General features: G+C 70.8%; 75 protein-coding genes, 1 tRNA gene and 3 pseudogenes (1 of these 79 only partly in view). 28 read left to right on the forward strand and 51 right to left on the reverse strand.

Annotated features, from left to right (window positions below; genetic code table 11):
• The 5 genes and pseudogenes from AB0M35_RS23580 to AB0M35_RS23600 all read right to left on the reverse strand — a co-directional run.
• A protein-coding gene (locus AB0M35_RS23580; RefSeq protein ID WP_363747996.1) for a DUF5941 domain-containing protein crosses the window boundary here: on the reverse strand, nt 1-909 show its start. Its footprint begins 1068 nt before the window's first position; only the first 909 of its 1977 coding nucleotides appear in the window; it begins with the start codon at nt 907-909; the stop codon falls past the left edge of the window.
• Nucleotides 910-1013: 104 nt separating this feature from the next.
• Nucleotides 1014-1760 (reverse strand): ABC transporter ATP-binding protein, encoded by a 747-nt coding sequence (locus tag AB0M35_RS23585; RefSeq protein WP_363747897.1) that lies wholly within the window; start codon nt 1758-1760, stop codon nt 1014-1016.
• Complete coding sequence (locus AB0M35_RS23590) at nt 1760-2587, reverse strand: ABC transporter permease (RefSeq protein WP_363747899.1); 828 nt, start codon at nt 2585-2587, stop codon at nt 1760-1762. The genes AB0M35_RS23585 and AB0M35_RS23590 overlap by 1 nt, the downstream gene beginning before the upstream one ends.
• 58 nt (nt 2588-2645) lie before the next feature.
• A complete protein-coding gene (locus tag AB0M35_RS23595; protein ID WP_363747997.1) occupies nt 2646-3716 on the reverse strand; it encodes an L-serine ammonia-lyase in 1071 nt (356 codons plus the stop codon).
• Nucleotides 3714-4169: pseudogene (locus AB0M35_RS23600) on the reverse strand (serine dehydratase beta chain); the annotation flags it as partial. The gene AB0M35_RS23595 and the pseudogene AB0M35_RS23600, both read right to left, overlap by 3 nt.
• A 377-nt stretch (nt 4170-4546) precedes the next feature.
• On the opposite strand from AB0M35_RS23600, the gene AB0M35_RS23605 reads away from it, so the two are divergent.
• On the forward strand, nt 4547-4753 hold the full coding sequence (locus AB0M35_RS23605; RefSeq protein WP_363747901.1) for a PspC domain-containing protein: 207 nt from the start codon (nt 4547-4549) through the stop codon (nt 4751-4753).
• Between the two features lie 149 nt (nt 4754-4902).
• Here the strand turns inward: AB0M35_RS23605 and AB0M35_RS23610 are convergent, their stop codons facing one another.
• From AB0M35_RS23610 to pdxH, 6 genes are all read right to left on the reverse strand, one after another.
• Nucleotides 4903-5646, reverse strand: coding sequence for a DUF4230 domain-containing protein (locus AB0M35_RS23610; RefSeq protein ID WP_363747902.1), 744 nt, complete (start codon nt 5644-5646; stop codon nt 4903-4905).
• A gap of 176 nt (nt 5647-5822) precedes the next feature.
• Nucleotides 5823-6128, reverse strand: coding sequence for a type II toxin-antitoxin system VapB family antitoxin (locus tag AB0M35_RS23615; RefSeq protein WP_093404142.1), 306 nt, complete (start codon nt 6126-6128; stop codon nt 5823-5825).
• A gap of 189 nt (nt 6129-6317) precedes the next feature.
• Entirely contained in the window at nt 6318-6920 is a 603-nt protein-coding gene (locus AB0M35_RS23620) for a nitroreductase family protein (protein WP_363747903.1), read from the reverse strand.
• 47 nt (nt 6921-6967) lie between these two features.
• Nucleotides 6968-7897, reverse strand: a complete 930-nt coding sequence (locus AB0M35_RS23625; protein ID WP_363747905.1) for an aldose 1-epimerase family protein — start codon at nt 7895-7897, stop codon at nt 6968-6970.
• Between the two features lie 35 nt (nt 7898-7932).
• Nucleotides 7933-9222, reverse strand: a complete 1290-nt coding sequence (locus AB0M35_RS23630) for an MFS transporter (protein WP_363747907.1) — start codon at nt 9220-9222, stop codon at nt 7933-7935.
• Entirely contained in the window at nt 9219-9845 is a 627-nt protein-coding gene (pdxH, locus tag AB0M35_RS23635; RefSeq protein WP_363747998.1) for a pyridoxamine 5'-phosphate oxidase, read from the reverse strand. Before pdxH ends, AB0M35_RS23630 begins: the two co-directional genes overlap by 4 nt.
• A 278-nt stretch (nt 9846-10123) precedes the next feature.
• Between pdxH and AB0M35_RS23640 the strand changes: the two genes are divergently transcribed.
• From AB0M35_RS23640 to sepH, 3 genes are all read left to right on the forward strand, one after another.
• Nucleotides 10124-11230 carry a citrate synthase 2 gene (locus tag AB0M35_RS23640; protein WP_363747909.1) on the forward strand — a complete coding sequence of 369 codons (1107 nt, stop codon included), beginning with the start codon at nt 10124-10126 and terminating at the stop codon, nt 11228-11230.
• A 317-nt stretch (nt 11231-11547) separates the two neighbouring features.
• Nucleotides 11548-12675, forward strand: coding sequence for a phosphoserine transaminase (serC, locus tag AB0M35_RS23645; RefSeq protein ID WP_363747911.1), 1128 nt, complete (start codon nt 11548-11550; stop codon nt 12673-12675).
• A gap of 299 nt (nt 12676-12974) precedes the next feature.
• Nucleotides 12975-14057, forward strand: a complete 1083-nt coding sequence (gene sepH, locus AB0M35_RS23650) for a septation protein SepH (RefSeq protein WP_363747913.1) — start codon at nt 12975-12977, stop codon at nt 14055-14057.
• Between the two features lie 351 nt (nt 14058-14408).
• Here sepH and thpR read toward each other — a convergent pair whose 3' ends face one another.
• The 5 genes from thpR to AB0M35_RS23675 all read right to left on the reverse strand — a co-directional run bounded on the left by thpR (nt 14409) and on the right by AB0M35_RS23675 (nt 19080).
• The gene (gene thpR / locus AB0M35_RS23655) at nt 14409-14978 is read right to left on the reverse strand and encodes an RNA 2',3'-cyclic phosphodiesterase (protein ID WP_363747915.1); all 570 of its coding nucleotides are present in this window, start codon (nt 14976-14978) and stop codon (nt 14409-14411) included.
• 17 nt (nt 14979-14995) lie between these two features.
• Entirely contained in the window at nt 14996-15499 is a 504-nt protein-coding gene (locus AB0M35_RS23660; protein ID WP_363747916.1) for a hypothetical protein, read from the reverse strand.
• A gap of 180 nt (nt 15500-15679) precedes the next feature.
• Nucleotides 15680-16957 (reverse strand): MFS transporter, encoded by a 1278-nt coding sequence (locus AB0M35_RS23665; RefSeq protein ID WP_363747918.1) that lies wholly within the window; start codon nt 16955-16957, stop codon nt 15680-15682.
• A 78-nt stretch (nt 16958-17035) separates the two neighbouring features.
• Nucleotides 17036-17485, reverse strand: a complete 450-nt coding sequence (locus AB0M35_RS23670; RefSeq protein WP_363747919.1) for a MarR family transcriptional regulator — start codon at nt 17483-17485, stop codon at nt 17036-17038.
• Nucleotides 17486-17601: 116 nt separating this feature from the next.
• A complete protein-coding gene (locus AB0M35_RS23675) occupies nt 17602-19080 on the reverse strand; it encodes an NCS2 family permease (protein WP_363747921.1) in 1479 nt (492 codons plus the stop codon).
• Between the two features lie 86 nt (nt 19081-19166).
• On the opposite strand from AB0M35_RS23675, the gene AB0M35_RS23680 reads away from it, so the two are divergent.
• Entirely contained in the window at nt 19167-19412 is a 246-nt protein-coding gene (locus AB0M35_RS23680) for a DUF2530 domain-containing protein (protein WP_363747999.1), read from the forward strand.
• Nucleotides 19413-19471: 59 nt separating this feature from the next.
• Here AB0M35_RS23680 and AB0M35_RS23685 read toward each other — a convergent pair whose 3' ends face one another.
• On the reverse strand, nt 19472-20308 hold the full coding sequence (locus tag AB0M35_RS23685) for a DUF3027 domain-containing protein (RefSeq protein WP_363747923.1): 837 nt from the start codon (nt 20306-20308) through the stop codon (nt 19472-19474).
• Nucleotides 20309-20395: 87 nt separating this feature from the next.
• Between AB0M35_RS23685 and AB0M35_RS23690 the strand changes: the two genes are divergently transcribed.
• From AB0M35_RS23690 to AB0M35_RS23700, 3 genes are all read left to right on the forward strand, one after another.
• Nucleotides 20396-22033, forward strand: coding sequence for an MFS transporter (locus AB0M35_RS23690; protein WP_363747925.1), 1638 nt, complete (start codon nt 20396-20398; stop codon nt 22031-22033).
• A complete protein-coding gene (locus tag AB0M35_RS23695; RefSeq protein WP_363747927.1) occupies nt 22030-22698 on the forward strand; it encodes a futalosine hydrolase in 669 nt (222 codons plus the stop codon). The genes AB0M35_RS23690 and AB0M35_RS23695 overlap by 4 nt, the downstream gene beginning before the upstream one ends.
• A gap of 87 nt (nt 22699-22785) precedes the next feature.
• Nucleotides 22786-23634: a 1,4-dihydroxy-6-naphthoate synthase gene (locus AB0M35_RS23700; RefSeq protein ID WP_363747928.1), complete on the forward strand. Its 849-nt coding sequence runs from the start codon at nt 22786-22788 to the stop codon at nt 23632-23634.
• Here the strand turns inward: AB0M35_RS23700 and AB0M35_RS23705 are convergent.
• Together AB0M35_RS23705 and AB0M35_RS23710 are read right to left on the reverse strand one after the other, a co-directional pair.
• A complete protein-coding gene (locus AB0M35_RS23705; protein WP_363747929.1) occupies nt 23595-23981 on the reverse strand; it encodes a cold shock domain-containing protein in 387 nt (128 codons plus the stop codon). The two genes, AB0M35_RS23700 and AB0M35_RS23705, sit on opposite strands and share 40 nt — an antisense overlap.
• Nucleotides 23982-24009: 28 nt before the next feature.
• On the reverse strand, nt 24010-24633 hold the full coding sequence (locus AB0M35_RS23710; protein ID WP_363747931.1) for a haloacid dehalogenase-like hydrolase: 624 nt from the start codon (nt 24631-24633) through the stop codon (nt 24010-24012).
• Between the two features lie 86 nt (nt 24634-24719).
• Between AB0M35_RS23710 and AB0M35_RS23715 the strand changes: the two genes are divergently transcribed.
• Nucleotides 24720-27197, forward strand: coding sequence for a helicase-associated domain-containing protein (locus AB0M35_RS23715; protein WP_363747933.1), 2478 nt, complete (start codon nt 24720-24722; stop codon nt 27195-27197).
• A gap of 12 nt (nt 27198-27209) precedes the next feature.
• On the opposite strand, the gene AB0M35_RS23720 is transcribed toward AB0M35_RS23715, so the two are convergent.
• Nucleotides 27210-27449, reverse strand: a complete 240-nt coding sequence (locus AB0M35_RS23720; protein WP_363747935.1) for a hypothetical protein — start codon at nt 27447-27449, stop codon at nt 27210-27212.
• Between the two features lie 433 nt (nt 27450-27882).
• On the opposite strand from AB0M35_RS23720, the gene AB0M35_RS23725 reads away from it, so the two are divergent.
• Complete coding sequence (locus AB0M35_RS23725; RefSeq protein ID WP_363747937.1) at nt 27883-29562, forward strand: DNA repair helicase XPB; 1680 nt, start codon at nt 27883-27885, stop codon at nt 29560-29562.
• Nucleotides 29563-30633: 1071 nt separating this feature from the next.
• Nucleotides 30634-30834: pseudogene (locus AB0M35_RS23730) on the forward strand (hypothetical protein); the annotation flags it as partial.
• Here AB0M35_RS23730 and AB0M35_RS23735 read toward each other — a convergent pair.
• From AB0M35_RS23735 to ligD (AB0M35_RS23745), 3 genes are all read right to left on the reverse strand, one after another.
• Nucleotides 30831-31583 (reverse strand): TIGR03089 family protein, encoded by a 753-nt coding sequence (locus AB0M35_RS23735; RefSeq protein WP_363747939.1) that lies wholly within the window; start codon nt 31581-31583, stop codon nt 30831-30833. The pseudogene AB0M35_RS23730 and the gene AB0M35_RS23735 overlap by 4 nt on opposite strands.
• Before the next feature lie 107 nt (nt 31584-31690).
• A complete protein-coding gene (gene ligD, locus AB0M35_RS23740; protein ID WP_363747941.1) occupies nt 31691-32602 on the reverse strand; it encodes a non-homologous end-joining DNA ligase in 912 nt (303 codons plus the stop codon).
• Nucleotides 32592-33533, reverse strand: coding sequence for a non-homologous end-joining DNA ligase (gene ligD, locus AB0M35_RS23745; RefSeq protein ID WP_363747943.1), 942 nt, complete (start codon nt 33531-33533; stop codon nt 32592-32594). The genes ligD (AB0M35_RS23740) and ligD (AB0M35_RS23745) overlap by 11 nt, the downstream gene beginning before the upstream one ends.
• 87 nt (nt 33534-33620) lie before the next feature.
• On the opposite strand from ligD (AB0M35_RS23745), the gene AB0M35_RS23750 reads away from it, so the two are divergent.
• The 6 genes from AB0M35_RS23750 to AB0M35_RS23775 all read left to right on the forward strand — a co-directional run bounded on the left by AB0M35_RS23750 (nt 33621) and on the right by AB0M35_RS23775 (nt 38950).
• Nucleotides 33621-34631: a Ku protein gene (locus AB0M35_RS23750; RefSeq protein ID WP_363747944.1), complete on the forward strand. Its 1011-nt coding sequence runs from the start codon at nt 33621-33623 to the stop codon at nt 34629-34631.
• 153 nt (nt 34632-34784) lie between these two features.
• Nucleotides 34785-35429, forward strand: a complete 645-nt coding sequence (locus tag AB0M35_RS23755) for an FKBP-type peptidyl-prolyl cis-trans isomerase (RefSeq protein WP_363747945.1) — start codon at nt 34785-34787, stop codon at nt 35427-35429.
• A gap of 48 nt (nt 35430-35477) precedes the next feature.
• Nucleotides 35478-36305, forward strand: coding sequence for a hypothetical protein (locus AB0M35_RS23760; RefSeq protein ID WP_363748000.1), 828 nt, complete (start codon nt 35478-35480; stop codon nt 36303-36305).
• A 122-nt stretch (nt 36306-36427) separates the two neighbouring features.
• A complete protein-coding gene (locus AB0M35_RS23765) occupies nt 36428-37081 on the forward strand; it encodes an HAD family phosphatase (protein ID WP_363748001.1) in 654 nt (217 codons plus the stop codon).
• Nucleotides 37082-37162: 81 nt separating this feature from the next.
• A complete protein-coding gene (locus tag AB0M35_RS23770; RefSeq protein ID WP_363747946.1) occupies nt 37163-38173 on the forward strand; it encodes an NADPH:quinone reductase in 1011 nt (336 codons plus the stop codon).
• 285 nt (nt 38174-38458) lie between these two features.
• Nucleotides 38459-38950: an NUDIX domain-containing protein gene (locus tag AB0M35_RS23775; RefSeq protein WP_363747947.1), complete on the forward strand. Its 492-nt coding sequence runs from the start codon at nt 38459-38461 to the stop codon at nt 38948-38950.
• Nucleotides 38951-38971: 21 nt separating this feature from the next.
• Here the strand turns inward: AB0M35_RS23775 and AB0M35_RS23780 are convergent, their stop codons facing one another.
• Nucleotides 38972-40648 carry an MDR family MFS transporter gene (locus AB0M35_RS23780; protein ID WP_363747948.1) on the reverse strand — a complete coding sequence of 559 codons (1677 nt, stop codon included), beginning with the start codon at nt 40646-40648 and terminating at the stop codon, nt 38972-38974.
• Between the two features lie 91 nt (nt 40649-40739).
• Nucleotides 40740-40862: pseudogene (locus tag AB0M35_RS23785) on the reverse strand (DJ-1/PfpI family protein); the annotation flags it as partial.
• A 99-nt stretch (nt 40863-40961) separates the two neighbouring features.
• On the opposite strand from AB0M35_RS23785, the gene rfaE2 reads away from it, so the two are divergent.
• Together rfaE2 and AB0M35_RS23795 are read left to right on the forward strand one after the other, a co-directional pair.
• Nucleotides 40962-42866 (forward strand): D-glycero-beta-D-manno-heptose 1-phosphate adenylyltransferase, encoded by a 1905-nt coding sequence (rfaE2, locus tag AB0M35_RS23790; RefSeq protein ID WP_363747950.1) that lies wholly within the window; start codon nt 40962-40964, stop codon nt 42864-42866.
• Nucleotides 42863-43732: a glycosyltransferase family A protein gene (locus tag AB0M35_RS23795; RefSeq protein ID WP_363747951.1), complete on the forward strand. Its 870-nt coding sequence runs from the start codon at nt 42863-42865 to the stop codon at nt 43730-43732. Before rfaE2 ends, AB0M35_RS23795 begins: the two co-directional genes overlap by 4 nt.
• Nucleotides 43733-43777: 45 nt before the next feature.
• On the opposite strand, the gene AB0M35_RS23800 is transcribed toward AB0M35_RS23795, so the two are convergent.
• From AB0M35_RS23800 to AB0M35_RS23815, 4 genes are all read right to left on the reverse strand, one after another.
• Nucleotides 43778-44884 (reverse strand): glycosyltransferase family 9 protein, encoded by a 1107-nt coding sequence (locus AB0M35_RS23800; RefSeq protein WP_363747953.1) that lies wholly within the window; start codon nt 44882-44884, stop codon nt 43778-43780.
• A gap of 8 nt (nt 44885-44892) precedes the next feature.
• Nucleotides 44893-45423, reverse strand: coding sequence for an Hsp20/alpha crystallin family protein (locus AB0M35_RS23805; protein ID WP_363747954.1), 531 nt, complete (start codon nt 45421-45423; stop codon nt 44893-44895).
• On the reverse strand, nt 45420-45923 hold the full coding sequence (locus AB0M35_RS23810; RefSeq protein ID WP_363747955.1) for a DUF2231 domain-containing protein: 504 nt from the start codon (nt 45921-45923) through the stop codon (nt 45420-45422). The genes AB0M35_RS23805 and AB0M35_RS23810 overlap by 4 nt, the downstream gene beginning before the upstream one ends.
• Nucleotides 45924-46307: 384 nt before the next feature.
• Nucleotides 46308-46381 (reverse strand) — tRNA-Thr (locus AB0M35_RS23815).
• A gap of 231 nt (nt 46382-46612) precedes the next feature.
• Between AB0M35_RS23815 and AB0M35_RS23820 the strand changes: the two genes are divergently transcribed.
• Nucleotides 46613-48328 (forward strand): metallophosphoesterase, encoded by a 1716-nt coding sequence (locus AB0M35_RS23820; protein ID WP_363748002.1) that lies wholly within the window; start codon nt 46613-46615, stop codon nt 48326-48328.
• Nucleotides 48329-48746: 418 nt separating this feature from the next.
• Here AB0M35_RS23820 and ricT read toward each other — a convergent pair whose 3' ends face one another.
• From ricT to tmk, 6 genes are all read right to left on the reverse strand, one after another.
• Nucleotides 48747-49586, reverse strand: coding sequence for a regulatory iron-sulfur-containing complex subunit RicT (gene ricT / locus AB0M35_RS23825; protein ID WP_363747957.1), 840 nt, complete (start codon nt 49584-49586; stop codon nt 48747-48749).
• A 128-nt stretch (nt 49587-49714) separates the two neighbouring features.
• Nucleotides 49715-50419, reverse strand: coding sequence for a hypothetical protein (locus AB0M35_RS23830; RefSeq protein ID WP_363747958.1), 705 nt, complete (start codon nt 50417-50419; stop codon nt 49715-49717).
• On the reverse strand, nt 50419-50724 hold the full coding sequence (locus tag AB0M35_RS23835) for a hypothetical protein (RefSeq protein ID WP_363747959.1): 306 nt from the start codon (nt 50722-50724) through the stop codon (nt 50419-50421). Before AB0M35_RS23835 ends, AB0M35_RS23830 begins: the two co-directional genes overlap by 1 nt.
• 1 nt (nt 50725) lies before the next feature.
• Nucleotides 50726-51055 carry a YbaB/EbfC family nucleoid-associated protein gene (locus AB0M35_RS23840; RefSeq protein ID WP_013731077.1) on the reverse strand — a complete coding sequence of 110 codons (330 nt, stop codon included), beginning with the start codon at nt 51053-51055 and terminating at the stop codon, nt 50726-50728.
• A 133-nt stretch (nt 51056-51188) separates the two neighbouring features.
• The gene (locus AB0M35_RS23845) at nt 51189-52409 is read right to left on the reverse strand and encodes a DNA polymerase III subunit delta' (protein WP_363747960.1); all 1221 of its coding nucleotides are present in this window, start codon (nt 52407-52409) and stop codon (nt 51189-51191) included.
• Nucleotides 52409-54505 carry a dTMP kinase gene (gene tmk, locus AB0M35_RS23850; protein ID WP_363748004.1) on the reverse strand — a complete coding sequence of 699 codons (2097 nt, stop codon included), beginning with the start codon at nt 54503-54505 and terminating at the stop codon, nt 52409-52411. Before tmk ends, AB0M35_RS23845 begins: the two co-directional genes overlap by 1 nt.
• Before the next feature lie 313 nt (nt 54506-54818).
• Here tmk and AB0M35_RS23855 point away from each other — a divergent pair, with 313 nt between their 5' ends.
• Complete coding sequence (locus tag AB0M35_RS23855) at nt 54819-56027, forward strand: amino acid deaminase/aldolase (RefSeq protein ID WP_363747961.1); 1209 nt, start codon at nt 54819-54821, stop codon at nt 56025-56027.
• A 110-nt stretch (nt 56028-56137) separates the two neighbouring features.
• On the opposite strand, the gene AB0M35_RS23860 is transcribed toward AB0M35_RS23855, so the two are convergent.
• Entirely contained in the window at nt 56138-56782 is a 645-nt protein-coding gene (locus AB0M35_RS23860; protein ID WP_363748005.1) for a TetR family transcriptional regulator, read from the reverse strand.
• 222 nt (nt 56783-57004) lie between these two features.
• On the opposite strand from AB0M35_RS23860, the gene AB0M35_RS23865 reads away from it, so the two are divergent.
• Nucleotides 57005-58321 (forward strand): D-arabinono-1,4-lactone oxidase, encoded by a 1317-nt coding sequence (locus AB0M35_RS23865; protein ID WP_363747963.1) that lies wholly within the window; start codon nt 57005-57007, stop codon nt 58319-58321.
• Nucleotides 58322-58389: 68 nt separating this feature from the next.
• On the opposite strand, the gene topA is transcribed toward AB0M35_RS23865, so the two are convergent.
• The 6 genes from topA to AB0M35_RS23895 form a co-directional block, all read right to left on the reverse strand.
• Nucleotides 58390-61251, reverse strand: coding sequence for a type I DNA topoisomerase (topA, locus tag AB0M35_RS23870; protein ID WP_363747964.1), 2862 nt, complete (start codon nt 61249-61251; stop codon nt 58390-58392).
• 370 nt (nt 61252-61621) lie between these two features.
• Nucleotides 61622-62350 carry a hypothetical protein gene (locus AB0M35_RS23875; protein WP_363748007.1) on the reverse strand — a complete coding sequence of 243 codons (729 nt, stop codon included), beginning with the start codon at nt 62348-62350 and terminating at the stop codon, nt 61622-61624.
• Complete coding sequence (locus AB0M35_RS23880) at nt 62347-62889, reverse strand: hypothetical protein (protein ID WP_363747966.1); 543 nt, start codon at nt 62887-62889, stop codon at nt 62347-62349. The genes AB0M35_RS23875 and AB0M35_RS23880 overlap by 4 nt, the downstream gene beginning before the upstream one ends.
• A gap of 120 nt (nt 62890-63009) precedes the next feature.
• Nucleotides 63010-65391, reverse strand: a complete 2382-nt coding sequence (locus AB0M35_RS23885) for a sodium-translocating pyrophosphatase (protein ID WP_363747968.1) — start codon at nt 65389-65391, stop codon at nt 63010-63012.
• 325 nt (nt 65392-65716) lie between these two features.
• Nucleotides 65717-66151 carry an ATP-binding protein gene (locus AB0M35_RS23890; RefSeq protein WP_363748008.1) on the reverse strand — a complete coding sequence of 145 codons (435 nt, stop codon included), beginning with the start codon at nt 66149-66151 and terminating at the stop codon, nt 65717-65719.
• Nucleotides 66151-66492 carry an STAS domain-containing protein gene (locus tag AB0M35_RS23895; RefSeq protein ID WP_363747969.1) on the reverse strand — a complete coding sequence of 114 codons (342 nt, stop codon included), beginning with the start codon at nt 66490-66492 and terminating at the stop codon, nt 66151-66153. The genes AB0M35_RS23890 and AB0M35_RS23895 overlap by 1 nt, the downstream gene beginning before the upstream one ends.
• Nucleotides 66493-66634: 142 nt before the next feature.
• Between AB0M35_RS23895 and AB0M35_RS23900 the strand changes: the two genes are divergently transcribed.
• From AB0M35_RS23900 to AB0M35_RS23915, 4 genes are all read left to right on the forward strand, one after another.
• On the forward strand, nt 66635-69085 hold the full coding sequence (locus AB0M35_RS23900; protein ID WP_363747971.1) for a DEAD/DEAH box helicase: 2451 nt from the start codon (nt 66635-66637) through the stop codon (nt 69083-69085).
• A 113-nt stretch (nt 69086-69198) separates the two neighbouring features.
• The gene (locus AB0M35_RS23905; RefSeq protein WP_363747972.1) at nt 69199-69405 is read left to right on the forward strand and encodes a hypothetical protein; all 207 of its coding nucleotides are present in this window, start codon (nt 69199-69201) and stop codon (nt 69403-69405) included.
• A 92-nt stretch (nt 69406-69497) separates the two neighbouring features.
• Nucleotides 69498-70076, forward strand: coding sequence for a hypothetical protein (locus tag AB0M35_RS23910; RefSeq protein ID WP_363747974.1), 579 nt, complete (start codon nt 69498-69500; stop codon nt 70074-70076).
• An 88-nt stretch (nt 70077-70164) separates the two neighbouring features.
• Nucleotides 70165-70581, forward strand: a complete 417-nt coding sequence (locus AB0M35_RS23915) for a hypothetical protein (RefSeq protein WP_363747976.1) — start codon at nt 70165-70167, stop codon at nt 70579-70581.
• Nucleotides 70582-70599: 18 nt separating this feature from the next.
• Here AB0M35_RS23915 and AB0M35_RS23920 read toward each other — a convergent pair whose 3' ends face one another.
• The 7 genes from AB0M35_RS23920 to ssd form a co-directional block, all read right to left on the reverse strand.
• Complete coding sequence (locus tag AB0M35_RS23920; protein ID WP_363747978.1) at nt 70600-70986, reverse strand: Rv3654c family TadE-like protein; 387 nt, start codon at nt 70984-70986, stop codon at nt 70600-70602.
• Entirely contained in the window at nt 70983-71351 is a 369-nt protein-coding gene (locus AB0M35_RS23925; RefSeq protein ID WP_363747980.1) for a TadE family type IV pilus minor pilin, read from the reverse strand. The genes AB0M35_RS23920 and AB0M35_RS23925 overlap by 4 nt, the downstream gene beginning before the upstream one ends.
• Nucleotides 71348-71506, reverse strand: a complete 159-nt coding sequence (locus tag AB0M35_RS23930; RefSeq protein WP_013731057.1) for a DUF4244 domain-containing protein — start codon at nt 71504-71506, stop codon at nt 71348-71350. The genes AB0M35_RS23925 and AB0M35_RS23930 overlap by 4 nt, the downstream gene beginning before the upstream one ends.
• A 32-nt stretch (nt 71507-71538) precedes the next feature.
• Nucleotides 71539-72315 carry a type II secretion system F family protein gene (locus tag AB0M35_RS23935; protein ID WP_363747982.1) on the reverse strand — a complete coding sequence of 259 codons (777 nt, stop codon included), beginning with the start codon at nt 72313-72315 and terminating at the stop codon, nt 71539-71541.
• Nucleotides 72315-73082, reverse strand: a complete 768-nt coding sequence (locus AB0M35_RS23940) for a hypothetical protein (RefSeq protein WP_363747984.1) — start codon at nt 73080-73082, stop codon at nt 72315-72317. The genes AB0M35_RS23935 and AB0M35_RS23940 overlap by 1 nt, the downstream gene beginning before the upstream one ends.
• A gap of 440 nt (nt 73083-73522) precedes the next feature.
• Complete coding sequence (locus AB0M35_RS23945) at nt 73523-74782, reverse strand: TadA family conjugal transfer-associated ATPase (protein WP_363747985.1); 1260 nt, start codon at nt 74780-74782, stop codon at nt 73523-73525.
• Entirely contained in the window at nt 74779-75873 is a 1095-nt protein-coding gene (ssd, locus tag AB0M35_RS23950; RefSeq protein WP_363747986.1) for a septum site-determining protein Ssd, read from the reverse strand. Before ssd ends, AB0M35_RS23945 begins: the two co-directional genes overlap by 4 nt.
• Nucleotides 75874-76398: 525 nt before the next feature.
• Here ssd and AB0M35_RS23955 point away from each other — a divergent pair.
• Entirely contained in the window at nt 76399-77043 is a 645-nt protein-coding gene (locus AB0M35_RS23955; RefSeq protein WP_363747987.1) for a hypothetical protein, read from the forward strand.
• Here the strand turns inward: AB0M35_RS23955 and AB0M35_RS23960 are convergent.
• Entirely contained in the window at nt 77040-77810 is a 771-nt protein-coding gene (locus AB0M35_RS23960) for a hypothetical protein (protein ID WP_363747989.1), read from the reverse strand. The genes AB0M35_RS23955 and AB0M35_RS23960 overlap by 4 nt on opposite strands.
• A 433-nt stretch (nt 77811-78243) precedes the next feature.
• Here AB0M35_RS23960 and AB0M35_RS23965 point away from each other — a divergent pair, with 433 nt between their 5' ends.
• Nucleotides 78244-79848 (forward strand): class I SAM-dependent methyltransferase, encoded by a 1605-nt coding sequence (locus AB0M35_RS23965; RefSeq protein WP_363747991.1) that lies wholly within the window; start codon nt 78244-78246, stop codon nt 79846-79848.
• On the opposite strand, the gene AB0M35_RS23970 is transcribed toward AB0M35_RS23965, so the two are convergent.
• Nucleotides 79849-81027, reverse strand: a complete 1179-nt coding sequence (locus AB0M35_RS23970; RefSeq protein ID WP_363747992.1) for a phospholipase D family protein — start codon at nt 81025-81027, stop codon at nt 79849-79851.
• Nucleotides 81028-81688: the final 661 nt, after the last annotated feature.

Here is an 81688-nt window from a genome sequence, read left to right on the forward strand (position 1 = left end):
CCAGGCGCTGAAGTTGCGGGTGTACCGGGCCAGTTGACCGTCCACGCAGTCCAGCATGAACCCGAGGTAGAGCAGCACCCCGCCGGTGACCAGGGCGAGCCGGCCGCCGCTGGCGAACAACGCCGCCGCAGCCACCGCGAACGCCACCGACAGCATGGTCACCCCGGTCGGGCTCAACCCCAACCGGGCCGCCGCCTTGGTGACGTACGGGGACCAGGTGCTGACGAAGTAGGTGGTGAAGAAGTCGTCCTTCTCCTTCACCGACAGCCGCAACTCGGCCCGGTCCTCGTCCACCTGGGCAACCGCGGCCTCCGCCCCGGACAGCCCGCTCGCGTCGTCCACCCGGTGCGCCACCAGCAGGCGTACCCGTTGGGCGAAGACCAGCACACCCTGGGCGGTGAGCCCGGTGAAGACCTGGTCCACAGCGGGCCCCGGCGGCTCGGCACGCGGGCCGCCACCCTCCGGGTGACCGGCGGCCACGTCGGCCAGCCGGCCGGTCGCGGCGGCCCGAGCGGCGGCGACCAGCGCCGGGACGTCGCCCCGACCGACCCGCACCGCGCCCCCGAAGATGCCGGTGGCCTCGCCGTCCAGCCGCTGCGCGGGCCCCGCGTCGACCACCTGGCCGCGCTCCTCACGGACCGTCGTGCGCCCACCGGACGGCGGGTCGGTGAGCACCAACGCCACCGTCGGCCCGACCGGGCTGGTCAGCAGATGCCGCAGTACGGCGGTGTGCGCGACCAGGTCGGCGCCGCTGACCACCACCGGGCCCTCGGACCCGCCGGCAATGTCGGCCAACTCGTCCAGGCTGCCCGCGAACCGCACGTCGGTGACGCCGGCCGCACGCCACTGCGCGGCCAGCCGGTCGACCAGCGCCGTGTCGCTGCCGGTCAGCGTGCTGCCACCCGACAGCGCACCGGCCCCGGTCGGCGCGGACCCGCCGGCTCCCGTCGGCACGCCACGCCCTGTCGGCAGGCCCGCGGCCGGCGAGCCGGCGGCGAGCACGATCGCGAGCGTCACCGGGGAACCGCGTCGTGGTACGCGGCCAGCGCCTCGGCGATCGTGCCGTCGACGCTCAGCCGGCCCGCGTCGAGGAACAACCCTCGACGGCAGAACCGGGTCAGGTCCTTTTCGTTGTGTGACACCAGCACCAGAGTGCGCCCCTCCCCGAGCAGACGATCGATGGTCGTGTAGCACTTCGCGCGGAACTCGGCGTCCCCGACCGCCGTCACCTCGTCCATCAGCAGGATCGGGTGCGGCAGGTGGGAGATGATGGCGAAGCCCAGCCGGACCTTCATTCCGGACGAGTAGTGCCGTACCGAGGTGTCGATAGCCCGTTCCACCTGTTCACCGGCGAACGAGACGATCTCGTCGAAGTGTCGTTTCAGGTACCCGGACGACAGCCCGTGCAGCCCACCCACCAGGTGCAGGTTCTCCCGCCCGGTGAGGTCGTTGGAGAAGCCGGCCGAGAGTTCCAGCAGCGGCGCAACGTCGCCGCGCACCTTGATCCGCCCCTCGTCGGGGATCAACACCCCGGCGATCAGCCGCAGCAGGGTGCTCTTGCCGGTGCCGTTGCGGCCGATCACGCCGACGGTCTCGCCGGGCGCGATGGAGAAGGTCAGGTCGCGCAACGGCCAGAACCGGCCGTCGACCGCGCTGCGCCGCCCCCGATGGATGAGCAGTTCCCGCAGCCGCAACTGTCGGCGACGGTTGCGAACGAACCGGATGCCGAGACCCTCCGCCTCGATGATCGATTCGCTCATCAGAGTTCCTTGAGCACAGCGGGTTCGAGCCGACGGAACGACCACCAGCCCGCGACGAACAGCAGCAGGCTGATGCCGATGGTGGTGGCCAGCATGCGAGCCCCGGGAAACTCGTCCGGGTACCACACCGAGTGGTGCAGTTGGAAGATGCCGACCAGTGGGTTGAGTTCGTAGCCCAGTTTGAGCCAGCCCGGCAGGCCGGAATCACGGACCAGACTCAGCGGATAGATGATCGGCGTGGCGTAGAACAGCACCCGGATGACCAGCCGCATGAACCGCTCCACGTCGCGCATCAGCACGTTCCACGCGGACAGCAGCAGCGCCACCCCGATCAGCAGGGTGGCCTGCACCAGTACGGCCAGGGGCAGGGCCAGCAGCGACCAGCCCGGTTCGATCTTTCCGTCGGCGGCATACCAGATCGCGATGCCGGCCAGGATCGGCAGGCCGGCGGCGTACTCGGCGAACCGCCCGACCACCCGGCCGATCGGAAACACCTGCCGGGGCACGTTCATCGTGGTGATCAGCCGGGACTGGCCGGTCAACGCGTTGGTCGCCTCGCTCAGCGCCGAACTGGTCCACATCCAGGCGAAGATCCCGGTGATCAGGAACAGCGGGTACGACCCGGCGGCCTCGCCGAGGTGTCGGTTGGTGTCCCGGGAATACAGCACGCCGAAGACGAACCAGTAGATCGCGCCCATCCCCAGCGGCTCGATCAGGGACCAGAAGTAGCCCAGCACCGACTGCTGATACTTGACCGCGAGATCACGCCGGACCAGGATGCGCAGCGAGTTGCGGTGCGACCACAACGCCCCCACGCCAGAGGTCACCGTCGTTCTCCCGCCTACTGAACGGACGACAGGTTAGCAGTCGGTGAACTTCGTCCGTTCAGCACTCGATCACGTTGACCGCGAGACCGCCGCGCGCCGTCTCCTTGTACTTGACCTTCATGTCGGCGCCGGTCTCCCGCATGGTCTTGATGACCTTGTCGAGCGATACGGCGTGCACCCCGTCACCGCGCAGGGCCAGCCGGGCGGCGGTGATCGCCTTGATGCTAGCCACCGCATTACGTTCGATGCACGGTATCTGCACCAGGCCGCCCACCGGGTCGCAGGTCAACCCGAGATTGTGCTCCATGCCGATCTCCGCGGCGTTCTCCACCTGCGCCGGCGTGCCGCCCAACGCCTCGGCCAACCCGGCAGCGGCCATCGAGCAGGCCGAGCCGACCTCACCCTGGCAACCCACCTCCGCACCGGAGATCGAGGCATTCTCCTTGAACAACACCCCGATCGCACCGGCCGCGAGCAGGAACCGCACCACCCCGTCGGCGCCGGCACCCGGCACGAACCGCGTGTAGTAGTGCAGCACCGCGGGAATGATCCCGGCCGCACCGTTGGTCGGCGCGGTCACCACCCGCCCGCCGGCCGCGTTCTCCTCGTTGACCGCCAGGGCGAACAGGGTCACCCAGTCCATCACGTACAGCGGATCATGAACCGCCCCCGACCCGCCGCCACCCGACACCGCGGGCCCACCCGGCGCGGAGCCACCCGAGGCGATCGGGACCCCCGGCATGTCGGCGCCACCCGAGACCGCTTGCCCACCGGGCGCGGCGACGCCACCCGAGGCGGCCGGTCGCCCCGGTGCGACGGCGGCGTCGGCTTCGAGGCTGCGACGTAGCTCGGCAGCGCGGCGGCGGACCTTCAACCCGCCCGGCAGCGTGCCGTCGCGGGTGCAGCCGCGCTCGACACATTCCTGCATCACCCGCCAGATGTTCAGCAGCCCGGCCCGGACATCGTCCTCGCTCCGCCAGGACAGCTCGTTGGCGAGCATCACCTCGCTGATGGACAGCCCGGTCGAGGCGGTCACGTCGAGCAGTTGCGCTCCGGTGACGAAGGGATGGCGGACCCGGGTGCTGTCCGGCTTGATCCGATCGGCACCGGCCGCCGCCTCGTCGACCACGAACCCACCGCCGACCGAGTAGTAGGTGCGCGTCCTGACCTCGGCCCCACTCCCGTCGTACGCCGAGAAGATCATCCCGTTCGGGTGGTACGGCAGTGACCGGCGACGGTGCAGCAGAAGATCCCGATCCGGGTCGAAGTCGATCTCGTGCGTCCCGAACAGGGCCAGCCGCCGCCGCGTCCGGATCTCCGTGACCCGCGCGTCGACAGTGTCGGTGTCCACCGTCTCCGGGACCTCTCCGGCCAGGCCGAGCAGCACCGCACGATCGCTACCGTGCCCGTGCCCGGTGGCGCCGAGCGACCCGAACAGCTCGGCCCGCACCCGGCTCACCCCGCTGAGCAGACCATCGGCCTTGAGCCCGGAGACAAACGTACGCGCCGCCCGCATCGGCCCCACGGTATGTGAGCTGGACGGCCCGATACCAACGCTGAACAGGTCGAACACACTGATCATGACTGCACCTTCTCGCCCTGCGCCGGGGTTGCCGGTCAGCAGACGATCCAATCGAGGCCGCCCTCATCACGGCCCGACCATCAGGCACCCCGTTCCACGCAGGCCCAACCGCCGAGCCTACCCCCACCCACCCCACCCCACTTTCCCCATCGATCATGCAGTTTCGGTCGCCGATTTGACCTTTAAACCCCATATACACCGACCAAAACTCCATGATCGACGGGGTGAAGGGCGGGAGGGGTGGGGGTGAGGGGGCGCGGGTATGTACCTACGGGTGGGCGGGGCGGGGTTCGTTCTTGGGACGGAGGGCGAGGGCGGATCGCGTACCTAGCGTTGTTTGCAGGAGCGGCGGAACGCCGCAGAGGGGAAGTAGCACGATGAGTCGCAAGCTTGTTCGTCCCCGGCAGGGGCGCATGTTCGCCGGTGTCTGCGCCGGTCTGGCCCAGCGTTTCGGCACGTCGGCCGGGTTCGTCCGGCTGCTCTTCCTGCTGTCGCTGCTGCTACCCGGCACCCAGGTGATCATCTACCTGGCACTGTGGATCATCATGCCCAACGAGGACCGCTACCTGGTCACCAGCCGCTGACCCACGCGGCCACCCACCTACGTCATCGGCAGAGTTCCCTGCCGCTGAGCGCCAGGCAACTTCGGGGAAAGTGCCGCCGACCGGCTACCGGAGGCAGCAATTTCCCCGAAGTTGCACCACCGAACGGGGTGGGGTGGGGGTCGGCCGGATCAGGGGGCCACGTAGGTGACGGTGACCTGCTCGAAGCCAAGGGAGGCGAGCAGACCCACCAGCATCTTGCGGGTGTTCTCCTCCGCCCGGGCGGCCAACCCGCTGTCCCGTGCCGCAGCGGTGATCCGGTCCTCGGCCAGCCGGTAGACCTGCTGCTGCCGGTTCGGGTCACCGCCGATCAGATCGCCGACCCGGTTGAGCAGACCGCGCTCCTCCGCGAAGACGTAGCTCTTGTCCAGATCGAGATTGGTTTCGGCGAGCTGCGGCGCCGGCAACTTGACCTCGACGGACTTGCCGTCGGCCGATTGCACGATCGCCCCCTCGGTGAGGGTGCCGAAGTCGACGTACGCCTCGACGCTGCCCGATCCGACGAACAGCGTGCGCTGGTTGAGCAGCCAGTCCGGCACGTTGCGGCGGTCGTTCTGAAGGTCGACGACGACCTGGAAGTTGCCCTCGGCAGCAACGTATCGGCTGAGATCCTGCATCGACTCCAGCAGCGCCGGCTGGCTGCGGTCGGTCTGCTCCTTGCTGAACGGATTGCGGAACTCCGGCAGGATCCCGGTGGTCTGCACGCCGAGCAGCACCACCACGGCGAGCGCCGCCGCGCCGAGCACCCAGAGCAGAGCGCGTACGGCGCCGCTGCTCTGGGGTGGCGGGGGTGGGACGTCGGACCGTTCGTCCGTACGCAGGTCAGTGTCGGAAAACCTGCTGGTGGGCTCGTTGATGTCGCCGTCGCGTGCCATCGCCCTCACCGTCCTTGTCAGACGCGTTGTCTGTGATGACGGTAAGCCCCCCGTACGACAGCCGCTCGCCGAGTCACCCGATCGCGTATTTCAGCAGTTCAAACCGCATGTCGTCACCGAACCGGAGCGACACGCTCAGCGCCGCCCGGAGCGACGCACTCAGCGCCCGACGGAAGTCACTCGACCGCTTCGGCGAGTACGAACACCCGGGCGTGGATCTGGTTGCGCTGTTGCAACGCGGCGCGCAGCGCGCGGTGCAGCCCGTCCTCCAGGTAGAGGCCACCGTTCCACTGCACCACGTGCGGGAACAGGTCACCGTAGAAGGTCGAATCCTCCGCGAGGAGCTTGTCCAGCGCCAGCTCCCGCTTGGTGGTGATGAGCTGGTCGAGCCGCAGCGGGCGGGGTGGAATCTCCGCCCACTGCTTGAGTGTCAGGTTGTGTTCCGGGTAGGGACGCCCGTCCCGGACCGCTCTGAAGATCACGACGGCACGCTCCCCTCCCCCTGTCCGGGTCGTACCACGACGCCGACGTGGGTCGCGGCATGGCACCGCGACCCGCGGCACCGATGTCCGTGCCAGCGTAGCGGCACCCCGCACCCCACGTTCTGCTCCCTGGTGCCAGTTTCGCTACCGGTAGTCCGGTTCTCAACAGGACGAAACCGCCCGTTCGGGTCAGCTCCACCGCCCCCGCCGGACCACCTCATCCACCGGGCGACGCCCCCGGCGCAGTGAGGGTGACCGATGGTCGGGTGCTCGATAACCGATAGTGATGGCACCGATCGGGTGGTACGCCTCCGGCACACCGAACGCCTCCCGGTAGGAATCCAACCGCTGCGGCGGGATCCCGAAGAAGCAGGAGCCCAATCCCTCGTCGACTGCGGTCAGCATCATCAGCAGAGCGGCGAAACCGGTGTCGACGTACCAGTAGGGCACCGGCCAGCGATCCGTCGAACGGTCCGCCCAGCCCTTGTCCGGCTCCGCGTAGCGCTCCAGGTAGACCGAGCGGTTGGCGTGCGGCACCACGATCAGCGGAGCCCGACGCATTCCGGCCAGCCAGCGTCCCATGCCGCCGCCTTCCGGGGTACTGGCCGCCCAGAACCGCTCCCGGTCCGCCGGTTCCTCCAGCACCAGGAATCCCCAGCCCTGGGAGAACCCGGCCGAAGGGGCCCGCACCGCGTGGTCCAGCAACCGTTCCACCACCGCTGGCGGGACCGGGCGGTCCGGGTCGTAGTTGCGTACCATCCGGCGTCGCCGCACGACCTCCGCGAACTCCACCTGACTCTCCTCCAAGTTGGGCCGGGCGGCCTGCCGACGCCGTCGGTTCAGATCCCGGGCCGGATGCCCCAGACGCCCCGCCAGGTGTCGCCGGGCGCCAGGACGATCAGATCGCGGCCGGACCGGAACGCGTCCGGTGGGCAGGTCATCGGCTCGATCGCCACCGAACGCCGGTACCGCTCGCCGGTCAGGGTGTCGCCGGTGTAGACCTGCCACCAGCCGAACTGTGCGTCGGCCCAGATCCGCAGCCCGCTCGACCCGTCCGGCCCGCGCAGCGTCACCGCGGAACCGCCGTCGTCGTCCCGGGTCACCTGCCCGAAGGCAAGGTCCAGCACCGCGTCGCCGATGCGTCGCGGCTCGGTGTAGTCGTACTCGGTACCGGCCACCGGGGTCGCCCCGACCGGCAGCAGTCGCCCGTCCAACACCATCCGGGTCTGCCCGGGCACCTGCAACGCGATGTCCTCCACCGGCACTTCGGGCAGGCGCAGGTACGGATGCACCGAGAAGCCGAACGGTGCCGGTTCGACACCGATGTTGGTCACCTCGTGCTCGCCCCGCAGCCCGTCCGGCCCGACGCTCCACCGGGTACGCAGCCGCAGCGGCCACGGGTATCCCGGCTGCGGCGGCAGGTCGAACCCGATCGTGACCTCGTCCGGCCGCTGCTCGATCAGGTGCCAGGATGCCCAGTTGACCAGGCCGTGGATAGCGGTGTGCCGCTCCGGCTCGGTGATGTTGAGCTGCAACGACCGCCCGTCGAAGGTGTAGACGCCGTCCCGGATCCGGTTGGGCCAGGGCGCGAGCACCTGACCGGCCGAACCAGGGCAGAGCTCGTCGGTGGCGTACCCGTCGAGATGCTCGACCCCGTCCTGCCGGTAGGTGCGCAGCCCACCGCCCACCTCGACGATGGCCGCCTCATGGCCGGCGGCGGAAATGGTCCACTGTGCCCCGGAGAGGGGACGCGGCTCGTGGCTATCCATGTCGCCAGACCCTAGCTTCCAGATCCGCTTCCCGCTCATTGCGGTCGGCGCTCACTCGATGCCCGGTAGCGGGTCAGCGCCGGGAACGCCACGGCGAGCAGCACGGCCAGTGCCGCCGCCGCCAGACCGCCACCCACCCAGGCCACCCCGCTGCCGAACCCGGCCGCCATGGCCCCGGCCCGCAGGTCACCCAGGCGTGGCCCACCGGCCACCACGACGGTGTTGACCCCCTGGAGCCGTCCGCGCATCCGGTCCGGTGCGTACACGATCAGCATCGACTGCCGCACCACCGAGCTGACCAGGTCGGCCGCCCCGGCCAGCACCAGCAGCGCGACGACCAGCCAGAGCTGACGCGCCAGCCCGGCCAACGCCACCGCGACGCCCCAGCCGACGACGGCCAGCACCAGCACCAGCCCTTGCCGGCGGACCCGGCCGATCCAGCCGGAGAGCAGCCCGGCGAGCAGCGAACCGATTGCGATCGAGCTGTACAGCCAGCCGACCGCCGCACCGCCACCGAACCGCTCGGTCGCCACCTCGGGAAAGAGCGCCCGAGGGAAGGCGAACACCATCGCGATCAGGTCGATCGCGAAGGAGAGCAGCAGCACCGGAGCGCCGGCCAGGTAGCGGACGCCGTCGACGATGCTGCGCAGCCCGGCCTGCCGGGGGCCGCCGTCCGGGTCCGGCTCGGGCGGCATCGCCGGCAGCCGCAGCGCCGCCCAGACCAGCGCGATGAGCAGCGCGGCATCCAGGCCGTACGCCACCGGCAGCGCGACCCCGAGCTCAAAAACGGCGAGGATCAGACCGGCGGCCAGCGGCCCGAGAACCGAGGTGGCCATCGCCGTGGTGAAGTTCAGCGTGGTGGCGGCGGGCACCAACTCGACCGGTACCAGTCGACCGACCAGCGCGGCGCGGGCCGGACTGGCGATCGCGAACGACACCGAACTCAGCGCCACCAGGGCCAGCAGCAGCACCGGGCTGCCAACATCCAGCAGGGCCTGCGCCAGCAGCCCCAACACGGACAGCCAGAGCAGCACCGAGCCGCCGAGCAACACCCGACGCCGGTCGAGGGCGTCGGCCACCGCGCCGCCCCACAACCCGAAAATCAGCAACGGTACGAAGGCGGCCACACCGAGCAGACCGACCCAGAGCGAGTCCTCGGTCAGCGCGTACATCTCCACCGGCACGGCGACCGCGGTGAACTGGAACCCGAACATCGCGATGGCGTTGCCGACCCACAACCGCCGGTACGCCGGCACCCGCAGTGGGCGCAGGTCGATCGCCCAGCGACGCTGCTGACGCCGCCGGGAGGTGTCGGTCTTGGTCACGGGGCCAGCCGCTCCACGACCCAGCCGGTGTCGGTACGGCGGAACCGCAGCCGGTCGTGCAACCGGCTGGCCCGCCCCTGCCAGAACTCCACCGAGTCGGGGCGGACCCGCAGCCCACCCCAGTTTTCCGGGGCAGGGATCGGATCCACCTCGGCGAACTGCTGCGCCGCCGTGCGGTAGGCGTCATCCAGCGCGGTCCGGTCCGGCAGCACCGACGACTGGGTACTGGCCCACGCGCCGAGCTGCGAGCCGCGTGGTCGGCTGGCGAAGTAGGTCTCGGTCGTCACCCGGTCGATCCGCTCCACCGCCCCGGTCACGATCACCTGCCGCTGCATCGGAAACCAGGGAAAAACCAGGCTGGCGTACGCGTTGGCGGCCACCTCGGCACCCTTGCGGGACCGGTAGTTGGTGAAGAAGACGAAGCCCTCCGGGTCGTACCCCTTGAGCAGCACGGTCCGCGCGCTCGGCCGGCCGGCGGCGTCGGCGGTGCCGACCACCATGGCGTTCGGCTCGGGCAACCCGGCGGCCACCGCCTCGGCGAACCAGCGATCGAACTGGGTGCACCAGTCGTCGGCCAGGTCGGCCTCGACCAGCCCGGAATCGGCTGCGTACTCGTGGCGCATGCTCGATGGCGGTGGTGTGTCGCCCGTCACGTGCCCTCTCCTGTCCGTCCGGCCGATCCGCGTCCGACCAGCCCGTACGGTCAAGTCTCGCCCAATCAGCTACGGCCGCCGCAGCCGGGGATGTCGTGTGCAGCACATCGACAGTGGGTCGCGGACCCGATTACCAGCAGGCAAGATGTCACGAACACATCCCTGAGGGTCGCCTAAGGCGCTCACCCGGCCGGGGCCGGGACATCGAGCCCGGGCGGGCGCACCGACCACACACCAGGAGTAGTGAGATGGCCGATTTCAAACCCGGACTCGAAGGCGTCGTAGCGTTCGAAACCGAGATCGCCGAACCCGACCGCGAGGGCGGTGCGCTGCGCTATCGCGGGGTCGACATCGAGGATCTGATCGGCCAGGTCTCCTTCGGCAACGTCTGGGCTCTACTGGTCGACGGCCGGTTCGGGCCCGGCCTGCCGCCGGCCGAGCCGTTCCCGGTGCCGGTGCACTCCGGCGACATCCGGGTCGACGTGCAGTCCGCCGTGGCGATGCTCGCCCCGTACTGGGGTTTGCAGCAGATGCTCGACATCTCCGACGAGCAGGCCCGCGAGGATCTCGCCCGGGTTTCGGTCACCGCGCTCTCCTTCGTCGCCCAGTCCGCCCGGGGCCTCGGCCTGCCGGCGGTGCCGCAGAAGGAGATCGACAAGGCCTCGACGGTGGTCGAGCGCTTCATGAAGCGGTGGCGCGGCGAGCCCGACCCCCGGCACGTCAAGGCCGTCGACGCGTACTTCATCTCGGCCGCCGAGCACGGCCTGAACGCCTCCACCTTCACCGCCCGGATCGTCGCCTCCACCGGTGCGGACGCCGCCGCCTGCATCTCGTCGGGCATCGGGGCCCTTTCCGGCCCGCTGCACGGCGGCGCGCCGTCGCGGGTGCTCAGCATGCTGGAGGCGGTCGAGCGCAGCGGTGACGCCGAGAGCTACGTCAAGGGCGTCCTCGACCGGGGCGAGCGGCTGATGGGCTTCGGCCACCGGGTGTACCGGGCCGAGGACCCGCGCGCCCGGGTGCTGCGCCGCACCGCCAAGGAACTGGGCGCGCCCCGGTTCGAGGTCGCCGAGGCGCTGGAGAAGGCCGCGCTCACCGAGTTGCAGGCCCGCCGGCCGGACCGGGTGCTCGCCACCAACGTCGAGTTCTGGTCCGCGGTCGTGCTCGACTTCGCCGAGGTACCGGCCCACATGTTCACCTCCATGTTCACCTGCGCCCGGATGGGCGGTTGGAGCGCGCACATCCTGGAGCAGAAGAAGCTCCAGCGCCTCGTCCGCCCCTCCGCCCGCTACGTCGGCCCGAGCCCGCGCAAGCCGCACGAGGTCGACGGCTGGGACGCCGTCCCCCACGGCGTCTGAGGTGTAAGGAAGGGGCCCTTCTTACCGTCTTCGGTAGAGGAAGGGCCCCTTCTTAACGCCCGGCCCCTGGTTCGGCGAACGTCCGCGTTACGGCGGATGCCACGCCGGTGTGGGCCAGGCCACGGGCTGTGGCAGACGACTCACGGTTCGGAGCGGGACGAGCGCCCGGAGCGGCGGCGACGGGTGCGAGGATGAAAGCCGGCAGCGCCGCCGATGGGTTCGACCGACTCCACGGTCCACCCAGCACGCGCCCGCCGATCGGTCCACTCCCACCTGCTCACTCGGGCCCCGACCCATGCGGAAGGATCTTGAAAACCGTGGCTGACGCACCGACCATCCGGATTCCCGACGAGATCAAGCCCGCCGACGGCCGATTCGGCTGCGGGCCGTCCAAGGTCCGTCCGGCGGCGGTCTCCGCGCTCGCCGAGGTGGCCACCAGCTACCTGGGCACCTCGCACCGGCAGAAGACCGTCCGCGACCAGGTGGCCCGGCTGCGCTCCGGCATCGCCGAGTTCTTCTCCCTGCCCGAGGGCTACGAGGTGATCATCGGCAACGGGGGCACCACCGCGTTCTGGGAGGTCGCGACCTTCGGCCTGATCCGCGACCGGGCCCAGTTCGCCAGCTTCGGTGAGTTCGGCGCCAAGTTCGCCAAGGCCGTCAAGGACGCACCGTTCCTCGGCGAGCCCACCATCCGCAAGTCGGACGCGGGCAGCGCGCCGAGCCTGGTCGCCGAGGCCGGCGTGGACGTCTACGCCACCCCGCACAACGAGACCTCGACCGGCGTCGCGGTGCCGATCAGCCGGGTGGCGGGCGCCGACCCGGGTTCGCTGCTGCTGGTCGACGCCACCTCCGGCGCCGGCGGCCTGGAGGTCAACGTCGGCGAGACCGACGTCTACTACTTCGCTCCGCAGAAGTGCTTCGGCTCCGACGGCGGCCTGTGGCTGGCCCTGATGTCGCCGGCCGCCCTGGAGCGGGCCGCCGAGGTCAAGGCCTCCGGCCGGTACATCCCCGCCTTCCTGGACCTGGTCACCGCGATCGACAACTCGCGGCTGGAGCAGACCTACAACACCCCGGCGCTGGCCACCATCTTCCTCGCCGCCGAGCAGACCGACTGGATGAACTCGCAGGGTGGGCTGGCCTGGGCGGCCAAGCGCACGGCCGAGAGCGCCGGGATCGTGTACGGCTGGGCCGAGCGCTCCGCCGTCGCCAACCCGTTCGTCACCGACCCGGCGCTGCGGTCCAACGTGGTCGCCACCATCGACTTCGCCGACGGGGTGGACGCGACCGCGATCGCCAAGGCGCTGCGCGCGAACGGCATCGTGGACACCGAGCCGTACCGCAAGCTGGGCCGCAACCAGCTGCGCGTCGCGCTTTTCCCGGCCGTCGAGCCGGCCGACGTGGAGGCGCTGACCGCGTCCATCGACTACGTGGTCGAGCGACTCTGAACCGACGTTGAGACAGTGGGCCCGGTCGACCCTGTGCGGTCGCCGGGCCCGCTACGCTCAACGGACCGACCGCCCGGTTGCAGCGCCATTCGCTGTCGTACCGTTGCGGTCGACCGCACTGTCGGCCCCTGACGACTGACCGGCCGCACAGCGCTCACCAGCACCGGACAAGGCTGCTCAGCACGAGTTGCCCGGGCGTGGCGTCTCCCACCTGGACCCGGATGGGCGTACCGTGGTCCTCAACGCCCGGGTGGCCGGCTCGTGGCGTACGGCCAGCGAAGCGGGACGGAGGCAACGCGATGCGCCCAGTACGCTTCGTCGCCCTCTCCGAGGACGGCCAGGCCCTGGTGCTCGCCGACGAGGTCGGGCGACTGCTCGCCCTGCCCATCGACGAGCGCGTCGCCGGCGTGCTGCACGCCGAGCCGGGTGCACCGGCGCTCGCGGTGGCACCGACCACCGCCGATCCGGTGCCGTCCCTGTCCCCTCGGGACATTCAGGCCCGGATCCGTTCCGGCGAGTCCGCTGAGGACGTCGCCCGCATCGCGGGGGTCCCGGTCGACCGGGTGCTCCGCTACGCCGGCCCGGTGCTTCAGGAGCGGGCGATGCTCGCCCAGCACGCCCGGCGCACCCGACTCAAGGGCGCCGAGAAGCCCACCCCGCTGGCCGAAGTGGTCAACGGGCGACTCGCCCAACACGGGATCGACACCGAGAAGATCTCCTGGGACGCGTGGCGCCGCGACGACGGCACCTGGCGGATCGTCGCCACCTGGCCGTCCGGCAAGGCCACCGCGCAGGCGGTCTGGGATCTGGACAAGACCCGCCAGTCGGTGGCGCCGCACGATGACATGGCGCAGTACCTCTGCGCCGAGCGTCCGACGCCGATCCTCGGCCAGGAGCCGGCACCGGAGCGGGGCGGCCACGCGCTGCCCGGTCCGTCGCGCGGCGAGCCCAGCCGAGGTGGCCACGGGCTGCCGGCAGCAGCCGAGTCGGGCCGGGCCGGTCGTGACCCGATCCGCGCCGGCCGGGACGCCCTGCTCGCCTCGCTCGACCGTCCGCTCGGCTCGACGTCGGGCCGTGGCCTCGAACCACGGACGCCGGCCGCGCTGGCCGGCACGCCGGATTCACCCCGGCAGCGGGCGGTCTCCGGAGGCGCGGCAGCGCTGCTCGGCGGTGGTCAGGGCTCGGCCTTCGACGACGACGCGGACGCGCCGAAGGAGGTGCCCGCCGTGCCGTCGCTGGCGGTGCTACGGCCCCGCCGCACCAACGCACCGGCTGCGGGTGCCGCTGAGTCGACCGAGGCCGGCGGCAAGCCGCGCAAGCGCCTGCCCAGCTGGGACGATGTCCTCTTCGGCACCGGCCCCGCCGCCCGCGAATCCTCCTAACCCACCCGCCCTCTCCCGCCCCGCCCTGCCCCGCGTCTGCGCCTGCGCCTGCGCCTGCGCCTGCGCCTGCGCCTGCGCCTGCGCCGATCTTGCACTTCTGGTCGCCGAAAAGTCCACGATGAACTATTCGTCCCGACCAAAAGTGCAAGATCGACGCGGAAGGGCGGCGCGGAGAGGCACGCGGAGAGCCAGCGCGGAGAGTCAGCGCGGAGAGTCAGCGCGGAGAGTCAGCGCGGAGAGTCAGCGCGGAGAGTCAGCGCGGAGGGCACGGCGGGGGTCGCAGTGAGGGCGGATGACGTGTGGCATGGGTTGGCGGGCTTGTTGCGGTGGGGTGGGGTGGGTGGATCTGGGTTAGAGGGGCCAGGTGGCGAGGCGGTGGTAGGCCGGTGGTGGTCCGGGGTGGGTCTGCACCAGCACCAGTTCACCGGCCGGCCAGGATGGGCCGAGGTAGCCGTCGAGCGCGGCGAGGTCGGCTTCGATGTCGGCGTGCGGCATCCGGTCACCGGGACGGGCGATGGTCAGGTGTGGGCGGAACGGCTTGTCGTCGCTGGGAATCCCGATCGTGGTCAGTCCGGTGCGGACGGCGGCGGCCAGCTCCACCAGACGATCGACTTCGCCGCGTACGTCGACCCAGAGGATGGTGCTGCGGCCCCAGCCGAACCGGCCACTGCCGCCCAGCCGCAGCACGGGTGGGCTGTCGCGAGTTGTGGCGGCGGCGAGCCCGAGGGCCTGTCGCACGGCGGCCAACCGGGCGGGGTCGACCTCACCGAGGAAGGCGAGCGTGACGTGAGCTTGACCGGGGTCGGCGAGCCGTACGTTCGTTCCGGCGGCTGCCGTCGCGCTGAGCCGAAGCCCCGCGACCTCACTGAACAGGTGATCGATCGCCTCGGCTGGCGGGTAGACCGCAGTGAAGAGTCGCACCTTGCACAGGATGTCAGCTACGCATGACGCTGGTGTTGACCGGGACGGGTGGCCGGCAGACGCAGGCCGGCCGCGTCCAACTCGCCCTCGATCCGGACCCGTTCGATCTGCCGGTCGATCCCGGCCAGCTCCGCCAGGTGTTCGGTGATGCCCAGCGCCCGGCAGGCCAGCCGGAGCCGGTCGTCGTACGCGTCGAGCACGCTGCTGTGCCACACCACCGCAGCGCCACCGACCCGGTCCCGGCGTAGGCACCTTAGGTCCGCCGCGAGCTGCTCCAACGGGCGCCGGTCGGGCCGATCGAGGGCATCGAGGGTGTCCGGGTCGGCGAGTTCGTCAGCCGTCACCGCCTGGTTCAGTCGGGTGATCAGGCGCCGTTCCCGCCACCGCTCCCGCCACTCGGCGAATCCGCAGGTGAAGCGGTCGAGGACCTCGTCGGCGCAGATCACGAGCGCGACCAGCACCGGTACGCAGACCACGGCGACCAGCGCCAGGGCAAGCAGCAGCAACCGTAAGACCTCCACTCAACGAAGTTATGCTGCTGCGGAGCGTAAGGTTACCGATTTTCCAGTATTCGACCATCCCCGACCACCCGACCGCGCCCGGTGCAACCGAGCGGCGAACGCACGGCGGACAGGACAGCGCACGGCGGACAGGACAGCGGACGGCAGTCGGCGGGCAGACGGCAGTCAGCGGCTGGCTGCTCAGACCTCGGTGACGTAGAAGCGGGGCATCGGCAGGATCCGGAACCGCAGCCGGGCGCCGTCTCGGCGCAACTGCCAGGCCAGCGCGAGCAGGGCGGTGGCGAGGGAGACCAGACCGCCGACCCAGATGCTGACGCCGGCTCCGAAGGTCTCCGCGATCCAGCCGATCAGCGGCGCGCCGACCGGATTGGTACCCAGGAACACCAGCACCCACAGCGCCATCACCCGCCCCCGGAAGGCGGCGTCGGTGCCGAGTTGAACCCGCTGGTTGGCAGCCTGGGCGAAGTAGACCATGAAGAAGCCGGTCGGCGGGAGCAGCGCAAGGACCATCCAGTACGTGGGCGCCAACCCGACGAGGGTGCCGAAAATCGCGCAGGCGACCGCAGCACCGAGCACCAGCCACACTGACGGGCGGCTGCGCCGACCGGTACCGGCCAGTGCGCCAGCCAGCGCACCGACCGCCAGGGTGGTGCTGAACAGGCCGAACGAGGCCGCACCGGTGTTGAACACGGTCTTCGCCAACGCCGCCAGGGTGAGCTGGAAGTTGAACAGCGACATCCCGATCACCGACATCACCACCATCGGCAGCAACAGGTCGGGACGGCGTCCGACGTAACGCAGCCCGTCCAGCACGGTGGCGGCGGCCCGTTCCTCGCGCGGCGGCAACGGTGCGCGGTACAACTCGGCCGGCCGCATCTGGATCACCGTGACCAGGGGGCCGATCGAGCTGAGCGCGGTGACCAGGAAGACTGGCCCGACGTCGAACAAGGCGATGGCCAGGCCGGCAACCGCCGGCCCGACGATACGGGCTGAGTTGAAGACGGCCGCGCTGAGCGAGAGCGCGTTGGGAAGCAGCCGGGTGCCGACAAGTTCGGAGACGAACGACTGCCGGACCGGGGTTTCCACCGCGTTGGCCACACCGAGCAGGGCGGCGAAGACGAAGACGTGCCAGAGCTGAACCAGGCCGGTGAGGACCAGCACGCTCATCGCCAGGGACAGCACGGTCCAGAAGGCGTTGGCAATGAAGAGGAGCAGCCGCTTGTCGTACCGGTCGGCGAGCCGGCCGGAGGGGAGCGTGAGCAGCAGTACGGGGGCGAACTGGAGCGCGACCACCACACCGAGCGCGGTGGCCGAATCGCCGGAAAGCTCGAGGACCAGCCAGTCCTGGGCGATGAACATCATCCAGACGCCGATCAGCTTGATCAGTTGCCCGGATGCGAATAGCCGGTAGTTGCGGACCTGTAGGGACTGGAACATCGTGCTCAACCGTGCCTGCACTCTCGGTGCGCCTCCTCGCGGTGGTACGCGTCGTCAACGACGGACGGCGCGGCGCGGGCGCACACCGGGTGTGCGGCGTCAGGCGCGGGAGATTCGCTGGAGAATCTCTGCGGCGTGTTGCAGGGTCTCCCGGTCGGTATCGCTCAGCTCGGTCAGCCGGCGGGCCAGCCATTCGTCTCGGACCCGCTCGAACTGGTCGAGCACGGCCTGACCCCCCTCGGTCACCGCGAGGATCACCTGCCGGCCGTCGGTGGGGTGTGGGGTGCGCTGCACGAGGCCGCGCTCCTCCAGCTTCGCGACGATCTTGGTCATCGTCGGTGGCTGCACCCGTTCGACGTCGGCGAGTTCCCGCGGTGTGAGCGCTCCACCCAGCCGGATGCTGGTGAGCGCGGACAACTGGGTGACCGTGAGATCACCTACCGGCCGGGCCTGGCGGACCCGCCGGTTGAGCCGGGTTATCGCATCACGCAGCTGATGGGCCAGCTGCGCCGGTGGCATGCTCTGCGCCGTCACCGTCCGCTCCGTCACGATAGTTAGCCTAACTAATTAGCTGACCGAACCGCAGCGAATATGACCACGCTCACCCTGCTCGGGCCAGGTGCGGGCGAACCGTCGCACGTCACACCCGGCCCGGGCCACGAACGTCACAACACGAGCGCCTCGACCGGACCGCGCAGGAAGTACACCACGAACAGTGCCGCCACCGCGTACAGCAGCGGATGGATCTCGCGGGCCTTGCCCTTGGCCAGCTTGACCACCACGTAGACGATCAGGCCGGCACCGATGCCGTTGGAGATCGAGTAGGTGAACGGCATCAGCACGATGGTGAGGAACGCCGGGATGGCGATCTCGTAGTCGGACCAGTCGATGGTGCGTACCGCGGTCATCATCAGGAAGCCGACCACCACCAGCGCGATGGACGCCGCCTCGAACGGCACGACCACCACCAGCGGGGCCAGGAACATGGCCAGCAGGAACAGCGCGCCGGTGACCAGGTTCGCCACCCCGGTCCGGGCACCCTCCGCGACACCGGCGGCACTCTCGACGTACGCCGTGTTGCTGGAGACGCTGGCCGCGCCACCGGCCGCCGCGCCGATCGAGTCGACCAGCAGGATCTCCTTCGCCCGCGGCGGGGTGCCCTGCTCGTCGAGCATGCTGCCTTCCTGCCCGACGGCGACCATCGTGCCCATCGTGTCGAAGAAGTCGGTGATGAGCAGGGTGAAGATGAACATCAACACGACCAGCCAGCCGGCCCGCTCCCAGGAGCCGAGCACGTTGAACTTGCCGATCAGTGACAGATCCGGCACGTCGATGGGGTTGCTGGGCAGGGTCGGGACGTTCAGCGACCAACCCTTCGGGTTCGGCACCCCGTTGACGAAGGACGGGCCGATGTTGCCGAGCGCCTCCACCACCATAGCCAGCACGGTGGAGCCGAAGATGCCGATCAGGATCGCGCCCTTTACCCGGCGTACCACCAGCACCAGGGTCAGCAGCAGGCCCAGCACGAAGACCAGCGTCGGCCAGCTGACCAGTTTGCCGCCGATGCCCAGGCCGAGCGGCACGGTGGTGTTCTCCACGTCCGGGATTCGCCGGACGAAGCCGGCGTTGACCAGCCCGATGACGGTCAGGAACAGACCGATACCGACCCCGATCGCCGTCTTCATCTGGGTCGGCACCGAGCGGAAAACGGCGGTACGCAGACCGGTCAGCACCAGCACCGCGATGATCACACCCTCGATCACCACCAGACCCATGGCGTCGGCCCAGGTCATCTCCGGTGCGATCTCGTACGCCACCAGGGCGTTGACGCCGAGGCCGGCGGCGACGGCCAGCGGGAACCGGCCGACCACACCCATCAGGATGGTCATCAGGCCGGCGACCAGCGCGGTGGCCGCGGCGATCGCCGGCAACGACAGCGCCTTGTCGTCACCGTCGAGGGCGCCGCCGAGGATGAGCGGGTTGAGCACCACGATGTACGCCATCGTGAAGAAGGTGGCCAGACCACCCCGTACCTCACGGCTCATCGTCGAGCCACGCGCGGTGACCTCGAAGTACCGGTCGAACCGGTTACGCGGCCGACCGGGGTCGGGGGGTGTGCCGTTGTCGAGCGGCGCTACTGCCATCAGGAACCTCACAGCGGATGATCAAGTCGTCGGGCGCATCGTCGCAGATGACCGACTTCCCGAAAAGTTCGGTCGCGTACCCTGGCCTGGTGCCGAAGCAACAGCCGCGACCTGAGCCACTCGACCCGCCGATGGTGCCGTTCGCGCTGGCCGGCATGGTGGCGTGGGCGGTCGCCGGTCTGGTGCTGCTGCTCATTCGGGACCGGCTGGCCGCGAGCGGGCACGAGAACTGGCTCTGGATCTGCCTGGCCGGCTTTCTGTGGGGTTTCCCCGGTTTGGCGGTAATGATGCGGCACGACGCCAACCGGCGCCGCCGCCGCGCCGCCAACTGACCGCCGTCTAACCCGCCCAACCCGGCCGGGCCGCCGAGCCGCCCGGCTGACGGCAGTGATCAGGAGTGGCCGTACGGCTCCGCGGGCTCGCCCGGCTCGATCGACCCGGGCGCGCGGGAGACCGACATCGGCTCCACCGCGCTGTCGTCGTAGATGGCCGGGACCTCCTCCACTGCCGTCTCTGCTTCGACCAGCGTCTCCGAGTGCGCGCCACAGCCGTGGTCGGTGCTGACCACTCGGCCGTCGTCCGGGGCGTAGAAGTTGCCGCAGACGCCGAAGCACTGCCGCAACTGCCCGGCGAGCGGGAGATAGAAGCCGCAGGTGCCGCAGCGGGCGGCAGCCGGGGCGGAGGTGGAAATGGGCGCCGACGGGCCGTGGTCGCCGTCGTACCAGCGCTGGGCCGCCTCGGCCCGCCCCTCCCGCGACAACACCCGGGACCGGCCCAGACCCAACTCCCAGGCGGTCTCCTCCACCGCCGGGTCGTCGGAGAGCAGGTAACCCGGCTGGAGCCGCTCGTCGTCGGGAGGCGTGGGCAGCAGATCACCGGGACCGAGATCACCCGGCTTGAGCCGCTCCTGCCAGGGCAGCCAGCCGGGTGCGAGCAGCGCGTCCGGCCCGGGCAGCAGCACGGTCTCGCAGATCGTCACGGTACGGCTGCGCGGCACCCGGGTGACGGTGACCGCCCACCGCCAGCCGCGGTAGCCGGCCAGCAGGCATTCGAAGTAGTGGGTGACGAGCCGGTCGCCCTCGGCGACAGCCTGGATGTGTTCACCGACATCGGTGGCATCCACCTCGGTGATGCCGGCACGCGCCACCTCGACGGCGGCGGCGCAGACCTGGTCGAGACGAGCGGCGCGGGCGGAGACAGGCCTGGTCACCCAACCATTGTTCCCCATGGCTGGGGTCGACCGTGAGGCACTCCCCAGAGGTGTTCTGCGAAGGTGGTGCGGCATCCGGCCAGCCGATAGGTCAGGATGGGTGCCATGCCGCTGTCCTCCCACTCCGAGCGGTCCCTTCTGGGGCGTACCGTCGGCACCGGCATCCGGGCGATCCGCCTCCTGTTACGCGGCTCGCTCAGCGGTGGCCGCTGGGTGACCCGCGGCGCCGCCCGCGCGCGGGCCCGGGGTGCCGGTGGAGAGACCGGCATGGTCCGCCTGTTCGATCTGCACGCGGTCTCCTGCGCCGGGGACACCCTGATCGCCATCGGTCTGGCCGGAACGATCTTCTTCAACGTCCCGCTCGGCGAGGCCCGCAGCAAGGTGGCGCTCTACCTGCTGGTGACCATGGTGCCGTTCGCCATGCTCGCCCCGGTGGTCGGGCCACTGCTCGACCACTTCCGGCACGGTCGGCGGTACGCCCTGGCGACGACCATGCTGGGCCGGGCCTTCCTGGCCTGGATGATCTCCGACTACATCCACGGCTTCGGGCTGTATCCGGCGGCCTTCGGCGTGCTGGCGCTCTCCCGGGCGTACGGGGTGGCCCGCTCCGCAGCGGTCCCCCGGCTACTGCCCGAAGGGCTCGGCCTGTCCCAGGTCGGCGCGCGGGCCAGCGTCTACGGCACGGTCGCCGGTGCCCTGGTCGCGCCGATCGGTCTGGCCGCGTTCTGGTTCGGGGCGCAGTGGCCGTTACGGGTCGCCTCGATCATCTTCCTCGTCGGCATGGTGATCGCTCTGCGGCTACCGCCCAAGGCCGACTCCGAACCACCCGAGCGGGTGCCACGACCCCTGCGGGCACTTCGACGAGCCACCGGAGAACGCCCGCTGGGGCGGGGCCGGCCCGCCGGCCGCCTGGTGATCTCGAACCTGATCGGAGCGGCGACACTCCGCGCGATCTACGGCTTCCTGCTGCTCTTCCTGGCCTTCACCATCAAGGCCGGTGACTTGACCACCGTGATGTTCGGCCGCGACCTGGGTGACAAGGGGGCGCTGGGCCTCGTCGGTGGAGCGTTGGCCGTCGGCACCTTCCTGGCCACCGCGATCGGCACCCGGCTGCGCATCCACCGGCCGACCGCGCTTCAGTCCAGCGGCATCGTCATCGTGGCCGGGGTGGCCGTGCTCGCCGCGTTGAACTTCTCCCTGCCGATGGTCACCCTGCTCTGCGTGGTCGCGGCCATGATGAGCGGCATCGCGAAGCTCGCCGTGGACGCCTCGATCCAGGAACGCATCCCGGAACGGCTGCGAGCCAGTTCCTTCGCCCACTCCGAGACGGTGCTGATGCTCGCCTTCGTGGCCGGCGGCGGCCTGGGGCTCGTACCCTTCCACGGCCGAGTCGGCATCGCCGTCACCGCCGGGGTCGGGGTGCTGGCCGCCGTACGAGGGCTGGTGATGGCCCACCGGCTGCGCGCCGAACGGCTCTGTGGCCGACCGCTGACCGACGAGGAACTGAAGGCGACGGAGCGGGACGCCGACGCGCGGGCCGCCGAGGAGCAGGCCGGCCGGGACCGGAAGGCCGCCGAGGACAACGCGCCCACCTCCCCCGCTCCGGTCCAGGGCGGTTCCGCCCCGGAGGAGCCGGGCCTGGCACCGCCCGGTTTCCACATCTACCGGCCGTCCTCGGCGGTCACCGGGTCCGGCGGCGGCGAGGACGAAACCCGGAGCAACTCATCGGGCTCGGTCTCGTGACCGACCTGCTCGTGGTAACCGCGGTGCCCACCGAAGCCGAGGCGATCCAGGCCGGTCTCGACGACTCGACCGTCGCGGTGGTCCCGGTCGGTGTGGGACCGGCCGTCGCCGGCGCGGCGACCGCCCGACTGCTGGCGTTCGCCGAGGCTGCCGGTCGGCCGTACCGTGTCGTGGTCAGTGCGGGCGTGGCCGGCGGATTCAGCGACCGGGTGGAGGTCGGCAAGGTGGTGCTCGGCACCCGAGCCGTCGCCGCCGACCTGGGTGCGGAGTCGCCCGACGGCTTCATCCCCATCGACGAGTTGGGCATGGCGCCCGAACTCCTCGGCGGCGGCTCGGCCGTGCCCGCCGACGCCGGGCTGCTTGCCACCCTGCGTACGGCGCTGCCGTCGGCGGTCGTGGGCGAGGTGCTGACCGTCAACACCGTGACCGGCACCGCCGCCAGCACCGCGGCGCTACGCCGCCGTCACCCGGACGCGGTGGCCGAGGCCATGGAGGGGTACGGCGTGGCCGTCGCCGCCCGGCACGCCGGCGTGCCCTTCGCCGAGTTGCGTACGATCTCGAACCCGATCGGCCCGCGCGACCGCGACGCCTGGCGCCTGCACGACGCCCTCGCCGCCCTGACCACCGCCGCCGCCGCCCTGACCACCGCCGTCGCCCTACGCTGACCTACCGATCACCGGTGCTTCAGAGCGCGCAGCTCACCGACGAGATCCCCGTCGGGAAGCGAGGGCTGGCGGGGATACGGTGGGGGCGTGGCGCTCTCGATGGCGATCTCGCCCTGTCCCAACGACACGTTCGTATTCCATGCGCTGGTGCACGGGCAGGTGCCCGGTGCGCCGGCCGTCGAGGTGACGTACGCCGACGTGGACGTGACCAACACGGCGGCCGAGCGCGGCGCGTTCGACCTGGTGAAGGTGAGTTACGCGGCGTTGCCGTGGCTGCTGGACGACTACCACCTGCTGCCCTGCGGCGGTGCGCTGGGGCGCGGCTGCGGGCCGCTGGTGCTGACCCGGGCTGATCGCGACGGCGGGCCGGACCGCACCGACCTGCGCGACGCCACCGTGGCGGTGCCCGGCGACCGGACCACGGCGTACCTGCTCTTTCGGCTCTGGGCGGCCGAACGGACGCCCCGCCGCATCGAGGTGGTGCCGTTTCACGAGATCATGCCCGGCGTCGCCGCTGGGCGGTACGACGCTGGGCTGGTGATCCACGAAGCCCGCTTCACGTACCCGCGCCACGGGCTGACCGCGCTGGTCGACCTGGGCGAGTGGTGGGAGAGCGACACCGGCCTGCCGATCCCGCTCGGCGCCATCCTGGCCCGGCGCGGTGCGGTCGACCCGCAGCAGGCCGCCGGATGGATCCGGGAGTCGGTCCGGCAGGCCTGGGCCGATCCGGCGGCCAGTCGGGCGTACGTGCTGGCGCACGCCCAGGAGATGGAGCCCGACGTGGTGGACCGGCATATCGGCCTCTACGTCAACGAGTTCACCGCCGACCTGGGAGAGGCCGGCTTCGCTGCCGTCGAGGCGCTGCTCGGCCGGGCCGCCGACGCCGGGCTCGTGCCTCAGACCTCCAACTCGCGGGCCACCGCGTGGACCAGTTGAGCGATCTTCTGGGCGGTCTTGCGATCCGGGAAGCGACCCCGGCGCAGGTCCGGCTGCACCTTCGCCTCCAGCACCTTGATCATGTCTTCGACCAGCCCGTGCAACTCCTCGGCCGGTCGGCGACGCAACTCCGCCACGGACGGCGGGGCGTCCAACAGCTTCACGCCCATCGCCTGCGTACCCCGCCGGCTGTCCACCACACTGAAGTCGATGCGCTGGCCGCCCTTCAGGTCGGTGACACCGGCCGGTAGCGCGGTCTTCGGCAGGAACACGTCGCCACCCTCGTCACTGGTGACGAACCCGTATCCCTTGGCCGCGTCGTACCACTTCACTCGACCCGTAGGCACCTGAAATCCCCTGCTTCGCTTGAAACGTCTACTGCGTCAAGGCTAGCCGGATCATGCCGTCGAGCGCCGCCGGGAATCCGGTGAGGTCGGTCAGCACCATCGCCGCGCCAGCCGCCTCCAGTTCATCGACGGAACACGGCCCGGTGGCGACCGCGATTGCGGGCACGGCCGCGGCCTTCGCGGCCACCATGTCCGCCACGTGATCCCCGACATAGTACGTCGCACCGTGCGCCCGCAGCGCCGTCGCCTTCTCCTCGGCGAACAGGTCCCCGGCTACCTCGTCCACCCCCAGGCCCAAGTGGTCCAGGTGCAGCCGGGCCAGCCGGCCGTGCTTCGCCGTGACCACCAGCACCCGGCCGCCACGCTCCCGCACCGCGTCGAGGGCTGCCCGGGCACCTGGCAGCGGCACCGTCGGGGTGATCGCGTACGCCGGGTAGAGCCCCCGGTAGATACGGACCGCCTCGTCGACCTGCTCGGGCGGGAACCAGCGGGCGATCTCGGTACGCAGCGGCGGGCCGAGCCGGGACACCGCCGCCTCGGCGTCGACCGGGACGCCGGTCCGCTCGGTCAGCGCGCGGAAGGCCGCGGCGATGCCGGGACGCGAGTCGACCAGGGTCATGTCGAGGTCGAAACCGACTGTCAGTGGGGGCATCCTGGAAAGCTACCCGGCCGACGTCCAGAGCAGCCCGATCGTCCGGTGGGCGGAAGCGGGTCCGGCCGGGCTAGCGTGGAACGACGATGAGCACCTCACTCGCCGACCACCTACGGGCACTGCCCGACGAGTCCCTCGCCGCGCTGCTGCAACTGCGGCCAGACCTCGTCGTGCCGGTCCCCGCCGACGTCGCCGCGCTGGCCCTCCGGGCCCAGTCGCGGGTCTCGGTGTCGCGTGCCCTGGACGGGCTGGACCAGTTCACGCTTCAGATCATGGACGCCGCCCGGTTGACCCGTGATCCGGCCGACGGCACCACCTCGGTCGACGGGGTCCTCGCCATGGCCACCGCCGGCCCACACCCACCCGCACCGACCTCCGTCCGGGCCGCTGTCGACCGACTGCGGGCACGCTTCCTGGTGTACGGCCCCGACCACCAGTTGCAGGTCGTCGGGGGCATCGACGAGATCTCCCCGTACCCGGCGGGGCTCGGCCGACCGGCGGCGGAGCTGGACGCACGCACCGCCGCGCTCTGCGCGGACCCGGCGAAGCTGCGCCGGACCCTGCTGGCCGCGCCGCCGTCGGCGCGGGCGATCCTGGACCGGCTGGCGGCCGGGCCACCGGTCGGCAGCGTGCCGCCGGGTGCGTTGCAGGCCCCGGCGACCGGCAGCGACGACGATCTGCCGCCTGACGAGACCAACGGCGGGGCGCCCACCGGCTCCCCGGTCCGCTGGCTGGTCGACCATCGGCTGCTGGTGCGGGTCGCCGGCGGCAAGGGCGGCACGGCCGGCATGGTCGAGTTGCCCCGGGAGATCGGGCTGCTGCTGCGCCGCGACACCGGCCCGCTGGGTCCGCTGAGCGCCAGCCCGCCGCCGGTGGCCAGCACGCCACGCGAGCCGAAGGCCGTCGACTCCGCCGGGGCCGGGCAGACCATGGAGGTGGTACGCCACACCGAGTCGCTGCTGGAACAGTTGGCCGCCGAACCGGCGCCGGTGCTGCGCTCCGGTGGAATCGGCGTACGTGACCTGCGCCGGCTGGCCCGCGTCACCGGGCTGGACGAACCGACGGCGGCGCTGCTGCTGGAGGTGGCGTACGCGGCCGGGCTGGCCGGCGAGATGGAACTGTCCGGGAGCGCCGGCCGGTACGGCGCGGACCAGCAGGTGCTGCCCACCGCCGGGTACGAGTTGTGGCGGGCCGGTTCGCTGGCCCAGCGCTGGGAGCAGTTGGCCCGCGCCTGGCTGACCATGACCCGCCAGGTGGGGCTCATCGGCCAGCGCGACGACCGGGACCGGCCGATCACGGTGTTCTCCGCCGAGGCGGAACGGGCCGGTGCGCCGGCCGCCCGGCGGGCGGTGCTCGGCGTGCTCGCCGACCTGGAACCGGCCGCCGCACCCACCGTGGAGGAGGTGCTGGCGCTGCTCGACTGGCGGGCGCCGCGCCGCAGCCGGGGCCGGGAGGCCGCCCACCGGGAGGTGCTCGCCGAGGCGGCCACGCTGGGCGTGACCGGGCTGGGGGCGCTCACCTCGTACGGGCGACTGCTGCTGGCCGAGGCGACCGCGACCGAGGACCGCGACACCGACGACCCGCTCGGGTTGCGCAGCGAGACCGAGGGCGATGCCGGTGGCACCGCAGTCCGGGTGTTGGACGCACTGCTGCCCGCCCCGGTGGACCACTTCCTGGTGCAGGCCGATCTGACCGTGGTGGTTCCCGGGCCGCCGGAGCCGGCGCTCGCCGCCGAACTGGAAATGGTCGCCGAACCCGAGTCCGCCGGTGGAGCGAGCGTGTACCGGGTCACCTCGGGCAGTGTGCGCCGGGCGTTGGACACCGGCTACTCGGCCGACGACCTGCACGACCTGTTCCGGCGCCGGTCCCGCACCCCGATACCGCAGGGCCTGACGTATCTGATCGACGATGTGGCGCGACGGCACGGCGGGCTGCGGGTCGGCTCCGCCGGGGCGTACCTGCGCAGCGACGACGAGGCGTTGCTCGCCGAACTGCTGGCCGACCGGCGGGTCGAGGAATTGACGTTGCGCCGACTCGCACCGACGGTGCTGGTCACCCCGTACCAGGCCGGCCGGATGTTGGCGGTGCTGCGGGAGGCCGGCTACGCGCCGGTCGCCGAGGATGCCAGCGGATCTGCGGTGTTGACCCGGCCGAAGGTCCGACGGGCGGCGGCCCGGGTGTCGGTGGCCACCCGGGCGCTCGATCCGCTCGCCACCGCGCGCCTGCCGCTGCCCCGACTGCTCGGGGTGGTCGAGCAGATCCGCCGGGGCGATGCGACGGCACGGGCGGCCCGGCGGGCTCCGGCGGCGGTACGCGGTGCCGCGGCGTCGACCGGTCCGGCTCCCGCACACAGTCACAGCGACGCCCTGGCCGTGCTTCAACAGGCGGTACGCGACAAGGCGCTGGTCTGGGTCGGCTACGTCGACGCGCACGGGGCGACCGCGTCCCGGCTGGTCCGACCGGTCTCCCTCGGCGCCGGTTACCTACGTGCCGAGGACGAACGGACGGAGATGCTGCACACCTTCGCGCTGCACCGGATCACTGCGGCGGTGCTGGAGAAGTGATCCCGGCGCGGGTCAGCGTCGGCTGCGCCGCACCGACCCGATGATCGCTACGATCAGCAGCAGGGCGAATCCGGTGCCGGCGGCCTCGCCGACCGAATCGATGAAGCCCTGCTGAAGCACGAGCCAACCGAAGAGGAACCAGCCGAACAGGAGCGCCCCGACGACCGCGTACGCGACCACGGTCGCGGTGGAGACGGGTTCCGCCGACCCGGCCTTGTCACGTTCAAGGATCAGTTCCTGGTCAACGGACATCTGCCCTCCCCGTACGGTCCGGCCTGTCATCCCAGAGTGTCATCCCGGACGGCAACCGGCCAGCAGCACGGCCGACCGACCCCAGCAGCTTCTACCCAGCGGTGCGTAGGCGGAATCCGTCGTGAAGGTCGGCCCGGGGCGCGCCGCTCGCCCCCGTTGGCTGCCCGCGATGGCGGCAAGGGCCCCCGCTTCCTGGCCCGCCTGATCGCGGATCGAACGCGCACGCACCGCGCCGACCTGGAAGACGAGCGGCCGAAGTGGGCCGCACGAGTCGTCTCCCCACTAGCTAGACGCAATCTGGAACAGGAAAGGTTGCTGCCTGCGTACGCATTCTTGGCACCGGCTTCTGCGTGTAACACTGGATGGTCGCCCGGTGGCAGGTCAGGCGCCTACCGCGCCGACACGGTCAGCCGTACGGAGGAGGAGATTCGGCGTGAGCGGTGGACCCCTGATCGTGCAGTCGGACAAGACGCTGCTGTTGGAGATCGACCACCCCGACGCGCAGGCCTGCCGGATGGCCATCGCGCCCTTCGCCGAGCTGGAGCGTTCCCCCGAGCACGTGCACACCTACCGGCTCACCCCGCTCGGGCTGTGGAATGCCCGCGCCGCCGGCCACGACGCCGAGGGCGTGGTGGACGCCTTGATCAAGTACTCCCGCTATCCGGTGCCGCACGCCCTGCTGGTCGACGTGGCCGAGACCATGGACCGGTACGGCCGGCTGCAACTCGCCAACGACCCGGCGCACGGCCTGGTGCTGCGGGCCCTGGACCGGGTTGTGCTGGTCGAGGTGGCCAAGAGCAAGAAGCTCGCCGGGATGCTCGGCGCCAAGCTCGACGACGACACCATCGCGGTGCATCCGTCCGAACGCGGCCGGCTCAAGCAGGCCCTGCTCAAGCTCGGCTGGCCGGCGGAGGACCTGGCCGGGTACGTCGACGGCGAGGCACACCCGATCGAGCTGGCCGAGTCCGGTAAGGACGGCCGCAAACCGTGGACGCTGCGGTCGTACCAGCGGGAGGCGGTGGAGGCGTTCTGGGCCGGCGGCTCCGGTGTGGTGGTGCTGCCCTGCGGCGCCGGCAAGACCCTGGTCGGTGCGGCGGCGATGGCCGAGGCGAAGGCGACCACCCTGATCCTGGTCACCAACACGGTCGCCGGTCGACAGTGGAAGCGCGAGCTGATCGCCCGCACCTCGCTGACCGAGGAGGAGATCGGCGAGTACTCGGGCGAGCGCAAGGAGATCCGGCCGGTCACCATCGCCACGTACCAGGTGCTGACCTCGCGTCGCGGCGGCGCGTTCACCCACCTGGACCTGTTCGGGGCGCGCGACTGGGGCCTGGTCGTCTACGACGAGGTGCACCTGCTGCCCGCGCCGATCTTCCGGTTCACCGCCGACCTCCAGGCCCGCCGTCGGCTGGGCCTGACCGCCACCCTGGTCCGCGAGGACGGCCGGGAGGGCGACGTGTTCAGCCTGATCGGCCCGAAGCGGTACGACGCGCCCTGGAAGGACATCGAGTCGCAGGGCTGGATCGCCCCGGCCCAGTGCACCGAGGTCCGGGTCACCCTGACCGACGCCGAGCGGATGTCGTACGCGACCGCCGAGGCCGAGGAGCGCTACCGGATGGCGGCCACCGCCCGCACCAAGCTGCCGGTGATCAAGGCGCTGGTGGACCGGCATCCGGAGGAGCAGACCCTGGTCATCGGCGCGTACATCGACCAGCTGCACCAACTGGGCGAATACCTGGACGCGCCGATCGTGCAGGGGTCGACCACCAACAAGGAACGCGAGCGGCTGTTCGACGCCTTCCGTTCCGGGGAGATCCGCACACTGGTGATCTCCAAGGTGGGGAATTTCTCCATCGACCTGCCCGAGGCGGCAGTGGCGATCCAGGTGTCGGGCACCTTCGGTTCCCGACAGGAGGAGGCGCAACGGTTGGGCCGGGTGCTGCGCCCCAAGGCCGACGGCCGGCAGGCGCACTTCTACACCGTGGTCTCCCGGGACACCATCGACACCGAATACGCCGCTCACCGCCAGCGCTTCCTCGCCGAGCAGGGGTACGCGTACACCATCGTCGACGCCGACGACGTCCTCGGCCCCTCGCTTCCGTCTTTTGACTGACGAGCCCCGAGTGGCGGTCGAGTGGGATAGGCGTCCGTCGCTGACCGGATAAGAAGACATTCCATGACATAGCCGTACGTCATAAACAGCGCCCAACACTTACAGTGATGCGGGCTGACACGATCGAAGATATTTGCTACGGTCTTAGCCGCGCCCCAAAGTTGGCCAGCAATGAGCTAAAAGCAGTGCGCCGAATCCAGCTCGATCAAAGGCGCACCTTCGGGAGAGTCGGAGGACCCTTGAAGAAGGCAGTTAGTAGAAGCTTGCTCGTGGCGGGAATTATTGGCGGCATGACCGTACTGCCTGCCACACCCGCTTTCGCCGGAGAGGTTGGCTGCATCATCCCCAACTCCCCCAGCACCACCATCAGCTGCTCTACCGGCTACGCCCCAGCCACTACCACGAAGATTACTTTGAGCGTCTGGCCGGTAAGTAGCGGCACGATCACCTGCCGAGCCTACGATCTGGGCGGCAACTTGCGGGCAACGCTTGCCAACTCAACCAGAGACTCTTCCATGCTCCAACAATTCACCGTTCCCAGTAGCCGATACTTCATGGTTTGCGTCCGGCCGATGAATACCACTGGAGGCAGCGGAAGGCTCTATGATTACCATGTCTTTTCGTGACTGATCAGGGGCACGGCAGGTTCGGATGCCGCTAGCCTCCGCTTAAATCCTGCTCATTGACAAGACAGCCGATGCTCGACCGTGCGTGCCAACCGGAGCACTCCGGACCGACGTCGTCCTCGTTAGCGAGCCGGTATGACGGGCAGTCCGCCAGGACTGGTGGACAGGTAGGTCCTGTCGAGTTGATAGCGCGAACGACTCACGCCCGGGTGGACAGTCTCCGAGCATTACGGCGGCCCTCCATGCGACAGCACGAACGGTTCAGCTCGACAGGGCCCACACACCCCGCAGAACGCCCCCTTCAGCCCGGACGGATCTGCCGTCCTCGTGCTGTGTGGACTCCACTATGAAAACGCCGCGACCAGGGCGGCCTCCGCCGGCTGCAACACGGCGGAGGCCGCCCTCACTTCACGTGATCAGCGGAGGCGGTCAACCGATGGATCCACGGGTGTTGTCCCGGCTCAGTGCCCGCGTCGAGCCGGGTGGGATGACCCTCTCGGCCGAGGACCAGCAGGGCGTACGCCATTGGGTGTTCTGTGACCGGCGGCTGCCCGACGGCGGGCGGTGCGTGCTGGCGGCGGAGCATGCCGCATCGTGTTCCGCCCGCCCGGTGCAGGTTGGTCGGTGTGCGCGGCGCCGGTTCTAGAGGATGCGGGTGACCTGCTCGGCGGCGGCTACCGCGTCCCGGTCGGCGGGGTCGAGGTTGGCGCAGAGCAGCACCGAGGCCCCCGCCGACAGCGGCGCGAGCAGCCACTTCAGCGGTAGGTCGTGCTCAGCGACGTCGACCAGCAGGCGGTCACCGACCCGCAGGTCCCAACTGTCGGCCAACTCCCGCGCCAGTCCTCCCCACTGGTGGTAGGTGGTGCCGTCGGGGCTGACCGGGTCGGAGGCGTGCAGCGTGGGGCGATCGGTCGGGGCGGCGCCGTGTCGGAGCACCTCCACCGACCAGTCGAGCCAGCCGGTCGGCACGTCGGTCAGCGGCTCCGGGCCGGTGCCGACGAGGTAGCGGTGCAGCCCATCGGGTACGTCCTCCAGCCAGTCGTCGAGCCGCTCGGGTGTGACCAGAACTGCGTCGTACGGTCGGTCGCCGCCCGGCTCAAGCACCGGCAGCCCGGCGGTGGCGCGCGGCCGGAACGACACCTCCAGCCCCACCGCCCAGGCACCAAGCAGAACCGCAGCGGTACGCCAGTGCGGTGGCAGCAGCACCGCCACCCGGCTGCCCGGCGTCAGGCCGCACCCGTCGCGCAGCAGGCCGGCGGCCCGCGCCGACCAGTCACCCAGCTCGGCGGCGGTCACCTGCTGACGATGCCCGGTCCGGTGGTCGAGGTAGGTGATCAGCGGCTGGTCCCGCTCGGCGAGACCGACGGCGGACGGCACGGGCAGCGTGGCAGACATACCGTACGTCCTACTCTTACCGCCCCGACCTGTCCAGGCTGCCCCGCCTTGCCTCGCGTTAATAGGGGGCCCTTCCTATACACGAGGCGTTAATAAGGTGCCCTTCCTTACTCCGGAAGCGGAGGGCCGACGTCGAGCAGCGGTGCGAGCAGGTCGCCGTGCTCGTCGACCCGCTTGAGCACCTCACCGGCGGTGTACGGCCGCGACGACGGTCGTTTGCCGGCCGCACCGGCGGCGACCTCGTCCCAGGTCAGCGGCGCGGAGACGGACGGCACCGGCTGGGCGCGCAGCGAGTACGGCGCCACGGTGGTCTTCGCCGCGTTGTTCTGACTCCAGTCGATGAAGATCTTGCCGGGTCGCAGGTTCTTCGCCATCTTCGACACGATCAGTTTCGGGTGCTCGCGTTCCAGTTCCTGGGCGATCCGCCGGGCGTAGGCCGCCACGTCGTCAGCGGACTGCGTCCCGGCGATCGGGCAGCTCAGCTGCATGCCCTTCTTGCCGGAGGTCTTCGGGTAGGCGTCCACCCCGTCGGCGGCGAGCCGGTCGCGCAGCAGCAGCGCCACCTGGCAGCACTGCTTCAGCGACGCCGGGGCACCCGGGTCCAGGTCGACCACCATCAGGTCCGGGTGCTCGCCGATTTTCCACTGTGGGGTGTGCAGTTCGAGCGCGGCGAGGTTGGCCAGCCAGACCAGGGTGGGCAGGTCGTCGGCGACCACGTAGTCGATGGTTTCCCGGCCCTTGCTCGACCCGGGTGCGGGCAGGTTCTCGGTGCGTACCCAGTTAGGGGTGGCGGCGGGGGCGTTCTTCTCGAAGAACGAGTTGCCGTCCACCCCGTTCGGGTAGCGGATCCGGGTCAACGCCCGGTCGGCCAGGTGCGGCAGGAGTACCGGGGCGATCCGGGTGTAGTAGTCGATCACCTCGCCCTTGGTGAAGCCGGCCTGCGGATAGAGCACCTTGTCCAGATTGGACAGCTCCAGGGTGCGACCCTCGACCTCGACCCGGAACCGCTCAGCTGGCATCGTCGACCTCCTCGGCCGGTTTGTCGGGCCGCAGCCGCAGGATCCGGGGGAATCGCAGCCGTCCGTCCGGGGTGCGCTGGCCGTACTTCACCTCCACGACCACCTGAGGCGTTACCCAGATGGCGCCCCGGGCATCATCGCGGGGCAGTCCGGCGGCGAACGGCGACGCGGGGGTGCGCAGCGGTTCCAACTCGCGCAGCAGTTCCCGTTCGATCGCCGCGCCGATGCCGCCGCCGACCCGACCCCGGTAGGTCAACCGCCCACCGGCACCGGGCACACCGACCAGCAGGCCACCGATCTTCCGGGCGCCGGGCCGCCAGCCGCCGACCACGAAGTCCCCGGTCACCTCCAACTTGACCTTGACCCAGTCCGGGGAGCGCACGCCGGGTCGGTAGACCGAGTCGACCCGCTTGGCCATCACCCCCTCCAGGCCGTGCTCACCGGCCGCGGAGTAGGTCGCCGGGCCGTCGAAGAAGACCGGTGGGACCGCCCACCGCGCCGCCCCCAACCCCAGGCCGTCGAGGGCTTCCCGGCGCCGGGCGTACGGCCAGCCGGTCAGGTCCTCGCCCCGCAGCCGGAGCACGTCGAAGATCATGTACGTGACCGGGACGCTGGCCGCCAGCCGGGCCGCCTTCGCCCGGTCCCGCACGTGCATCCTCTCCGCAAGTGCGGTAAATGACGGGCGTCCCGCCTGATCGAAGAGGACCACCTCACCGTCGAGCAGTGCGTCGTCGACCTGCTCGGCGAGCGTGATCAGTTCCGGGTACGCGGCGGTGATCTCCACACCGGAACGGGCGTAGAGACGCTGCCGACCAGCGGATATGTCGGCCAGCGCGCGTACGCCGTCCCACTTGAACTCGTACGCCCAGCCGGCATCAGCCGGGAGCTGCCCGGTCATCGCGAGCATCGGCTTGAGCGGCGCGCCGGGCACGGAACCGACTGTAGTACCAGGCGGAACCCCTCGCGCCCGGTTCGCTTGGGTGCGAGCATGGTCGATACCGGCGAAGGGAGTGCGGGGATGCGGGCCATCTGGAAGGGAGCCGTGTCGTTCGGTCTGGTCTCGATCGCGGTGAAGCTGTACTCCGCGACCGAGGAGAAGGACATCCGGTTCCACCAGGTGCACCGGGAGGACGGCGGTCGGATCCGGTACAAGCGCACCTGCCAGGTCTGCGGCGAGGAGGTCAGCTACGACGACATCGCCAAGGGCTACGACATCGGTGGCGGGGAGATGGTCATCCTCACCGATGAGGACTTCGCCGATCTGCCGTTGAGCACCTCACACGCGATCGACGTGCTGGAGTTCGTGCCAGCCGAGCAGGTCGACCCGATCCTCTACAACAAGGCGTACTTCCTGGAGCCGGAAGGCACCGCGACCAAGCCGTACCTGCTGCTGCGGGATGCCCTGACCGACTCGGAGCGGGTGGCGATCGTCAAGGTGGCGCTGCGCCAGCGGGAGCAGCTGGCCACGCTGCGCGTCCGCGAGGGTGTGCTGCTGCTGAACACCATGCTCTGGCCCGACGAGATCCGTAAGCCGGACTTCGGCTTCCTCGACGAGGACCTGAAGGTCCGTCCGCCGGAGTTGGCCATGGCCACCTCCCTGATCGACTCGATGGCCGGTGACTTCCACCCCGACGAGTTCACCGACGACTACCGGGCGGCGTTGCAGGAGGTCATCGACGCCAAGGTGGAGGGCCGCGAGGTGGTCCAGCCGGAGGAGGTCGAGGAGGCTCCGGCCGCCGCCGTCGACCTGATGGCCGCCCTCAAGGCGTCGGTCGAGCGGGCTCGTGCGGCCCGAGGCGAGGCGCCGGCCGGCGGCGCCGGTGAGCCGACTCCGATCACGTCGGCGCGCTCGGCGCAGCAGAAGGCGGCCAAGGCCCCGGCGAAGAAGGCCGCCACCAAGAAGGCGGCCCCGAAGAAGGCCGAGGCCGCCAAGAAGGCCGAGGGCACGAAGAAGGCGGCACCCAAGGCGGAGAAGAAGACCGCCACCAAGAAGGCGGCCCCGAAGAAGGCGGCTCGCAAGACGGCCTGATTCCCCGTCCCGCCGCTCACATCGGTCGCAGAAGGCCGCATTGGTCACGCTGGTCACGATCGACCGTCGGAACTGCGCCGGTCACCAGGTACCGTGTGTCGGCGACGGCGTCCGTGGCCGGACGCATCCACCTCTGCGCAGGGAGTCGAGGACGTGAGCGAGCACGCGGGCGGGCAGGAGAGCAAGGCACGGCGGCGATTGGCCGAACAGTTGGCCGAACAGAAGGCGGCCGAGGCCAAACGCCGCAAGCAGGCCTGGGCCGGCGCGTTGGCCGCCGTGGCCGTGGCCGGGGTGCTGATCACCGTGTTCGTGATGATCGGCCAGCGGGGCGACGACCCTGCCGATCAGACGGCCAGTGCGCCGTCGGCCATGCCGACGGAGGGGGCGCCCCAGGACGCACCGCCCGCCCCGCAGTTGCCGGAAGGGGCCGATCCGGCCCTGGGCAGCAAGCCGACCGTCGCGGCCGGCGACGGCGAGCTGACCAAGCTCACCGTCACCCCGCTGATCGAGGGCACCGGCCCGAAGGTCGAGGCAGGTCAGTCGATCACCACCAACTACATCGGGGTGTTCTACGAGAGCGGCGAGGAGTTCGACTCCTCGTGGAGCCGGGGTGAGCCGGCCACCTTCCCGATCGGCGTCGGCCAGGTGATCGAGGGCTGGGACAAGGGCCTGGTCGGGGTGACCGTGGGCAGCCGGGTGCAGCTGGACATCCCGGCCGAGCAGGCGTACGGCGACGGTGCCGGTGGACGCCCGGGCGGCCCGCTGCGCTTCGTGGTCGACGTCCTCGCCGCTCAGTAAGGGGTACCGGTGACGGCGCTGGACAACCTCGGGCAGGTTGCCCGGTTGATGTGGACCTGTTACGAGCCGGTGCACGCCGTCACCTACTTCCATCCACGCGCCCGGGCCGCGTACGAGGCGGTCGGGCTGCGCGGGTACTGGCGGGGCTATTTCGCGGGCCGGGCCGCCCCGCTCGGGCCGGTCGGTCCGGCTCCGGTGATCGCCGCTTTCTTCACCTTCGCCCCGCACATGGTTTCCCGGGCCCTGCCCGCGGTCTGGCAGTTGGCCGACCCCGAGCAGGCGCTGCGGGCCCGGCTGACCGGGGCGGTGCAGGCGCTGGCCGAGCTGACGTACGAACTGCCCGGGGGATACCTGGCGGAGGCCGCCGAGTTGCTTGAGGCCGCCGCCGAGGGGGTCGGCACGTCCGCCGGCCGGGTGCTCGGCGCGGCCAACGCCGCCCTGCCTCGCGGCGACTATCCGCTGGCCCGGCTCTGGCAGGCCGCGACGACGCTACGTGAGCATCGCGGCGACGGGCACGTGGCGGCACTGGTCGCCGCCGATCTCGACCCGGTCGAGACGCTGGCCTGGCGGGTCGCGGTCGGTATGGCACCGCAGTCCCTGCTCGGGCGGGGCTGGTCGGAGCAGGAGTGGGCGCAGGCCCGTGACCGCCTGACCGCCCGTGGCTGGCTGACCTCCCAAGGCCACCCGACCGAGGACGGCCGGGTGGCCTTCCAGGCGATCGAGGACGCCACCGACACCGCTGCCGCCCGCCCCTGGCAGTCCCTGCCTGCCGATTCCCTGGACCGCCTCCGTACCCTCCTGGTCCCCCTCGCCGAAGCCGCCCACCGCGTCATCCCCCCGGAAAACCCGATCGGCCTCCCCGCCCCACAGGGTTGATCAAGAAGTTCTGGCCGGCATCTGCCGCTTCCCTGACCAAAACTCCTTGATCAGCGGGGTCGGGCAGGCCGTCTCCGACGCGCGGGGCTGAGGGGTGGGGTGTGGGGGAGGATGGGCGCGTGATGGTGGATGCGGTGGTTTTCGACCTGGACGGCGTGATCGTGGATTCGGAGCCGGTCTGGGAGGAGGTACGGCGGGGTTACGTGGCGGCGCACGGCGGGAACTGGCAGGCGGATACCCAGCGGCGGCTGATGGGGATGAGCACCGGGGAGTGGGCGCGGTACCTCAGCGGAGAACTCGGCGTGCGGCGCAGCGCCGAGCAGGTCGCCATCGAGGTGGTCGAGGAGATGGCCCGGCGGTACGCGCAGCGCGTACCGGTGATCGACGGGGCGGACCAGGTGGTGCGCCGACTGGCCGCGCGGTGGCCGCTGGGGCTGGCGAGTTCGTCACCGACCCGGCTGATCGCGGCGGCGCTGGCCGCCACCGACCTGACCGACGAGTTCCGGGCCACGCTGTCGACCGAGCAGACCGAGCGCGGCAAGCCGGCACCGGACGTCTACCTGACCGTGGCCCGGCAGCTCGGGGTGGACCCGACGCGCTGCGTGGCGGTGGAGGACTCCTCCAACGGGGTGCGGTCGGCCGCCGCCGCGGGCATGACGGTGGTGGCGGTGCCGCACGGGTCGTACCCGCTGGACCCGGACGCGCAGCAGTTGGCGGCGACGGTGCTGGGCTCGATCGACGAGCTGACCCCGCAGGTCGTGGACCGGCTGGCCTGAACCGCCACCGCCCGGCCACCGGCGCGCCTACGGTCGGTGACAAGGACGGCCAGCCGGCGGGCTGAGCGGGAGGGGACGGCGATGAAGGCCATCGTGTACGAGCGCACCGGCGATCCCACGGTGCTCCAACTGGTCGACCGGCCGGTGCCCGAGCCCGGGGCGGGTGAGGTGTTGGTGCGGATCGCCTTCTCCGGGGTGAACCCGACGGACTGGAAGGCCCGCCGGCAGTGGCCGCTGCCGGACGGCTGGCAGACGCCCGGTCAGGACGGCGCCGGGGTGGTCGAGGCGGTCGGTGCGGGCGTCGACCAGGATCTGATCGGCGAGCGGGTGTGGCTCTGGGAAGCCGCGTGGCAACGCCCCTGGGGCACCGCCGCCGAGTACACCGTGATCCCGGTCCGCCAGGTGGTACGCCTCGGCGACGCCTCCTTCGAGTTGGGCGCCTGCCTGGGCATCCCGTTCCTCACCGCGCACCGTTGCCTGACCGCCGGGGAGTACCTGCCGGACAGCCTGCGTCCGGGTGCACTGAGCGACCACACGGTGCTGGTGCAGGGCGGGGCGGGCGCGGTGGGCAATGCGGCGATCCAGCTCGCGGCGTGGGCGGAAGCCTGCGTCATCGCCACGGTGAGCAGCCCGGAGAAGGCGCAGTTGGCGGCGGCTGCCGGCGCCTCCTTCGTGATCAACTATCGCGAACAGGACGTGTTGACCGAGGTCCGCAAGGTCGCGCCCGACGGGGTGCACGGGATCGTCGAGGTGTCCGCCGCCCGCAACGCCGCCACGGACGTCCAACTGCTGCACCCCGGCGGGGTGGTCTGCGTGTACGCCGACGACGGCGGCGCCGAGGTGACCCTGCCGATCAGGCCGCTGATGGCGCCGAATGCGCGCTGGCAGTTCGTGCTGGTCTACACGCTGCCGAAGGCGGCGAAGGCGCAGGCGGTGGTGGATGTCGCCGCAGCCGCCGCGCAGGGCGGTATCCGGGTGGGCGAGGACGCGGGTCTGCCGCTGCACCGCTATCCCCTGTCGGCCACCGCCGCCGCGCATCAGGCGGTGGAGGACGCTGCCGTGGGCAAGGTGCTGATCAGCACCAGCGAGTAGCGCGAGGCCCGTTCTGGGCGGGTTTCTCCATCAGCAGGACAGATGCGAACAACTCTCGCAATACTGGCGTTGCGGGTGACCCCCGCAAAAAACGGGCGGCCCCGGCGCGGTGCGAACGCCGGGGCCGCCCACCGGGAGAGTGGTCTACGCGAGCCCGCTATCCCTAACGGCGATGATGCGCCGAGAAGTGTTACGCCGTTGCCAGTTCCCGCACATCACCCCTACGTGTGGGTAACAAGCCGGTGTCGCGGACACCTCCTGGGCGCCCCCCGTAAATTCGTCCGGGTGAGCATCTCCTGGGCTGATTCGTACGTCGGGCAGCTGCGCGCCCTCGCCGGCGACCGGACGCTGATGTTCGTGGGCGCCCGTGCCGTGGTCCGCGACAGTTCGGCCCGGATCCTGCTGATCCGCCGATCCGACAACGGGCAGTGGGCGCTGCCGGCCGGGGCGATGGAGTTGGGCGAGTCGATCGCCGACTGCGCCGTACGCGAGGTCCGTGAGGAGACCGGCCTGCGCGCCCTGCGGGTCAGCGCCTTCGCCCTCTACACCGGCGCCGACCGCACCCACACCAACATGTACGGCCACACGTACCAGATCTTCACCACCGCGTTCCGCGTCGAGGAGTGGGACGGCCAACTCGCCCGGATCACCGACGAAACCACCGACGCCGGCTTCTTCCACCGCGAGGCGATGCCGCATCCGCTGTCCGCCAGCGTTCCGGAAACCCTCGCCGACCTGGACGTCTTCGAGCAGACCAACCGCCTGATCCTCAAGTGACACGGCGGCACCACCGAGCCGTCACAGCATCGTCTGCGACTTCGCCTCCATCTCGGCGGCGGCCTCCGACTTCGACCCCCGGTCCAGCGGCTTGCCGCCCGGGGCGGGGCCTTCCCCACCGAGCCCGTCCGTTCCCCCGGTGGCTCCCTGCGGGCCGGCGCCGCGCAGCTGCTCGTTCGGCAGCGCCAGGGTGACCAGCAGCGCCACGATCGCGATCAACCCGGTGGTCAGGAACACCAGGTGCAGTGACTCGACGAACGCCGCCTGGACTGCCGCCCGTACCGGGGCGGGTAGCGCCAGGATGGCCGCCGGGTCGTTGATCGAGACGCCCGCACCGCCGGTGGCGCCGGCCCCGGCCCGCTCCTCGGGCGTCAGCTGGGCGATCGCGGCGGGCAGCCGGTCGGCCATCTCGGCGCTGAGCCGGGCGGAGAGCACCGCGCCGAGGATGGCCACCCCGAAGGATCCGCCGAGCGACCGGAAGAAGGTCGCCGAGGAGGTACCCGCACCCAGGTCCCGCATGGAGACAGCGTTCTGCACGGCCAGGACCAGCGACTGCATGCAGAGCCCCAGCCCCACGCCGATCACCACCATGAAGCCGAACGCCACCCAGAGCGAGGTGTCCACCCGCAGCCGGGTGAACAGCAGCATCCCGACCAGCAGCGTCGCCGCGCCAGCCACCGGGAACCACTTATACCGGCCGATCCGGCTCATCGCCCGGCCGGTGAGCACCGAGGTGACGATGACGCCCGCCATCATCGGCAGCATCAGCAGACCGCTGCGCGTCGGCGAGGCGCCCTTGACGATCTGTAGGTAGAGCGGGATGAAGATGATCGACCCGAACATCACCAGGCCGATCACGAACCCAGCGCCGTTGGCCAGGGCGAAGGTGGCGCTACGGAACAACCGCAACGGCAGGATCGGCTCGGCGACCCGTGCCTCCTGGAGCACGAAGAGCACTCCCAGCACCGCCCCGGCGACGAACAGCCCGATGATCAGTCCGGAACCCCAGGGGTAGGTGTTGCCGCCCCAGCTCAGCGCGAGCAGCAGGCAGCTCACCCCGGCGACCAGCAGCAGCGCGCCGAGCCAGTCGATCGCGTGCTTGCGCCGGGTGAACGGCACCAGCCGCAGCACCCGCGAGCAGACCACGATGGCGAGGATCGCCAGCGGCACGTTGACGTAGAAGATCCAGCGCCAGTCCGTCTCCGCGAAATAGCCACCGACCAACGGACCGGCCACCGAGGAGATCCCGAACACCGCGCCGAACACGCCCTGGTAGCGGCCACGCTCCCGGGGCGAGACCACGTCCGAGATGATGGTGAAGGCCAGCGTGATCAGGCCACCCGCGCCAAGACCCTGCACCCCACGGGTGATGATCAGCTGGGTCATGTCCTGGGACAGCCCGGCCAGCAGCGAGCCGAGCAGGAAGGTCCCGATGGAGAAGAGGAACACCGGTCGGCGGCCGTACAGGTCGGCCATCTTGCCGTACAGCGGCGTCGAGGCCGTCGAGGCGAGCAGGTACGCGGTCACCACCCACGAGTAGTGGCTGATGCCGCCCAGCTCACCGACGATGGTCGGCAGGGCGGTCCCGACGATGGTCTGGTCGAGTGCGGCCAACAGCATCCCGGTCATCAGGCCGAACATCAGCAGGCGAAGCTGCCTCTTGTTCAGTACCGGCGCGGAACGGCCCTCCGTGGTCATTGCGCCTGCTTTCCCCGATCACCGAGAACATGCCGCGCGGTCTCCGAAGCGGTGGCAGTTTTCCCGCACGCGCACCGAAGCGGCTGTCGGCTCAGTGTCTGCCCTCGGCGAACTCCTCGACGATCTTGACGCAGAACGCCGGCAGGTCGTCTGGCTTACGGCTGCTGACCAGACCGTTGTCGGTGACGACCTCCTCGTCGACCCAGTTCGCCCCTCTTCCCGGCCGGAAGCACCGAAACGCGCCCCTGAGGTGACGCACACCTGGTCCCAGCGCGACAGGTTTGACCCCGCTGGCCAGGGGGGATCCGCCGGCATGGCACGAGCAGCAGCGGAACAGCTCCGGCTCGCCGAGGTCGTGCAGAGCTGGCTCGGGCGCCCGGTCCTGGTGCTCGGCGACGCCATGCTCGACGAGTGGCGGTTCGCCGACTCCGACCGGCTGTGCCGGGAAGCCCCGGCACCCGTCCTCACCCTGCGCCGCCGGATCTCCGCAGCGGGCGGGGCAGCCAACACTTCGGTCAACATCGCCGCCCTGGGCGGCAGGTCGGTGCTGGTGGCACCCGTCGGCGCGGACGTGGCCGGCGACGAGCTGCACGACTGCCTGGACCGGGCCGGCGTCTGGGACCGTACGGTCAGCCAGCCGGGTCGCCCCACCCCGGTCAAACGCCGGATGCTGGCCGGCGACCAGATCCTGCTGCGGGAGGACTCCGGCGACCCCGACGACCCGCTCAGCGATGACGGCGTGGACCGGCTGCTCACCGCCCTGGACTGCGCGACCAGGGAGTTGCAGGCCGCCGCCGGTGGCGAACCCCCGACCCTGGTGGTCTGCGACTACGGCCTGGGCGCGCTGCCCGCGCGGGTACGCGCCTGGCTGGTCGCCCAACGAGACCGGTACGCCACGGTCGCACTCGACGCGCACGACCTCGCCGACTGGCGCGGCCTCGCCCCGACCGTGGTGACCCCGAGCTTCGCTGAGGCGACCCGACTGCTCGCCCGCGCCGGTGCCGGTGGCGGCGAACTGCAACTGGAGCATCCGGAGGTCGACCCAAGTGACGGCCCGTCCGAGCTGACCGTGGGCGCCGCGCCGGGTGGGGCGGGCGCGCGGCGTACCGGTGAGCCGACCGGTGAGCCCACGCCGGGCGAGGGCCGGGTGGCGATGACCCATGACGGGCTCAGTGTCACCGGCACCGGGGTGACCGTGAACGCCGACGCGGGTGCCGGTGTGGACCGGGCGGTGCTGGCCGAGTCCCGGCTGGCCGAACTGCGGGCGCACACCGGCGCGGACGTGGTAGCGGTGACCCTGGACACCGACGGGGCCGTGGTCGGCGGCGCGGACGGGCAGCCCAGCCGCAGCCACAGCACACCCGTACCAGCCAGCCACGCGGTCGGCGCCGGGGATGCGTACCTGGCGGCGATGACGCTCGCGCTGGCCGCCGACGCGCCGCTGTCCACCGCAGCCCAACTGGCGCAGCTCGCCGCCACCAGCACCGTCGCCGGCACCGGAACCTGCGTGTGCCGCCGGGAGGATCTGCTGGCCGCACTGGGGCAACGGGTCCTCGGCGGGGACGGTCGGCAGGTGCTGGTCGGCACCGAAGGGCTGGCGGCCGTCGTCGCCGAGCACCGTCGCGCCGGCCGCTCGGTCGTCTTCACCAACGGCTGCTTCGACGTGCTGCACCGAGGGCACGTCCGGTACCTGGAACAGGCCAGGGCGCTCGGTGACCTGCTGGTAGTGGCGGTCAACTCCGACGGCAGCGTACGCCGACTCAAGGGTCCCGACCGCCCGGTCAACCCGGTCGAGGACCGCACCGCCCTGCTCGCCGCGCTGTCCTGCGTGGACCACGTGGTCGTCTTCGAGGAGGACTCGCCGACCGCGCTGATCGAGGCCATCCGGCCGGACGTCTACGTCAAGGGCGGCGACTACCCACCCGAACTGGTGCCGGAGGCGCCGCTGGTGCAGCGGCTCGGCGGGCAGGTGCGCACGCTCGGTTACGTACCGGACCGGTCCACCTCCGCGATCATCGACCGCATTCGGGCGTACGGCCAGGAGGGCTCGTCGGAGGTGGTTGTCGGCGGCCCGCCGGCGCGGCCCGACCCCGGCGCGGATCAGGCCCCCCTCGGCGCGGATCGCGCCCTGGAGGTGGTCGCGCCCGAGCCGGCGGCGGACGGCACCCTCCCGGTGACCGGCTCGGCCGCGCCGCCGATGACCGGTAAGGCACCGTGAACCGACCGCTCGACACCGGTACGCATCGGGAGTTCCGCGTCGAACGACTCCTGGACGTGCTGATCCCGACCCGCGACCGGCCCGCCGAACTGGCCGTCACCCTCTCCGGGCTCGCCGCCCAGGAGGGGGTGCCGGGATTCGGCGTGGTGGTCAGCGATCAGTCCGACCACGATCCTGGGTACGCCCACCCGGCCGCCGCCACCATGGTCCGGGCGCTGCGGTATCGGGGCCATCCGGTGCTGCTGACCCGCCGGCTGCCTCGCCGTGGACTGGCCGAACACCGCGCCTATCTGCTCGCCGCGTCCGCCGCCCGGTACGTGCTCTGCCTCGACGACGACGTCTGGCTGGAGCCGGGCACGCTGCACCGCCTGGTCACCGCCATCCAGGAACTGGGCTGCGGATTCGTCGGCAACGCGGTGCACGGGCTTTCCTACCTGCACGACGTACGGCCGCACACCCACCGGCACTACCAGGAGTGGAGCGGCCGACCGGTGCCGGAACGCATCGGGCCGGGCACCCCCGAGTGGGACCGAGCGCAGATCCACTCGGCGGCGAACCTGCTGCACGTGACCGAGGCGCTGGCGCTGCCGGAGGGCGGTTGGCGGGCGTACCGGATCTCCTGGATCGGCGGCTGCGTGCTGTACGACCGGGCCAAGCTGGTCGATTCCGGTGGGTTCGACTTCTGGCGCCGGGTGCCGCCGCAGCACCAGGGTGAGGATGTCGCCGCCCAACTCGCCGTGCTGGCGCGCCACGGCGGCGCCGGTGTCCTGCCCAGCGGGGCCTACCACCTGGAGTCACCGACCACGGTCACCGACCGCGACGTGGAGGCGTGGGAGGTCGTCCTCTCCGACGATCTCGGTTGTTAAGCGGGGGCCCCTGCTCTACCGCAGGCGTCAACAAGGGGCCCTTCCTTACCGGACCAGCAGCTCGCGGGCGGCTTCCACGACCTCGGCCACCGGCACGTCGGTGACGAACGAATCGCGGTGCGGGCACTCGCCGTCACCGGGGCGATGCGGGTAGATGCCGGGGGTGCAGTCCACCGCGCAGACCGGGCAGTGCACCGTCCACGAGGTGATCGGCCGGTGCCGACCACGTAGCGCGGTGGCCGTGGTGATCAGGTTGCCGACCCAGAAGATGCCGACCGTCGGCGTTCCCACGGCGGCGGCCAGGTGCAGCGGGCCGGTGTCGTTGGAGACCACCAGTTCGCAGTCGGCGTAGCAACCGGCCAGGCCGCCCAGGCTCAGCGTGCCGACCTGCGGCCGGACCGGCACCCCGGCCGCCGCGACCACCTGGTCGACGACGTCCTGTTCGGTGGGGGTGCCGGTGACCAGCACCTCGTACCCGTCGCCGTACAGCGTCCGGGCGACCTCGGCGAAGCGGTCGGCGGGCCAGCGACGGCGGGTGTCGGTGGCGCCCGGATGCAACACCACCCGGGGCCGTTCCGGCTCACCGAGCACCGACCGGGCCTCGGCCCGATCCACCTCGGTGACCGCCAGCGTCGGGACGATCGTGGTCGCCGGGGCGCCGACCAGCGCCACCGCCTCCAGGTAACGGATCACCTCGGGCTGGTAGTAGACGTAGCGCAGCCAGCGGTCCAGCGGCGGCGCATCCTCGGCCCGCAGGCCGGCGCTGACCCGGGCACCGAGCGCGGCCACCAGCGGGTTCGAGTTGGCGCCACCGCCGTGCAGTTGCAGCGCCAGGTCGAAATTCTCGGCGCGGGCGGCGGCCAGGAAATCGACCATGCTGGCCTCGGCCTCGCCGGGGCCCGCCGTCCGGATGCCGGGCGCAGGCGGCACCACCAGCACCCGATCCACCGGGCCAGGGCGGTCGCGCCACAGCTGCGCGTGCCACGGCGCACCGAGCAGCACGATCTCCGCCTGCGGGTACGCCGACCTCAGCGCGTCCAACGCCGGCAGGACGAAAATGAAGTCACCAAGTGCGTTGGCGCGCAGCACGGCGATCCGGGCCACGTCGGGTACCAGCCCGGCGTTCGAAGTGAGCAGGGCCGGGGCGACCATCGACCCGGCTACCGGTCGGCTTCGCCGCTGGCGACGTCCGGATGGTGCAGTTCCCGGTCGGCGGCCGGGTCGACGCCGCTCGACATGCCACCGAGGCCGGTGCGGTGCGGCCCGGTACGCCCGACGGTGATGGTGCGGGGGGTGGGGCGACTCGGTCGCGGCAACCGCACCCGGAGCAGACCGTGATCCATCATGGCGTCGATCGCGTCCGGGTCCACCCGTGCCGGCAACTGCACCCGGTAGTCGAAACCTCGGGTCTCGAAGCCGCCCGAGATCCCGTGATCGGCGTTGACCTCGGCTTCGGTCCGGGCCCGTACGCACAGCTCGCGGTCGTCCAACTCCACCGCGACCTCCTCGGGTGCCACGCCGGGCAGCCGGACGATCACCTCCCAGCCGTCGGCGGTCTCCCCCAACTCCACCTCGGGCGGCCCCGGCCGACCACCAACCAGCCGGCTCAGCTCGGTGCGCAACGACTGCAACTCGCCCAGCGGGTCCCAGCCCTGCTGACCACCGCGCCAGCCACGCCCCGGTCCGGTCATCGCACATCTCCCATCCGCCGGCTGCTCGATGCGCGCAGGGAACTCGGCGCGTCGAGGTTGGCGTCGCGGTCGACTCCGACACCGAGCCGGTCGACCAGTTCCCCGCCGAGCCAGGCACTGACGCCGAGGATGCCGAGCGCCACCACCTCGATGGCGATCAGCGCACCACCGGCAGCCCGCGAGTCGGCGTTGAGGCGTACCACCCAGACCGCGGCGAAGAGCAGGACCACAGCCACGTTCGCAGCCGCGTGGGTGACTCCCACCCGCTTGGCCCGCGTACCGGTCGGGATGGCCAACAGGTCGAACGCTCCGGCCGCCGCCGCCAGCAGGCCACCGATCAGCCCGACGGTGATGTTCCAGTACGCCACCTCGCCGAGAAAGTCCGGCCCGCCGACGGTGTCGATGACGTCGAACAGCACCGCCGTCACGAACAGGGCGACCGGGAACATCACCAGCATGGGATGGACGGGGTGACCCAGAACCTTGAGTCGACTCTCCATCTCCGGCCTCCACTGCTTTCACTCGACGGCGCCACTGTCACCGCGCCCGTGGGCGGTACCCCGGTCACCGAGGGACAAACCTGACGGCGGGCACGATGCACCGACCGAGCAGCGCCGTCGTCATGGTCAACGCCGAGGTGGGCGCACAGTGACGGGCTGGTCAGGTCGGACATATCACCGCTTCGCGCGACGGGCAGCAGTTGCCGCACAGCAACTGCTCACGAAGGAGGATCCAATGGTGCAGCCCTCGTACGCCGACCGGGATCACGCTCCCGCCACGTCCACCAACGCCACCGCCTGCCCAACGCCGTACGTTGCCGGCTGGGGTGTGGTTGATCTCCGGAAACGGCGAAGCCCAGGTCGGTGACCTGGGCTTCCGTGCCGAGCCGCCTGACGGAATCGAACCGTCGACCTACGCATTACGAGTGCGTCGCTCTAGCCGACTGAGCTAAGGCGGCAACGATGGCCTAGTGTACGGCACGCGCCGACGCGCGACGCCGCGGGATTCCTCCGAGTCGGCGTACCGGACAGCTCGGCCCTTCCGGCTCGGCAGGTTCGATTTCTCGCCGACTACGCTGCGATGGATGGCCGACGATCACATCCCTCGCGACGAACCGGTCGACAGCCCGCAGCCCTCCCCCGACGGCGCACAGGTCGATCCGGCAGCCACTACCGGCCGGGCCGCACCCATGGGCCCGTACGCCGAGGAGGCCGCCGGTGGGCGGGCGGCGCGGCGACCGCGCAGCACCGATCCGCTGGAGTTGGGCTTCACGCCGCGCAAGCCGGTGCCGTGGCTCGCGCCGTTCCTGCTGATCAGCACCGGTCTGCGTACGCTGCTGGCAATGTTGTTCGGGGCATACCTGGACAAACGGGAGTTGCAGAAGGCCCTCGACTCGGAGATCGCCAAGCAGGTCGGGCCGGACGGCGGGCTCTGGCTGGATTATGTCGCCGACCTGGGTGACGGGTTCAACGCCACGTACTCGGTGGCCTACCTGCTCGCCCAGCCGGAGTTGACGGTGGACGGGCACCGGCTGCCCCGGGCGCAGACCCTGGTGATGGGCGGCGATCAGGTGTACCCGTCGGCCGCCTACGAGGCGTACGAGGATCGCTGCAAGGGGCCGTACCAGGCCGCGCTGCCGGCCACCCCGCCGGAGCAGCCGACGGTTTTCGCGGTGCCCGGCAACCACGACTGGTACGACGGGCTGACCGCGTTCCTGCGGCTGTTCGTACGCACCCGGGACCGGCACTTCGGCGGTTGGCGTACCGGGCAGTCCCGCTCGTACTTCGCCGCCGAACTGCCCGCCGACTGGTGGCTGCTCGGCCTCGACGACCAGTCCGGCTCGTACGTCGACGATCCGCAGCTGACCTACTTCGACACGGTGGCCAAGAAGCTGGGGCCGCAGAGCAAGGTGATCCTGGCGGTGCCGGCACCGGCCTGGGTCAAGGCCGTCGACAACCCTTCCGCGTACGACTCGATCGACTACTTCATCCGGACCATCATCGCGCCCACCGGGGCCCGGGTCCGGCTGCTCATCTCCGGCGACCTGCACCATTACGCCCGGTACACCGGTCCGGACGACCGTCAGCTGATCACCTGCGGCAGCGGTGGCGCGTACCTCTACCCGACCCACAAGCTGCCCGAGCAGATCGAAGTGCCGCCGCGCGACACCCTGGCTCGGCGCTCCAGCCCTTCCCGCCCGTACGCCCTGGCCGCCCGCTACCCCGACGCGGCCCGCTCCCGACGGTACGGCTGGGGGATCTTCGGACGGCTACCCCGCCGCAACCCGGGCTTCGCCACGTTGCTCGGGATCATGCACACCCTGCTGATGCTCTCCATCGCCGGCGTGGCCGACTTCCGGGCCGAGGCGTCCGAGCAACGCCTGTTCAGCGTGCCCCTGGTGCTGATGGTGCTGGTGACCGTGCTCGCGGCGGCCCTGTTCGCCAAGCCGCCCAGCACCACCGGCAAACGCAACGTACGACACTGGATCCTCGGCGTCACGCACGGACTGGCCCACGTCGGGCTGGGCGCCGCCGGCACCTGGGCCTGGCTGGCCCTGCCCTTCCACAACTGGCTGTGGCCGCTACCGGCGGCCGCCGCTGCGGTGCTCTACCTGCCGGCGATCGGTCTGGTGGCCAGTCAACTCGTGGCCGGGTACCTACTGATCGCCAGCGCGTTCGGGGTCAACGTCAACGAGTTGTTCGCCGGTCAGGGCATCGAGGACGCGAAGGGCTTCGTACGCCTGCGCATCGACCCCGACGGCACCCTCACCATCTACCCCATCGTCGTCGACCGGGTCGCCCGCCGCTGGCAAGTCAACCCCAACCCCTCCCCCGAGGCCTCCTGGCTGACCCCCACCACCCCCCTAAACCCCCGCCTAGCCGAACCCCCCTCCACCCTCACCTAAACCCCCCCCCTCCCCTCCCCTCCCTCCCCTTCCCCACCCCGCCCTGCCCTCCCCCACGCCTCCCCTTGCCTGCCCTCCCCACGCCCGCGCCTGCGCTCGCTGCGTCGATCTTGCACTTCCGGTCGCTGATTCGCCCAGTTCACGGCTTTCGCCCCGACAGGAAGTGCAAGATCGGCGTGCGCATAGGCGCGGCGAGGCCGCTACGGCTACGGCTACGGCTACGGCTACGGCGATCTTGCAGTTCTGGTCGCCACTTTGCCTGCTTTGCGGCGATTTGCCGCGACCGAAACTGCAAGATCGACGCAGCGGGCGCAGACACGGCGAGCGCAGGTGCGGGGCGAGCGCGGGCCCGGCAAGCGCGGGCACGGCGGGCACGGCGGGCGCAGGCGCAGCGGGCGGGAGGCGGGGCGGTTTGGGGTTAGGGGGTGTAGTGGGTGTCGTGGGCTTGGCGGGGGGCGCAGACGGAGGCGCGGGAGCAGGAGCAGCGGGAGCCGTCGGCGTCCAGGCGGACGGTTACGGCATCGCGGGGGACGCTGTGGCCGACCACGCGGCCTTCCCCCTTGGGGGTGGTGACGCGGGAGCCGATCTCGGGGGCGGACTCCTGGAAGCGCTGGTAGAGGGGGTGTTCGTACTTCAGGCAGCACATCAGCCGACCGCAGGCGCCGGAGATGCGCAACGGGTTGAGCGGGAGGTCCTGGTCCTTGGCCATCCGGATGGTGACCGGCTCGAAGTCGTTCAGGAAGGTGGCGCAGCACAGGTCACGTCCACAGGAGCCGATGCCGCCCTGGACTCGCGCCGAGTCCCGCGCGGAGAGCTGACGCAGCTCCACCCGGCAGTGCAGGGTCGCACCGAGGTCGCGTACCAGTGAGCGGAAGTCCACCCGGTGCGGGGCGGTGAAGTAGATGGTGCTGCGCTCGCCGCCGCCTTCGTCGTTGCTGAGCACGTGGTCTACGGCCACCACCTTCATCGGCAGACCGTGCTCGCGGATCAGCCGCTTCGCCGCGACTTTCGCCTCGGCCTTGCGCCGGCGTAGGTCCTCGTCCCGGCGCAGGTCCTCCTCCTGCGCCAGACCGGCAAGCCGGGGGAAGCCAGCGGTGTCCTCGGTGACCCACTGCGCCGCCCACACGCACTCCGCCACCTCGGGTCCGTCGTCGGTGGGCACCAACACCTTGTCGCCCACCTGGGGGCGCAACTCACCGGGGTCAAGGTAGTAGAGGCGCCCGTACCGCTGGAAACTGACCGCACAGAGCATCCCCATGCCCATCACCCTACGACGCTTGGGCGGGATCCTGCCGGTCCGGCGTCGCGTTTTGACTACGCGGCGCAGCCATCCACCATTGTCGACCCGACCGAGCCTGTAACCGGCGACCGGTGCGAGACCCCGTCCTACCAGCTGACACGGGTCGTACGGGTGCCCAGCGCCCCGTCGTTGACGTCGGGGCGGGAGTGCACAGCGGGCGGGCGCAGTACGGACTCAGCCAGGCTCGGTCCCCACTGTCGCAACAGGGTTTCCGCGCCGTCGTACGCCACACCGAGCACCGCCAGCAGCCGGGCGGCGATCTCGGCGGCGGCGGCGCTGCCGGGCGAGGACGGCCCGGAATGGCTCGCCGCCCGGGTGACCGAGGTTGCCGTGACAACCGTTACCGCCTCGGTCGAGCCGATCACCTCGGCGAGAGTCCGGGCAACGGCCAGCCGGCTACCCTCCACCCAGTCGGCGAGCGCGTCGGCGTAACCGGCGGTCGCCTCCAGCCGCCCCACCAGGCTCTCCGGACCTTCGTCGAGGTGGCGTAGCAGTCCCGCCCGGGTCTGGCCGTACGCCGCCGCGGCCGGCCCGGACCACAGCACCGGGTCGGTCAGCGCGGCGCAGGCCCGGTCGTACCCGTGGACGTGCCGGCGCACCGCCTGCCCGGCAGCGGCCAGCGGACCCGGACGCAGGTCGATGAAGTGCCGCAGCCCCTCGCCGGGCAGCACCTGCATCCGCCGCAGCAGCGGCCAGACCCGGTGTCCCTCGGGAGCACCCGCGGCGAGCAGGGTGTCGACCCGGCGCAGCAGATCGAGCCCGGGCTCGGCGAGCCGGTCGAGGGCGTCCATCAGGGCTCCCCGGCCAGCCGGCGGCGCACGGCGATGTCGGTGTCGGCGTACTGGTCTGCGGCGCGGCGCAGCGCGTCCGCCGTGGCCGCCAGGTGACCGGCGGCGCCGTGCGCTTCGCGGGCCCGGTCGCCGGTGGCGGCCATCCACTGCCGGAGCAGTGCCCGCCCGATCTCGCCGGGCCGGCCCGGGGCGTCAGCACCGAACGCCACCTGGGCGGGGTCACTGGCGGTGACCGAACGGGAAAGCGCGGTCAGGGTGGCGCTGGCATCGTCGAGCCGGGTGGCCAGGGTGCGCAGGCTGTCCATCTCAGGCCCCCGTCAGCGGCCGGTAGGCGGTGAAGGTCTCGTTGTGCAGCTTCTCCCGGGCCCACTGGGCGGCATCGGCTGCGGCGGTGACCGCAGCCCGCACCGAGCCGGCCACGTCACGCGGCGCTCGGTTGTGCAGCGGGCCGAGGAAGCGTACGTCGGTGATCCGGCCGCTGGCGGTCACGACCACCTCGACCAGGCCGTCCGGCGACCGGACGGTGACCTCGACCGTGGCCACGGCCTGGTCGAACTCGGCCTGGAGCGACTCGATCCGGCGGTAGCGCCGGACCGCTTCCTCGATCCATGCCTCGTCGATCTCGCCCCGCGGCATCAGCGGACTCCTCCCCGGCTGTCCTCACTCTGCGTGCCGCCGCCGTCACCACGGCACACCGGACCGTACCGCACGTGAATTGCGCGTGTCGATGCCTGTGGATAACGGTCCGGCCGACAAGACCTGCCGCGGGTCAGCCCTTCCAGAGGGCGAGCATCATGGCTTCGACGGCGATCCGGGGCTTGACGTTCGCCTCGATGGCGGTACGGCAGGCCAGTACGGCTTCCAGCCGTCGCAGTGCCCCTTCCGGCTGCCAGTTACGCGCACCGGCGTCAGCCAGCTCGGCGGTGTCGGTGTGCACCGGTGCGACCGGTGCACCGATCGCGATGGTCAGCGCGTCCCGGTAGAACGCGGCCAGGTCGACCAGCGCCCGGTCCAGCGCGTCCCGCTGGGCCCGCGTCGCCCGTGACTTCTGCCGCCGTTCCAACTCCTTGAGCTGGCCTGCGGAACCCCGGGCGGCGCTTGCCGCACCCCGACCGGTACCGCCCGCCCCGAGCGCCGTCTCCAGCGCCGCGCGCTCCGCGGCGTCGACCTCCACGACCGTCGCCTCGGCTTCGGCCTCGGCCGCCTCGATCAACGCGGAAGCGGCGTCGAACGCGGCGCCCACGCTGGTCAGCCGGCGCGGTACCGCGAGCACCGCCTCCCGCCGGGCCCGGGCCTGGGGGTCGCTGGCCAGCCGCCGGGCCCGACCGACGTGCCCCTGGGTGGCCGCCGCCGCCCACCGGGCCACGTCGGGCGCGATCCCGTCCCGCCGGACCAGCACCTCGGCCACCGCCTCCGGCACCGGCTGCACCAGGGGTACGACCCGGCAGCGCGATCGGATGGTCACCGAGATGTCGTCCGGGTGGGTGGAGGGTGTGCAGAGCAGGAAGACCGTCCGTGGCGGGGGCTCCTCCACCGCCTTGAGCAGCGCGTTTCCGGCCGCCTCGGTCAACCGGTCGGCATCCTCGATGATCACTACCTGCCACCGGCCGCCGGACGGCGTACTGGCCGCACGCAGTACCAGCGCCCGCATCTCGTTGACACCGATGGAGAGCCCGTCGGGCACCACCAGCCGTACGTCGGCATGGGTGCCGGCCAGGGTGGTGTGGCAACCGGGGCACTGTCCGCAGCCGGTGCCGTGCACGCACTGCAGGGCGGCGGCGAAGGCCCGCGCCGCGACCGACCGGCCCGAGCCGGGCGGTCCGGTGAAGATCCAGGCATGGGTCATCCCGGCACCCGGATCGGTCCCGTTCACCGCTGGCTGCGGACCGCCCTGCGGGGCGCGCAGCACGGCGGCCGCGGCGGCAGCCGCCCGGCGTAACGTGTCCACCGCCTCGTCCTGCCCGACCAGGTCGGCGAAGGCGTCCGGCATCAGGTCCGCTCCGTCGTCACCAGCTCTGTTGGGGATAACTCGGGCTGCACCGAGGTGTCCGGGCCGCTGGCCGGCCCCGGGTGGTCGACACCACCGGGGGCGAGCAGTTCGGCCACCCGATCGGCGACCCGCTCGGAGATCTGCTCGGCCGGGTGACCGGCGTCGAGCACCAGGTAGCGCTTCGGGTCGGCGGCGGCCAGGTCGAGGAAGGCGTACCGGACCCGCTCGTGGAAGGCCAACGACTCGGCCTCCAGCCGGTCGGCGGCCCGGTTGCGCTCGGCCACCCGGGACAGCCCGGTGCGCGGGTCGATGTCCAGCAGCACCACCAGGTCGGGCTTGAGCCCCCCGGTGGCCCAGGAGGAGAGCCAGGAAAGTTCGTCGACCGGCAGCGTACGACCGGCGCCCTGGTACGCCAGGGACGAGTCGACGTACCGGTCGCTGATCACGACGGCACCTCGGGACAGGGCGGGCCGGACCACGGTGGCCACGTGGTGCGCCCGGTCTGCGGCGTAGAGCAGGGCCTCGGCGCGCGGCGAGGGCGCCTCGTCGTCGGTGCTGTTGTCCAACACCAGCGACCGGATCCGGGTGCCGATGCCGGTCGCACCCGGCTCCCGGGTGACCACCACGTCCCGGCCCTCGTCCCGCAGCCGCTCGGCGAGCTGGGCCAACTGGGTCGACTTGCCGGCGCCTTCGCCGCCCTCGAAGACCACGAAGAGCCCCGCCGAGACGAACGGCTCCGCCGGCATCAGCGGACGACCCCGGATCGAACCCCAGAGGTCGGCCAGGACCGGGACGCCCTTCTTGTCGTCCATCTGACCGAACGCGCTGATTCCGGCGAAGATCCCAGCCGCGCCGGCGACGAGCAGCAGCAGGCGGGTGGCGGAGATCGAGATCCCCAGGTCGGCGATCTCCAGCTTCCGGGAGCCACCGACACCGGCGAGCAGGCTGCCCAGCGCGATCGCCAGGATCAGCACCAGGCGGGTGCCGATCTGCACCACCGCGAAGACCCGGCCGCGGACCTCGTCGGCGACCTCGCCTCCGAGCAGGGTGGTGCCGGAGAGGAAGGCCATTCCGGCGCCGGCGCCGACCAGGACCGCGCCGACCAGCGCCATGGACAGGTGGATGGCGAAGGCCAGGGTCATCACCGAGGCGCTGGCCAGCACGATGCTCATGCCGAACCAGCGACGCCGGGACATGTCCCGCACGATCATCGGGCCGAGCCCGATGCCGATCGCGAGGCCGAAGAAGATCGCCCCGAAGAGCAGGGAGAAGGCGGCGTCACCGGCACCGAGCGAGTTGGCGAAGAACCGGGACGTACCGATCACGATGCCGCCGCCGGCGAAGGCACCGAAGATGCCCAGCACCAGGCCACGGACCAGTGGCGTCTGCCCGATGTACCGCCAGCCCTCGTTGAACTGGCGCAGCATGCTCTGCTCGGACTGTTCCTGCCGGTGGCGCTGCCCCTGGCTGATCTCCTTGATGCCGAAGGCGACGACCAGGGCGGTGGCGAGCCGGGAGAGGGCGTTGAACCAGAGCGCGAGTTGGGCCGGTTCGGCCCAGGACGGCATCTCGCCGCCGGTGGCACCTCGGACGATGCCGTCGAGCGAGGCGAGCACGATCGCGGCGAAGATCGGCGTCAGGCCGTACGTGGTGATCAGGGTGAGCTGGTTGGCGGTCTCCAGCCGGGCGCGCGGGATGAGGTTCGGTACCGCCGCTTCCTTGGCCGGGATCCAGAGCAGCGTGACCGTCTCGATCAGGAAGGTGGCGATGGCCGCCCAGCTGACCACCCGGGCACCGCTGGCACCGGTCAGCGCGTACAGCGGGATGGAGGCGAACAGCACGAACCGCAGCAGGTCGCAGATGACCATGGTCCAGCGCCGGTCGAACCGGTCCGCGAACACGCCGGCGATCGGCCCGAGCAGCAATGCGGGCAGCAGCCGGATGGCGATCACGCCACCGAAGGCGGCGCCCTTGGCGGTGCTGCCCTCGACCTGGGCGGCGGCGAAGATGCTGGTGGCGAGCAGACCGAGCCAGTCACCGAAGGAGGCCGCGCTGAGCACGATCCAGAGCCGGCGGAAGGGGCGGATGCGCAGCACCGAACGGATGGCGGGGTAACCGGTCAGGTCAGCCTGGCCGGTCGTACCACCGGATCGGCCGGTCTGGCCGGCGGGTTGGTCCGTGGACGGCGACACGCCGGACGACTCGCCGTTGAACTGGCTTTCGATGGCCGTACCTCCACGTGCCGGCCCATCGCTGGGCACCCCCGGTGGAACACTCTAGACCTGCGGGGACCCACCCCCGTCACGCCTCGCCCTCTCTGCCGAGCCTAGGCCGCTGTTGCCAGCCCATCCTGAGCAGGCAGGACGCGAGGGTGTTTCGCATTCACCGTTTCACAGTTAGCGTGCACACGTGGCCACCGACAGCGAGAATCTGCGCCACCGGCTGGACCGGGCGACCCGGCACCTCGACCCGCCGTACGCGGTGATCGACCTCACCGCCTTCGACGCGAACTCCGCCGCGCTCGTCTCCCGAGCCGGCGGCAAGCCGCTGCGGCTCGCCAGCAAGTCGCTGCGCAGCCGCGAGCTGATCGCCCGTGCGCTGGCCCGCCCCGGCTGGCACGGAGTGATGGCGTTCACCCTGCCCGAGGCGATCTGGCTGGTCCGGCTCGGCGTCACCACCGACGTGCTGGTGGCGTACCCCACCGTCGACCGGACCGCGCTGGCCGAACTCTCGGCCGATCCGGCCCTTGCCGCAGCCATCACCCTGATGGTCGACGACCCCGGTCAACTGGACTTCTGCGATGCCGTGCGGTCCCCCACCAGCCGACCCGAACTGCGGGTCTGCCTCGATTTGGACGCCTCATGGCGGCTGCTGGGCGGCCGGGTGCACGTCGGCGTACGACGCTCACCGGTGCACAGCGCCCACGCCGCCGGCCGGTTGGCCGCCACCGTCGCCGCCCGGCCGGGCTTCCGGCTGGTGGGCCTGATGTCGTACGAGGCACAGATCGCCGGTCTCGGCGACGCGCCACCCGGGCAGGCGGCGCTCAGCGCCGCGATCCGGCTGGCCCAGCGCGGGTCGTACCGTGAACTGCTGGCGCGCCGCGCTGCGGCGGTGGCCGCCGTGCGTGACCACGCCGACCTGGAATTCGTCAACGGTGGCGGCACCGGCAGCGTGGCCGCGACCAGCGCCGATCCCGCGGTCACCGAAGTCACCGCGGGATCAGGGCTGTACGGACCGACGCTGTTCGACGGATACCGGGCCTGGCGTCCCACCCCGGCGGCCTTCTTCGCCTGTGCGGTGGTGCGCCGGCCGGCACCCGGTCTGGCGACCGTGCTCGGCGGCGGCTGGATCGCCTCCGGTTCGGCCAGCCCCAGCCGGCTGCCCCGACCGTGGCTGCCCACCGGGCTCAAACTGATCGGCGCCGAAGGAGCCGGCGAGGTGCAGACCCCGTTGACCGGCAGCGCAGCCGCCACGTTGCGCATCGGCGACCGGGTCTGGTTCCGTCACGCGAAGTCCGGCGAGCTGTGCGAACGCGTCAACGAACTGCACCTGGTGGACGGGGACGAGGTGGTGGCCACCGTGCCGACCTACCGGGGCGAGGGTCACGCCTTCCTGTGAGCCCGCTCGGCCAGGGCGAGTTCCGCTCGTCGGCCGTGGGGCAGGCTCGTCACAGGTTCGGCGGGTGGAGCGGGGTGTCCGCAGGGCCGCGCCGGGCGAGACGGCGCACGTCAGGCGGGCTGTGCCGCCGCCTCTGCGGACTCGACGATCTGGTCGTCGGCCGGCTTGGCAGGCTGCACGACCGGCCGGTGACCGGTGTCGCCCCGAGCGTCGACCTGACGGTGCAGGTAGTCGCGGATGAGCGCCTTCGCCTCGACCAGCACCCGGTCGTCGCCGTCCGGCTTACGCCGGAACGCGAGCTTGATCAGCGCGTCGGCCACCTCCACCGCGATCTCCAGGTGGAAGCGCAGGTCGGGCACGTCGGCGAGCCCGAAGCGTTCGGTGAGCACCCGCGCCAACTGGTCGGCGATCACCCCGTTGTTGTCCCGCTGCTCATCGAGCAGATGCAGGTCGACCACGTCGCCGAAGTGCAGGGTACGGAACCCGGGAACGGTACGGTGCATCGTGATGTACTCATCGATGCCCGCGTCGACTCCGTCCCACCAGTGGGTCAGATCGTCCGAGGCGAAGCGCTCGTCGAGCCGCTGGAGGTAAGCCTCCATCGTGCGCAACGTCAGCGCCTGCACGATCGCCCGCTTGTCCGGAAAGAACTGATAGACCGACCCGATCGCCACCTCTGCCCGCTCGGCGAGCAGGGTGGTGGTCAGCCCTTCGTACCCCACCTCGTCGACGAGTTCGGCGCAAGCGTCCAGCATCCGCTGGACCCGCGCGACGCTACGACCCTGCACCGGAACCCGGCGCAGCGGCCCAGTCGTGGCGGCTGAAGTGGACACTCGCCACCCCCTCTCGACGGATGAACATATCTACACGTCACCAGTTCGTGACTACCGGTACAACGAGCGAATCTCGATTGCGGTGTTTACCAGGGACAACGTTCCTGATATGAACTCGGTTCATATTCACTTGAAGGAGCGCCGATGCCTGGAAGCAGCGCCACCGAGGCCACTACCTGGTCGAACTGGGCCGGCAACCAGCACAGTGCGGCAACCGCCGTCCTGCGCCCCACCACCGTTGCCGAGGTCGTCGAGCTGGTCCGCTCCGCCGCCGAGGCCGGTGCCCGGATCCGCCCGGTCGGCAGCGGCCACTCCTTCACCCCCGTCGCGGTCGGCGACGGCAGCCGGATGGACCTGGCCGGACTCGCCATCGACGTACAGGTGGACGTCGATCGACGTCTCGTCACCGTACCGGCCGGAATGACCCTGCGGCAGCTCAACGCGCTGCTGGCAAGTCACGAGTTGGCGCTGCCCAACCTCGGCGACATCGACGCACAGACCGTGGCCGGGGCGATCTCCACCGGCACCCACGGCACCGGCGCGGCATACGGCGGGCTGGCCACCTTCGTCGCGGCGCTGACCCTGGTCACCGGCACCGGAGAGGTGCTGCACTGCTCCGCCGAGGAGCATCCCGACGTGTTCGACGCGGCCCGGATCTCGCTCGGCACGCTCGGCGTACTGGTCGATGTGACGCTGCGCTGCGTGGACGCCTTCGTGCTGCGGGCGCACGAACGTCCGGCGGCCCTGGACACCGTACTGGCCGACCTGCCCGGCCTGATCGGTGCGCACGACCACGTCGAGTTCTTCTGGTTCCCGTACAGCAGCCGGGCACAGCTCAAGGTCAACGACCGGGTACCCGCCGACGATCGTCCGTTGCCGCGCTGGCGCGGCTGGCTCGACGACGACTTCCTCGCCAACACCGTCTTCGCCGGGGCCTGCCGGCTCGGCCGCGCGATGCCGGCCCTCGCCCCGATGATCAGCGCCGTCTCCGCCCGCGCACTGACCGAACGCATTTACACCGGCCGTTCCGACACGGTCTTCTGCACCCCGCGCCGGGTCCGCTTCGTGGAGATGGAGTACGCGCTACCGCGCGACACCCTGCCCGAGGCGCTGCGCGCGCTCCGCCGGATCATCGACCGGCTGCCGTTCCGGGTGCTCTTCCCGGTCGAGGTGCGTTTCACCGCCGCCGACGACATCTGGCTGTCGCACTCGTACGGGCGCAAATCGGCATACATCGCCCTGCATCAGTACGTCGGCATGCCCTACGAGCCGTACTTCCGGGCCTTCGAGCAGGTGGCGACAGAGTTGGGCGGCCGTCCCCACTGGGGCAAACTCCACTGGCGCGACGCCGCCTCACTGGCCGACGCCTACCCCCGCTGGCAGGACTTCCAGCACACCCGCACCCGCCTGGATCCCCACCGAACCTTCACCACCCCCCACCTCACCGCACTCCTCGGCTGACACCGACGTGGATCTTGGTACGGGGCTGCCCCTGGAGGGACACTTTCGTACCAAGATCGGCGTTGGGGTTATTCGGTACGGGCGGGAGCGGCTTTTTTGGCGGGGGTGGCCTTGGTGGCCTTTGCGGAAGCGGCCTTCGCGGGGGTGGCCTTGGTGGCTTTGGCGGGGGTGGCCTTGGTGGCTTTGGCGGGGGTGGCTTTAGTGGCCTTGGTGGCTTTAGTGGCTTTGGCGGCCTTGGCTGGGGCCTTCTTGGCGGTGGTCTTCTTGGCGGCCTTCTTGGGGGCGGGGCCCTTCGCCCGCTTTTCGGCGAGCATCTCGGAGGCCTCCTCCAAGGTCAGTGCCTCCGGGGTCTGGCCGCGCCGCAGGGAGGCGTTGGTCTCCCCGTCGGTGACGTACGGGCCGAACCGGCCGTCCTTGATGACCAGCGGCTTCTCGGTCAGCGGGTCGGCGCCCATCTCCCGCAGCGGCGGGGCGGCGGCCCGACGCTGGCGGGTCTTCGGGGCGGCCAGCAGAGCCAGCGCCTCGTCGAGCGTGACGGTGAACATCTTGTCTTCCGAGTCCAGTGAACGGAACTCGTCGCCACGCTTGACGTACGGGCCGTAGCGGCCGTTGTTGGCGAACACCTCGGCGCCGTCCGGTGCCAAGCCGATCAGGCGCGGCAGGCTGAGCAGCTTGAGCGCCTCGTCGAGGGTGAGCGAATCCGGCGACTGCGAGCGCAGCAGGGACGACTTGCGTTCCCCGCTGGCCACGTACGGGCCGAACCGGCCCGACTTGAGCAGGATCGGCTCCCCGGTCGCCGGGTCGTCGCCGAGCTTGCGCTCGCCCCCGCCGCCGAGGAACAGCTCGTGCACCTTCTCCGGGGTCAGCTCGTCCGGCGCCAGGCCCTCGGGGATCGGCGCCCGGTCGCCCGGTGCCGCGCCCTCCTCGCCCTCCGCCTTCGGCGCGGGCTGCTCGCCGGGCAGCGCCCGTTGCAGGTACGGCCCGAACCGGCCGACCCGCACCACCACCTCACGCCCCTCGTCATCGGTGAACAGCGGGATCGAGTTGACGCTGCGCGCGTCGATGTCGCTGAGGTTCTCGGTGACCAGCTTCTTCAGCCCGCCCGAGCGGGCGATGTCCTGGTCACCGACGCCGTTGGTGGTGCCGAAGTAGAACGCGGTGAGGAAGTCGACCGCCGCGTGGTCACCACCGGCGATCTCGTCCAGCTCGTTCTCCATGCTGGCGGTGAAGTCGTAGTCGATCAGGCGCGGGTAGTGCCGCTCCATCAGCCCGATCACCGCGAACGCCAGGAACGACGGGATCATCGCCTGACCGCGCTTGACGACGTACCCCCGGTCCTGGATGGTCTGCATGATCGAGGCGTACGTTGACGGGCGGCCGATGCCCAGCTCCTCCAGGGCCTTGACCAGCGACGCCTCGGTGTAGCGGGCGGGCGGCTGGGTGTGGTGACCCTGGGCCGCCAGCTCGTCGGCGGTCAGCGGCTGGTCCTTCACCAGGTTGGGCAGCCGGCGCTCGGCGTCCTCGGCCTCGGCGTTCTCGTCGTCGCTGGACTCGACGTACGCCCGCAGGAAACCCGGGTCCGTGATGGTCTTGCCGGTGGCGCCGAAGTCGGCCTCCTCACCGGCCGAGGTGGTCGCCCGGATCCGCACCGAGACGCTGGAGCCGACGGCATCGGTCATCTGCGAGGCGATGGTACGCCGCCAGATCAGCTCGTAGAGCTTGTACTCCTCGCCGGACAGTTCCTTGGCCACGTCGCCCGGGGTGCGGAAGTTGTCCCCCGCCGGGCGGATCGCCTCGTGCGCCTCCTGCGCGTTCTTCACCTTGCCGGTATAGCGGCGCGGCTCCGGCGGCACGCTGCGCTCGCCGTACAACTCGACGATCTGCCGACGAGCCGCCGCGATGGCGGTCTCCGACAGGTTCACCGAGTCGGTACGCATGTAGGTGATGTAGCCGTTCTCGTAGAGCCGCTGCGCGGTGCGCATCGTCTGCTGCGACGAGAACCGCAGCTTGCGGGCCGCCTCCTGCTGGAGGGTGGAGGTGATGAACGGCGCGTACGGGCGACGCCGGTACGGCTTCTCCTCGACCCGGGTGACGGTGAACGGCCGCCCTTCGAGGCGGGCGGCCAGCCCTCGGGCCCCGCTGGAGTCGAGGTGGACGACCCCCGCCCCGGCGCGCACCTTGCCGGTGGTCGGCTCGAAGTCCTTGCCCGTGGCGATCCGGTCGCCGCCCAGCGCGACCAGGGTGGCGTTGAAGGTGCGCGGCCCCTCGCCCGGCTTCGCCACCGCCAGGGTGGCCAGGATGTCCCAGTACTCGGCGGTGCGGAAGGCCATCCGCTGCCGCTCGCGTTCGACCACGATCCGGGTCGCCACGGACTGCACCCGGCCCGCCGACAGCTTCGGCATGACCTTCTTCCACAGCACCGGGGAGACCTCGTAGCCGTAGAGCCGGTCAAGGATGCGCCGGGCCTCCTGGGCGTCGACCAGATCACGGTCGATCTCGCGTGGGTTGGCCACGGCCGCCTGGATGGCCGGCTTGGTGATCTCGTGGAAGACCATCCGCCGGACCGGCACCTTCGGCTTGAGCGTCTCCACCAGGTGCCAGGCGATCGCCTCGCCCTCGCGGTCCTCATCCGTGGCGAGGAGGATCTCGTCGACCTCCTTGGCCAGCTTGGTCAGCTTGCTGATCTGCTGCTTGCGGTCGGCGGAGACGACGTAGAGGGCGTGGAAGCCGTTGTCCACGTCGACGCCGAGCCGGGCCCACGGCTCGCCCTTGTAGCGGGCCGGCACGTCGGCGGCGTTGCGCGGCAGGTCGCGGACGTGCCCGAAGCTGGCCTCCACGACGTACCCCGGGCCTAGATAGCCCGAGATCGTCTTGGCCTTCGCCGGCGACTCGACGATGACCAGACGGGTGGTTCCAGCGTTACTCGGCACTTCGGTTTCGACCTCATTCCCACTCGTGGCCGCGCCTGACCGGATCGGGGCACGCTCGACCCTCGATACCCGGCGGTCCGGATGTCCAACGTAACGCGCCGTCCGTGTTTCGGGTTTCGCGGGCGGCAATCCGCTCGGAACGATCAATGGTCACGCCGAACGGCGTCACCGTACACCCTGGGTAGGGTGTAAAGCGTGCCACTGTGACCATGGCAGCCCCTCGGTGGAGGTGGAACCCAGCCGATTCTCCCGGCGTGCGCTGACGCCCGGCTGTCCCAGATCGGACAGCCGCCGCCCGGCCGGTCGCGGACCGGCCCGGCTTCCGTCAGCCGGTCGGTCGCCGACCGGCGGCAGACCCCGGGAGGGCCGCTCAGTCGCGGACCGGCCAGGCTCCGGGCGGCGCGGCGGGTGGAGCTTCGCCGACCAGTTCCGCCAGCCGCAGCACCCGGCGTCGCCCGGCGATCCGGTACGCGGGACCACCCGCGCCCGGCTCGACCAGTTCGCCGACCAGCCCGGCCCCGACCAGAGCCGCACCGACCATCGTCCAGCGATCCGGATCGACGCCCCCGAGGTGCAGGAGGACCTCCGATGGGTCGACCACCCCGGCGGCGGCGAGCCAGAGCCGTAGCCGCCGGCCGTCCAACTGGAAGCCGGCCGGCGGTTGCTGCGTCGGGCCGCGCAGCCACGCCGCCGCGAGCGGCACGATCGCCCGGGTGTACGCGGTCCGCACGGCGTACCGCTGGTCCTCGGTCGGCGTCCAGGTGGCCCGGACGCCGCGCCGGGCCAGTTCGGCGACGAGCACGTGTACCCGCCATCCGGCGTCCACCACCACGGACAAGCGGGCGGTGCCGCCCATCCGGTGCACCTCGCCCGGTCCGGCGAGCAGGCCGGCAAGATCGGCGACCGAGGGTTCGGCGGTCTCCGCACCGAAGAAGACCAACTGCCGGTCGCCGGCCGTCGCGCCCGTCTCCTCGCGGGGACCGGGGTCCGGCGCGATCGGCCGTACGCGGGGCCGCGGGGCGGTCGGTGACGCCGCAGCGGGCACCGGGAAGGACACCGGCAGCGGTTGCGCCGCCGATGTCTCACCGGAACCGCTCAATGGCATTCGGGTACCTCGTCGAAGGCGCGCTTCAACTCCTCCGAGTTGAGTCGGCTGGTGTCCAACGCGCTTGCGTCGTAGTCCTGCTGCAACGTCTCCACCGCCGTCTGCACGCCACCGTAGAAGACGCCGGCCTCACCCGTGCTCAGCCCGTCGATCGTGGTTCGGGCCCGGCCGTAGGCGTCCCGCATCGACGCGAGCGAGGTCCGGAAGCCTTCGGCGATCTCCGCGCCGTTCTCGACCGTGGGCACCCCGGCCTGCTCCACCTTGCGGCGAGCGTCCTCACTGGCCTGCTCGGCTCCACCGAAGAGCCGGACCAGGTTCTCCTTGGCCTGCGCGGGGGTGGTCTGCGCGGTCATCTGCTGGTCGGTGCTGCTGGTCAGCTTGCTGATCTCGGCACGCCACGGGGTCAGCGCCGAACACACCGACGCGGCCCACGCCCGGGGACTGGGACCGCTGGACCCGCAACCGGTCAGCAGGACCAACGTAGCCAGGACCACCGTCAGCATTCTGGCGGCGTCCGCCCGGCACGTACGCATGCGTTGCAGCGTACGGCCTCCTCCCCCGGTCGGCACCGGTCAGGCGGACCGGCCGCAGCGGGGACCGGTCCCCGGGCGGCGGTGGCCGCTGCCCGGGGACCGGTGATGCTGACCGGAGGGTCAGGCCTTGATCTCCTCCGGGCGCGGGTCGGCGGTACCGGATCCGCTGTCGGAGCTCTCGTCGAGCGCGATGCTCTTGCGCTTGCTGAACATCACCGCCGCGACGACGATCAGCGTCGCCACCACCGCGATGGTGATCCGCAGGCCGACGTTGCGGTCGTCGCCGATGCTCCACGCCACCACGGCCGGCGCGATCAGCAGCGAGACCAGGTTCATCACCTTCAACAGCGGGTTGATGGCCGGGCCGGCGGTGTCCTTGAACGGGTCACCCACGGTGTCGCCGATGACGGTCGCGGCGTGGGCGTCGGAGCCCTTGCCGCCGTACGCGCCGTCCTCGACCATCTTCTTGCTGTTGTCCCAGGCGCCACCGGAGTTGGCCAGGAAGACCGCCATCAGCGTGCCGGCCCCGATCGCACCCGCCAGGTACGACGCCAGCGCGCCGGGCCCGAGGCCGAAGCCGACCGCGATCGGCGCCATGATCGCCAGCAGACCGGGGGTCAGCAGTTCGCGCTGCGCGTCCCGGGTGCAGATGTCGACGACCTTGCCGTACTCCGGGCGCTGGGTGCCGTCCATGATGCCGGGCAGCTCACGGAACTGCCGACGGACCTCCATCACCACGGCTCCGGCCGAGCGGGAGACCGCGTTGATGGCCAGGCCGGAGAAGAGGAACACCACCGCCGCACCGATGATCAGGCCGACCAGGTTCTGCGGGTTGGCCACGTTCAGCGCGTTGAGGATCTCGGCACCGACGTCGGTCACCCCGGCATCGGCGTACGCGATGCGCAGCGTGTCGGTGTACGAGCCGAACAGCGCGGTCGCGGCCAGCACCGCCGTGGCGATCGCGATGCCCTTGGTGATCGCCTTGGTGGTGTTGCCCACCGCGTCCAGCTCGGTGAGCGTACGGGCGCCGTGCTCGTCGATGTCGCCGGACATCTCGGCCACACCCTGGGCGTTGTCGGAGATCGGGCCGAAGGTGTCCATCGCGACGATCACGCCGACGGTGGTGAGCAGACCGGTACCGGCCAGCGCCACGGCGAACAGCGACAGCGTGATCGAGCCGCCGCCGAGCAGGAACGCGCCGAAGACACCGGCGGCGATGAGCAGCGCCGAGTAGACCGCCGACTCCAGGCCGACGCTGATGCCGGCGAGGATGACCGTCGCCGGGCCGGTCTGCGAGCTCTTGCCGATGTCCTGCACCGGACGACGGTTGGTCTCGGTGAAGTAGCCGGTCAACGCCTGGATGGCGGCGGCCAGCACGATGCCGATGACGACCGCGCCGATGACCACACCACGCGGGCCGAACGGCGGGTCGCCGCCGTCCACGCCGAGCGCGGTCCGCCAGTCGTCGCCGAGCTGCGCGGCCCAGGACGGCTGGAGGTAGACGAAGGTGGCCACCCCGACCAGCACCGCCGAGATCAGCGCGGAGAGGTAGAAGGCCCGGTTGATGGCGGTCAGGCCGTTGCGGTCGGAGGCGCGCAGCTTGGTGATGAAGACACCGATGATGGCGACCAGCACACCGATGGTGGAGATGATCAGTGGCAGTACCAGGCCGTCGGTGCCGAACGCGGCGCGACCCAGGATCAGCGCGGCGACCAGGGTGACCGCGTACGACTCGAACAGGTCGGCGGCCATGCCGGCGCAGTCGCCGACGTTGTCGCCGACGTTGTCGGCGATGGTGGCCGCGTTGCGCGGGTCGTCCTCGGGGATGCCCTTCTCCACCTTGCCGACCAGGTCGGCGCCGACGTCGGCGGCCTTGGTGAAGATGCCGCCGCCGACCCGCATGAACATGGCCAGCAGGGCGGCGCCGAAGCCGAAGCCCTCCAGCACCGTCGGCGCGTCACCCCGGAAGATCAGCACCACCAGCGCGGCACCGAAGAGGCCCAGCCCGACCGTGAGGAACCCGACCACCCCACCGGTCCGGAAGGCGATCTTCATGGCCACTTCCCGGCCACCCTCCCGCTCCCGGGCGGCGGCGGCCACCCGCAGGTTGGCCCGGGTGGCCAGCCACATGCCGGCACCGCCGATGAAGGCGCTGAACAGCGCACCGACCACGAAGAAGAGCGAACGGCCGATCTTCACCGCGGTCTCGTTGCCGTCGGTCTGGTGCACCGGCAGCAGGAAGAGCAGTACTACGGCGATCACCACGAAGATCGCCAGGGTCCGGAACTGCCGGAACAGGTAGGCCGAGGCGCCCTCCTGCACGGCCCCGGATATCTCCTGCATTTTCTCGGTGCCCTTGCCGGCAGCCAGCACGGTCTTCGTCAACGCGGCAGCGAAGGCGAGCGCTACCAGCGCGATCACCGCAGCGATGACGACGTACGTGACATTGGCCCCGGTCAGGGAGATCGCGCCGCCGCCCTCGGCGGCCAAGCTGTCGGACATCTGTGTCCTCCTGTGCCGAACAACGCGCCGGCCGGTGGAGACGCACCGACCTGCGCCTGGATGCGAATTTCGCAAGTGCGCACTGAGCCACCCTCGGCGAACCAGCGCCTCCACGCCCATCTGCGCTGGCTGCCCGATGGATCACTTGCTGACAACCCGCGTACTGTAGCCCTCCGCAGTGTTCGAGGTCACACCGAGGTGGCGCCGTGTCGCGATGATCTTCGTCGCTGTGTTATGAACCGAAATCTGATATAGGGACGGATCCATGGCAAAGCCGCCGCATTCCCTGGTCAGGGAAGGCGGCGGCGGTCAGCGAGCTAATGGGTCAGCGGGTCAGCGGCCAGACCATCCGGACTTCGGTGCCGATCCCGTCATCGACCGGGCGCACCTGTAGGTCCTCCACGAAACCGGCGAGCAGCGCGAAGCCCACCCCGGTGGTGAGGTCGTCCTCGTTGAGCGACTCGTTGGCCAACTGGTCTGCGTCGAGCGCGGCGAGGCCGATACCCGCCTCGATCGGCGCCCGGTCGACCACCCGCACCGCGTACGCCCCCGAGTCGGACATCTCCACGAGCACCGGGTCGGCCAGCCCGTACTGGCGGTGCAGGGCGACCGCACGGGTGCACGCCTCGCCGATGGCCAGGCGTACCTCGTCGAGCAGGTCCTCGCGTACCCCTGCCCGCCGGGCGACCGCCACCCCGACCAGGCGAGCGGTACGCACATGCACCGGCGCCGGGGAGAAGGAGAGCCGTACCGTGGCCATCACGCGCCGACGCCGGTCGCCGCTTCGACCGTGGGATGCAGTGGGAACACCTGGTCCAGCGCGGTGATCCGGAAAATCTTGAGCAGCGGCTCCTTGTCGCAGACGAGGGCGAAGGTGCCCTCGGCGGTACGCAGTCGCTTGAGCGCGCCGACCAGCACGCCCAGCCCGGTGGAGTCGAGAAAGTCGACCCGACCCAGGTCGACCACCACGTGTCGGGCACCGGAGTCGATCAGCTCCAGCAGCCGCTCGCGCAGTCGGGGGGCGGTGTAGACATCCACCTCACCGCCGACCTCGAGCACCGTGTGCTCCCCCACGGTGCGGGTCGCCAGCGACAGCTCCATCGGTCCTCCCTCGACGCGGCCGTAAGCTCTCTGGGCATCTAACCACTACCCCCGACGCCGCCCGACGACTCACCGGGGGCCGGACTCACCGCATCGGTGGGTCAATTTCCCATTTCCGAACACCAGTGCGAGAGTGCAGGACGTGACCTCGGCAGCCAGCGTATCCGCCGGCCGGGGCCGCGAGCCGGGCCCCGCCCCGGTTCCGGCCGCCGCGCCGGGCGACCTGCTACGCCAGTTGCGGCAGCGGCACGCCACCGATCCGGTCACCCATGTCGAACGGGTGCCGTCCCGGGCCGGGACACCCGCGCCCTGGCCAGGGTGGGCTCCGGAGGAACTGCGCACAGCGTATGCCCGGCGGGGGGTGACGGCACCCTGGCGGCACCAGGCCGAGGCCGCCGAGCTGGCCCACGAACGGCGGCACGTCGTCGTCGCCACCGGCACCGCCTCCGGCAAGTCGCTGGCGTACCAACTGCCCGCGCTGGCCACCCTGCTCGCCGACCCCCGCGCCACCGTGCTCTACCTGGCACCGACCAAGGCGCTCGCCGCCGACCAGTTACGCGCCGTCGCCGAGCTGGAGATCGATGGCGTACGCCCGGCCTGCTACGACGGTGACACCCCACGCGCCGAGCGGGAGTGGATCCGACGGCACTCCCGGTTCGTGCTGACCAACCCGGACATGCTGCACCACGGCATCCTGCCCGGTCATGCGCAGTGGTCGGGATTCCTTCGCCGGCTGCGGTACGTGGTGATCGACGAGTGCCACGTCTACCGGGGAGTGTTCGGCTCACACGTCGCCCACGTGCTGCGCCGGCTCCGCCGGCAGTGCGCCCGGTACGGCAATCCCACCGGCCCCACCTTCGTCCTGGCCTCGGCGACCTCGGGCGATCCGGCGGCAACAGCCGGCCGACTGATCGGCCTGCCGGTGGCGGCGGTCACCGAGGACACCTCACCGCGAGCCGGGGTGACCTTCGCGCTCTGGGAGCCACCGCTGCTGCCCGCCGAGCCGTCCTCGCCGCCGTCCGCCGCCGCACCTGCGCCCCGCCGCGATCCGGATGCCCCACGATCCGCCGCGCCGCCCGGTCACACCCACGACGCCGAGACGGTCGACCTCACCCAGGTCCGCCGGTCGGCGCTGCGGGAGACCGCCGACCTGCTCGCGGACATCGTCGCCGCCGGCGTGCGTACGCTGGCGTTCGTCCGCTCCCGACGGGGTGCCGAGGTGGTGGCGACCAGCGCGCGGCGCAGCCTCGACGAGGCGGTACCCGGGCTCGGTGACCGGGTGGCCGCCTACCGCGCCGGCTACCTGCGCGAGGAACGGCGTGAGCTGGAGCGGGCGCTGCTGCACGGCGACCTGCTCGGCCTGGCCTCCACCAATGCCCTGGAGTTGGGCGTCGACCTGGTCGGGCTGGACGCCGTGTTGATCTGCGGGTACCCCGGCACCCGGGCGTCCCTGTGGCAGCAGGCCGGCCGAGCCGGGCGTTCCGGGCAGGAGGCCCTCGCGGTGCTTGTCGCGCGGGACGACCCGCTGGACACCTATCTGGTGCACCATCCGGAGGCGCTCTTCGGCGCACCGGTGGAGGCCACCGTGCTCGACCCGGCCAACCCGTACGTGCTCGGGCCCCAGTTGGCCTGCGCGGCGGCCGAGGCCCCGCTGACCGTGGCCGACCTGGAACTGTTCGGCGACAGCGCGAAGGAGACCGTCGAGGCGTTGGTCGAGGCGGGCGCGCTGCGACAGCGGCCGACCGGCTGGTACTGGCGGCACCGGGAACGACCCGAGGTGGACCTGCGTGGCGAGGGTGGCGCCCCGGTCTGCGTGGTGGAGGCGGCGACCGGCCGGCTGCTCGGCACCGTCGACGGCGGTTCGTCGCACTTCCTGCTGCACCCCGGCGCGGTCTACCTGCACCAGGGGGTGTCCTACGTGGTCGACACCCTGGACCTCGAAGACGGATGTGCACTTGTCCATCCCGAGGAGCCGGACTGGTCCACCCACGCGCGGGACGTCACCTCGCTGTCGGTGGTGTCGGTACGCTCGTACGTCGACGCCGGGCCGGTCGGGCTGTTCCTCGGCGAGGTGGACGTGACCAGCCAGGTGGTGTCGTACCAGCGGCGACGCATCGCCACCGGCGAGGTGATCGACACCCGGCCGCTGGACCTGCCGACGCGGGAACTGCGGACGGTCGCGGTCTGGTTCACCCTCTCGCCGGAATCGCTGACCACGGCCGGGGTGGACCCCGCCGACGTGCCGGGGGCGCTGCACGCCGCCGAACACGCCGCGATCGGGCTGCTGCCGCTGTTGGCCACCTGCGACCGCTGGGACATCGGTGGGCTCTCCACCGCGGTGCACCCGGACACCGAGGCGCCGACGGTCTTCGTCTACGACGGTCACCCCGGCGGGGCCGGTTTCGCGGAGCGGGCGTACGGCACCGCCGCCGCCTGGTTGAAAGCCACCCGGGGCGCCATCGACGAGTGCGGCTGCGAGGCCGGCTGCCCGTCCTGCGTGCAGTCACCCAAGTGCGGCAACGGCAACAACCCGCTGTCCAAGTCAGGGGCCGTCCGGGTGCTCGACGTGGTGCTGGCCAACCTGCCGAACTGACGCCAGGCATAAAACCCGACGCGTACGGGCAAGAACGCTGGGAGCGCTTCCATTGATGCTCGTCGGACTGCGCTCGCCGTTCGCCGTTTCGCCCGCGCACGTGAGGAGGGGCCGTGGCCGACACCATCGCCGAGACCGTCGACCTGCTCTACACCATCGACCAGGAGAAGCTCAGCGTCGATCAGCAGATCGCCCTGAGCACGGCGCTCGCCACCCTGGCTCAGGCCGAACGGCTGGATCAGATCAACGAACGGCTGCGCACCATCCAGCAACTGCTCACCAACGTGACGCACCGGTCGACCGTCGACGGGATTCGCTGAGCCGCCCCTCAGCGCCGTCCGCGTCGTGCCCGCTCAGTGCCACCGTTGCCGGGCTGTGCGACACTCCGGCGCATCAGAGTTGAGGAGACTTCATGCAGCTCGACAGCCTGCAGTCGCAGCACCAGTTCCACATCCGTCAACGGATCCGTTTGATGGTCAACCAGTACGAGGTCCACAGCGTGGCCCCGGACGGCACCGAGGGCGGTCTGCTGGCGTTCGCCCAGCAGAAGCGGCTCGCCTTCAAGGAGCAGGTGACGATCTACACCGACGACTCGAAGCAGCAGCCGCTGCTCGGGTTCAAGGCCCGGCAACGCCTCGACCTCGCCGCCACGTACGACGTCACCGACCACGCCGGCAACTCGATCGGCCTGTTCCGCAAGGACTTCGCGCAGTCGTTGCTCCGGTCGACCTGGCACGTCGAGCAGGCGGGCCTGCCCGCCGTCACCGGCCAGGAGCGCAGCATGCCGGTGGCCCTGCTGCGCCGCTTCATCGACTCGCTGTCCTGGCTGCCCTACCACTTCGACTTCGTCGCCGGTGGCCAGCCGGTCTTCTCGGTGATCAAGAAGTGGGGTCTGCGCGACCGCTACGTGGTCGAGATTCAGCACCCGCAGATCGACCGCCGCCTGGTGATCGCCATGGCGATCGCGCTGGACGCCCTCCAGAGCCGCTGACCGCCCCGGGGGCGGCCACTTGATCCTCAAGCTGGTTGAGCCCGCAGGATCGTCTCGTTCAGCCAGTCGGCGATCAACGGGAGCGATGATGGATCTCGATAATCCGGTGCTCAAGCTGTGCCAGGACGGGATGCGGGCGGAGGCGGAGGGACGAGCGGCCGACGCACGGGCGTTGTTCGAACGGGCCTGGGCGAGGCGTACCGACAGCTATGACGCGTGCATCGCGGCGCACTACCTGGCCCGCCACCAGGACCACCCCGAGGAGGTCCTGCGGTGGAACCAGGAGGCGCTGCGGCAGGCCGACGCCGTCGATGACACCAGGATCAGCGCCCTGTACCCATCGCTGCACGTGAGTGTGGCGATGGCGTACGAACGGCTGAGCAATCTCGCCGCCGCACGCGCCGCCTTCGCGCGAGCGGCCGACCATGTCGCCGTGTTGCCGGCAGACACGTACGGCGAACAGCTCCGGACGGCCATCACCGATGGTCTTCGCCGGTTGAGCTGACCCCGTCCCACGCCAGAGTCAGCCGCGCAGCGGCCCGGCTCGGGAGGTTGCCGTGGCGACCCGCGTCAGTCCGGGCAACGGCTGCACGGTCAACTCCGCCGTGACCAGGACATCAAGCCCGTCGATCTGGCACGACACCAACCGGGCGCCGTTCGCGGCGACGATCTCGGCAGCCCGCGCACACACCGTCGGCTCGTCCTGAAGGGCCCGGGCGGCACCGGCCAAGGCGCCGAAGTCGGCGGCGACCCGGGCCTGCTGGCGAGCCATCCGGGCGGTGCCGACCCCGGCGGCGAACAGGCCACCCAGGACGAACACCAGCCCCGCCGCCAACAGGCAGATGGTGGCCCCGCCACGGTCCCGATCGGTGGTCGCCGAACGGGACGACGCCCGCTCCGAGGTCCTCATGGCTGCGGCTCCGGTGCGCCCGGCTCGACGACTGCCACGGCCCCGCCCACCACGGTGATCGCCGGAAGCTCACCGCCGAGTACCCGTACCGGAGCCCGCACCGTCGCCCGGACCAGGTCACCGTCCAGCACGACGGTCACCGTCGCATCCGGCGGTGCGTACCGGCTGCCGGCAGGTGTGCCGTCCTCGCCCCGGGAGGCGGCCAACGCCGCCTCCCGGGCCGCATCCAGGCAGGCCGACTTGGTGCTGACCGCGTTGACGGCGGTCAGGCCGGTGAGCAGGAACAGCAGCAGCGCCGGCAGACCGGCCGCCATCTCGGCGGTGAACGAACCTCGGTCACGACCGGCCAGCCGGCGCCCGGTCACTTCAGCGCCCGATCGATGACAGCCGCCAACGCCGACTGCACGCTGTCGGAGGTCAGTACCTTGAGCAGGATGCCACCGAAGGCCACCGCCGCGAGCGTCCCGACGGCGTACTCGGCGGTGTTCATCCCGGCGTCCCCGCGCAGGCGGGCGAGCATTTTGCGCACGTGTTCGTCCTCTCTCGATGGATTCACAGCACGTCGCCGAGCACGGCGACGATCACCGGCACCAGGCCGGCGAGAATGAAGGCGGGCAGGAAACACAGGCCCAGGGGCAGCACGATCAACACACCCGACCGACGGGCAGCCGCCTCGATCGTGGTGACCCGGTCGGCACGCAGGTCATCGGCGAGCCGGGTCAGGGCGCCAGCCAGGGCCGACCCGCTGCTTGCCGAGCGAACGGCGGCGGTGGCGACCCGCTGCCCACCCGGCACCGCCGACAGATGCGCCCAGGCCTCCTGCGGCAACCCGCCGAGTTGCAGCGTCCGGCCGACCCGGCGGAGTTGCTCGGCCAGTGGACCGCCAAGCGCGTCGGCCACGGCGATCACCGAACGCTCCACCGGTGCTCCGGCCCGCAGCGCCGCAGCCATCAGGTCGGCGGCGAGCGGCAGGTCAGCGGCGGCCCGCAGCCGTCGGTTCCGGTCGGCAGGGTGCTCGATCCGCCGGAGCAGCCGGTCCAGCAGCACCGCGATGAGCAGGGCGCTCACCATGCCGGGCCAGCCCTCGACCAGTACCGCCACGGCCACCCCGGCCAGGGCGGCAGCAAGGCGGATGCCGTCCACTCGGCGACTGGTGGGCGTACCGCTGGCATCGCCGCCGGAACCATCACCGGGCACCCGGCCAACCGTTGTGGAGCCGTGGGTGGTCAACCGGCGTAGTCGTCGCCGGGGACGGCGCCGGTTGACGGCCACCGTGGCGAGCAACGCGGCGCCGGCCAGGCAACCCACCGCCAGCGTGATACCGGACATCAACTGGCTCCGTCCGCCACGGCGCCGAGGCGGTCCGCCCAGAGCAGCCCGACCACCTGTAGGGCGACGGCGGCGACCGCGCACCCGCCGCCGATCGGGGTGTGCAGCAGGACCTGGAGCGGATCCACCCCGATGCCGTAGCCCAGGCCGATGCCGCCCAGCGGCAGGGCGGCCAACAGCCAGGCGGTCGCGCGGGCACCGGCCGCCTGCGCGGCAGCAGCGGCCACTCCCCGGTCGGTCGAGCGGGCGTCGGCTTCGATCCGCTCGATCAGATCGGCCAGCGGTGCCCCCGTACGATCGGCCAGCCGCACCGCCGCCTGCGCCAACTGCCCAGGGCGATCCGGCGCAGCGACGCGGCGGCCCGGCCCTGGCAGATCGCCTGCCTCGGCCTCCACGGTGTCGGGCAACACGGACCGGCCCACGCCGCCGGTCTCGTCCCTCGGCCGTTGCGTTCGTCGGGCCGACCCAGCTACCGGCATGGACGCCACCGGCTCCTCAGTGGCGGCCGGCACCGAACGGACGAGCCCCAAGGCCTCCGCGGCCACCGGCACCGGTAGTCCCGCCCTGAGATCGGCGGCGAGGGCGCACAACTGGTCCAACCGCTCCCGTCGCATTCGCACCCGGAGGACCGCCGCACCGCGTCGGTGCAACGCCCGCACACCCAGCGCGCCGTACCCGCCACAAGCGACCGCCGCCACCGGCCCGGCGAGCAGACCGGAGACCCCGGCGCCGAGCAGCACCACAAGCAGCAAGTTGCGCCGCAGCAACCCCGACCACCGTCGTGCTCCGGCGGCATTCGCTCGGATCGGCGGGCTCGACACCGGCCGGAACCCAAGCTCGGGCTCAGCGGTCGGCGGGTCAGCACGCCTCAGGTCGGAACCGGTCGGCACGGGCGGCGTACGGCCGGACGTCGGCGGGCGTCGGCTTCCTCGCCATTGCGGCGGCCGAGTCGTGGCCGGCGGTCCGGCGGTCGCTGCCCGTACGACGGCCCGCTGGTGTACGGCACACCCGCGCTCGGCGGGTCGAACCACGGATTGCTGCGTCATCGGTGCGTCACCCGCTTCCCGCAGAGCGACGATCCAGTTGACGAGCGCCTCGTCCCCGTCCGCCCGGCCCGAGCGAGCCTTCCGTGCGACCAACCTGCGCACCGGTAACGCCACGACGGCAATCAGGCCCAGTAGCGCCAGCGCCCACCAGTACAGGGCGCTCATGCCGACGCTCCGGGCTTCGTTTCGCCCTGCGGCGGCACCGCGCTCGGCCCGGCGTACTCACCCGGCCCCGCTGATCCCGGCCAGGGCTCATCCAGAATCGGCGGCACCGGTACGTCCCGGCTGCGAATCAGGGCGGCAAGTGCCGGCCCCGCCGGGCCGAGCCCGCGACCTCGAACCCACGCCGGTACTGCCCTGACCAACCGCTCAGGGCCCTCGGGCAGCAGCAGACAGATCGACTCCAGCGTCCGTCCCTGCGGGGTACGGCGGATCTGGACCACCACCTGGAGGGCCGCCGCCAGTTGGGCGTGCAACGCCGGTCGGGGCAACCCGCCGAGCAGGCCAAGTGCCTCCAGCCGGGCCGGTACGTCCGATGGAGCGTTGGCGTGCAGGGTCCCGGCGCCACCGTCGTGGCCGGTGTTGAGTGCGGCAAGCAGATCAACCACCTCTGCACCGCGACACTCACCGACGACCAGACGGTCCGGTCGCATCCGCAACGCCTGCCGAACCAGCTCACTGAGGCCGACGGTGCCGCGCCCCTCCACGTTCGCCGTGCGGGCCTGCAACCCGACGACGTGCGGATGCAACGGCCGCAGTTCCGCAGCGTCCTCGACCAGCACGATCCGCTCGGTGGCCGGCACCAGCCCGAGCAGCGTGTTCAGCAGGGTCGTCTTACCGGACCCGGTTCCACCGATCACCAGGTAGGCGAGCCGGGCCGCGACCACGGCGGCGAGCACCGACGCGGCCGGACGCGGCACGGCTCCCTGACCGACCAGTTCGTCCAGGGTGAACGGCCGCTGGCGGAAGGTACGCAGCGACAAATAGGGGCCGTCGGTCGCCACCGGCGGCAGTACGGCGTGCAGCCGGGTGCCGTCAGCCAGCCGCGCGTCGGCGCAGGGCGAGCCGTCGTCGAGCCGGCGACCGGCACCAGCGGTGAGTCGCTGTGCGAGCCGGCGGACGTCGTCCACGGTGCCCACCGGCACCGGCACCTGGCACAGTCCCTGCCCCCGGTCGACCCACACCCGGGTCCCGTTGACCAGCACATCTGTGACGTCCGGCTCCGCCAACAGCGGAGCGAGCGGGCCCGCACCCACCAGGTCGTCGCGTACCTGGTCGGCCATTCGCAGCAGAGCCGTGTCGCCGAGGACGGCGGCGTCGGCCTCGGCGCGTACCGCCGAAACGATCGTGGCCGGGGTGACCGGCGTGACGGCGGCGGCGATCCGCTGCCGGACCCGGGCCGCCAGGGGCTGCCCGGTCACGCCGCACCCGCAATCGTTCGGCCGGTCAGGTCGGCGACGATCCGCTGGCAGAGTTCCGCGAGCGGACCACGTCCGCCGGCTGCTGGAGCCTCGCCACGTTCAAGTCCACGGCACAGCCCCGGCTCCGGGCGAAGCGTCCCGGCCAGTTGCAGACCGAGGGCCCGAGCCACCTCCGCTGCTCGGAGTCGTCCAGGAGCCGGCCCCCGGACGATGACCGACAGATCCTGACAGTGCGGTGCGGCCATCGAGACCACCCGCGCCGCAGCGGCCGTCGCCCGTAGCTCCGCCGGCACCACCACGAAAACCCGGTCGGCCGCCTGCAGAGCGGTGATGGCCGCGTCATCGAACTGTCGGGGCAGATCGACGACCACAAAGTCCCGACCGCGCCGGGCGGCATCCAGGGTGGCGGCCATCGCCTCGGCTGGTACGGCCACCGGGTCACCTCGGTCCCAGGAGAGGACGACCAGGTCACCCCGGCTGGGCAGCGCCCGCACCAGGGCCGGTGGATCGACCCGCCCGTCGGCGCCGGACAGCGCCGGCCACCGCAGCCCTTCCAGTTGTTCCCAGCCGAGCACCAGGTCGAGGCCGCCGCCGAGCGGGTCGGCGTCGAGCAGGAGGGTCCGCAGCCGACCTCGGGCGGCGGTGACCGCGAGCCCGGCGGCCAGGATGCTTGCTCCGCCTCCCCCGCGACCACCCACCACGGCGACGACCCGCGCCGCAGCGCCATCGGTGCCGCATTCGGCGAACCGGTCGACCAGCCACGGCTCGGCCGCCGGCAACACCGCCACATGTTCGGCGCCGAGCAGGTCGGCGACCTGCCATCCGGGATCGAGGTCGTCGGCTCGACCGACGAGCACCAGCCGGGACCGTCGAGGCAGTCGCGCCCGCAGACAGGGCTGCGCCTGGTCGGCGCCGACCAGCACCAGCGGAGCTGGTTGCCACCGGGTACGAGCGGCGGCCGGATCAGCAGCCACCTCCACCTCGACGGCGCCGGCGGCGGCGAGCCGGAGCAGGTCGTCGAGCAGGTCACCGTCGGCGGTGACCACCAGCGGCGGTCGCCGGTGCGGTGGAACGGAGGTACGGGACGGCATCGCGGCCTCCAACGGTCGGCGCGGGTTCGCTGTGCCGAACCTTGCCTCCCGTGGCACGACGAATGCCGCCCCGACTTCGCCCCCTGTGGACAACCGGCGCTTGTGTGGACAACGCCCACAACGCTCGTTGATCTGCTATGTGCCTCCGGGCTTCATCGGGCGTCCACTTTGGCCACCGGCGCTTATGGCGAGAAGTGACGCACACCACGCATAATCGACGGCCTGTGCCGTCGGTGGAACGGCAATCCTCGCCGGATCGGGGTCATGACTCAGTCACCAGATCACGACCACGCACGCATACAGCCGCGGCTTCGGATCGGTCCGTGGTTACCCGATCCCGACTCGGACACCATGCCGCCCGCACTCCTCGCCATCTCGGCGACACCGGTCAGGCCCGCACTGTCGACGCCCCCGGGCCTATCCGGCCACCAGCCGCCGGCATCACCATCCGAGCCGGTAGTCGTTCCGATCGATCCGACACCGCACCCCACCGGCCGCCGCTCCCACCGGCTGATGCTGGCGGGTGTGGGTACCGCCGTGCTCGGCCTCATGCTGACCGCGCTCTGGCCGACCACCCCGCCGTCACCGGTCGCCGAACCGCCGACTCCGCCCGGCCGGTTCGGCTGGCCCCATGCCCCCGACCTGCCGTGGCCACCCCCCGGCACTCTGACACCCTCCGCCCCGCAAGCCTCGTCGTCCGTGGGCGGCGTCTCCTCCACCCGCCCGATCGCACCCAGCCAGGTGTCGTCGCCCACCCGATCACCGTCGGCGGCGGCGACCAAGACCAGCCCGGCCGCCACCCGCAGCCCTGCTGCCCCCAGCGCCAGGCCGAGTGCGTCACCGAGCCGGACGGTACGACCCACCCCGAGCCCTCGACCGGCCGAGCCGCGAGAACTGACGCCCTTGCCACCATCGCGGGAGCGAGGTCTGCGGTCGGTGAGTGGTGGCCGGGAAACCAGCATCGAGTTCGCCAACCACAGGTCACGGCCGGTGATCGTGTACTGGCTGGACTACCAGGGCCACAGACGGCAGTACGCGGTGCTCCAACCGTCCGCGTCGTACCGGCAGCACACCTACGTCGGCCATCCGTGGGTGGTGACCGATCGCCGAGGAAGGTCGCTGGTCTGCTTCGAGCCGACCGCAACGCCCGCCAAAGCCGTGATCCGCTAAATCGCCTGGCCAACGGCGGTGAGGAAGCGGCGGAAAACCGGCCATGGGAGTGCCCAGCATCCGTGCATGGTCAGTGTCACGTGCTCGGCCGGCATCGGGACGAAGGGGCCGGACTCCGGTGAGGCGTCGGGAACGCGGACGTCGATGTAGTTGTTCTCGGTGGTGGCCGGGTCGACCTCATACAGCTCACAGCACCACGATTCGGCGTCGCTGTAGTGGAAGTGGTTGATCTCGAACCGTCGGTCGTTGTGTGACCAGGTGTTGAGCGTCAGTGGAAGCGCGGTCGCCGCCGGCGACAGATCCCGTAGCTCATCGACCAGGTCGCCGCCGGAGTCGAGCAGGTGCATCAACTCCTTCAGGATCGGCCAGGGCACAATGCCACCGCCGGCATGGACCACGATGTGCTCGGCCGGCTTCGGTGTGAAGGGCCCATCGGGCGTCGCGTCGGGGATCGAGACGCAGAGGTACGGTCCTGTGCCGGGAGGACCCGTTAGCCCGACCAGCTCGTACTGCCAGGCATCGTCGGGGATGCTGTATCCCGAGGTGATCTCGTACAGCTTGCCGTCGTGGGACCGGATCGCCATCGCCGGATGATCGCAGCCTTCGCCGAGCAATCCGAGCGATATAGACGGTGGCCGGCTCGCGGGCCGGGCTGGACCGGTACACACATGCCGGACGACTACGCGGTCCGCGTCCTGGCGGCCTTCGAGAGCTCTGCTGCCTCTCTGCTGCCTCTGGCAGAGGAAACGCCGCAGGATGAGGCTCACCGATGGGATCGGAGATGGCCTGTGACCTGTGGTGTAGCGCTTACCTGGGAAAGGGACGACCCCCGTCGGGGGGATCCGGTCTCAGGCTGTTGTCCGTTGCCGAGCGGTGGCGGCTGGCGTCAACAAGCAAGGGCCGGACCTCGTTCCTTGCCGTCCGGGTCCGGCCCGCGTCTACGCTGGTGCTGCCTTCTTGCTGCCTCGCTGCTGCTCGGCGTCTCGCTTACAAGCTCTGTGCATGCCGTCCGGCAGCGTCCGGCCAGGTCCGCCACCTCGGGCGACCGTCCCGCCTCGGCGGCTGATGTGCGCTCTCGTCCGGCGCGATCACCTCGTCGGCCAGCACAGGGCGCTCAGGGGAGCGGTTGGCCAAGTTGCTTGGGTCTGCCTCGGCGAGGGCGCTCCCGGGCTTGTCGGTGGTCTCGTGCAGAATGCCCCTATGGCTGGCTTTGAGGCGAAGGCATCACCCACCGACGAGAAGTTGCGGGGCGGGTACTACACGCCTGCGCCGATCGCGGAGTTTGTTAGCGACTGGGTCGCCTGCGCCGGCTCCGTGCTGCTCGAACCAGCCTGCGGCGATGGGAACATCCTCGCGTACCTCGCCAAGCATACGGCGGATGCGGTCGGCGTAGAACTCTTCCCAGAAGAGGCTGCCAGGGCCTCTGAGCGCACAGGCCTGAGCGTTGCAACCGGAGACTTCTTCCGCTGGTTCACAGGGGAACGCCACGGATCGTTCGACGGTGTCGCAGGCAATCCTCCATACATCAGGTTCGGTCACTGGGCGGAGCCCAGTAGAGAAACCGCTCTGTCGTTCATGCGCTCTAATGGTCTACACCCAAACAAGCTCACCAACGCTTGGGTCCCCTTTGTCATGGCGTCGGTGGTGGCTTGCCGGCCTGGTGGGCGCATTGGTTTGGTGGTTCCCGCCGAGCTGATGCAGGTCGGCTATGCGTCTGAGCTGCGCCAGTACCTGATCGATAACTGCTCTGCAGTGACTGTGGTGTGCTTCCGACGGCTCGTGTTTCCCGGGATCCTTCAAGAGGTCGTCCTACTCCTGGCGGTTAAGGGCGAAGGGCCGGCCCGAATCCAGGTGCTTGAGGTCGACGACGCTGCGTCACTCGCCGGCCTGCAGGTCGACACAGATCCGAAGGTTCGAGCACCGCTACACGAGCGCGAAAAGTGGACCAAGTATTTTCTGCAACCCCAAGAAGTCGAGACGCTGCGAACTCTTCGTTCTGACGACCGGCTTGCACCTTTGGAACGCTTCGCGTCTGTGGATGTCGGCGTGGTTACGGGTCGTAACAGCTATTTCGTAATGACTTCCGCCGAAGCACAGCAGCACAAGGTCGAGGACCTGACCATCCCGCTGGTATCACGCAGTAACCAGTTGAGTGGGATCAAATATAATCATGCCGACCACCAAGACTATAGATCCGACGGCGGCAAAGTCCTCCTTCTTGACGCAAGAGGCGTCGCACTAGAAGAACATCCCGGGCTTGCGGCCTACGTGCGGCTCGGGGAGGAGCACGAGGTTCACACCGGATACAAATGCCGGATCCGGAAGCAATGGTGGGTCGTGCCCTCGATTTGGCAGGCGGATGCATTCATGCTGCGCCAGATCCACGCACATCCCCGAATCGTCGCAAACGAGACTAAGGCAACCAGCACGGACACGGTTCACCGCATGCGGATGCGTGAGGGCATTAATCCGGCCAAGTTGGCGGCCTGCGCCATGAACAGTGTCACTTTCGCATTCAGCGAGGTCGTGGGGCGGAGCTACGGCGGCGGGCTTCTCGAACTAGAGCCTTCCGAAGCCGAGGAACTTCCGATTCCCGACCCGTCCCTTCTCCCCGAGCACCTCGTAGCAGTGGTCGACCAGCTAGTACGTCACAAGCGCATCGAGGAGGCTGTTGACGCCGTGGACCAATCGGTCTTGATCGGCAAGCTCGGATTCACTCCTGCCGAGGTCGATGCAGCTCGCACCGCATGGCGCACCCTGCGGGACAGGCGGATGCGCCGCGGCAAGACGAAGGATCCCAACTAGTTACGAGATGGTTAGACGATACGTCCCGTCCGAAAGAGACTCGATTTCAAGTCTTCGGTTCGTCATGTTTTGCTGCTGAAATAGAGGCGTTAGTGGCTCAAGGTGAAGGGTCGACGTGTAGTTGTTCTGAGCAGATTCCCGGTTAGCCGCGTACGTCACCTCAAAGTTAATAACTCCCATAGCCACGCCTTTGACGGTCGTGTCCATTGGGATGATGGCTTTGTCCATCGGAAGGCCGGTAGCCGTCGCCATCGGGTGCCAACGTGCCGCCTGAAAGATCTCGTTACGAAAGTACGTACGCTGGTCGATCCGCCCGCGGTAGTGGCCCTGGACGAGCGTTACCGCCCCGCGCTGGTTCCCAGCACCCTTCCGTTGTGCATCGGAGGCTGAAAGCTTTTTACTCCAATGGTGGACCACAACCGGTGGCTTTGCCGGAGCTGGCATGGCAGAGGCAGCTGATGTGCGAGGTCTCGGCGCAATCGGCTTCAACGCCGTAATCGTAGTCGCGGGAGGCTGAACGAGCGGGGTCAGCGTTGCGCTAGATCGGATCCCGCTCTTACCAACGACCTGTAGGGACGGGACCCGCTCTGGCCGGGGCGGTGGCATGACATCGATAATCTTCGCCTGAGCAAGTGCGTCAAGGTCCGCCGGAGTTGAGAAGGGGTAGAAGCCGCTTCGCCTCGACATGAACCAGCCGTCTATCGCATCCGAGATGGACTTCAAGAATTTAGGACTGTCACCATCGCGGGTGTCCACGATAATGCCGGATTCGACGTGTTGAGCAGTAACCCCGGCCCTCGTGAGGTTGGCCGATCCGACGTAGGCGGTGGCTGAGCCGTCAGCCCGGGTGAAGTGGAAGACCTTCGGGTGAAAGAAGGCATTTGCGAAGCTCACGACCGCGAGACTAAGCCCGGCTCGCGGTGCTCCAGCCATTGTTATGAGCTTCTCAAGGCTTGCACGGGTCGTTTCGCCGTCGTTCGACCCAATTAGCATGCGCGTAAGACCGCCTGACACCGCCAGACGGGCCAACGTCGGCTCGAAGTATCCGAGTGCGTCTGCTCCGAAGAAACCAGTCTGAAGCCGGACGGCAACGACCGAGGGGGCCTTGAGCAGCACCGTGTCGAGCCATGTTCCGAGCGCGTGTTCGGGGTCGCGCGCCCCCGTATCGAGATACCGCACCCCGGGAGCATCTTGGATTCGCATTCCAAGTGCAACCCGCCACGTCAAGCGGGCCTTGACGCACGTACGGGCGCTGCTGGAAAAGACTGAGTCGGCTCTCGTGTCACGGAGCGCGCCCCCGGCGGACACCGCCACAGTGGCGCAGTTGACCCAACCTCGCCCGGCATGGACCCGGCTCCCGGGGTCGGAGCTCGCCCCCCGGCGGCCACCCCTCCCCCTCCCAGGCGAGCGGTTGACCTGACCCTGAGTGGCTGTGGAGCCGGCTCCTGGACGACCGGCCCGCCCCGGGCGGACACCGCCCCCATGCTTGGGGCTTGCCACGCGGACCCGGCGCGCCCCTTCCCCGCGCCGCGCTGCTCAGGCGCGGCGCGGCCGGCTGCCGGCGACGAACCTCCACCACTCCCCGCTATCCCGTCTGCGGCGGCCGGCCCCGGGCTCCCCCTCCGCGCCAGCCGCTGGGCGCCAGGCGTGACGGCCGCAGAGCGACAGCGGCAGTGGCCGGCGCGCGCCCCAGGCGGCGGCGCGTGCGGCCCGTCAAGGGCCGCCTTGAAGACGTACAGAAAGTTTGAGCGTTTTTCATCCTGGGTAGGTCGGGTTCTCGACGTGGTGCAGGACGAGGATGGCTTGCACGATCGCGGTTGTGCGGGATGGGCTGCAGCGC

It is taken from the genome of Micromonospora sp. NPDC051196 (assembly GCF_040682415.1).
Lineage (GTDB): Bacteria > Actinomycetota > Actinomycetes > Mycobacteriales > Micromonosporaceae > Micromonospora.

Bases quoted from the DNA above. Each gene is read 5' to 3' on its own strand.
- AB0M35_RS23585 (WP_363747897.1), bottom strand. From the start codon at position 1,760: ATGAGCGAATCGATCATCGAGGCGGAGGGTCTCGGCATCCGGTTCGTT.
- AB0M35_RS23605 (WP_363747901.1), top strand. From the start codon at position 4,547: ATGAGTCGCAAGCTTGTTCGTCCCCGGCAGGGGCGCATGTTCGCCGGT.
- AB0M35_RS23610 (WP_363747902.1), bottom strand. From the start codon at position 5,646: ATGGCACGCGACGGCGACATCAACGAGCCCACCAGCAGGTTTTCCGAC.
- AB0M35_RS23625 (WP_363747905.1), bottom strand. From the start codon at position 7,897: ATGGATAGCCACGAGCCGCGTCCCCTCTCCGGGGCACAGTGGACCATT.
- pdxH (WP_363747998.1), bottom strand. From the start codon at position 9,845: ATGCGCCACGAGTACGCAGCCGATTCCGGGCTGGTCGAGGCCGACCTG.
- AB0M35_RS23640 (WP_363747909.1), top strand. From the start codon at position 10,124: ATGGCCGATTTCAAACCCGGACTCGAAGGCGTCGTAGCGTTCGAAACC.
- sepH (WP_363747913.1), top strand. From the start codon at position 12,975: ATGCGCCCAGTACGCTTCGTCGCCCTCTCCGAGGACGGCCAGGCCCTG.
- AB0M35_RS23675 (WP_363747921.1), bottom strand. From the start codon at position 19,080: ATGGCAGTAGCGCCGCTCGACAACGGCACACCCCCCGACCCCGGTCGG.
- AB0M35_RS23685 (WP_363747923.1), bottom strand. From the start codon at position 20,308: ATGGGGAACAATGGTTGGGTGACCAGGCCTGTCTCCGCCCGCGCCGCT.
- AB0M35_RS23690 (WP_363747925.1), top strand. From the start codon at position 20,396: ATGCCGCTGTCCTCCCACTCCGAGCGGTCCCTTCTGGGGCGTACCGTC.
- AB0M35_RS23710 (WP_363747931.1), bottom strand. From the start codon at position 24,633: ATGCCCCCACTGACAGTCGGTTTCGACCTCGACATGACCCTGGTCGAC.
- AB0M35_RS23715 (WP_363747933.1), top strand. From the start codon at position 24,720: ATGAGCACCTCACTCGCCGACCACCTACGGGCACTGCCCGACGAGTCC.
- AB0M35_RS23720 (WP_363747935.1), bottom strand. From the start codon at position 27,449: ATGTCCGTTGACCAGGAACTGATCCTTGAACGTGACAAGGCCGGGTCG.
- AB0M35_RS23735 (WP_363747939.1), bottom strand. From the start codon at position 31,583: ATGTCTGCCACGCTGCCCGTGCCGTCCGCCGTCGGTCTCGCCGAGCGG.
- ligD (WP_363747941.1), bottom strand. From the start codon at position 32,602: ATGCCAGCTGAGCGGTTCCGGGTCGAGGTCGAGGGTCGCACCCTGGAG.
- AB0M35_RS23750 (WP_363747944.1), top strand. From the start codon at position 33,621: ATGCGGGCCATCTGGAAGGGAGCCGTGTCGTTCGGTCTGGTCTCGATC.
- AB0M35_RS23760 (WP_363748000.1), top strand. From the start codon at position 35,478: ATGTGGACCTGTTACGAGCCGGTGCACGCCGTCACCTACTTCCATCCA.
- AB0M35_RS23765 (WP_363748001.1), top strand. From the start codon at position 36,428: ATGGTGGATGCGGTGGTTTTCGACCTGGACGGCGTGATCGTGGATTCG.
- AB0M35_RS23770 (WP_363747946.1), top strand. From the start codon at position 37,163: ATGAAGGCCATCGTGTACGAGCGCACCGGCGATCCCACGGTGCTCCAA.
- AB0M35_RS23780 (WP_363747948.1), bottom strand. From the start codon at position 40,648: ATGACCACGGAGGGCCGTTCCGCGCCGGTACTGAACAAGAGGCAGCTT.
- rfaE2 (WP_363747950.1), top strand. From the start codon at position 40,962: ATGGCACGAGCAGCAGCGGAACAGCTCCGGCTCGCCGAGGTCGTGCAG.
- AB0M35_RS23800 (WP_363747953.1), bottom strand. From the start codon at position 44,884: ATGGTCGCCCCGGCCCTGCTCACTTCGAACGCCGGGCTGGTACCCGAC.
- AB0M35_RS23805 (WP_363747954.1), bottom strand. From the start codon at position 45,423: ATGACCGGACCGGGGCGTGGCTGGCGCGGTGGTCAGCAGGGCTGGGAC.
- AB0M35_RS23810 (WP_363747955.1), bottom strand. From the start codon at position 45,923: ATGGAGAGTCGACTCAAGGTTCTGGGTCACCCCGTCCATCCCATGCTG.
- AB0M35_RS23820 (WP_363748002.1), top strand. From the start codon at position 46,613: ATGGGCCCGTACGCCGAGGAGGCCGCCGGTGGGCGGGCGGCGCGGCGA.
- ricT (WP_363747957.1), bottom strand. From the start codon at position 49,586: ATGGGGATGCTCTGTGCGGTCAGTTTCCAGCGGTACGGGCGCCTCTAC.
- AB0M35_RS23830 (WP_363747958.1), bottom strand. From the start codon at position 50,419: ATGGACGCCCTCGACCGGCTCGCCGAGCCCGGGCTCGATCTGCTGCGC.
- AB0M35_RS23835 (WP_363747959.1), bottom strand. From the start codon at position 50,724: ATGGACAGCCTGCGCACCCTGGCCACCCGGCTCGACGATGCCAGCGCC.
- AB0M35_RS23840 (WP_013731077.1), bottom strand. From the start codon at position 51,055: ATGCCGCGGGGCGAGATCGACGAGGCATGGATCGAGGAAGCGGTCCGG.
- AB0M35_RS23845 (WP_363747960.1), bottom strand. From the start codon at position 52,409: ATGCCGGACGCCTTCGCCGACCTGGTCGGGCAGGACGAGGCGGTGGAC.
- AB0M35_RS23860 (WP_363748005.1), bottom strand. From the start codon at position 56,782: ATGCTGGACGCTTGCGCCGAACTCGTCGACGAGGTGGGGTACGAAGGG.
- AB0M35_RS23865 (WP_363747963.1), top strand. From the start codon at position 57,005: ATGCCTGGAAGCAGCGCCACCGAGGCCACTACCTGGTCGAACTGGGCC.
- AB0M35_RS23880 (WP_363747966.1), bottom strand. From the start codon at position 62,889: ATGCGTACGTGCCGGGCGGACGCCGCCAGAATGCTGACGGTGGTCCTG.
- AB0M35_RS23885 (WP_363747968.1), bottom strand. From the start codon at position 65,391: ATGTCCGACAGCTTGGCCGCCGAGGGCGGCGGCGCGATCTCCCTGACC.
- AB0M35_RS23890 (WP_363748008.1), bottom strand. From the start codon at position 66,151: ATGGCCACGGTACGGCTCTCCTTCTCCCCGGCGCCGGTGCATGTGCGT.
- AB0M35_RS23895 (WP_363747969.1), bottom strand. From the start codon at position 66,492: ATGGAGCTGTCGCTGGCGACCCGCACCGTGGGGGAGCACACGGTGCTC.
- AB0M35_RS23910 (WP_363747974.1), top strand. From the start codon at position 69,498: ATGCAGCTCGACAGCCTGCAGTCGCAGCACCAGTTCCACATCCGTCAA.
- AB0M35_RS23915 (WP_363747976.1), top strand. From the start codon at position 70,165: ATGGATCTCGATAATCCGGTGCTCAAGCTGTGCCAGGACGGGATGCGG.
- AB0M35_RS23920 (WP_363747978.1), bottom strand. From the start codon at position 70,986: ATGAGGACCTCGGAGCGGGCGTCGTCCCGTTCGGCGACCACCGATCGG.
- AB0M35_RS23930 (WP_013731057.1), bottom strand. From the start codon at position 71,506: ATGCTCGCCCGCCTGCGCGGGGACGCCGGGATGAACACCGCCGAGTAC.
- AB0M35_RS23935 (WP_363747982.1), bottom strand. From the start codon at position 72,315: ATGTCCGGTATCACGCTGGCGGTGGGTTGCCTGGCCGGCGCCGCGTTG.
- ssd (WP_363747986.1), bottom strand. From the start codon at position 75,873: ATGCCGTCCCGTACCTCCGTTCCACCGCACCGGCGACCGCCGCTGGTG.
- AB0M35_RS23965 (WP_363747991.1), top strand. From the start codon at position 78,244: ATGGCTGGCTTTGAGGCGAAGGCATCACCCACCGACGAGAAGTTGCGG.